We start from the raw sequence: 92,618 nt of genomic DNA, 5'->3' as shown, positions 1-92,618 counted from the left end.
GAGCTGCGGGGCAACGCCCCGGTCGCGCTGGCCCTGGGCGCGGCGTGGGGAGCGGCGGCCGGGGCGGCCGGCTCAGCCCGAACCAGCCCGTCCGGGTGCACCTCCCAGCGTGAGCTGGGGGAACTTGAGGACACCGCCGCGCAGCGGTGGTGCACCCACAACTCCCGGCCGCAGACGGCCGATCGGCCCACTTGTCCGATGTCCGGAGACACGCTCGCCCCCAGCGGACAGATTGGCGCTTTCTCGTGGGTCACGTGGTGTCGAGGGGCAGTCACTCCGCGATACCGTCGGCGTCGTGGTGAACGCAGCGCCGGGCGAGGCTGGTGAGGGGGACCCCGCGGCCGGCGGACTGCTCCGACGTCGATCTGGAGGATCCGATGTTCCGTGACCGTCCCCGTCGCACCCTCGGCATCGCCGCGGCCGCGGTGGCCGCCGCCGGTGCCGTGACGTTCAGTGTGCTGTCCCTCCAGCCCGCCGCGGCCGACGCGGACCAGGAGCTCCGGCTGACGACGGTGCAGAAGGTGAGCACCGCCCCCGAGCACCCCAAGACCGGCGACACCTGGGTGACGTACTTCGACCTGCACTCCACCGTCAGCGACAAGAACGGCAAGGAGACCACCGGGCGGCGCGTGGGGGACGCGAGCGACCGCTGCGACGTGGTCCTCGCGCGGTACGAGGGCATCGTCACCCAGTGCCAGCGGGTGCTGCGGACCGATCAGGGCACCCTGGTCCTGACGTCGATGACCGACCGTTTCGGCCGCGGCCCCTACACCACGACGGCCGCCGTCACGGGCGGCACCGGCAGCTACGCGGGCGCGGTCGGGCAGGCCAGGATCACCCTGGACGACGAGCGGGCCTCGTACCGCATCACCCTGCGGGGCTGACGGGCTCGGCCGGGGCGGTGACCCGGGCGACGAGGAGGGCCACGTCGTCCTGGTCGTTGCCGTCGCGCAGGGTCCTCAGCAGGAGGTCGCACGTGGCCTCCAGGTCTTCCGGGGCGTCCTGAAGGACGGTGAGCAGGGCCTCTAGGCGGGTGTCGATGTCCTGGTCCCGGGTCTCGACCAGCCCGTCGGTGTAGAGCACGAGCTCGTCACCGGGTGCCAGATCCACGCCGACGCTCTCGAAGGGGACGCCGCCGACGCCCAGCGGGGCCCCGGCGGGCAGGTCCAGCAGGACGGGCCGACGGCCGGGGCGGACGAGGGCGGGCGGCAGGTGTCCGGCGTTGGCGACGCACACCCGGCCCCGCGCCGGGTCGTACACCGCGTACAGGCAGGTGGCGATCATCTGGTCCAGGCCGGAGGCGGTGTGGTCGAGGTGGCGCAGCACCTGGGCGGGGTCGAGGCCGAGCTGGGCGAGGGTCCGGGCCGCGGTGCGCAGCTGGCCCATGGCCGCGGCCGCGTTGATGCCGCTGCCCATCACGTCGCCGACGACGAGGGCGCTCTGGTCGCCGTCCTGCGGGATGACGTCGAACCAGTCGCCGCCGACCTGGCTGGCGGCCCCGGCGGGCTGATAGCGGTAGGCGATCTCCAGGCCCACCAGGTGCGGGGGCCGCTGCGGCAGGAGGTTCCGCTGGAGGGTGAGGACGCTGGTGCGTTCGCGCTGGTACCAGCGGGCGTTGTCGATGCAGACGGCGGCGCGGGCGGCCAGTTCGCCGGCGAGGACGACGTCGTCCTCGCCGAAGGGCGGGGAGTCGCCGACGCGCTTGAGGTCCAGGGCGCCCAGCACCTCGCCCCGGGCGATCAGCGGTACCGCCATGTAGGAGTGCAGGCCGGCGCGGGCGAGCAGGCCGGCGGCCTCCTCGTTGCGGGCGATGCGCGGCAGGTCCTCGGGGCGGACGTGCGCGATGTGGACCGGGCGGCCGGTGGTCACGCAGCGGGTGACGAGCCGGTCGGCGGCGTACTGGGCGATCTGGCCGGGCGGGTCGGCGGCGCGGACGGCGTCGGAGGCGTCGGCCGAGGCCACGGCGAGCGCGCGGAAGACGGCGGCCTGCCCGGCCGGGGCGGTGTGCTCGGTGCCCAGGATGGTGTCGAGGATGTCGACGGCGGCGACATCCGCGAGGCCGGGCACCACGACCTCGGCGAGCTCCCGGGCGGTCTGGTCGAGGTCGAGGGTGGTGCCGATCAGCACGGAGGCGTCGGCGATCAGCGCCGTGCGGCGGCGGGTCTCGTTGTTCACCCGGACCCGGTCGGTGACGTCGACGACGGAGGTGGCCAGGCCCAGGGTGCGGCCCCCGGGGTCCTCCAGCCGGTAGTAGGAGACGAGCTGGGCGGTGTCGTCGGTGGCGGCGCCGCCCTGGCGGCCCACGGCGAAGCGGTCGAGCAGCGGGGTGCCGGTCTCCAGCACCTCGCGCATGGCGGCCTCGATCTCCGCGGCGTCCGAGCGCGGCAGGGCCTCGCCGACCCGGCGGCCGAGGTGGGCTTCCGCGGGGAGGCCGTGGATGCGTTCCAGGGCGGGGTTGACCATGACGAAGCGCAGGTCGGTGTCGAGGACGGCCAGTCCGATGGGCGACTGGGCGATCAGTCCGACCGACAGGGCGAGGTCGCGTTCGACGTGGCGCAGGATCTTCTGGTCGGTGGCGATGCCCAGGGCGTAGAAGCCGCCGCTCTGGTCCTCCAGCCGCATGTTGCGGAATTCGACCAGGCGGGGGGTGCCGTCCTTGTGCCGGGCGGGGAAGACTCCGGCCCAGGACTCGCCGGCGCCCATGACCTTGGCGAACAGCCGCAGGACCTGGTCGAGGTGCTCCTCGCTGACGAGCAGCCGGGCGCCGTAGCGGCCCAGGGCCTCCGCCGCGGTCCAGCCGAAGAGCTTCTCGGCCTGGGGGCTCCACAGCACGATCCTGCCGCGCTCGTCGAGCACCACGGCGGCCACGCTCAGCAGGTCCAGCAGGCCGCCGGGCTCGGAGGTGGCGGCCGTGGCCCCGCCCGGTTCCGGCCGGAACGCGTCGGTCGTGCCCATCGAGGTCCTCCTTCCGCCCGCCGGGGGGTGGTGCGGCGGCCTCGCGCCGGTCCTGCCCGTGACGTCGCAGCGACTTCCATGGTCTCTCCGAAACCGGTCACCGCGCAGCCCGCGGCACAGGGTGTGTTCGTCCGCAAGCGGGGGCGGTGGGGCCGGGGACGACCGGTGGGGGCCGCGAGTACCGAGAAAAAGAGGTGCTCAGGCGGTGGGGGCCGGGAGGGGCAGGGTGAACCACACGGTCTTGCCGTTGCCGGAGGCGTGGTGCCCCCAGCGGGCGGCGAGCGCCTCGACGAGCCACATGCCGCGCCCGTTCTCGCTGTCGGCGCCCGCCCGGCCGCAGCGCGGCAGCCGGCCGCCGGCGTCGGTGACCTGGGCGATGAGGTGTCCCCGGGCGCGGGTCAGGACGAGCTCGATGCCCCCGGAGGCGTCGGGCACGTGCACGACGGCGTTGGTGACGAGCTCGGAGAGCAGGAGCGCGGTGTCCCCGGCCAGCTCGTCCAGTCCCCATTCGGCCAGCAGCCGCTCGGAGAACCGGCGGGCGGCCGCGGCGGACCGGGTCGTCGCGGGCAGGGTGATCGCGCGGGAGGGATGGCCGGGCGGCAGGTGGTGCAGCTGCCACCGCGGGTGCGGAGCGTGCATGCACAGGGGGATCCGCGGGCCGCGGGGGCCGGCGGGTTTCAGCGGTGAAGAGCCCCGTTCGGCAGCCGGGTCGGTGACGCCGAAGGCGTCCGCCCTGTGCGGGGGACTCACTGTGTCGCGGCTGGTTGCAGGCATCTGGCTCTTGCGCAATCGAGGTAGCGCGAAGGGGCGCTGAGCGGAACTCGTCTCCGACGCCGGTACGGTCCTGCGGGGGGGGAAGACTTGTGGGCCGTGTGCTCTTCGCGTGGTTCACCCCACAGTCGCTCGCTTTTCGCCAGAGGTCTATACCCTATAGGTGACCATGGGCGTGCGGAGCGCTATCACAGCAGGTGGGAGCCTGTCCATCGGCCATAAAGTCCTCGTCAGGACGGGCGGCCGCGCGGGCACGTACGGTGCGGCCGGGGCCCGCTCCGGTGCGCGGGCCCCGGCCGCACCTCCTCGGTACCGCGGCTACTTCCGCGGGCACTCCTTCCAGGCGAGGTGGTAGATGGTGTTGATGGCGCCGTCCGTGGAGTCCATCGTCATGAAGCTGTTGGTCTTCGCCGGGTCGGACGTGCCGGCGTTGACGCGGAGCTCCGTGTTGATGTTGAAGTTCCGCTTCTCGCCGCAGGGCGCCCAGACCAGCGCGGCCACGTCGACGTTGTCCGTCGCCTGCCAGCTGTCCGCGTAGGAGCCCTTGAAGGTGTGCGTTCTCGGCACCGTCTGGGAGGAGCCCTGGAAGTAGTACGAGGCTCTCTGGGTACCCGTCGCCCCGGGCTCCAGCTTGGCGTAGCCGCGGTAGTCCGCGCTGGCGATGGCGTAGGTGAAGCCCTGCGGCACGTGCACGATCAGGTTGAGCTGGCAGTTCTTACGGAAGTCGGTCGGCTTGGAGCCCAGTCCCACCTGGGCGAGGTAGTCGCTGTAAGTGACGGTGAAGGCCGTGTTGTCGAGCGAGACGGCCACGGCGGCGGTCCCGGCGGGACAGCCGGACCCGTTGACCGTGGCTATCTCGATCACGATCTTGTCCGGCGGCGGGTTGACGATGACCGAGGCGTCGTACGTGGAGAACGGCGAGGCGAAAAGCGCCGCGATCGCTGTTCCTGCGAGTAGGCCGACAGGCATGGCTCTCCAATCGTTGTCCGGGGACGTGAGCGGCTTGGGGTACGGCTCAGGACGAGCCGGGGTCGAGCCGGGGAATCGGAGCGGATGCCGGACCGGGGTGGGTGAGGGCTGGACAACCTGGGGCGTGCCCATGTCAAGCCGCACCCTCCGGCAACCCGTGGGACGGGGAGCGTTCGCATCGTAGGAGCCGGTGGCCGGGTCCGCCTAGACTCCGCGCAACCGCTCCCCGTCCATGGCTCGTAATGGCGCGTCGCACACCGCCGGGTTCGGCAGGAAGCGGGGCCATGCGGGCCGTGCGGGCGATGTCGGCACTTGCCCGATACCGGTCACTCGCCGGCGAGCCCGGGGTAGGCGTGCTGCAGGTGGACGCAGAGCAGGGAGATGAGGACGGCGGCCACGATCACGCCGAGGCACCCGAAGACATCGCGCAAGGTGCTCGCCAGGGGACCCGGCGGCCGGCGGGACGGAGCGGGCGGGGCGGCGGCCCGGTCCTCAGGTCTGGGCGGGCTGTGCATGGGGGGAACCGGTGCGCCGGGCGGGGCCGGAGTGCGGGTCGGGGCCGATGCCGTACTGGGCGGCCTGGAGCTCGTACATCGAGCGGTAGAGCCCGCCCTCGACGGCCATCAGCTCCTCGTGCGTGCCCTCCCCCACCAGGTGGCCGCGGTCCAGGACGTAGATGAGGTCGGCGGTCGCCGTCGCGGCCAGCCGGTGGGTGATCAGCAGGACGGTCGTCCCGTCGTCGGTCAGCGTCCGCAGGGACTGGAACGCCTCGACCTCCGCCTTGGGGTCCAGCGCCGAGGTCGGCTCGTCCACGATCAGCAGGGGTGCCCGGCGGTAGCGGGCGCGGGCGCTGCCCAGGCGCTGCCACTGGCCGCCGGAGATCTGGGTGCCCCGCTCGAAGCCCTTGATCACCAGGCTGTCCCACTGGTGCGGGAGGGAGGCGATGACGTCGGTGGCGTCGGCCTCGGCGGCCGCGCGCTCGATCCGCGCCTGGTCCAGCCGCTGGCCGGGGCGGCCGATGTGCACGTTGGCGCGGGCCGTCATGGGCCAGCGGGGGAAGTCCTGGGACAGCACGGCCACCCGGTCGAAGAGCTGGTCCCGGTCGAGCTCCCTGACATCCGTGCCGTTCCAGGTCAGGCGCCCGGAGGTGGGCAGGTACAGCCCCGCGATCAGCTTGGACAGGGTGGTCTTGCCGGAGCCGTTCTCCCCGACCAGCGCGACGACCTTGCCGGGCGGCACGGCCAGGGTGACCTCGCACAGCGCGGGCGTGGCGGCCTCGGGGTAGACGAACGTCACCTTCTTCAGGCGGATGTCCGTCACGCCCGCGGCCAGGGGCGCGCCCCCGGTGGGGATGGCGTGGCGCTCGGCGGCCGCGCAGGCGTCCTCCAGGTCGCCCAGGTACATGGCCTCCTCGTAGAGGCGGTTGACCTGCATCACCAGGGCGGTCAGGCTCGCCCCGGAGGACCGCACGGCGATCACCGCGGTGCCGGCGACGGCCAGCGGCATCCCGCCGGAGGCCAGCAGCAGCCACAGCACGCCGTACGCGGCGACGGCCGCCGCCCCGGACAGCGCGGAGGCCGCGGTCTGGGTGGCCGCCTGGGCGCGGGCGAGGCGCCGCTGCTCCTGCTCGACGGTCCCCGACATGTCGTCGTAGGCGTCGACGAGCATTCGCCCGGCGCCGTGCACCCGGATCTCGGCGGCGGAGTCCTGGCTGGTGAGGGTGGAGGTGATGACGGAGATGGCGCGCCGGTGCTCGATCCACGCGTGGCGCGAGGCGTACTGCCGGCGGGCGGAGACCACCGCGCCCCAGCCCTTGGGGGAGGCGATCAGCACCAGCATCCCCACCAGCGCGGGGTGCAGCAGCGCGAGCACCCCGGCGGCGGCGGCCAGGCCGACCAGGGCGTTGACGACCGTCACCGAGGAACTGAGCATCAGCCGCACCGAGTCGGTGCCGAAGCGTCCGGCGTCGAGCTTGCGGTGGAACTCCTTGTCTTCCAGGGCGGCGAGCTCGACCCGCACCGCCGACCGGTAGAAGCGGGCGGTGCAGACGCGTTCCACCTTGGGCTCCAGCTGGCCCGCGGCGGCGACGGAGACGGCCGACAACAGCGCGGAGACGGCCGTGACCACGGCGATGGCCAGCAGCGCGGGCAGGGCCTGGCGCAGCCGTTCCGCGGTGGGCCCGGCGGCGAAGAGGGCGAGGAGCACCCGGTTGGCGGCCACCAGCCCGAAGGCGCGGGTCAGGCCCTGTCCCAGCTCCGCGCCCAGCAGGGTCAGCAGGGCGGCGGGGTCCTCGCGCCAGGCGGCCCGGGCCACGGTGGCGACCATCGCCGGGAGCTGCCGCGCCATGGCCCAGAAGGTCATCCGCACCAGGGGTTTCTGGTGGGTGGCGAAGGGGGCGTCGTAGCGCAAGGCGCCGCCGAACAGCAGGAGTTCACTGTCCGAGACGGGGAACTCGCGGGCTTTGCGCCGCCTGAGGAGCGTCATCGCCCCTCCGGCCCGTCGCTCGCCGCCGGGGCCGGCGGGGCCGCGGGGCCGACAAGGAGGGGCCGGGCGCGGTAGGCTCGCTGCTCTTTTCGGGCGGACATGGCGCCTCCGGGGGTCGCTGGACGAGGGGGGTGAGCGCTCCCGTTCTCGGGCAGGGGTAGGGCCCATGGGCACGCGGGAACCACGGGTCGCGGGGCGTGCCGAGGAGTGGGGTCGGGGCCGACCGGGCGTGTCGACGGGACGGCGGAAGAGTGCGCTGCCGTCGGTGAACGTGCGGTCCGGTGTCCGTTTCCGGACAGGAAGGACTCTATCCGCCGTCGCCCCGGGGGGAGTTCGCCATCCTGCACTTCCCTGCTGACGGTTCACTCGTTCAGGTATAAAACAAGCCCGGACCCTCGGTCGGGGTCCGGGCCGGTGGGGCACACGCGGTATGGGTCAGTCCTCGCGTGCCGTTTCGGGGAGCTGACGGAGCTTCAGGGGGGTGTGCTTCTTGAACGCGTAGTCCAGCATCCGGGCCGCGTCCGGGTACCGCTGGGTGGGGTCGTTGAGGATGACGCCGACCACGGTCCGGCCGCCCTGCCGCGCGGCGAAGACCAGGCAGGGCCCGGCCGCCGAGGTGGTGCCGGTCTTGATGCCGGTCACCCCCCGGTAGGAGCCGAGGAGCTTGTTGGTGTTGTACCAGGTGTACAGGCGGTTGACGTTCTTCGCCTTCTGCTGGGTGCTCGCCGCGCCCGTGACCTCGCGGAAGACGCGGTCGCCCAGCGCGTGCCGGGCGAGCTCGGCCAGATCGCGCGGGGTGCTGAGGTTGCCGCCCCGGGAGGAGATGCCGTCGAAGGAGTCGTAGCTGGTGTTCCTGAGCCCGAGCCGGGCGGCCTTCTTGTTCATCTTGGAGATGAAGGACTTGGTGCGCGCGGCCTCGGTGGCGCCGCTGCCGAAGGTGTCGGCGAGGGCGTACGCCGCGTCGCAGCCCGACGGCAGCATCAGCGCGTACAGCATTTGCCTGACCGTCAGTCTGTCCCCGGTGCGCAGGTCCGCCGTGCTCGCCTCGGTCCGCGCGACGTAGTCGCGGTAGGACTGCTTGACGGCGATCTGCCGGTCGAGGTTCACCCCGGGGGTGTCGAGCACCACGACCGCAGTCATGATCTTGGTGATGCTGGCCATCTGCCGCCGGGAGTCCGCCGCCTTGCCCCACAGCGGGCGGTCGGCGCCGCTGTCGAGCAGGTAGGCGCCCTTCGCTCCGACTTTCGGGCCGCTCGTGGCATCGGCCACGGGCACCGGCAGGGCGACGGCCAGGACCGCGGCGGACACGGTCAGCGGGACTCCCCACCGGCGGACCGGCTCTCCCCCACAGCGCTGCATGCAGGCTCCATTCCTCGTGTGTCGGTTCGATGGCGAGCGCATCGTCGCACCCGGTCCCGGCGGGGGCGAAATCCGAACCACTAAAGGATGAGGGGGCGTTGGCGGCTGACGGAAAAGCGCACAGGGCCCCCGCCTCGGCGGGGGCCCTGTGTGGTGACGGGGGGTCTCAGTGCGCCGGGGAGGCCGGCACCGTCCCGGTCCGCCGGACGGTGCTCCTAGGGGTGAGCAGCCGTTCGGCGAGGTGGCCGAAGACCAGGCCGAAGCCGGTCCACAGCAGGAGCTGGATGGCGAGGGCGGACACCCGGAAGCGCCAGAGCAGACCCGCCGGGAAGTCCTCGGGCAGTTCGTTGGCCGAGGGGAGGAAGGCGTACGCGAGGCCGACCGCGACCACGAAGGCCGCGCCCGCCGCCACGGTGGCGTGCCAATTGCCCAGCCGGGGTGCCAGCCGCTTGCCCAGGATGACCGCGGCCACCGACAGCAGGACGCTGAGGGCGATCATCAGGAAGAACAGCGCGGTGCGCTCCCCGATGGAGTCGGGGTCGCCGACGGAGGGCGGGTTGGCGGGGTACTTCAGGAAGGGCACCACATAGACGGCCAGGAGCGCGCCGAGGGAGACCAGCACGGCCGTCGCCCGGGGGCCGAAGCTCCCGATGCGGCCCAGGGCGACGCAGAAGACCAGCGAGGCGATGCCGCCGATGGCCACCCCGTAGACGAGGATGCCGGTGGCCAGCCCGGCCGTGGACTGCAGGGAGCGGCTGACCGGCTCGGCGCCGCCGTGTTCGTGGCTGTGCGCCGCCTCGAAGGCGATGGCGGAGTCCACCTGGGGCTCGCCGAGGAAGTAGGCGGCGATCAGGGCGAGGACGCCGGCGGCGAGGCCGGCGAGCATGCCCCGGACGAGCAGGGCCCGGACGGAGAAGGAGTTCACGACTTGGTTCCCCTGAGTTCTAGTGGCAGGGGAAACCGAGCAGGTGGCGCCCGTCGTGGAGCCACTCGTGCACGTTCTCACCGGAGATGAGCGAGGTGGCGCCCTGCTCGGCGCCGACGAAGTAGAGCAGGACCAGCATCAGGATGCCGGCGAAGAGGGCCCAGGGGGCGATCGCCTTCAGGGAGATGGGGGTGACCGCCGGTATGGCGGGGGTGGCGGGAGCGGCTGACTGTGCCATGACAGAACCTCCTGGGGAACACGCGTCCCGGTCGTTGGTGCCTCGGACGACGGGTACGGGTCTGACTGCCCGGCCCGCCCCTGGGGAGGGGGCGCGTGGGCCGGGTACACAGTGGCGCGACCGTGCCGGATTCACACCGGACTTCCGTTCACCCCGTCGTCATTGCCTGGCGACCGTACCGCGCACCGAACCCATGCGCTACGGCGTATGGATGTGCACCCCGGCGCAGGCCACGCGTGGTGTCCGTGATCTGCTTGCGCCGGGGCGCGCGGTGCCCAAGGGGCGGAGCGCGAACAGGCCGCCACCGGACGGGAAGAGAGCCGCCGGCGGACGTCGGGCGGCCGTGGAGGGAAGGGACGAGGCGGGTCATGACCTTGCGTGTGATGCTGATCTCACCGGCGGCCGGGCCCGCCCTGCGCGCGGCGCGCTTCGACGACGACGCCCCGCTCGACGCGGCCGCGGCGGCCCGGGCCGAGGCGGCCGCCGGTGCGCTGCCGGCCGCGTCCACCCGGCTCACCGCCCCTTCCGCGCGCTGCCGGCAGACCGCCCGTGCCCTCGGCCTGGACGCCCGCCCCGAGCCCGGGCTGCGCGACCTGGACGCGGGCCGCTGGCGGGGGTTGACCCTGGAGGAGGTGGCCGCGGCGGAGCCGGAGGCCGTGGCCACCTGGCTGGCGGACCCCGAAGCCGCGCCGCACGGCGGGGAGTCGGTGCGCGCGCTGGCCGACCGGACGGGCGGGTGGCTGGACTCCCTGGCCGGCGGCGACGGCCGGGTGCTCGCCGTGGTCGAACCGGCGGTGGTGCGCGCGCTGGTGGTGCACGCGCTCGGCCTGCCGCCGCACGCCTTCTGGCGGCTCGACGTGCCGCCGCTGTCGCTGACCGGGCTCTCGGGGCGGGCCGGGCGGTGGAACCTGCGCTGCGGGCGGCCCCTCGGCCCGGCCGGCGCGCCCTGAGCGGGGTTCTGCGAGGGTTGTCCTCGGCGCCGACCGGACGGAGGAGAGGGCGGGGATGAGCAAGACCTACGCGGGGGCACGGCTGCGCCGGCTGCGGGAGGAGCGCCGGCTGAGCCAGGCCGAGCTGGCCCGGCGGCTGGCCGTCTCCCCCAGCTATCTGAACCAGATGGAGCACGACGCGCGGCCGCTGACCGTGCCCGTACTCCTGCGGCTCACCGAGGCGTTCGGGGTCGACCCCGGATTCTTCTCCGAGCGCGACACCACCCGGCTGCTGGCGGACCTGCGCGAGGCCCTCGCCGACGAGGTGACGGGCGCGAAGGTCTCCCCGCGCGACCTGGCCGAGCTCGCGGCCCGGCTGCCGTCGGTCGCGGAGGTCCTGCTCGGCCTGGACCGCCGCAACCGCGCCCTCACCGAGCGGCTCGCCGAGCTGGCCGGCGGCCGGGAGGGGCCGGCGGTGGCCGCGGCCGGGCGCACCCCCCACGAGGAGGTGCGGGAGTTCTTCTACCGGCGGCAGAACTATCTGCACGAACTGGACGTCGCCGCGGAGCGGCTGGCGGGCGCCGCCGGGGTGCGCCGCGGCGCGGTGCGCGAGGCGCTGACCGCGCGGCTGGCCGACGCGCACGGGGTGCGGGTGGTGTCCGGCGCCGAGGAGCTGCACCGCTACGAGCCGGCCGCCCGCCTCCTGCACCTCTCGCCCCGGCTGCGGCCGGGGCAGCAGGCGTTCCGGATGGCCACCCAGCTCGCGCTGCTGGAGTTCGGGGAGCAGTTGTCGCAGCTCGCGGCGGAGGACTTCGCGGCGGACTCCCCCGCGTGGTCCCCGGCCCGGATCGGGCTGGCCAACTACGCCGCCGCCGCGCTGATCCTGCCCTACGGCGTCTTCCACACCGCGGCCGAGGAGATGCGTTACGACATCGAGCGGCTGGCCGACCACTTCGGCGTCGGGTACGAGACGGTGTGCCACCGGCTCAGCACGCTCCAGCGGCCGCGCGCCCGGGGCGTGCCCTTCTCATTCGTGCGGGTGGACCGGGCGGGCAACATGTCCAAGCGGCAGTCCGCGACCGGCTTCCACTTCTCGCGCGGTGGCGGCACCTGCCCGCTGTGGAACGTCTACGAGGCGTTCGCCTCGCCCGGCCGGGTCCATGTGCAGGTGGCCGCGATGCCGGACGGCCAGCGGTACCTGTGGACGGCGCGGGCCGTCACCCGCTTCCGCGGTGGCTGGGGCGAGCCGGGCAAGACGTTCGCGATCGGCCTGGGCTGCGAGGTGCGGCACGCGCCGCGGCTGGTGTACTCGGCGGGCCTGGACCTCGGCGACGCGGGCGCGGCCACCCCGATCGGGATGGGCTGCCGGGTCTGTGAGCGGCTCGACTGCCCGCAGCGTGCCGTGCCGCCGCTGGGCCGGCGGCTGGCCGTCGACGAGAACCGCACGACGTTCGTCCCCTACCCCGTGGAGCCGGACGGGCCCGCGGACCGGCCACCGGGCCCTCCGCCTGCGAGAATACAATCTTCTTAGGCTAGCCTTACCTGTTATGACACTGTCGCACGTGGGCCCCCCGGAGGTGCAGCCCCTCGGCCGGCCGACCCCGAAGGGCCGCCCGCCCGGCGGCCGGCCGCTCCTCGTGGCCTCGGCCGCCCTGGTCCTGGCCGTCGCGCTCCTCGCCGCGCTCTCCCTGTCCATAGGCGCGGGAGAGGTCGGGCCGGGCGACGTCCTGGACTACCTCCTGGGGCGTGACGGCGCACGCGACAACTCCCGGCTCTCCCTCGTCGTCGGGGACCTGCGGATCCCCCGGACCCTCACCGCGCTGCTCGTCGGCGCGGCGCTCGGCACCGCCGGCTGCCTGCTGCAGGCCGTCACCCGCAACCCCCTCGCCGAGACGGGGCTGCTGGGCGTCAACGCGGGCGCCTCCCTCGGTGTCGTCGTCGGCATCACCTTCGTCGGGGTCCAGAGCGGTTACGGCTATCTGCTGTGGGCCTTCGGCGGCGCCGTGCTGGCCAGTTCGCTCGTCCTGCTCATCGCGGGCCGCCGCGGCGGCGGCTCACCGATGCGCCTGGTCCTCGCCGGCTCCGCGCTCGGCGCGACCTTCGGCGGCGTCACCAGCGTGCTGATCGTGAACTCCGCCGAAACTTACGACCGGTTCCGGTTCTGGGTCCTCGGCTCGCTCGCCGGCGTCGAGGGCTTCGGGAAGCTCGAAGGACTCGCCCCCGTCCTCGCCGTCGGCTTCGTCGTGGCGCTGCTCATCGCCCGGCCCCTGTCGGCCCTCGCGCTCGGCGACGACCTCGCCCGCGGCCTGGGCCACCGGCCGGGCACCATCCGCGTGGTGGTGGCGCTGGCGGTGACGCTGCTGACCGCGGCGTCCGTGGCGCTGGTGGGCCCGATCTCCTTCCTGGGCCTGCTCGCCGGCTTCCTCGCCCGGGCCGTCACCGGGCCCCGGCTCCTGGCCCAGATCCTGCTCGCCGGGCTGATCGGCGCGGGCGTCCTGACGGGCTCCGACATCCTGGCCCGGGTGGTCTCCCGGCCGTTCGAGGCGCCCGTCTCCGTCATCATCGCCCTCTTCGGGGCGCCGGTCCTCATCGCCCTCGTCCGCTCCAAGCGGCTCGGGGCCATGGGCATGACGGACCCGGCCACCGACGAGAGCCCCTCGCGCGGCGACCGCGCCCCCGCCCTCGGCCGGCTCGCCGCGCGGCTGCGGACGCGGACGAAGCGGCGGGCCGAGAGCCTGGTCGTGCGGCGCGGCGCCCTGTCGGTGCTGGTGCCCCGGCGGGCCGCGCTCGCCGCCCTGTTCCTGGCCGCCCTGCTCCTGTGCGCGGTGGTGCTCTCCGCCTACGCCGGCCAGAGCGACATGGGCATCAGCCGTACCTTCAACGCGGTGTTCGGGTCGGGCGACCGCTTCGACGTGCTGCTGGTGCAGAAGTTCCGGCTCGGCCGGATCGTCGCCGGGCTCGCCGCCGGCGCGGCACTGGGCCTGGCGGGCTGCCTGACCCAGACCCTCGCGAGGAACCGGCTCGCCACCCCCGAGCTGCTCGGCGTCAACGACGGCGCCACCGCCGCCGTCCTGCTCTCGGCGACCCTCAGCGGCACCTTCGGCGCCTGGTGGGCGGGCCCGGTCGGCGCGCTCGCCGCCGTACTCGTCGTCACCACCGTCTCCGGCGGCCTCGGGCAGCGCGGCTACCGCGTCCTCGTCGTGGGCCTGGCCATGTCGGCGCTCGCCTCCGCGGTCACCCAGGTCGTGCTCTCCCGCCGCTCCCTGAACTCCGCGAGCTCCCTGTACGTCTGGACGTCGGGCAGCCTCAACGGCCGCAGCTACTCCGTCGCCGTCCCGGTCCTCATCGGCCTGGCCGTGCTGGTGCCGCTCGCCCTCGTCGTCGCCCGCCACCTCAACGTGCTGCGCTTCGACGACTCCACGGCCGCCTCGCTCGGTGTCGCGCCGAACCGGGTGCGGCTGCTCTGCATGCTGCTCGCGGTGGGCCTCGCCGGGCTGGCCGTCGGGATCTGCGGCCCGGTCGGCTTCGTCGCCCTCGCCTCGCCGGTCATCGCCGGCCGGCTCGCGGGGCCGCTGCGCGTACCGGTGCTCGGCTCGATGCTCGTCGGTGCCGTGCTGATCGTCCTCGCAGACACGGTCGGGCGGGTGGCACTGAGCGGGGTGGAGATCCCCGTCGGCATCGTCACCACGGTCCTGGGCGGACCGTTCCTGCTCTGGGTCCTCCTGGGGCGCTCGGCCGCGACGCGCGTGTAGCGGGCGACCGGCCGCCCTCCCCCGGCCGCACCGGGGAGGGCGGCCGGGGGCTCCTCTTCCTCCACCTGCCACTGAAAGGAAGCCCATGGACGTTCAGAGCCCGATACTGCGCCGCCTCGCCGAGGCCGTCGCGGCCGGTGACCGCGAGGCCGGCGAGAACTTCTGGCGGCACGCCAAAGCCACCGGCACCCCGCTGGTCGAGCCCGACGGCACCGACCCGGCGTACCGGCTCGTCACGTTCGTGCTGCGGGACGACCCTGCGGCCCCCGCCGCCGACGTCCTCGCGCTGCTCCACACCGTCACCGACAAGGACCGGCACGCGGGTGACCTCGCACCGCACCTGATGGCGAAGGTCCCCGGCACGGACGTCTGGGCGATCAGCCACCGGCTGCGCGCCGACCACCGCGCGTCGTACCAGTTCCACATCGCCCGCGGGTCGCGGGAGGAGAACCTCCGCGCCGACCGCGCGTCCTGGCTGCGGATCCTGGACACGGCCGTGCCGGACCCGCTCAACACCGCGCCGGTCCTGCCGTCCCGCGACGGCCGCAACCCCTCGTCCGTGATGGAGCTCCCCGACGCCCCCGCCCAGCCCTGGGCCCTTCCCCGCCCTGAGGTGGCGCGCGGCGAGAGCCTCGCCACCGAGGTCGACGGGCGCCGGGTGACCGTGCACCTGCCCGCCGGACACCGGGCCGGCGGCGGCCCGTACGCGGTGGCGGTGCTGCTCGACGGGGAGATGTGGGGACCGGTGCTCGGCATCGGTGACACCCTCGACAACCTCCTCGCGGAGGGCCGGATCCCGCCGACGGTCACCCTGCTGGTGGAGACCATGGGCCGGGACCGGCGGATGGCCGACCTCAGTTGCAGCGGGCCGTTCGTGGACTGGCTGGCCGATGTGCTGCTGCCCTGGGCCGCCGAGCGCCACGGGGCGACCGCGGACCCGGCGCGCACCGTGGTGGCGGGGCAGAGCGCGGGCGGCCTGACGGCGGCGTTCGCGGCGTTCCGCAGGCCGGAGCGGTTCGGGAACGCGCTGTCCCAGTCGGGCTCGTTCTGGTGGCCGGACGGCACGGAGTTCGACAGCGGCAGCGAGTGGCTCACCCGGCAGTTCGCCCAGCGCGCGAAGCTGCCGGTCCGCTTCCATCTGGAGGTGGGCCTGCAGGAGTGGATGCTGCTCCCCCAGAACCGCCACCTGCGGGACGTCCTGCAGGCTCGCGGCTACGACGTGACGTACGGGGAGTTCAACGGGGGCCACGACTACGCCTGCTGGCGCGGCGGCCTCGCCGACGGGCTCACCGGCCTGCTGGCCGACCGGGCCTGACCGCTCCCGGCCACATGCGTCCGCCCCCGCCGGCTGAGGCCGTCGGGGGCGGACGCATGTCGAGGACCGGGGAGGTCAGGCCGTCACCGGTGTCTCCTCATCCTGCGGTTCGTCGTCGAACGGCGGCGGCGCGGGGGCGTCCTTGGGCAGCCGCAGAGCGAAGAGCGTCCCGAGGGCCACCAGGGCGGCGGTGGTGAGGATCGCCGCCCGGTAGGGGCCGGGCGCCGCGTCTCCGCCGTGGCCGTCCGTGCCGCCCGCCGCGGCGATGACCGCGGCGGTGACGGCGATGCCCAGCGCGCCGCCCAGGGTGCGCACGATGGTGAACAGACCCATCGCCTGGCCCATGGCCGGGGGCGGGACGTCCGCGAACCCGGCGATCTGGACGGTGAGCACGGCCGTTCCCAGCACCAGGCCCACACAGAACATCAGCGCCCGTACCGCCCAGGCGTTCTCGGCGACCCCCGGCACGGCCAGCGCGGCGAAGACCGCCGTCGCCAGGACCAGGGCGGGCGCGGCGAGCAGCCGGGGCCCGAGCCGGGGCAGCAGCCGGTCGACCGCCTGCGAGGCCAGCATCAGTCCCAGTGCCTCCGGGAAGACGCTCAGGCCCGCGTCCAGGGCCGAGGCCCCCAGCGACGCCTGGTAGAGCAGCGGGAACGCGAAGAGGACGCCCATCAGCCCGGCCGAGGTGACCAGGGCGAGGACCGTGGCCGACGCGAAGACCTTGTCGGTCAGCAGCTTCAGCTCCAGCAGCGGTGCCTTCGCCTTGAGCAGGTGGAAGCAGGCCGCGACGAGCAGGGCCAGGCCGAGCACCGCGCTCACCGCGACGGCCGGTGAGGTCCACCCGTGGGCCGGGCCGAAGCCGAGCGCGTAGGTGAGCAGGCCGAGCGCGGGGGTGGCGAGCAGGAAGCCCTTCCGGTCGAAGCCGCCCTCGGCGTCCTCCACCTGCTCGCGCAGCGCGAGCACGCCGAGCAGGACGGCGGCCGTGCCGATCGGCACGTTGACGAAGAACAGCCAGTGCCAGGAGAGGTGCTCGGTGAGGAAGCCGCCGAGCGGCGGGCCGAGCGCGGGCATCGCCGCCGTCGGCACGATGAGGACCTTCGACAGCTTCATCCGCTCGTGCGGCGGGAAGGCGCGGAAGAGCAGCGTCATGCCGACGGGCGTGAGGAGCCCGCCCGCGATGCCCTGGACGACCCGGGCGAGGACGAGGGTCTCCAGGTTCTGGGCGAGCCCGCAGGCCGCGGAGGCCGCTGTGAAGACGGCGAGCGCGCCGAGGAAGACCCGCTTGGTGCCGAAGCGGTCGCCGAGCCAGCCCGCGACGGGCAGGGCCACGGCGAGCGCCACCAGGAAGGCGACCTCCACGGTGTTGGCGGCCGAGACGGGCTGGCCGAAGTCCCGGGCGATGGTGAGCAGCGCCGGGTTGACGATGGTGGAGTCGAGGCCGTTCATGCACATCGCCGCCGTGTAGACGATCACGACGGCGACGCGCGGGGGTATGCCTCTCACCGGGCGGCCGGGGTCAGGTCGGTCCAGTGCTCGGTGATCCAGTCGAGGGCGGTCTGCCGCTCGCACGGGCCGTGGACGCGGGTCCAGCCGTCGGGTACGGCGGCGAACTCCGGCCACAGGCTGTGCCGGCCCTCGTCGTTGACAAGGACGAGAAAGGGTCCGTCGCCGTCGAAGGGGTTGGCGGGTGCGTCGCTCATGGCGTCAGTTCTCCAGGTTTCGCAGGCGGTCGCCGATGACGCGGGCGATGTGCGCGATCGGTTCGGGCAGGGTCATGTCCTTGTGCGAGCAGGCGACGTCGGTGTTGTCGATCCGCCCGGTGACATAGGGGGTCCAGGTCTCGGGGGTGAGTTCGTCGTCGATGGTGTCGACGGTGGCCCGGAAGAACAGCACGTCGCCGTGGAAGACGCGGTGGTCGAAGGCGCGCACCAGGTGGTTGGTGTTGAGGTAGGTGCGGTTGAGGGCCTCGATGGTGGCGTCGTCCAGGCTGGCCAGCGGGGAGCCTTCGCGGCGCAGGACCTCGGTGACGTGGGCGAGTTCGAAGGGCTTGCCCTCCAGGCTGTCGGGCCCGTAGCCGCCCATGGCGAGCAGCGCTTCGAGGGCTTCGGCCTGGTCGGGCACGGGCAGCTCGCGGAAGCCCTCGGCGGGGTAGGCGTCGAGGATCGCGAGCAGCTCGACCTCGTGGCCCAGGTCCTGGAGGCGGGTGGCCATGGCCTGGGCGATGATGCCGCCGGTGGACCAGCCCAGCAGGCGATACGGGCCGTCCTGCTGGACCTCGCGGAGCCGGTCGACGTAGTGGGCGGCGAGCTCCTCCAGGGTCGCGGGCAGGGGGTCGGCGGCGGTGGCCGGGCCGACGCCCTGGGCCTGCATGCCGTAGATCGGCACGTCGGCGGGGAGGTGGCGGATGAGGCCGGCGTAGCACCAGCTGAGGCCGCCGGCCGGGTGCACGCAGTACAGCGGGGCCTGGGAGGAGGAGCCGTCCTCGGCGGCCGGGCGCAGCGGGAGGAGGACATCGAGCTCGTCAGTCCGGTCGGAGGCGTCGAGGGCGGCGTCGAGGGCGGCCGGGGTGGGGGCCTGGAAGACGGTGCCGATGCCGACCTCGGCGCCCAGGGCCGTCTTGAGGCGGCCGGCGAGGCGCACGGCGAGGAGGGAGTGGCCTCCCAGGTCGAAGAAGTTGTCGTCCACGCCGACCCGGGGCAGCCCGAGGACCTCGGCGAAGATCTCGCACAGCTGCTCCTCGCGGGGGCCGCGGGGGGCCCGGCCGTCGGTGACGGCGGCGGCGAGGTCGGGGGCCGGGAGGGCCTTGCGGTCGAGTTTGCCGTTGGCGGTCAGCGGCAGCCGGTCGAGGAGGACGACGGCCGAGGGCACCATGTGGACGGGCAGTTCGCCGGCGGTGTGCTCGCGCAGGGCGGCCGGGGTGGTGTCGCGGGCGGGGACGGCGTAGGCGACGAGCCGCTTGTCGCCGGGGGTGTCCTCGCGGACGACGACGGCGGCGTCGGCCACGTCGGGGTGGTCGGCGAGGACGCCTTCGATCTCGCCGAGTTCGATGCGGAAGCCGCGGATCTTGACCTGGTGGTCGGCGCGCCCGAAGTAGTCGAGGTTGCCGTCGGCGCGGCGGCGGGCGAGGTCGCCGGAGCGGTACATGCGGCTGCCGCGCTCGCCGAAGAGGTGGGCGAAGGGGTCGGCGACGAACCGTTCGGCGGTCAGGGCGTGGCGGCCGAGGTAGCCGTGGGCCAGGCCCTCGCCGGCGACGTACATCTCGCCGGTGACGCCGGGGGGCAGCGGCTGGAGGTGCTCGTCGAGGACGTAGACGCGCAGGTCGGGGATGTTGACGCCGATGGTGCTGGCGGCACCGGCGGCGGCCTTGGCCCGGTCGAGGGCGATGTAGGAGACGTGGACGGTCGTCTCGGTGATGCCGTACATGTTGACGAGCGTGGGCGCGTCGTCGGCGTGGCGCTCGTACCAGTCGGCGAGGCGCGCCGGCTCCAGGGCCTCGCCGCCGAACACGACGTAGCGCAGTGCCAGTTCGGTGCCCGGATTCTCCTTGTCGGCCGCCATGAGCTGGTAGAAGGCGGAGGGCGTCTGGTTCAGGACGGTGACGCGCTCGCCGGCGAGGAGCCGCAGGAACGCGCCGGGGTCGCGGCTGACCAGGTGGGGGACGACGACGAGGCGGCCGCCGTGCAGCAGGGCGCCCCACATTTCCCAGACCGAGAAGTCGAAGGCGTAGGAGTGGAAGAGGGTCCACACGTCGCTGTCGTCGAAGCCGAACCAGTGGTCGGTGGCGGAGAAGAGGCGGGCGACGTTGTGGTGGGTGACGGGCACGCCCTTGGGGCGGCCGGTGGAGCCCGAGGTGTAGATGACGTACGCGACGTCGCCGGGCTGCTGGGCCCGGGTGCGGTCGTCGTCGGTGAGGTCGGCGGTGCCGTGCGTCGTGGCGTCGGGGCCGTCGACGAGGACGGTGGGCAGGTCGTGCGCGGGGATCCGGCCGGCGGTCGCGGTGTCGGTGACGACGGCGGCCGGGGCGGCGTCCTGGAGCATGTACGCCAGGCGGTCGGCCGGGTAGTCCGGGTCCATCGGCAGGTACGCCGCGCCCGACTTGGCGACGGCCAGCAGGCCCACGACCAGGTCCAGGGAGCGCGGCAGGGCCAGCGCCACGATCTCACCGGGGCCGATACCGCGCGCGGCCAGCGACCGCGCGAGACGGTTCGCGCGCGCCGACAGCTCGGCGTAGCTGAGGGACGTCCCGTCACAGGTGACGGCGGTGCGGCCGGGGTGGCGGCGGGCGGCGTCCTCGTACAGCTCCACGAGGGTCTGCTTGGAGGGGGCGGGGCCCGCGGTGCCGGCGTTCCACTCGACCAGGGAGCGGTGCGTCTCCTGCTCGTCGAGGAGCGGGATCCGGCCGATCGGGGTGTCGGGCCGGGCGGCCGCCTCGGTGAGCAGGCGCGCCAGGTGGCGGGAGAGACGTTCCGCCGTGCCGGCGTCGAAGAGGTCCGTGCGGAACTCCAGGAACCCGGCGATGCCGCCGCCGGGCTGCTCGCCGGCGTTGAGGGTGAGGTCGAACTTCGCGGTGCCGGAGGGGACGGCGCCCGTGCGGGCGGTGAGCCCCTCGCCCAGGGCGAACTCGGCGTCGGGCACCGACTGCCAGGCGAGCATCACCTGGAAGAGGGGGTGCCGGGCCAGCGAGCGGGGCGGGTTGAGCTCCTCGACGAGCCGGTCGAAGGGCACGTCGGCGTGCTCGTAGGCGGCGAGCGTGGCGGTGCGGACGCGGTCGAGGAGAGCCCGGAAGGTCGGGGCGCCGGAGGTGTCGGTGCGCAGGACGAGGGTGTTGACGAAGAAGCCGACGAGGTCGGCGGTGGTGTCGTCGTCCCGGCCCGCGACGGGCGTGCCCAGGGGGATGTCCGTGCCGCAGCCGTAGCGGGTCAGGAGGGTCGCGAGGGCGGCCTGGACGACCATGAAGACACTGGTGCCGGTGGTGCGGGCCAGTGCTTCGACGTGTGCGTGGGCGGCCGCGTCGAGGTGGAAGGGGACGGTGTCGCCGGCGTAGGAGGCGACCGCGGGGCGGGGGCGGTCGGTGGGGAGTTCGAGCTGGTCGGGCAGGCCCGCGAGGGCTTCCTTCCAGTGGCGCAGTTGCCGCGCGGCGAGCTCGGTGGGGGCGTCGGCGGTGCCGAGGAGCCGCTCCCGCCAGGCGGTGTGGTCGGTGTACTGGACGGGCAGAGGCCGCAGTTCGGGGGCGGCGCCGGCCGCCCGGGCGGCGTAGGCGATGGCGAGGTCGCGGGCCAGGGGGGTGGTGGAGGCGCCGTCGCCCGCGATGTGGTGGAGCAGGAGGAGCAGGGTGTGCCGCTCGGCGCCGTCGGTGAACAGCGTGGCGCGCAGCGGGGGTTCGGTGGCGAGGTCGAAGCAGTGCCGCACCGCCTCGGTGCGATCGCCGTCCAGGGGGGCGGTGTGCAGCTCGGGGCGGGCCCCCTCCGGCGTCAGGATCCGCTGGTAGGGCTCGTTGTCAGTGGCGGGGTATACCGTCCGGAGTGTTTCGTGACGCTCGGTGAGGTCGGCGAGGGCGAGGCGCAGGGCGCCTTCGTCGACGGGGCCGTTGAGGGTGAGGAGGAGCGGGATGTTGTACGTGGGGCTGGGGCCTTCGAGGCGGTACATGAACCACAGCCGCTTCTGGGCCGGGGAGAGCGGCATCCGGTCCGTGCGGGGTACGGGCACGAGCTCGGGCCGGTCCGCGGGCGCCGCGGGGCTCGCGGGGGCGTCGCCCACGAGGGCGGCGAGGGCGGCGGGGGTGGGGTTGCGGAAGACGTCGGCGAGGCTGACGCCCTCGTCGACGGCCTCGCGGATGCGGGCGGCGATGCGGCCGGCGAGAAGGGAGTGCCCGCCCAGTTCGAAGAAGTCGGCGTCGGCCGAGGGCTGCGTCTCCAGGCCCAGGACGTCCTGGAACAGCGCGCACAGGACCGCTTCGCGCGCGGTGGCGGGGGTGCGGTGCGCGGTGCCGGCGGTGGGCTCCGGGTCGGGCAGGGCCCGGTGGTCGAGCTTGTCGTTGGCAGTGCGCGGCAGGGCGTCGAGGGTGAGGATCGCGCTGGGCACCATATGGGCGGGCAGCCGCTCCGCGAGGTGGGCGCGCAGGGCCTCGGGGTCGGCGGCGGCCCCCCCGGCTGGCCCGGCGGGACCGGCGGGCACCACATAGCCGAGCAGGCGCTTGCCGTGGGCGGTGTCGCGGGCGATGACGGCGGCCTGGGCGACGGCGGGGTGCGCGGCCAGGGCGGTCTGGATCTCGCCGAGTTCGATGCGGAAGCCGCGGATCTTCACCTGGTCGTCGGCGCGGCCGAGGAACTCCAGGGTGTGGTCGGCGCGGCGGCGGACGAGGTCGCCGGTGCGGTACATGGCGGCGCCGGGTTCGCCGTGCAGGGCGCCGAAGGGGTCGGCGGTGAAGCGCTCGGCGGTGAGGTCGGGGCGGCCGAGGTAGCCGCGGGCCAGGCAGGCGCCGGCGATGTAGAGCTCTCCGGTGACGCCGGGCGGGGTGGGGCGCAGCGAGTTGTCCAGGACGTAGGCGCGGGAGCCGCGCACGGGTCTGCCGACGGCCGGGGCGTCGCCGCCCGTGGCCTCGGGGGTGCCCGGCACCCAGTAGTAGGCGTCCACGGTGGTCTCGGTCGGCCCGTAGAGGTTGAGGGGGGTCAGGCCCTCGGTGGCGGCCAGGCGGCGCCACAGCGGCTCGGGCACGGTCTCGCCGCCGACGACGACCATGGCCGGGTGGTGGCGGCCCGCGTCGAGGAGGCCCTCGGCGAGGAGCGCCTCGACGTAGGAGGGGGTGGCGTCCACGTAGTCGACGCGCTCGGCGGCCACGTAGGCGGCGAAGGCGGCGGGGTCGCGGTAGCCGGCGTCGTCCAGGAGGTGGAGCTCGTGGCCGTGGACCATCCACAGCAGCGGGTCCCAGGAGGCGTCGAAGGCGAAGGAGGCGCTGTGGGCGACGCGCAGCCGGTCGCGGCCGGTGCGCCGGAGGGCGGGGGCGATGTGGTCGGTGGCGTGTCCGGCCAGGAGGTTGGCGAGGGAGGCGTGGGTGACGACGACGCCCTTGGGACGGCCGGTGGAGCCGGAGGTGTGGATGATGTACGCGGCCTGCCCGGGGGTGGGGGCGGAGGGTGCCGTGGCGGGCCGGGCGTCGATGCGCGCGCGGGTCGCGGGGTCGTCCAGGAGGATCGCGGGTATGGAGTGCGGGGGCAGGCCGCGCACGGCGGCGGCGGTGCCGATGAGGCAGGCGGGGCGGGTGTCGTCCAGGACGTCGGTCAGGCGCTGTTCGGGGTGGCCGAGGTCCAGGGGCTGGCAGACGCCGCCCGCCTTGAGGACGGCGAGCAGGGCGACGACGGTGTCGGCGCCGCGGGGCAGGGCCAGGGCGACGGGCGTCTCGGCCCGCACGCCGGAGGCGAGGAGCTCGTGGGCGAGGCGGTTGGCCGCGCCGTCCAGTTCGGCGAAGGTGAGGGTGGTGCCACCGCTGCGGACGGCGACCGCGTCGGGGGTGCGGGCGGCCTGGGCGGCGAACACCTCGGGCAGGGTCCGGTCGGCGGGCGGTTCGGTGCGCCCGGCGGTGGCCTGGTGGATCTCGTCGGCGTCGAGGAGGTCGAGGGTGCCGACGGGGCGGGCGGGGTCGTCCAGGAGCAGGTCGGTGAGGCCGTCGAGGTAGCGCAGCAGGGCGCGTTCGTGGTGGGCGAGGCCGGCGGCGTCGTAGCGGCCGGGGTTGGCGTCGAGGCCCAGGCGCAGGGAGCCGCCGGGGCCGGGGGTGATGGCGACGGCGAGGTCGTCGACGGGCCCGGCCGCCAGGTTGCGGAGGGTGCCGGGCAGCCCGCCGAAGTCGAGGTCCTCGCCCTCGAACGCCTTGGGGTTGACCATCGGGCCGAACAGGGGCCGCGCGGTGCCGGTGAGCCCGAGGTCGTGGCGCAGGTCCTCCAGCCGGTAGCGCTGGTGGCGGTTCACGGCGCGCACCGCGAGGACGACGCGGCGCAGGAGTTCGGCGCCGGTGTCCCGGGGCCGCACGGTGATGCGCAGGGGCATGACGTTGACGGTCATGGCGGGGGTGCGCAGGGCCGCGGGGGTGCGGCGGCTCGTCACGGGCAGGCCGAGGACGACGTCGGAGGCGCCGGTGACGCGGTGGAGGTAGCCCGCGGTGGCGGCGATGAACAGCTCGACCCAGGTGGCCTTGCCGGCGGCGGCAGCGAGGCGCTCCCGGGCCCCGGCGGGCAGCGTGCGGGTGCGGCGCAGCACCGTGCCGGCGCCCGCGTACGGCCGGGTGGAGAGGGAGACGGGCTCGGGCCGGTCGGCGAGGTGGGCGCGCCAGAAGTCGCGGTCGGCGGTGTGCTGGGGGCTCGCGCGGTAGGCGGCTTCCTCCCCCACCAGTTCGCGCAGGGTGCCGAAGGGGTTGTCCGTGGGCTCCGCGCCGGCGGCGAGGGCGGTGTAGACCTCGGCGACGCGGCGGCCGATGAGGGTCAGGGCGTAGGCGTCCACGGCGAAGTGGTGGACGCGCTGGTACCACCAGTAGCGGTCGTCGGCGAGGCGCAGGAGGGCCTGGGTGTGCAGGGGGCCGCGGGTGAGGTCGACGGGGCGGTCGAGGTCGGCGCGCATCCACGCCTCCGCCTCGGCGGCCGGGTCGGCGGCGGTGCGCAGGTCGAGCCGGTGGAGCGTCAGTTCCGCGGCGGGGACGACGTGCTGGGCGGGGGGCGCGTCGGTGTCCCCGGGGAGGACGAGGAGGGCCAGGGTCTCGGCCTCGCCGGCGGTGCGGCGCAGGGCGCGCTCGAAGAGGTCCGCGTCGAGCCGGCCGTCGATCTCCACACAGTCCCCGGTGTTGTAGACCGGGTTGTCGGGGGCCAGTTCCTGTGCGTACAGGATTCCGGCCTGGGCGGCGAGCAGGGGCAGCCCGGCGGGTGCGGGTGCCTCCCAGCGGTTGCTGGGGGAGGGCTCGGCCTGGTGGTGACGCATGACGTACGGACTCCCCTTGTATGACTGCTGTAGGACAGCGATCCGGCCATACCGGACCCCCCGGTATGTCAGCTTAGGTAAGCCTAAGCTATTTTTTTACCCGCCCGTGAGAGTGTCCCTCCCCCGGCTGCCGCCGGGAACCCTCAGGCCGGGCGAGACGAACAGGAGCCGGACCATGACCGCGGCCGATGGCCTCAAATCTGCCCTGCGCGAGCGCGTGCTCGCCCATCGCGACGACCTGCTGTCGCTGAGCCGCCGCATCCACGCGCACCCGGAGACCGCGTTCGGCGAACACCGCGCCGCCGCCTGGTGCGCGGACTTCCTGCGCGGGCACGGCTTCGACGTCACCGCCCCGGCGTACGGCCTGGACACGGCGTTCGAAGCGACGGCCGGTTCCGGCCCGGTGACGGTGGCCATCGCGTGCGAGTACGACGCGCTGCCCGGCCTCGGCCACGCCTGCGGGCACAACCTCATCGCCGCGGCCGGCCTCGGCGCGGCCCTGGCTCTCGCGCCGCACGCCGACGAACTCGGCCTGACGGTCCGGGTCCTGGGCACCCCGGCCGAGGAGCGCGGCGCCGGCAAGGCGCTGCTGCTGGAGGCCGGCGCCTTCGAGGGGGTGGACGCCGCGATGATGGTGCACCCGTGCCCGTTCGAGGTGGCGGAGTTCCGTTCGTTCGCGCTCGGCACCCTGTCCGTCGCGTACACCGGCCGGCACGCCCACCCCAGCCTCAACGCGCACGAGGGCCGCAACGCCGCCGACGCCCTGACGGTCGCCCAGGTCGCCCTGGGGCTGCTGCGCCAGCACCTGCCCGCGCAGTGGAAGGTGCACGGCGTGACCACGGGCGCGGGCACCAGCCCCAACGCGATCCCCGACCGGGCGACGGCGGAGTACGAGATCCGCGCGGCGGCCGCCGAGGACCTGAAGGAGCTGCGCGAGCGCGTCGAGGCGTGCTTCCGCGCCGGGGCGCTCGCCACCGGCTGCGAGGTGGAGCTGACCCGCCCCGAGCCGGACTACCTCGACTTCCGCACCGACGCGCACCTGATCTCCCTGTGGAAGGACAACGCACGGGCCCTGGGCCGCCCGGAGCCGCAGCAGCGGGAGGCGTTCGCCTGTACGGACATGGGCAATGTCTCGCACGCCGTCCCCTCGATCCACCCCGTCCTCGACATCACCGGCGGTGCCTGCGGCCCGCACGAGGCGGCGTTCGCGGAGGCGGCGATATCCCCCATGGGGGAGCGCGCCCTGCTGGACGGCGCGGTCGGCATGGCCTGGACGGCGGCGGACTTCGCGGCGGCCGGGCGCGGGTAGCGTTTGCGCCTTGTCCTCAAGCGCCGGACGGGCTTTCAGCCCGTCCGGCGCTTGAGGACGTGCCCGCAGGGCGCTCGCCGCCGCAGGCGGCAAGGACGGCCCGCAGGCGGCACCGCGGCAACGACAGGCCCCCAGCCGGAGGCACCCGCGTCAGGACTTCGACAGCGCCTTCGTGATGTCGTCGATGACGGTCAGGCTCGCGAGCGGGCCGCCGCGGGTGGACCAGACGGAACCGTTCACGGTCACCGCGTGGTTCTTCTTCACCGCGTTGAGGTCCTTGTAGGCGGGCTTCTCCTGGACGTCCTTCAGCGCCTTCTCACCGTCGGAGGTGAGGGTGGAGAGGAAGAGCCAGTCGCCGTCGATCTCGTTGATCTTCTCCAGGCTGAGCGCCGGGGTGTGGGCGTTGCCGTCCTTGTCCTGGGCCTTGGGCCGCTTCAGGCCCATGTCCAGGGCGACGCCGCTGGCGAACTGCTTCTTCTCCATCCAGCTGGGGCCGGTCTCGTTCCAGCGGACGATGCTGACCTCGGCGCCCTTGTTGTCACCCAGGCCCTCGCCGGCCTTCTTGGCCTTGGCCTCGTAGTCGGCGATGACCTTGTTGGTCTTGTCCATCGCGTTGACGGCGTTGCCGATGCCCCGGAAGGAGAGCTTCCAGTCGTCGGTCGGGGCCATGGTGACCAGGGTGGCCGGGGTGATCTCGCGCAGTTGCTTGAGCATCTGCTCGTCCTGCATGTCACCGGCGAGGATGAGGTCCGGCTTGGCCGCGATGACCTTGTCCATCACCGGCTGCAGCAGGTTGCCGACGACGTTGATGCCCTTGACCTGGTCGGCGAGGTAGGCCGGCGGCTTGCTGAGGCCCTGGCCGTTGGTGATGCCCACCGGCTTGATGCCGAGCGCGAGCACCGCGTCCAGGTCCTCCTGGGTGAGCGTCACGATCCGCTTGGGGTTCGCCGGGACCTCGACGGCCTTGCCGGTGGCGTCCTTGACGGTCCGCTTGCCGCCCGCGGCGTCGGACTTCGCCTCGGTCTTGCTGTCGGAACCCTTGTCCGAACCGGAGTCGGAACCACAGCCGGTCACCAGCACGGCTGCCGCCCCCACGGCGGCGAGTACCTGCACCCCGCGGCGCGGGGCGGACAGGAGGAGGCGGTTGAGTGAGGTCATCGAATGCTCCGGGCGTAAAAAGACGTGAGGACGGAAACAGCGCAAATACCATCGGACGACCGTGCGAGGATCACCTCGAACGGACCTGCGATGGACATTAGGTTAGCCTTACCTTAAAGCTCTCTTGTCACGAGGGTCCATAACAATTCGGCGATCTTTAGGGAAAGGCCCCTGCCCGTGGAGCTCCGCGTCGAACAGCTCATCGCCGGTTACCCCGGCCACCGCGCCGTGGCAGGCGTCGACCTCAGCATCCCCTCCGGGCAGGTCGTCGCGATCGTCGGCCCCAACGGCTGCGGCAAGTCCACGCTGCTGCGCACCGTCGCCCGGCTCCACCAGCCCGAATCCGGGCAGGTGTTCGCGGGCGACGCCGACATCTGGCAGCTCAAGCAGCGCCAGGCCGCCCACCGCATCGCCCTGCTCCCCCAGTCGCCGCTGGCCCCCGAGGCCGTCACCGTGGCCGGCCTCGTCCGCTACGGGCGCCACCCCCACCAGGGCCTGTTCCGCCAGTGGTCGCGCGACGACGAGCGGGCCGTCGAGGAGGCCCTGCGCGCCACCGGCGTCGCCGCCCTCGCCGACCGCCGCCTGGACCGGCTCTCCGGCGGCCAGCGGCAGCGCTGCTGGCTGGCCATGGTCCTGGCCCAGGAGACGCCGATCGTCCTCCTCGACGAGCCGACCAGCGCCCTCGACATCGGCCACGCCGTCGAAGTCCTCGACCTGGTGCGGGAGGTGGCCACCGCCGGCCGCACCGTCGTCATGGTGCTCCACGACCTGGCCAGCGCGGCCCGCTACGCCGACTCCGTCGTCGCCATGAAGGACGGCCGGATCGTCGCCCACGGGGCACCGCGCGACGTCGTCGACACCGCGCTGGTCCGCGAGCTGTACGGCATCGAGGCCGACATCCTGCACGCCCCCGCCGACGGCTCCCCGGTCGTGGTGCCCGCGGCGCGCGTCCCGGCGGCCGCCGCCCGGTAGCCCCCGGGCTTCAGCGCCCGTCGCGGGAGAGCCGTTCGACGAGGCCCGGCGCGGGCTGCGGGATCTCCCCGAAGTCCGCGTCGTCGCTGTCGACGGTCAGGCGGTTGATCACGCTTTCGAGGGCCGCCGGCAGATGCGGCGTCAGGCCCCGGTGCCATTGCAGCAGGAGCTCGTGCCGGGCCGTCTCAGACAGGAGCCGGCGGCGGCTGTCGACCCGGGAGGCCGGCGGCGGCTCCTCGGGCGCGTGGGCGGCCTGGGCCCGCCAGAACGCGGCGTCGTGGAACCGGCCCTTGCGGCGGTGCGAGAGGCACAGGCAGTAGGCCGCGGTGCGACTGCCGCCACCGGCGGCGAACTGCCACCAGAAGTCGGCCGCGCCGGTGTGCCCGGTGACGTGCAGGAGGCACGCGAAGACCAGCGCACCCTCCGGCTCGATCCCGGGGTCGTCCACGAACCGGTCGAGACTGGCGGCGGCCTCGGCGGCGCTGATGACGAGCACGCCCGCGAGGTCGAGCTCGTGCGTAGCCTCGTCACGGGCGCCGGCGGGGGCCTCCCGCGCCGTCCGCCCGCGGCGCCCGGCGGGCCGGCGGCGGCTCTCGAACGCCCCCGCCAGGGTGCGGGCGTCGGTGGCCAGCACGGCTTCGATGACGTCGGCGTGGCTGTCGTGGCTGAACGGGTGCGGCATTACTTCCCCCTGACGGAACGCTGGTCCTCCGACGCCGAGGCGAGCCGGCGCCGGGCGAGGCCGATGCGGGCACGGACGGTCTGCTCGTCGACCCCGAGGAGCTCCGCCACCTGACCCGGGCTGTAACCGATCACGCAGTGGAGCACGAGGACGTCGGACTGCCGCTCGGGAAGCCGGGCGACCGCCGCGTAGAACCCGATGCGGCTCCCGAGCGCGGCGAGCTCCTCGCGGAACCCCCGCGACGCCGGGCGGGGCACACAGGAGAACGGCGCCGGGGCCGGACCGGCGGCCCGGCGGTCGGCCGCCCAGCCGTGGAGCTGCTCCTTGAGCAGCGACCAGGCGTAGGAGCCGGCGGAGGGCCGGCGCAGCGCGTGCGGCCACTGCCGGCACAGCCGTGCGAAGACCGCCTCGATGATCTCTTCGGCGGCCCCCCTGCTCCCCGTGTGCACATAGGCGTACGTCCGCCACTTGGCGGCGTGCATCTCGCGGAAGGCCGCGAAGGTGATCGCCATCCGGCGGTTGTGCGCGCGGGACGGCAGCAGTCGCTCAGGGTTGCCGGTCAAAGATCCCTCGATCCGTCCTGCCGTCGCGCGGCGCGGGCGTGTGTGCCGGTTTGCGCTAGGCATCCAATGAACCGGAAAACAGCACCGGTTGTGGGGCAAGACTTCAAAAATTTTAACTCTCCGCATCGAAGTGATTACTCGTGCCCGCTCGTGGAAGGGGGTACGTGCAAGGCGATGATCGTGCGGGACGGCCGGGCGGGCGGCCGGCGGCACTGCTCCGGGGAGGCGGACCGATGGACGACACCGGCCGGACACCTGTGGTCGACCTGCGGCTCGACCGGGCCCACTCGGCCCGCATCTACGACTACCTCCTCGGCGGCAGGACCCACTTCGCGGCGGACCGGGAGGCGGCCGGCCGGATCCTCGCCGCGTTCCCCGCGGCGGGGGCCGCCGCGCGCATCAACCGGGACTTCATGGCGCGGGCGACCCGCCGTCTCGCCCATGACGGCATGGTCCAGTTCCTCGACATCGGCACCGGCATCCCCACCTCGCCCAACCTCCACGAGGTCGCCCAGCGGATCAGGCCCGGCGCGCGCGTGGTCTACACCGACAACGACCCGATCGTCCTCACCCACGCGGCGGCCCTGCTGCGCGGCCGGCCCGAGGGGCGCACGGCGTACGTCGAGGCCGACGTCACCCGGCCCGAGTCCGTCCTCGGCGCCCCGCGGCTGCTGGCGACGCTCGACCTCACCCGGCCCGTGGCCCTGAGCCTCAACGCCCTGCTGCACTTCATCGGCGACGACGGCGCGGACCGCGGCCACGCGGTCGTCGAGCACCTCAAGGGCGCGCTCGCCCCCGGCAGCACGCTCACGATCACGCACGCCACCGCGGACTTCACGCCCGCGGCGATGGCCGAGGTCGGCGCCGTCTACGCCCGCGCCGGCACCCCGTTCCGGCTCCGCACCGAGGCGGAGTTCCGCCGTCTCTTCGACGGGTGGGAGTTCATCGGCCCGGGCGTCACCCTCTCGCACCGCTGGTGCCCCGACCGGCCCGGCGACGCGCTCCGCGCCACGTCGGCGGAGGCCGCCTGCTACGCGGCCGTCGCCCGCAAGCCGTGACCGGGCGCCCGGCGCGGCCGGGCCCGGTCAGATCGCGTAGCGCCAGACGGTGAGCATGTGCGCGCCGTACCAGCAGCCGAAGAGCGTCGCCGCGGCCAGAGTGATCACGGCCGTCCGGGTCCGGGCCCCGGCCAGGGCGCGGGCGGCGGGGACGAGGAAGACTACGGCGGGGATCAGCAGCCTCAGCTTGGAGTGGGAGTAGTTGCTCTGCGCCAAGGTGAGGACCACGATGCCGGTGCCGTAGACGAGCAGCGGCGGCCAGGCGTCCCGGCGCCAGGCGATCACGGTGGCGCAGATCAGCGCGAGGAGCAGGACGGCGGTGCTGACGGGCACCCAGCCCGCATCGTGCCCCAGCGCGTCACCGAGGAAGGTGAGGAAGGCGCCGCCGTTGTCCCAGCGGGTCCCCCAGCCCGCCCGCTGGAGGGTGAACCAGGCGTCGGGCTCCCCCAGCCGGTGCCCGACCCACCACAGGTACAGCGGTGTTCCGGCACAGGCCAGGGCGAGGGCCGCCACGGGGCGCGCGGCGACGCGCCGCTCCCGCAGGAGGTGCAGGCCGACGGCGACGGCGAGGGCGAGCGCGACGGCCGCGGCGGCGGGCCGGGTCAGCCCGGCCAGGAAGGCCAGGGCGCCCGCGGTGAGCCAGGCCCCGCGGTGGGCCGCCAGGAGCGTTCCGGCGGCCAGGGCCAGGAACAGCGACTCGCTGTAGGACATGAAGAAGGAGAGCGCCATCGGCTGCGCGCCGGCGAGCAGGACCAGCGCGACGGTGGCCGTGCGGCGCCCGTGGAGCCGGCCGATGAGCTCGTGCACGACGACGAGCGCGGCGATCAGCGCGAGGTGGGCGGCAACGATGCCGGCCGTCTTGTGGCTGAGGCCGGTGAGCAGGTGGACCGCGCGGATCAGCATCGGGAACAGCGGGAAGAACGCCAGGTTGTTGCCGGTGAGCCGGCCGTCCTCGGTGTACGAGAAGCTGTCCGGGTAGCCGTCCCGGGCGATGTCGACGTACAGGATGCCGTCCCAGGACAGCAGCCGGTCGCGCAGACCGGGGCCGTCGCCGGCACCGGCCATGGCCGACAGCACCGCGAGGTGCAGTGCGGCGGTGACGGCGTAGACCGCGAGGGCCGGCCGCACCCGGGTGAAGATACGTTTCAGCAGAGGCCGGGAAGCGGGTCCGGGCCGGTTCGGGGCCCCTCCGGAGCCGGAGCCGGGGCCCGGCGCGGAGGGGCGGGGTATCTGGGCCGGTTGCGTTGTCGTCGTCATGCGCTCTCGTCGGGGTCGGGGTGGGCCGCGCGGGCGGGCACGGCGGGGACGGCGTCACGGGAGGCGCCCGTCAGGCCGGGGGGTAGTGCTCCGCGCGCGCCGCCGTGACGAGCGCGGAGACGTCCCCCCAGTCGAGGCCCGCCGCGCGCGCCCGGCGCATCCAGTCCGCCAGCTCGCCGCGGAGGGGCGAATCGGCGAGGGAGCGTGTCTGCGCCGGGGAGGCGCTCACGAAGGTTCCCACGCCGGGGCGTGGCTCCACGAGCCCCAGGTGTTCGAGCTCGCGGTACGCCTTGAGCGTGGTGTTCGGGTTGAGCTTGGTGTCCCGGGCGACCCGGGCGGCGGTGGGGAGCTGGTCGCCCCGGGTGAGGATGCCGAGCCTCAGCGCTTCCTGGACCTGCTGGACGATCTGGAGATAGGCGGCCATACCGCTGTGCCGGTCGATCCTGAACTCCACCATGCGCGAGGCCCCCTATCCCGTCCGCGGCCGCGACCACCGGATGCCCGCGCGGCTCACAGGGCGCGCCGACCGGCCCACCACAGGGTGAGTGCGAGGATCGCGACGGTCAGGAGCAGGAAGATCGCGGCGGACGTCCACTGCATGGCGGGCAGCTGGTCGTAGCCGAAATAGTCTAGGCGGTCGGCGACGATGCCCTTGTTCGTCCGGCAGCCCTCGGCCGTGCGCTCGTTGAAGCAGGTGCCGAAGCCGTGGAGCCCGCCCTTCGCGTCGACGGTCCAGCTGTCGTACCGCACGGCGCCCCTGGGCAGTACGGGCCCCGGCTCGCCGAGGTCCCTGACCGGGACGGTCAGCGTACGGAAGTCGTGGAACCGCAGCCGCAGGCTGTCCCAGACGAGGTCGAGCGCGAAGCAGGAGCCGAACGTCAGCACCATGGCGGTCACCGTGCGGCGCACCAGCACGCCGAAGGCGATGCCGACCGACAGGAAGAGCAGCGACTTCGCCACCAGCATGGGGCCGGTGGTGTCGAAGATGGGCGACTCCGACCAATGGCCGCTGTCGGCCAGCTCGTGCACGGGCTCCCACCACCAGGTGAACACCGCCCCGAGCAGGGCCGTGCACACCACGGTGATCAGCACCGTGATGCCGATCTTGGCGGCGAGCCAGCGGCGGCGCGTCACCGACTGCGTCGTCACGAGCTTGACGGTGCCGCGTTCGCGGTCGCCGGCTATCAGGGGGGCGCCCAGGAAGACGCCCACGATCAGGGGCACCATCTCCAGGTTCTCGGCCGCGCCCTGGAGGGCCTGGCTCAGCGATCCCTGGAAGGCGTTGATGAGGGTGGTGAACTCCTCGCCGCCCCGGTGGTCGTGGAGGAATGCGGCCGTCTCCCGGCGCTGCCAGACCATGGAGAGGACCCCGGCCGCGGTCAGGGCCAGCGCGGCGACGAAGGCGACCCGGTGCTGCCGCCACACCAGCCAGGGCAGGCCCCGCAGTATCCGTGGCGGGTGGCGCCGCGTGTCGCCCGCGGGCTCGGTGCGTGCGGTCGCGCTCATATCGCGCTCTCCTCTTCGGCGTTCTCTGTGTTCTCTGTGTTCTCCGGGTGCGCGGCGTCGGCCTTCTCCGTGGGCGCGGCGTCGACCCGGGCGCCGACGGTGAGCAGTGGGGGTGTGCCGGGCGAGCGCAGGTGCGCCAGCAGCACCTCCTCCAGGGTGGGCTCGGCGACCTTCCATTCCCCCTCCACCGGGCCGTGGGGCCGGATCAGGGCGGTGAACTGGCGTCCCACGGTGCGCGACTCGACGACCGTGTGGCGGGCGATGCCGGGCGGCACGCCCTCCACCAGGTGCGCGCCGGTCACCAGGCGGTGCGAGGCGAGCAGCGCGTCGATCTCGCCCGCCAGGCGGACCCGCCCCTCACCGAGGACGACCAGTTGGTCGCACATGGTCGCCACGTCGGACAGCTGGTGGGAGGACATGAGGACGGTCGTTCCCTGCTCGGCCGCCTCCGCCATCAGCAGCCCCGCGAGTTCGTGCGCGGCGAGCGGGTCGAGGTCGGCCATGGGCTCGTCGAGCAACAGCAGACCGGGGCGCTTGCCGAAGGCGAGCGCGAGCGCCACGCGGGAGCGCTGACCACCGGAGAGCGCCCCGACGCGGGCGTGGAGGGGGATCGCACCGGAGCGCACGATGCGCTCCGCCACCGCCTGGTCCCAGCGGGGGTTGAGCTCCTCCCCCAGACGCAGGGTCTCCTCGACCGTGAACCGGGGGAAGAGCGGTTTGTCCTGCGCCAGGAACGCGCTGTCGACCGGCGCTCCCGCGGGGGCGCCGCGCAGCCGCACGCTCCCCGTCGTCGGGGGCACGAGCCCGGCGATCATGCTCAGCAGCGTGCTCTTGCCGGATCCGTTGGGCCCCACGAGCCCGCAGACCGTCCCGGCCGGCAGCCGGAACGCACACTCCCGCACGGCCCACCGCCGCCGGTAGCGCTTGCCCAGCCCCCGCACCTCGACCGCCCAGCGGCTCCCGCCGGCGGATGTCATCCCACCCATTCCCCACCTTGCTATTCCACTAGTCAGCTAGTGGAATGAGCATTATGGATCACCGGCGACGATGTCAACATGAGGTGGCGAGGGCGACTGGTAATACTGGGGTGAGCCGTCGAGTCGCTGGGCCCGTTGCTTACTGAGGGGCACGATGCGGTGTGTGTCCCGGCATTCCTCGCAGGCGTAGTAGTGGCGAGCGGCGCAGTCGCCGTCGACCGTTCCGACCGCGACGGTTCCCTCCTGGTTCTTCTTGCACCACGAGCACCACCTCACCTCTGCTCGTCCTCTCTTGTGGTCAGTTTCCACAGGGCGTACGGGTCGCACAGCATCCGCTCGTGGTCCGGGGCGGGCAGCAGCCAGTAAGGGCCCGGTGGTGTTGAGCAGGGGGGCGGTGGCACGGTGATGCTGTGTGCCGGGCCGAAGCAGGGGGCGTCGCCGTCCCATCCTTCGGCGGTGCGCGGTGGTACGAGGGCGTAGTACCAGCCGAGCGGGTCCGCGATCACCGCCGCGTGGATGCCGCGGTCGCGGAAGGTGCTCCGCGCCTGTTCCTGTTGCGCGGGGCGGGCGAGCAGTCCGACCGTGCCGGTGGGGATCTGGACGGCGTCGAAGAGGTGCCCGGTCAGCATCTGTACGGGCTCGCCCCTGCCCCAGGCTTCCCGGGCGGCGGGGAGCAGCAGTCCCCGCTCCAGCCAGGCCGGCTGTCCTCTCACGGGTCCCTGCGCTGCCGCAGCAGGCCGTGCACCAGGTCCGGATCGCAGAGGTTCTCGCCCCGGGCCGGGGGCGGCAGGATCCAGTAGGCGCCGGGCGGCTCACGGCGGGTGGGCGGGGGTGCGGTGACGTAGTGGCTCGGGTAGCCGCGGCCGCGGCATTCCGTCCGGGGCTCGGCCCAGGCCCTGCTCGTGCCGGGCGGTACGAGCAGGACGTAGTCGAGCCGGCTGCGGGGGACGATGACGCCGTGGGTGAGCCCGGCCTCGCGCAGGTGCGCCTCGACGGCGTCACGGTCGCGGATGACCAGCACCCTCTCCACCATGGGAGCGGGCAGGTACAAGACGTCGAAGTGCTCACCGACGCGAATACCGGCGCCGGCCCCCCGGGCCCAGCTGTCACGGGCACGGTAGGGCAGGTCTGTCCGGCACAAGAGCCAGCGGGCGGCGTCCCAGGTCGTGTCGGGGGAAGTTGGGTGGGTCATCCTGTGGCCTCGGTCGCGAGTCGGTGGCAGGTACACCTGCAAGGAAGCGGCTCGGTCTGAGCCGAGCGGTTCGGCGAACCGATCCGGCGGAGCTGGGTCGCCCCAGGGCAACTCCGATGCTGTCCGGTCCGGCAGCTCTCCGTGGTGTGCGGGCGGGCAGGGCGCGTTACGGGCACGACGCCGCCCCTCTCAACCACGCCGCTAAGACCTCGCCTGGCCATGCCTCCAGCGCTGAGCTCGAGAGCCGCACTGATGCGTACCGACTGGGAGAACGGCTCACGCGAGCCGCCCGGCAGCACTGAATCCGGACCCGTTCAGCGCGCGTGCGAGAAGGATGTACAGCTCCGCGGCCTCCAGCCGGGTGAACACCAAGTCAATCGTGCCTTGGAGACTGTCGAACTGGAACAGCGCCACCCGCAGGCGGACTTCGCCGGTAGCGCTGTCGGTGGTCGCGTCGGGTGGCCGGGACGGCGATGCGTGCCACTGGTCGACGGTCATGACGAACCCCCCTGAGCAGACGTCCATTTGTGGAGCCGCCACCGTAGGGCCGTGCTCGAATCAGCAGAGGGACAGACTGTCCCCCTGCCCCAAGGTGCCTCTCTACCCTGCGTTCTTCACGCCGATCGCTTCAGCCAACTGACCGGCTTCTCCGCGTAGTGCGCGCGGCGCCTTACGCCAGAGTTCGGCAGCCACAGCCCGAGCCGATGGGGTGTAACTAACGGTCTCGGTACCGATCTGGTGAGCGAGTTTCATTACGTGCAGTGCGGCTGTCCGGTCGCCGCGCTGAAGGTGGCCACGGGCGACCTCCACCCAGAGGCGGGCTCGCCGCTCGACAGAGGGCATCACGTCCGGATCGATGTCGTCAGCGAGGGAGAGGGCGTTGCCGGATGCACGGAGATCAGTGGCCACGGAGACGGCATGAAAGTCCACGTTGGCGCGTCCGAAAACGGTGGAAGGGTGGACATAGCCTGCGGGCAGGGACTTCGCGATCTGGTTTCCGATGTCCCAGAATCGCCAGGCGTCTCCCGCCCTTCCGTCCCGGGCGCACGTGACGGCGGCGTGCAGTTGCAGCGCGCCGTAGATGCCACGCCAGTCGTCCGGGGCTCCGTCCAGGTGCGGGCGGATGAGGCTTGCAGCCTCAGTGGCGACCCGCAAAGCCTCTTCCGGATACGAGGTCTCCCGGAGGATGTTGCCCATGTTCCATGCCGCTGATGCGATGGCCGCGGGGTCATCAGCCTGTTGGGCCGCAGCCATGGCGCGATCGGCGACGACCCACGCCAGCTCGGTCGGCGCGATATACGCGGTGGCCTGACCCGTGAGCCGGTACACGTCAGAGAGGACGATCAAGGCGGCTCGCCGTTCAGTGCCGTCAAGGCTCCTGGCCGCAGTCTCGGAGTCTCGGATGAGGTCTGGCAGCAGCGCTGCGACCTCGGTCCGGTTGCGCTCAGAGGTATGCCACAACCGCCAGGTCTGGTCGGTGCGTCCACGCAGGCCGGCGACATCGATCTCCCCTGCCTCGGGTGGAGTGAGGCTGCGGTTCATGACAGCTGCCCAAATGCCAGGCATGCCTGGGTGGGTGAGCCGACCCAGGGGAACGGGCTGGGCCACCTCGGAAGCCCCGCCGGTGAAGATCGACAGATCTGGCACTTGCAGAGCGGCAGCCAGGCGAAGGAGCAGGGTGTGAGAGCTGAGCTCCCGCTCACCGGTTTCGATCTTCTTCAGCCAGTCGGGTCCGCGTCCGCACAGGCCGGCAAGGACAGGCCGGGTCATTCCTCGGGATTCCCGGAGAAGCCGGATTCGTTCGCCAGTGCTGAGGTCTTCGGGGATGTCCACGGGTGCCTCCCATTGGTGCTGCCGTGCGTTTCACCCTAGGGCGCCGGCCCGTCGCAAGACAGATCTGAAGAAGCACCACTTACTGGCACTCTGGGGCTGTGCCGTACTACCTCGCGTTCTCCCCAGGCCGGGGTTCTGTCTGAGAGGATGCCGAGCCATGAGCACTCCGGAGCGCATGGCGAACCATTGGTGGTGGCGGCCGGGTTGGCGCCCGGGGCGACAGTTCTACACCTGGCATTTCACGTTCCAGGACTCCCCCGACGTCCACCGTCTCGCAGAGACGTACCGGCAGAGCCTGGCCACGGTCGGCGGGCTGGACCTCGTCCCGGACCGCTGGCTGCACCTGACGATGCAGGGACTCGGCTTCGTGGACGAGGTGGCCAAGCAGGACGTGCATCGAATTGTCGAAGCCGCCGCAGACCGGCTGAGTCGCGTGCCGGCGTTCGAACTGTCGATGGGGCACCCGGAGATTACTCCCGAAGCCATCCGCTGGGAGGCATCGCCCGGCGAGCCACCGAGGGTCGTCAGGTCTGCGATCCGAGCGGCTATCGGAGACGTCTGGCCCGAAGTGCCGGAGTCGGCAGCCGGTTTCGCTCCCCACGTTTCCCTGGCCTACAGCAATGCGGCGGGTCTGGCGGCGCCGGTGGCCCAGGCACTGGATCAAGTAAAGTCGGAGCCCGCGACAGCACGGTTGGAGGGTGTGGAGTTGATCGTGCTGAACCGTGATCGTCAGATGTACGAGTGGGAGCGATTCGCGCGCGTGCCGCTGGGCTGAGTGCCTCTCTACGGGAGCGCCCCGCCCTGAGATGGCGGGGCGGTCACGCCCGGGCCCTGTACTACCCCGACGTTCCCCCGCATCCGGTACGCACATGCAGTCGGCCGGGGTCGGCTCCCATCTGCGGGACTCGTCCGCATCGAACAACCATGCGGGACTCCGGCGCCCCGCCCGCCCCGGCGGGCACACCGCGCACCCCGGGAGCTACGGCCTGCGGCGAGGCTTACCGCGCTTGGCACCCTTGGCGCCACCGGCGCCCTTGGCCCCCTTGGCGCCAGCCGTACCGCCGGATCCGCCCCGGCCGCCCTTGCCGGCCGACTTGCCGGCCGCCGGCTTGCGCTGGGCGCCGCCCTTGTCCGGGCGCTTCTTCTTCGGCTGCGGCGGTGTCGGCGGACGGCCCCGCGTGCTGTTGACCGTCCGCCCCCGGACGATCCCGATGAACTCCTCCACCAGATCGGTCGTCTCCTCCTGCGGCCAGGACAGCGCGACCCGCGACTCGGGGGTGCCGGAGACCGGGCGGTAGGTGAGGTCCTTGCGGTGGTGCAGACGGGCGAGCGACTGCGGGACGATCAGCACGCCGACCCCCGCCGCGACCAGCTCGATCGCGTCCGCGGTCGTGGCCGGGCGCTCGATCGCGGGGCGGCCGGGGAGCCGCTCCCAGGCGAGGGTGTCGTCGAGGGGGTGCAGCACGATCTCGTCCGCCAGCTCCTCCGCGGTGATCTCCTCGACGGCCGCCACGACGTGATCCTTCGGGATCACGACCACCGTGGTCTCGGTGTAGAGGGGGATCGCGCTGAGGTCCGCCGCGTCGACCGGCAACCGGACGAAACCCGCGTCGGCGCCGCCGTCCCGCAGCACGCCGAACGCTTCCGCGGCGGGGACCCCGAGGAGGGTCAGGGGGACGTCGGGCAGCCGCTCGTTCCAGATCCGCACCCACTTGGTGGGCGTCACTCCCGGGACATACGCGAGCCGGAACGAAGGGGATTCTTCCGAGCCTGTCACCCCTCCAGGTTACCGGTCGTGGTCAGAGGTATCGCACACGCTCGCTACTCTTGACACCATGACGTCGCACCAGACCACCCAGACCATGAAGCCCGCGACCGCGGCGAAGAAGCTGGGTGTGTACCTCGAGGCCACCCCCGCCGAGTTCCAGGAGGGTGTCGTCTCGCGCAGCGAGCTCAACGCGCTGCAGGCCGATCCGCCCCAGTGGCTCCAGGACCTGCGGCGCAACGGCCCGCACCCCCGGCCGGTGGTCGCGTCGAAGCTGGGCGTCTCCATCGCGGGCCTCGCCCGCGGCGGGGTCACGGAGCCCCTCACGACGGAGCAGATCGACGCGCTGAAGAACGAGCAGCCCGAGTGGCTGCAGCGGGAGCGCGCCACGCAGGCCGAGGTCCGCAAGGAAACGGTACGCATCAAGGAGAAGCAGGCGGAGCGCGGCGAGCGCCGCCCGCGCTCCTGATCCCCGCTCGACCCCCGGATGCTGTGGGTGGTCCCCGCCGAGGCGGGGACCACCCACAGCATCCGTTTTTCCGTACCCGGGCCCCTTACGGCACCGGCTACGCGCCACGCCAGCGGTTGCGCCCGTCGGATCCGGGCCCGCAGACCATGGGGGTGCCCTTGGCGGTCACTCCCGTCGCCCCGGCCGGCGAACAGAACGAGCCGGGCCGCACCGTGCCGGCCCCGCCTCCCCCACCGCCACCGCCTGTGGACGCCGTGCCGCCCGAGGTCGACGATCCTCCCGTAGAGCCGCCGCCGCTCGTCCCGCCGTCCGGATCCGGGGCGGGCTTCCGCGTGGGTTTCGGCTCGGGCACGGGGTGCAGCCTGGTCTCACCGGCCCGTGGGCACGGCGTGCCGGGAGACACCAGGTGCAGCACCGCACCGGTACCGCCCCGTACCAGCCGGGCGCCCGCCTCGGGCTGCTGGCGGCAGACGGTCCACTGCCCGTGGCCGGCCGGCAGGCTTACGTCGCTATAGGCGCTCCGTGCCGCGACCTCGCCCTTGATCACCTTCCCGAGGCCGGCGGACGCCTGCGCGAACGTCTTCTTCAGGACACCCGGCATCACGGGATCCGTGACCGCAGACGCCGACGGGGTGGGCGAGGCGGCCGGTGAGAGCGAGGGGGACGCCGTCGCGGCCGGCGGCGACGGCGTCGGGGACCCGGCGGCGGCCGGCTTCGCCGCCCCCTTGCCCTCTTTCGCGTCGGAGGAGCCGCCGATGAGGAAGAGCAGGAACCACAGGCCGGCGGCGACGGTGGCGACAACCTTCCGGTTGCGGCGCCACGGGCTCAGCCAGACCAGCAGGATCCCGGCCGGCGGCAGGAGGACCAGCAGGGCGACGATGAGCGCCGGGTGCTGCCACCGGGGGCGCGAGGGTCTGGAGGGCATGGGAGGGACAGGGGCGAAGGGTGATGGCGAAGGGTAGGACACCGCGTCAGTATTGCCGAGTTACCCGGGTGAATACGGCGGAATTCCGTTGCCCGGCAAAGGAGTTGGCCCAGGCCCCCACCTGCCCCGTCGAAGCCGGCCGAAGCCCGTCGAAGCCCGTCGAAGCCCTCAGCGCCGGCCGGGTGGCCGTCCGCGGAATGCGCCGCCGACGGCCACCCGGCCGGGAATCTGAGAAGCGTCAGCGACCTACACCTCGGCCTTCTTCGCCGGGCGCGGGATGAAGAAGCACGCCACCATCGCCGCGGCCGCCGCCGCCAGCGTGAATTCCCAGCCGTGGTCGAAGGCCGTGACGATGTCGCCCTCGCCCGGTGTGCCGAGGAAGGCGATGAGGAGGGCGACACCCAGGACCGAGCCGACCTGGCGCGCCATCGTGACGACCGCCGAACCCGTGGAGAAGCTCTGCGGCGGCAGCGCCGACACCGCGGCGCCGACCAGGGTCGGGACGACCATGCCCACCCCGATGCCGGTGAGCAGCATGCCGGGGAGCAGGCCGGCCGCGTAGTCGTGCCCGGCGTCGAGGCGGTAGATCCACCACGCGATGCCCAGGCCGAAGAGCACACAGCCCACGGCGGAGACCGCCGCCGCGCCGAACCGCCGGATCAGCGGGCCCACGATCACCACGAAGCCGGGGACCATCAGCGGGCCGGGCGCGATGGCGAGGCCGGTCTTGAGCGGCGACCAGTGCCACACCTGCTGGCACCACAGGACCCCCGAGAGCAGCATGGCCGCGAAGGCCACCGCGAACAGGAGGTTCGCGAAGGTCGCCGGGCCCACGGCGGGCACCCGCAGGAGCGGCAGCGGCAGGATCGGCGAGGGGTGGCGCGCGGAGCTGTAGACGAACAGGGCGAGCAGGGCCGCCGCGGCCACCAGGCAACCGATGACCTGCGCCGAGGCCCAGCCCCAGTCCTCGCTCTTGACCAGGCCCAGGGCCAGGACGGCGATGCCCAGGGTGAGCAGCACCGCGCCCGCGAGGTCGAGCTTGTCGGTGGTGGCGCGGGCGGGCGTGCGGGGCAGCACCCGGGCGCCGACGACGAGGGCGAAGACGCCGATGGGCAGGTTGACGAGGAAGACCCAGCGCCAGTCGAGCTCGGTGAGCAGCCCGCCGGCCACCGGGCCGAGGGCGGCGGCCAGGCCGCTGATGGCGGTCCAGCCGCGCACCGCGCCGACCCGCTTCTCGGGCGGGGCCGCCGCGAGGAGGAGGCCCAGCGACGCCGGGATCAGCAGCGCCGCGCCGACGGCCTGCACCACGCGGGCCGCGACCAGGACCCACACCCCGGGCGCGACCGCGCACGCGGCGGAGGCGACGGTGAAGACGGCGATACCGATCAGGTACGCCTGGCGGGGGCTGGTGCGGTCCGCGAGGCTGCCGGCGGGGATCAGCAGCGCGGCGAAGATCACGGCGTAGGCGTTGAGGATCCACGACAGCGACGCCAGCGAGGACCCGGAGAACTGGGCGCCGATGTCCGGCAGGGCGACATTGACGATGAACATGTCGAGGTTGGACATCGCGACCCCGGCCACAACAACGGCGAACACTGAGCCGAAGCTTGACCGCTTCGTCGCACTGCCCGCCGCTCGGCCAGCGGCAGTCTGAGTCATCGCTGCTCCTCATGAGTGAGTTGGTTTTTCCAACTCGCTTGAGCATACAGCTGTTCCGGAGGGTTACCCGCCCCTTGCTGTGAGGCGTCACCCACACTTCACGGGGAGGCGGTCGAACCCGCGCTGGACCAACTGGTCGCGGAAGGTCGGCTCCCCGGCGAGCGCGAGGGCGGGGAAGCGGCGCAGCACCGCGGGCAGCGCGATCTCCGACTGCATCCGGGCCAGGCCGGCCCCCAGGCAGAAGTGGGCTCCGCCGCTGAGGGTCAGCGCGTGGTTGCCGCTGCGGTAGGGGTCGAAGCGGCCGGGGTCGGTGAAGCGGCGCGGGTCGCGGTTGCCGGCGGCGATCAGGAGGGTGACCTTCGTGCCGGCGGTGAGCGGGACGCCGAAGAATTCGAGGTCCGTGGCGGCCATGCGGTTGAGCGCCTGGGCCGCCGGGTCGAAGCGGAGCGTCTCCTCGATGTAGCCGGGGGCGAGGGAGGGGTCCTCGCGGAGGGCGTCGGCGTGCTCGGGGTGGGCGACGGCCAGCCGCACGGCGTTGGCGATGAGGTCCATGGGGGCCTCGGTGCCGGCGACGAGGAGCAGCATGAAGTTGGCGATGAGCTCCTCCTCGCTGAGCTCGCCCCGCTCGTCGCGGGCCCGCGTCATCTCGCTGACCATGTCGTCGGCGGGCTCGGCGCGGCGCTTGGCGGCCAGGTCGGTGAAGTACTCGGCCATCCAGTCCATCCCGGCGTCGCCCTGGTCGAGCTGGGCGAGGTCCCTGATGGGTTCCAGGGCGGTGGTGATGGCGCCGACGGGCCCGCGGAAGCTCGGCCAGTCCTCCTTGGGGATTCCCAGCATGTGGCCGACGACGGCCATCGGCACCTGGAAGGCGAACTCGGCCATGAAGTCCACCGGTTCGCCGTCGGCGCCGGTCTCCGCCAGCCGGTCCACCAGCTCGGTTATCAGCTTCTCCACGACGGGGCGCAGCTCGGCGATGCGCCGCGGGGTGAAGGCGACGCTGAAGAACCGCCGGTAGCGCTCGTGGTCAGGGGAGTTGCTGAAGAGCATGTTCTTGGTGAGCCACACCCACGAGGAGTGCTCGCGCCAGCCGGGCATCATCCGGTCCTGGACCGGGCCGTCCGTCGAGAGCAGCCCCGGTTCGCGCAGGGCGCGGAAGCACTCGGCGTGGCCGGTGACCACCACTTGGTCCGGGCCGAGCCGCAGCAGCGGCCCGTACGCGCGCAGGGCCTCGTACAGGGGGTACGGGTCGCGCTTGCCCTCCGGCGTCATCAGCGTCATCATCGCCGTGCCGGGGTCCATCACCGATGTGCTCATGAGTCGTTCTCCTGTTCAAAGCTTCCGGGCGGACGGGTGTGCGGGGAGTCCGCCGGCTCTACAGCGGGGCCATCACGAAGTCCTCCTTGACGGCACCGCAGTCCGGGCACTCCCAGGTGTCCGGTATGTCTTCCCAGGGCGTGCCAGGTGCGATGCCCTCCTCGGGCAGGCCGAGTGCCTCGTAGTACACCCAGCCGCACACCAGGCACATCCATGCCCTTTTCCCGATGTCCTCGCTCACGGGATGGTCTCTCCAGTCCTTGTTCCGTGTTCGGCGACGAACGCGGAGACGGCGCTTTTCACTTCGGGGGACATGAGGATCCCCATGTGGCCGCGGCCCGGGGTCCGCTGGAGCCGCACGTCGCGCAGCCCCTCGGCGATGGCCTCGGCCTCGCAGATGGGGACGACCGGGTCGTCGGGGTCGTGCAGGGCCAGGACCGGGATGTCGAGCGCGCGGCCGAGGCCCACGACGTCCCAGTGGCTGACGGGTACGCCGTTGCGGCGGTGCAGTTCGCGGTAGACGCGGTCGACGGTGGAGCGGGACAGGCGCAGTTCGTCCCGTGACCACCGCTCCAGGACGGCGGTGAGGGTGCAGGTCGGTGCGACCAGCGTGATGCAGTCGACCCGCTCCTCGGGCCGCGCGGCCACGGCGCCGATCGCGGCGATGGACCCGAGGGAGTGCGCGACGACCACCCGGGCCCCGCCGAGGGAGTCCAGGGCGGCCCGTACGGCCACCGTGTACTGGGTCATCGTCGCCTGCTTGCCCTTCGATACCCCGTGTGCGGGGGCGTCGAAGGCCGCGACGCGGTAGCCGAGCTCCCGCAAGGGGGTGATGAGGGAGTACATGCTGGTGCTGTCGGCGCCCCAGCCGTGGACGAGGAGCGCGGTGGGGCCGTCGTCGCCCCACAGGTAGCCGCCGCTCACGTCGGGGTTGCCCTCGATGGCGAAGCGGCGGGCCCCCAGGGGCAGGACGTTGTCCGGCCGGGTGCCCAGCGCGCGGGTGCGGGAGAAGACGTCGGTGGCCCAGCGGCCGCCGACGCCCGGCAGCAGGGTGCCGGCGGCCGCGTGGGCGAACCTCCTCAGGGCGAGCGGTGTCATGACGGGGTCTTCACGGACACCGGCCGGGCATCCACCGGGCCGATCTTCGTGCGGGAGAAGTCGGTGTAGAAGCCCGACTCCGTGTCGTAGAAGTGCAGCCGCCGGATGATCTTCGCCAGCTGGCCGACCTTGACGCGCTCCTCGCGGACCATGCCCGGGTACGCGTCCTTCAGCGCCTGCTGGGCCTTGCGCAGGTTGTAGAAGGGGACGACCGGGGCGACGTGGTGGGCCGTGTGGATGGAGATGTTGTGGGTGAGGAACAGCAGCCACTTGGGGTACACGAAGTCGGTGGTCACCAGCAGCCGGCTGGCGTTGCGCGTCCAGTGCTCATTGGTGAGGTACGGGATGTCGCTGGAGCTGTGGTGCATCAGGGTCGTCGCGCTGAACCAGGCGTGAGTGGCGAGCCACGGGGCGACGAAGTAGATGAGGAAGCCCGTCACTCCGGTGAAGTAGACCAGCGGCACGAAGTACAGGACGCACACGGCCAGGACGAAGGCCATCGAGCGGCGGACGTCGCGGCGCGCCTCCCGCTTGGGGAAGTAGCCGGGGCGGAAGCCCGACTCCCGCCAGTAGTTGATGGTGCCGCCCCAGAAGGCCCAGGTGCGGGTCCCGTGATAGATGACCTTCTCGTGGAAGGGCATCCGGTCGTACAGGGCCGCCGGGACGGGCCGCCAGTCCGTGTCCAGCTCAAGGTTGTTGGTGTGGCTGTGGTGCAGGTTGTGGACGTGCCGCCAGGCGTGGAAGGGGTAGATCAGCGGCAGCAGCGCCACATGGCCGATCGCGAAGTTGAACTTGCGCGAGCGGGAGAACGAACCGTGCCCGCAGTCGTGGGCGATGCAGTGCAGCCCCCAGCCGCCCAGGCCGGCGACCACCCACAGCGGTATCCACAGGGCCCAGTGCGGGGAGAAGGCGATGCCGACGATCGCGCCGATGTACAGCGCCCAGCTGACGGCGAAGCCGAGGAGGCCGCGGCCCACGCGGGGTTCGAAGTAATCCTTCGGGATGGCCGCCTGGAGGCGTTCGCCCTCAAGCTGCTCGGACTTGCGGAGGAATTCCTGGAAGTGTTCGTCGGGAGCCGACGGGAAGTTGTACGCGGCCATCGTCTCTCTCCCTTTCAGCCGGTCCGGTCGGACAGCCTGAGTTCCTGCGCCAGGTAGCGGCTCAGGTCGTCGATGGTCTGGTGCTCGTAGAGCAGACCGGGCGAGAGCCGGCGCTCGACGATCTTCTCCAGGGAGCCGGAGACCTGGACGGCGACGCGGGAGTCCAGGCCGTATGCCTCGAAGGACTTCCGGGTATCGATGTCGGAGGGCGACACCTCGATCCGCTGGGCCAGGTGGTCGACCAGCCACTGCCGGAGGGACTCCTCCGTGAGCGGGCCGGTGAGCTGGGCTTCCTTCTTGCGTCCGAACATGTGTGGGTAACGCTCCTGCCGGAATATCGGGGGTCGGGTTGTCTCAGGGGAGCCCGGCGGGCCGGGAGGTGCCCGCGGGGCCGGTGCCGGAAGCCCTCAGGCGGCCGTCTTCATGGCCCGTTTCCTGGCGATGGTCGCCCGGTCGGGCTCGCGCAGGTCCCAGACGACGCCGGCCTTGCCCAGGCCGAAGAGCAGCCAGCCGCTCAGGTCCGGCTCCCACCACGTCACGCCGTGGCGGTACGAGCCGGGGAAGGCGTGGTGGTTGTTCTGGAGCCCCTCGCCGAAGGTGAAGGCGGCGACGGGCCAGTTGTTGGCGCTGCGGTCCTGGTTGTCGAACGGGCGGCTGCCGATGGCGTGGCAGATCGAACCGACGCACCAGGCGGCCTGGTTGGCGACGAAGATGCGGGCGAAGCCACCGAAGACCAGGCCGGTCAGCAGCGACATCGGGGTCTGCTCGACGGCGAAGCCGATGACGGCCGGGATCAGCAGGCCGGTGAGGACCCAGACCGGGTAGGTGCGGTGGTACCACATCAGCCGGCGGTCGCGCAGGACGTCCGGGGCGAAGACGGTCCACTTCGACGTCTCGTCGCTGAGCATCCAGGGCATGTGGGCGTACCACAGGCCGCGCATCCGGGCCTTGAGGCTCCAGCCGTGCAGGTTGGGCGAGTGCGGGTCGCCCTCGCGGTCGCTGAAGCGGTGGTGGCGGCGGTGGGTCGTCACCCAGAACATCAGGGGCCCCTGGGCGCCCATCGAACCGGTGATCATCATGACGCCCTGGAACACGGGCGAGGTCTTGAACGCCTTGTGCGAGAGGTAGCGGTGGAAGCCGATGGTGATGCCGCCCATGTGCACGAAATACATCACGACGAACAGGACCATGTCCGTGGTCGTGAAGTTTCCGGTCCACAGGAAGTAGACGGCCGCGACGGTACCCAGCAGCGGCAGCAACATCGTGGTCAGGGCGGAGAAGCGTTTGATGCGGCGGCTGGCGGGGTCGAGTTTGACGATCGCCGCCGCGAGGGGGTCAGCTGTTGCCGAGGACACGGGAGCCACTCCTTTTCTGTGCGGGTTCTCACTCCGGGCTGGTGCTACTCCGGCCGTGCGCGTTGGGGGTATCGGACGTTGTGGACCAGGCCCAGGACGTCCAGGAGCCGGATGAACCCTCCCGCGATGTCGATCTGCCAGAACGTGTGCCGGTTGTGGGCCAGGGCGGGCTTGGCGTGATGGTTGTTGTGCCAGGAGCCGCCGACGGAGAACGCGGCGAGCGAGGCCACGTTGCGGCTGTTGTCGCGTGTCCGGTGCGGCCGGTTGCCGAGCGTGTGGCCGATGGAGTTGACGCTCCACGTCACGTGGTCGAGGAGGAAGATCCGCGCCAGGCCGCCCCACAGGAGGCCGCCGGCCGCGCCGCGGGCGGTGCCGCCGGTCAGCGCCCATCCGAGCAGGGCGGGCAGGGCCAGGCCCAGCAGGACCCAGACGAAGTAGTACTCGTTGATCTTCATGACGAGCCGGTTCTTCATCAGGTCCGGTACGTACTTGCTCCAGTTCTGCCGGCGGACGGTGAACAGCCAGCCGACGTGGCCGTGCCACAGGCCGCGGGCCCGGGGGAACCGGCGGCCGTCCTCACGGGGCCGCGGCGAGTGCGGGTCGCCGTCGCGGTCGGTGAAGGCGTGGTGCTGGCGGTGGGTGGCCACCCAGAAGACGACGGGGCCCTGGGCGGCCATGCTCCCGGCGATGCCCCAGAACGCGGTGACGCCGGGCTTGGCCGCGAAGGACAGGTGGGAGAAGAAGCGGTGGAAGCCGCCCTCCACCCCCAGCGAGGTCAGCAGGTACATGCCGACGAGCAGGCCGATGTCGACGGCGGTGAAGCCGTAGGTGAAGGCGAACACCACCGCTCCGGCGAACCCGAGGGTGGGCACCCCCACGGTGAGGTACGCCAGCCTGCGGGCGGAGGCGTCGGTGTCCGGCGCCGCGGCCGGGGCGCCCGGGGAGGCGGCGGCCGGGGTGCCGGGTGAGGTCTCGGGCGAAGCCTCGGGGGAAGTCTCGGGGGAAACAGTCATGGTGGGCTCCCGTCACCGCACGGACAGCGGCTCGTCGTCGGTGGCCAGGGCCAGCTTCTTCAGCGATCCCTGGACGTAGGCCTTCCGTGTCGCGTTCCGGCGGACCTTGCCGCTGGTTGTCATGGGGATCGCGCCGACCGGCCCGACGTGCACATCGGCCGGCCGGACGCCGTGCTCGGCGGTCACCGAGGCGATCACCGCCTCCAGCACCTCGTCGATCTCCAGCGCCAGTTGCCGGGCGGTGCCGCGGAACTCGGTCACCACGACCAGGTCCTCGCCGCTCTCGCCGGCCACGGAGAACACGGCGGAACCGCGCAGCTTCCCGTGGGCCCCTTGAACGGTGCGCTCGATGTCCTGCGGGTAGAGATTGCGGCCGGCGATGACGATGAGGTCCTTGAGGCGCCCGGTGATGAAGAGCTCCCCGTCGAGCAGGAAGCCGAGGTCGCCGGTCCGCAGGAAGGTGCGTTCATTTTCCGAACCCGCCAGGTGGGCGGTGAAGGTCTCCGCGGTCGGTCCCGGCCTGCCCAGGTAGCCCTGGGCGACGTTCGGGCCGCTGACCCAGACCTCGCCGACGTGACCGGTTTCCACCGGACGACGGCTCTCCGGATCGACGATGACGACCTCGTGCCCCTCGGCGACGGCGCCGCAGCTGACGATTCGCGCCACCCCGTCCGTCCCGGGGGCCTCGGTGCGGCGCACCAGACCGTTCTCCAGGGCGGCCTTGTCCAGCCGTTCGGTGCGCACCGCGGTGCCCGTGGCCTTGCCCGACACGTACAGGGTCGCCTCGGCCAGGCCGTAGCAGGGGATGAGCGCGGTCTCGTCGTAGCCGCACGCCGCGAACCGTTCGAGGAAGGCGTCCATCGTGGCCCGGGAGACGGGCTCGGATCCGCAGAAGACCTGCCGCAGGCTGCCGAGGTCCAGGGTGGCCAGCTCCTCGTCCGTCACACTGGTCGTGCACAGGTCAAACGCAAAGTTGGGACCGACCGAGATGGTCACCTTGTGGTCGGTGACGGCCTTGAGCCAGCGGTAGGGCTGCTGGACGAAGTGCGCCGGGGACATCAGCACCAGGGGCCAGCCGCCGTGGACCGCGAGCATGATCGTGCCCATCAGGCCCATGTCGTGGTACGGCGGCAGCCAGGTGCAGCCGACGCGGTCCGGCTCGTACCCCATGTTCTCTTCGAGGGCCACGCAGTTGCTCACGAGGTTGTCGTGGCTGAGCACGATCCCCTTGGGGTCCCCGGTGGAACCGGAGGTGTACTGCAACAGCGCCGGCTCGGTCACCGGAACCCGCGGCGCCTCGGGTCCGGGCTCGCCGTCGAAGAACGCGTCGTCGACGAACATCCACCCCGGGCGGGCCACCCCCGCGGGAAGCTCCGCCTCGAACTGCTCGACCCGCTTGGCCAGGCGGGTGTCGGCGATGATCACCTCGGGCGCGCAGTCCTCGACGATCGAGGCGAAGCGCGCCACGGCCCGCTTGCCGGTCGGCGGGAAGGAGGGCACCGCCGTGGCGCCGGCCTGGAAGATCCCGAAGAGGGCCGCGACGTAGTGCAGGCCGGGGTCCAGGGCCAGGACGACGCGGCGCCCGGTGGCCTGCCGGCGGAGCAGCTCCGCGGCGACGCGGCCGGCGTGGGCGGCCAGGTCCTGGTAGCTCCAGTCCACGGCCGTCTCGCTCGTGCCGTCGGGCAGGAAGCGGAACGCCAACTGCCGTGGCAGGGCGGCCCGGTAGTCGAGTATTGCGGGCAAGGACGTGGGCAACGACGTGCGAGCCCACCCTGCTTTGTGATCCACAGTGCCCCCGATGTTCCGGATCCCGTGACCGGGATCCGCGTTCCGTTGGTGGTTCCCGCGCGCCCGCGGTGACGTCAGCCCGCGCGGACGACGCGGAGCTGCCGGGCCGAGCCCAGGTGGGTGCCGTCCGGGCCCCAGGCGTCGAGCTGCTCGTCCACCCACCCGTCGGCGCTCGCCGAGCGCGTCGTGGCGCGCAGCAGGATCCACGGCGAGGCGGCGCGGACGAGGTTCGCGCTGGGCCGGACGGTGAGTTCGACCGTGGGTACCGCGGCCAGCGTCGAGAGCACCGCCGCGTAGGACGGTGCCAGTGCGTCCATCAGGAAAATGAAACGCGCGGTGTCCGGGGGCTCTTCGTCCCCCAGGAGGCGTATCCACGCGGTGAGTTCCGGCTCGGCGCCGCCGCTGTAAGGGCGGGCGGTGCCGACCGGGCGGATCTCCATGTATGCGGAAATCGGCACGAACTCCGGGGGAATGGCGAAAATTTCGCATTCCTCGGGCGGCGGTGCCACCGGGGCGGCCGGTGCGAAGGGCTGCCAGGTGGACGGTGCGGGCGTCCCGTGGACCGCCGTGGCGTCCACGTGAATTCCCTTGCCGGACACCGCGCGGGCGGCGCATACCGTGATGCTCCGCCCGGCCCGGATCTTCGAGGTCTCCACCCGGAACTCCGCGCCGATGGGACGGTCGAAGCGCGCGGTGACGCTTTGCAGCGGAAGTCCGGCCGCCTCGCCCCGCATTGCCGAGGTCAGGAGTGCGAGAGCGAGGCCGCCGTGGAATCCGCCGAAGCCGTTCAGGTGTGTTCCGGCGTCGATGGGCTCTCCTGCGGGCTTTCGCAGGAGAGCCAGGGGGGACACCGGTGTCGTGGTGTTCGTCATGTGTTCACCGCTCTCACCCGTGGCCGGCGGTTGCTGCCGGGACCGGCGAACACCGTGCAGTGGCGGAGCCTGATCGTCGACAACAGGCCAGTCATTGTGTGGAGTTGGATCACGTGTTTGACCGTAGAAGGGCCGCGCGTCAGCTAGCAAGCAAATATTTTTGTGACCCGCGTCACGAAACTCCGAACCCTCGAAACGGCGTGACGTTCAACACTCGACGACCGCACCGCAGTGGGTTGCGAAGGCCGACACGGCCGGAGATAGTCTCACCGCGAGTAGCTCACGTTCTGGCTTGGGGGGGCCTGTATGCGCGGCACGACAAGGGTCACAGCGGATCACACATCCCTGGGTGAAAACCCGGCGCCGCAATGTATTCACAGGCCCGATCCGGCCTTTCCCCTTCTCCTTATGGCCTGTTGTCGGCTGTGAGCCGACCATGAGCCGATCATGACCTCGATGTGGGCGCCCTGCGCCGCGGTGGCCCGGAAGGCCGGATTCCGACGGCCTTCTCTGTTACCGCAGTTGTCCCTCGATATCTCTGTTACTCCAGCGACGCGGAATGTTTACGTCCGCCCGGGCTCGCGTGATTTCACGCAATGGACGAACACGGTGCGTGCCATCCGGCGGACCGTGGACAAAGCCGCCCCTTCTGTCAATGCCACCGGGCCCGGATCCCGTTAGTGGTGTGAACGCACGTCCCCGCAGATCCACCGAGACGGCCGCGCGAGGCCCAGCAACCAGGACGGACCGAGGTTGGTATTGCCATGCAGATACAGCGAACTGCCGAACAGGGCGTAGGGATTCTGGGGATCGGGGCGTACCGTCCGCACCGGGTCGTGACCAATGACGAGGTGGCCGCCCGCACCGGCCGTACGGCGGAGTGGATCCAACGCCGTACCGGCATCGTGGAGCGCCGCTACGCCGCCGCCGACGAGGGCGTGGTGGAGATGGCGGTGGAGGCCGCGCGGAAGGCGGCCGCCGACGCCGGGGTCGAGCCCGACCGGCTCGACGCGGTCGTGCTGGCCTCCATGTCCAACTTGCGGCAGAGCCCCGGCGCCTCGACCGAGATCGCCCACCGGCTCGGCACCCGGGCCCCGGCGGCCTTCGACCTCAACGCGGCGTGCGCGGGGTTCTGCTACGGCCTGGCGCTGGCGGCGTCGATGGTGCGCGACGGCTCCGCCCGGTACGTGGTCGTGATCGGCTCCGACAAGATGACCGACATCGTCGACCCCGAGGACCCCTCGGCGGCCATCCTGTTCGCCGACGGGGCGGGGGCGATGGTGGTGGGCCCGGCCGAGGAGACGGGCATCGGCCCGGTGGTCTGGGGGTCCGACGGCAGCCGGGGCGACCTCATCGCCCACTCGGCCGACTGGCTGGGCTACCGCGACGACCCCGGCGCCGGCTGGCCCACCATGCGCATGGCCGGGCCCGAGGTGTTCCGCTGGGCCATCGAGGAGATGCCCAAGGTGGCCCGCCGGGCCCTCGACGCCGCGGGCGTGAGCCCGTCCGACCTCGACGCGTTCGTCCCCCACCAGGCCAATCTGCGGATCATCGGCACCGTCGCCGAGCGGCTCGCCCTGCCGCCGCACGTCGTGGTGGCCCAGGACGTGGTGCACGCGGGCAACACCTCCGCCGCCTCCGTGCCGCTCGCCGTGGCCCGGCTGCGCGAATCGGGCGCCGTCGGCAGCGGCGGCCTCGCGCTGTTCCTCGGGTTCGGGGCCGGGCTCACCTGGGGGGCCCAGGTCGTCCGCCTTCCCTGACGCCCGTCAAGACTGCGTACGGACGGTGAATGCGGTCACCCGCACCGTCGTTCAGCGCATTCCGGCCAGGACGGCCGGCTGTCAGCCTACTGTCGACAAGGGGTTCACCCGCCCGGTGGCCCCGGAGCTGACGCCACCCGCGCGGGCCCGAACCGGGCCCGTGCCCAGGCCCGTACGAAGGCAAGGAACGACATGAGCTCACGGCCACCGCACGCGCCGGACCAGCCCGCCACCGCGTCCCGGCTCCCGGATGTACCGGAACCGGCCACACCGGAGCCGCCGCCCTTTGTCCACCTCGGCCCCGGAACCCTCACGTCCGCGCTCGCCGGCATCGCCCCCGAACGCCTCGGCGAGTTCACCGGGTCCTGGCACGACCTGCCGGCCGACACCCATCTGAACACCGCGTCCCCCTACCGCTTCCGCCGTTACGGCACCTTCCGCTTCACCGGTGGTCACCTGGCTCCGCTTCCGCACGGCGTCTTCTTCCAGGACCGGTCGGTGAACAAGGTGCACGGCGGGGTGCCGCGCCTGTTCGCGCCGCTGCGCGAGGACGTGGCGCGGGGCGAGGTCCTGCGCACGCTCGTACGGACCCTCTGGGACCACCTGCCGGGCCCGCGTGCCGGGATCGACACCTGCGGGGTCCACCAGATCCGGGTCACCGCCACCGCCGGCGCCGAGGGCCACCCCGCCCCGGAGGGCGTCCACCAGGACGGGCACTGCTACGTAGCCCAGGTCCTCATCCGCCGCCAGGACGTCCGGGGCGCCGAGTCGTGCCTGTACGACCTGCGCGAACAGCCCGTCCACCGGGCCGTGCTCACCCGGCCCCTGGAGACCGTCGTCCTCGACGACCGCCGCGTCCTGCACGGCGTCTCCCCCATCCGCCCCGCCCCGGGCACCGACTTCGGCACCCGGGACATGCTTCTCGTCGACTTCTTCACCGGCTAGGAGCGTGGGTCAGTAACGGACCAATCGTCGGACGGGCCGAGGTGGTCCCGGAGGGCGCGCCGGCCGGTGTCGGTGAGAACGACGGCGCGGCTGGTGCCGATCTGAGTGATCCAGTCGGAGTCGAAGGCATGCCGGCATACGGCGGCACCGACGGTGCCGGCCAGGTGGGGGCGGCGTTCTGTCCAGTCCAGGCATGAGCGGACAGGCGGACGCCGCTTGTCGGGCGGAAGGGTGATGCCGAGCTCGTTCAGCCAGGCGGTCCCGTTGCCGGTGAGCGTCAGTCCATGCTCCCAGTCGAGTAGTCCCCGATCGGTCATGGCCGTGGTGATCGCGACCCCGAGGGCGCCGGCGAGGTGGTCGTAGCAAGTGCGGGCGCGGGCCAGCGCCCGGCTGCGGTTGACAGCCGGCAGTGAGTGGGGCGGGGTGGGTCGTAGAGGCGCCATTGAGGCAAGGTTCTCGATCAGTTCCGCCGTGGCGGGGTCGGCCAGGCGAACGTAGCGATGACGGCCCTGACGCTCCTGTGCCAGCAATCCTCCGGCGACAAGGAGGTTCAAGTGCTCAGTCGCAGTCGAGGCGGCCACCCCGGCATGGCGGGCCAACTCGGTCGCGGTCCAGGCCCGGCCGTCCAGCAGCGCGAGGCAGAATCCTGCGCGGGTGTTGTCGGCCAGGAGACCGGCCAGGGCGGCCAGGTCCGGGCCTTCGGCATGCGCGTCACGGTTGTTCATCACCGTCCATCATCCACCGGGGATCCTTCGGCGCGCGCCGAAGCTTCTCCGCCCTACCGTCGGGTCCCATGAACACCCTGACGCCGGACAGCGCGCCCGCCGACACCTCGGCGGACCATGTGACCATCACACCAAGCATCCTGTACTTCGGAACACCCGTCGTGCTGCTCTCCACGGAGAACGAGGACGGCTCCTTCAATCTCGCGCCGATCTCCTCGGCCTGGGCACTGGGTCAGGTGGTCGTCCTGGGTGTGGGGGTCGAGGGGCAGACCGCGCACAACCTCCGCAGCCGGCCCGAGCTCGTGATCAACCTGCCCGCGCCGACCCAGTGGCCGGCGGTGGAACAGCTCGCGCCGCTCACCGGGCGCACCCCCGTGCCCGTGGACAAGCAGGGCGCCTTCCGATCCGAGCGGGACAAGTTCGCGGCCGCCGGGCTGCGACCTGAGCCCTCCGCGCTGGTCCGGCCGCCCCGGGTCGCCGAATGCCCCCTGCAACTGGAGGCCCGTGCCGCCCGGGTCCAGCCCGACGTCTCCGGCGTGTTCCTCATCGTCGAAGCCCAGGTGCTCAAGGTCCACGCCGATCCGCGCATCGTCGTCCCCGGCTCTCAGCACGTCGACCCGGCCAGGTGGAGCCCGCTGATCTACAACTTCCGCCACTACTACGGACTCGGCCCCGAGCTCGGCCACAGCTTCCGTTCCCAGACACCCCGCTGAAGCCACCTGGACTCCTGCCGGCCTCGGCGAGCGTTGGGGGACAGCGCAGGGAAACCTCCGGACCGGTGTCGGCGGCCCCGCTGAATTGCAACCGTCGGGGCCTGCCTCGGTTGGTAACTATACGTGCCGGACAATCCCGGTATGCGTGATGGGGATGGGCTGTTCGCGGTCGGGCCGGTCGAGAAGAGGCAGCCGCAGGGCCGTCCGATGCCGGTGGCCAAGCGGTTCAGGGCGTTCGACCCGCACCAGGTCCTGCTGCTGCCCCCGTCGCTGGACGGCCGGCTACCGCAGGACCACCTCGCCCGGTTCGTCGCCGACCTGGTGGACGAGGTCCTGGACCTGGGACCGGTCCTGGCCGACTACACCGCGAAGCGCGGCTACCCGCCTACGACCCTCGGCTGATGCTGCGGCTGCTGATCTACGGCTACACCACCGGGTCCGCTCCTCACGGGCGATCGAGCGCAGGTGCGCCGACGACATCGCGTTCCGGTTCCTGGCCGCCGGCCAGGGACCGGACTTCCCGACGCCGGCGAGACGGCCGCCGCGAAAGCAATCCCCAAACCCAAGGCCCAGGCCAACTTCACCGACCCCGACTCGCGGATCATGAAGAACAGCGACGGCGCCTACATCCAGGCATACAACGCCCAGGCCGTCGTCGAACCAGTCTTCGGACAGATCATGACCTGCCAGAACGACCGCCAACTCCTCCTGCGCGGCGAAGACGGCGCCCGCGGCGAGTGGCGCCTGCTCGCTGCCTGCCACAACCTCCGCAAGATCTTCTGACATGCCGGAACCACCGGACTCACCGCCCTGGCCGGCTGACCGGCCGGGCCTCCCGGCCCCGTCACGGCCCTGCCGGGCCGCACGACCGGCAGGCTGAACCTCGACGACAGCCCTCAGGCGCCGACAGAACGACCGCGACCGATCCCATCGATCACGGTCAGCTGACCGCTTACCCGTTACTGGGACACGCTCCTGGCGCCGCCCGGCGGCGGGCCGGGGGTGAAGGGGGCGAGCGGTCCCTGCGCCGGGTGCACGAGGCTGCTGCCGCGGTCCGGCAGCAGCCTCAGCCGGTGGGCGGTCTCCATCAGCGGGCGGTCTTATCCGGCGGGCGGCCTCATTCGGCGGTCTGGGCTATGACGTCCTCGATGCGGGGCGAGCGCGTGACGTGCAGGACGCCGACCCTGCTGTAGCGGTCGCTGGTCCTGCTCCAGTCGTAGTTGCCCCGCATACAGGCCCGGTTGGCGTCCAGGAAGCGGTGGGTGTTGACCCGCTGCTCCAGGGAGAACCCGAAGGTGTCGCAGAGCCGGTCGGCCTCGGCCACCAGCTGCTGGAAGCGGGCGGTGCGCAGGCTGACCATCTCCTGCAAGCGCCCTATCGCCTCCTCCTGCGAGCAGCCGTGCTCCTGGCGCAGCAGTTGCACGGCGTTGTTCGGTTCGCCGTTCGCCAGGTCCTTCTCCAGGGAGTGCAGGTCGTTGGTGAGGGTGACCACTTCGGCCGTGATGTCCCTGGCCTCCAGCATGCACATGCTCTGGTGGATCTCCGGCGGTGCCTCGTAATGCCCGCACCGCTCGGAGATGTCCAGGACCACCTGGCTGCCGATGCCGTCCCGGCGCAGCTTGAGGTACGCGTCCATGCGCAGGGAGGTGTTGCTCTTGCGGTTGACGGCCTCCGAGACGTAGGTCAGGAAGTACTCCTCCCAGTGCCGGATCGCCCGCCCCCGCCAGGCGGGTGACATCCCCGCCTGGGCGCGGCGCCACAGGGTGCACCACATGCGGGCCAGTGGGAAGGAAGGGGTGATTCCGGACCCGCCCGAGCCATGGCGGGTGAGGGCCGCCATCTGGTGGCAGATCTCGTACGTGGCGACGGGGTCCTCGCCCAGGCTGCCGTCGAAGAGGTCGTCGAAAAAGAAGAAGAAGCTCTGGACCGCCAGCCCGAAGGTCAGGTCCTCCTCCCGCTCATGGGGGAGGAAGCCCGCGGCGAGCCAGGCGATCCGCCAGGTCCGGTAGCGGTCGAGGTTGCGGCGGCTGCTGAGCAGCCCGGTGGAGATCAGCCACTCCTCGTTGCGCGCCTGTGCCGTTTCCACGTGCGGGTTGGTCTTCGTGGGGAACGGTATGTCCAGGTGTACGTCCTGGGGCATCGAGGCCAGCCTCCTTCGGGGCCGTGCCGATCCGGTCTCGCTTCCGGTGTCACGCCGGCGCCCGGCCTGTGGCCTCGGCGACGGCCAGGTGTGCGCGGCGACTGCCGCCTCCCCGGCGGACTGGCAGAGCACTTCGATCGCAGACCTCCCCCTCCCACCTCGTGGCGGACCACCGGCCCGCCCTGCCCCGGTACGGCCGGAACCGGCCGTACCCGCTCCGGCCCGAGGGCCTGGCTGGGTGTTGCCCTCCCCGCAGGACGGCAAAAACGAAAACCATACTTTACGTAGGTGTGTTGGGAGCGCGCAGCGCATTCGCTTCCCCTTGCATAGGCATCTGCCCTAGTCCGCGCGCCGGGCGCCCCCTGATACGGCTCACGGGGGCACTCCGGGGCAGCCGGGGGGCAAGGCTCCCGCCACATCCCTCTGTAGTCCAGTTCACGGGGAAGATACGGAACCTGGGAGGCTGGTTGTCCATCCACATGGACGAAAACAGACCGTCATGTCCTTCGGGGCAGCAGCATCGTCCGGAGCGACGCGATGACACAGTCACCTGGCGGGGCCTACGTGCCCCAGGGCCGCCCCCGCGCATCCAGAACCAAGAGATGGGTGGTCGCGGTGGCGTCCACCGCCGCGCTGGGCCTGATCGCCTGGCCCGTGATGAGCCACTTCGAGATCCCGCCCTTCACGGACAAGGGCAAGCCCGTGAGCTTCGGTCAGGACCGGCCCGCGGCCGGGGCGGGCGAGGGCGGGCAGGCCGGCGGGGCGAGCGGTGCGCAGCAGGTGGAGACGCGGCACCTGATGCCGACCGGCCCCAAGGCGAACTTCAAGATCGCCGACACGCTGGGGGACGGCACCCGCATCGGCGTGGTGACCCTGGAGGGCAAGAAGTCCGGCTTCACCGGGAAGGTATGGGTCTGGGCGCCCAAGGAGTACGAGGACCCGAAGTTCGCCAACAGCGGCTTCCCCGTGATGGTCGCGCTGCCCGGCGGCCCCGGCTGGCCGAACAACTACTGGATGGGCACCAACCTCAAGCTCCAGTCGAGCATCACCAAGTGGTACAAGCAGGGCAAGAGCAAGCCCTTCCTCCTCGCCATGCCGGTGCTCAACCCCAAGGGCAACGGGACGTACTGGGACGGCAGCGACATTCCCGGTCAGCCGAAGATGGGCACGTGGCTGACCGAGGACGTCCCGGATCTGATGAAGCAGAACTTCCGCACGCTGAAGTCGCGTGACGGCTGGGCGTTCATGGGCTCCTCCTCCGGCGGTTTCGCGGGGCTCAAGGCCGTGCTGAAGCACCCGGACCGGTTCAAGACCGTGATCGCCTCCGGCCCGGACATCGTCCCCGACTCGCCCCTGTGGAAGGGGCACGAGAGCGAGAAGCGGGAGAACAACCCCGAGGTGCTCGCCCAGCAGCTGATCGACCGCAAGGGGCCGGACGTCTACCTCGCCTTCCAGGTCGGCACCCGGGAGGACCCGATCACGATCAACGCGGTCAACGGGTTCATCAAGTCCTTCGGCAACAAGGGGCCGATCCATACCTACCTGCGGGAGATACCGGGCGGAAAGCACGACGCCGCCACCTACGTCCCGAGCATGGGGCTGGGGCCGATCCAGTGGATCAGCGAGCAGATGGAAGGCCCGACGCCCGCTCCCTGACCGGCGGCCCGGGCACGGGTCCGGGCCGGCCCCGGACGGTCAGCCTCCGGACCCGGACCCGGCCCCGTCCGCCGTCCCGTCCTCCAGCGCCTCGACGACGGCGAGCGCTTCGGTGAGCCACCGCTCCCAGGACTCCTCCAGGCCGATCCCGCCGCGCAGCACGAGGTGGCGCAGCCGGTCCTCGCCGGTGTCACGCCCCGGCGGGAAGTCCCGCTCCTCGATCCGCGCGTATTCCGCCAGTTGGGCGCGGTGCAGCTCAAGGTGCCGGCGCAGCTCGGCACCGAGGCCCTCGGGGCCCCCGGCGCCGACCATGGCCGCCGCGCGCAGCCGCAGCAGGAGCGGGTCGCGGACGGGCCTCGGGTCCTCGGCGCCGGACACCCAGGCCGTCAGCTCCGCCCGGCCCGCGGGCAGGACCTCGTACTCCTTCTTCTGCCCGCGGGTGGGCACCTCGCAGGGCAGGGCGCGGATGTGCCCCGCCCGTTCCAGCCTGCCCAGCTCGCGGTAGATCTGCTGGTGGGTGGCGGACCAGAAGTAGCCGATCGACTTGTCGAAGCGGCGGGTCAGCTCCAGCCCGGAGGAGGGCTTTTCGAGGAGGGCCGTGAGGATCGCGTGCGGGAGGGACATGTGCGCATCCTAAGGAGCGGTGGGGCCGGTCAGAGGGCCGCGGCCAGCTCGGTTCCCTGGCGGATCGCCCGTTTCGCGTCGAGCTCGGCGGCCACGTCGGCGCCGCCGATGAGGTGGGCCGTGCGCCCGGCGGCCAGGAGGCCGTCGTAGAGGTCCCGGCGCGGTTCCTGCCCGGTGCACAGCACCACGGTGTCGACGGGCAGGACGGTGGAGGTGCCGTCGACGGTCAGGTGCAGGCCCGCGTCGTCGATGCGGTCGTACCGCGCCCCGGCGACCATGGTGACGCCGCGGTGCCGGAGCTCGGTGCGGTGGATCCAGCCGGTCGTCTTCCCCAGTCCGGCGCCGACCTTGGCGGCCTTGCGCTGGAGCAGGTGCACGGTGCGGGGTGGCTTCGGCCGCCGGGGCTCGGCGAGCCCGCCGGGGCCGCGGTAGCCGGTGTCGACGCCCCACCGGCGGAAGTACGTCGCGGGGTCGAGGCTCGCTCCGTCGCCGCTGTCGGTGAGGTGGGCGGCGACGTCGAAGCCGATGCCGCCCGCGCCGATGACGGCGACCCGGCCGCCGGCCTCGGCGCCGTCGCGCAGGACGTCGAGGTAGCCGAGGACGCTGGGGTGGTCGCTGCCGGGGATGCCGAGGGTGTCAGGGGTGCGGGGGGTGACGCCGGTGGCCACGACGATGTCGTCGAAGTCGCCGTACCGGCCGCCGGCGAGGTCCTCGGCGGTGACGGGGGTGTCCAGCCGGACGTCGACGCCGTGGTAGTCGAGCTGGGTGCGGAAGTAGCGCAGGGTCTCGCCGAACTCCTCCTTGCCGGGGACCCGCCGGGCGATGGTGAGCTGGCCGCCGATCTCGCCGGCCGCGTCGAAGAGGGTGACCGTGTGGCCGCGCTCGGCCGCCGTGACCGCGCAGGCCAGGCCCGCGGGGCCGGCGCCGACGACGGCGACGCGCTTGCGGCGGCGGACCGGCGAGAGGACGAGCTCGGTCTCGTGGCAGGCGCGCGGGTTGACCAGGCAGGAGGTGATCTTCCCGCTGAAGGTGTGGTCGAGGCACGCCTGGTTGCAGCCGATGCAGGTGTTGATGGTGTCGGCCCTGCCCCGCCGGGCCTTGGCGACGAAGTCGGGGTCGGCGAGGAAGGGGCGGGCCATGGACACCAGGTCGGCCCGGCCCTCGGCGAGCAGTTGCTCGGCCACCTCGGGGGTGTTGACGCGGTTGCCGGTCACCAGGGGGACGGAGACCGCGCCCATGACCTTGTGCGTCACCCAGCTGTAGGCGCCGCGCGGCACGGAGGTCGCGATGGTGGGGATGCGGGCCTCGTGCCAGCCGATGCCGGTGTTGATGATCGTGGCGCCGGCGGCCTCGATCTCCCGGGCCAGCGTGATCACTTCCGCCAGGGAGGAGCCGCCCGGCACCAGGTCGAGCATGGACAGCCGGTAGACGAGGATGAAGTCCGGTCCCAGGCGCTCGCGGGTGCGGCGGACGATCTCCACGGGGAAGCGGATCCGGTTCTCGTACGAGCCGCCCCAGCGGTCGGTGCGGTGGTTGGTCGCCGGGGCGATGAACTCGTTGATCAGGTACCCCTCGGAGCCCATGATCTCCACCCCGTCGTAGCCGGCGAGGCGGGCCAGCTCCGCCGTCCGCACGAACGACTCGACGGTCTCCTCGACCTCGTCGCCGGTGAGGGCGTGCGGGGTGTACGGGCTGATGGGTGCCTGGATCGCGCTGGGTGCCACCAGGCCGGGGTGGTGCGCGTAGCGGCCGAAGTGCAGGATCTGGAGGGCGATCCTGCCTCCCTCGCGGTGCACGGCGGCGGTCACGGCCGTGTGCTCGGCGGCTTCCTCCCGGGTGGTGAGCTTGGCCCCGCCCGCCCAGGGGCGGCCCCGCTCGTCGGGGGCGATGCCGCCGGTGACGATCAGCCCCGCGCCGCCGCGGGCCCGGGCGGCGTAGAACGCGGCCATCCGCTCGAAGCCGCGGGGCGCCTCTTCGAGCCCGACGTGCATCGATCCCATGATCACTCGGTTGGGGAGGGTGGTGAACCCCAGGTCGAGCGGGGCCAGCAGGTGCGGGTACGGGCTCATCGGGTGGCTCCTCGCGCAGGGTCGTCACCTCAGTTCTAGAGCACGCGAACGCGATTGTGCAATGAGTTGCATAAAACTTTCGGGTCACGGTCCCGGCGGCGGGGTCGCGTTCCCCTGCCCGGCTCCGCCCCGGGCCTGCGGGAACCGCCGCGCCCCCGGCCGCGTTCTCCGGACAGCGCCGCCCCTCCCCCGGCGCCGGAATCCGAGGGCCTGGACGGGTGGTGCCGATGAGCGAGCTGGTCGCCGGCGGAAACGTGCCCCTGCCGGACGGCGTCCTGTCGCTGTCCGTACCGGGGCCGTTCGATCTCTCGGTGCTCATCACGGGCGACGACGGGAAGGTCACCGGCGACGGCGACTTCGTCTTCTACAACCAGCCGGAGGCGCCCGGCACCCGCCTGCGCGCCGACGTGATCACCCTGGACCGGGCGCGGCTGCGGGCCGGGGCGAGCCGCGTGACCGTGGTCGTCAGCCCCGCCGACCCCGGCAGCCCGCTCGGCCGCCTGCCCGCCCCCACCCTGTCCGTCACGGGCGGCGGGCAGCGGCCCCTCGCCCGCTTCACCCCGCCGCGCCCCACGCACGAGACGGTGCTGCTGCTCGCGGAGATATACCGGCGCGGCGGGGCCTGGAAGCTGCGGGCCCTCGGCCAGGGGTACGCGGACGGGCTGGCCGGCGTGGCCCGCGACTTCGGGGTGGAGGTCGCGGACGACGGCGCGGCCCCCACCGGTTTCGCCGTCCTCGTAAGCACCGCGCGGGCCCGGGCCGGAGCTCCGCCCGTGGCCGAGCACCCGGCGCTCACGGCGGCGGCCCGGGCCCATGCCACGGCCATGGCCCGGCGGGGCCGGCTCGGCACCGAGGGAGACGACGGCACGTCGGTCTTCCAGCGGGTCACCGCGGGCGGCTACGCCTACCTGGGCATCGCGGAGGCCCTGGTCTCCGGCCCCCGCACCGCGGAGGAGTTCTGGGCCTACTGCCTGGACGACCCGGACCTGAGCCGTCCCCCGCGGGACCCCTCCCTCACCGAGGTGGGGGCCGCCCACGCCGCCGACGACCGCTCCGGCACGGTGTACTGGACGGCGCTGTGGGCCCGGCCGTTCACCGCGGACGGCCTGGCGCGGACCGCGGCGGAGGTCCTCGCCCTCACCAACGCCGAACGGGCGGCGGCCGGGCTCCGCCCCCTGGCGCCCGACCCGCGGCTCACGGCCGCCGCGCAGGCGCACAGCGCCGACATGGTGGCGCGGAGCTTCTACTCCCACACCTCCCCCGGGGGCGGACAGCCCTGGGACCGGGCCGCCGCCGCGGGCTGCGCGCACCGGGGCATCGGCGAGAACATCGCCTGCGGCCAGCGCTCCGCCGCCGAGGTGGTCCGCGGCTGGATGAACAGCCCGGGCCACCGGGCCAACATCCTCAAGCCGGACTTCACCCACCTAGGGGTCGGCTTCGCCGGCGGGGGTCAGGCGGGTGCCTACTGGACCCAGTTGTTCGGCGCGGCGGCCTGAGCGGGGTGCCCGTGCGGGTTGCCCGTGCGGGCGGGCCGTCGTGCGGGCACACCCCTGAAGCGCAGGGCCCACGGCGGCCCCGGGCCGCTCCAAGTGCGCCCGGCCACCGCTCGCTCGTCACTCGCGGTCGGGCGGGTACCTACCGGACCCAGCTGCTCGGCGCGGCGGCCTGAGCGGGCTGCCCGTGCGGGCGGGCTGACGTGCAAGCCGGCTGACGTGCGGGGCGGCCGTCGTGCGGGCACACCCCGGAGGCCCAGGGCCCACGGCGGCCCCGGGCCGCTCCAGGTGCGCCCGGCCACCGCTCACTCGTCACGCGAGGTCAGGCGAGCACCCACCGGACCCAGCTGTTCAGCGCGGCGGCCTGAGCGGGCTGCCCGTGCGGGCGGGCCGTCGTGCGGGCACGCGGCCGGACGGGCTGACGTGCAAGCCGGCTGACGTGCGGGACGGCCGTCGTGCGGGGCGGCCGTCGTGCGGGCACACCCCGGAAGCACAGGGCCACGGCGGCCCCCGGCCGCTCCACGTGCGCCCGGCCGCCGCTCACTCGTCACGCACGGCAGCCCGCAGCACCACCCGGTTCACCCCCCACAGCGCGATGCCGACCGCGATCAGCACCCCCGCCCGGATGTAGACGTCCGCGGGGCGGTCGGCCAGCGGGCTCGCCAGGGCGAGGGCGGCGAGCGCGCCCAGGACCGGCAGGGCGGTGGGGGCGCGGAAGTGCCGGTGGGCCACGCGGTCCCGGCGCAGGACGAGGACCGCCACGTTCACCACGGCGAAGACGCACAGCAGCAGGAGCGCCGCCGTGTCACCGAGCCCCGCGATCTGGCCCGTCGAGGTCAGCACGACGGTGAGGGCGGTGGCGAACACGATGCCCGCGACCGGGGTCCGGCGGCGGGCCAGGACCCGGCCCATCGCCCGGGGCAGGATCCGCTCGTTGGCCATGCCGTAGCAGAGCCGCGACGCCATCATCAGGTTGATCAGCGCGGAGTTGGTGACGGCGAACAGCGCGATCAGGGAGAACAGCTTCGGTGGGAAGCCGCCCCAACCCACCTTCACCACCTCCAGGAGGGGGCCCGAGGACGCCTGGAGCGTGCGGTGGTCGACCAGGAGCGAGGAGACGAGGGCCACCAGGACGTACACCGTGCCGGTGACGGCGACCCCGATGAAGATGGCGCGGGGGAACGTGCGGGCGGGGTCCTTGGTCTCCTCCGCCATGTTGACCGAGTCCTCGAAGCCGATGAAGGCGAAGAAGCCGAGCGCCGTCGCGCCCAGCACCCCGGTGAGGACGGCGTGCCCGGAGCCGCCGGTGTCGAACTCACCCAGGCGGGCGGCGTCCCCGTCACCGGCGAGCACGGCGCAGGCCCCGATGCCGATGATCAGCAGCAGGCCCGAGAGCTCGACGAGGGTCAGCACGACGTTGGTGCGGACGGACTCCGAGACGCCGCGCAGGTTGAGCGCGGCGAGCGCGAGGACGAAGGCCACCGCCACGGGCGTGGGCGGCAGGTCCGTGAACTCCGCCAGGTAGTCGCCGCCGAAAGCGCGGGCCGCGGCGCTCGCCGAGGCCAGCCCCGAGCACATCACCATGAAGGCGATGACGAAGGTCAGGAAGGGCGCCTTGAACGCCTTCTGGGTGTAGAGCGCGGCACCGGCCGCCTTGGGGTATTTGCCGACGAGCTCGGCGTAGGAGGCGGCGCTGAGCATCGCGACGAGGAACCCGATGACGAACGGCAGCCACAGCGCGCCGCCCACCTTGCCCGCGACCTTGCCGGTGGTGGCGTAGATGCCCGTGCCGAGGATGTCGCCGATGACGAAGAGCAGCAGGAGTTTCGGGCCGATGACGCGCTTGAGCGGGGACGTGAGCACGGAAGGGTCGCCGGGGGCCGGCGGCGGTGCGCTGGGTGGCCCGGTGGGCCGGGGTATCCGCATGGACAACCGCTACCCACCGCGGTGCGCGGCCCACCGTGGCCGGTGCCGGGCGTCCGGCCGATCCTCCGCCGTTCCCGGCCGTTTCCGCAGCTCGCCGTTCCGCCCGCGCGCGCTCCCCGGCAGGGTGAAAAATCGTCCCCTACAGGTGTCGCCCGCCTTCGAGGAGAGCTCATGCGTGTGCGTCGGAGACTGTGGACCGTTCCCGTGCTCGCCGCCCTGGTGGCCGGTGTCGTCGCCGTGCTGCCCCCGCCCGGGCCCGGCGCCGCCTCGGCCGTGGCCGGTTCCGGCGCGTCCGGGCCCGCCGCGCGGGGCGTGGTGCTGGCCGTGCACGGCGGCGCGGGAAGTGCGCTGCGCAGGGAGGACACCGGCCCGGAGGAGGAGCGGGCCTACCGCGCCGGGCTGGCGGACGCGCTGCGCGCGGGGCAGAAGGTGCTGCGGCGGGGCGGCAGCAGTGTGGACGCGGTGGAGGCGGCGGTGCGTTCGCTGGAGGACGACCCGTTGTTCAACGCCGGCAAGGGAGCGGTCTTCACCGAGGACGCCGGCCACGAGCTGGACGCCTCGATCATGCGCGGCTCGGACCTGGCGACCGGCGCGGTCGCCGGGGTCCGCGGCGTGCGCAACCCCGTCTCCGCCGCCCGCCTGGTGATGGAGCGGACGAAGCACGTCCTGCTGGCGGGCGAGGGCGCCGACGACTTCGCCGCGCGCAGCGGTCTGGTTCCGGTGACCCAGGACTACTTCTGGACGCAGCGGCGCTGGGACGAGCTGATGAAGGCCAAGCAGCCCGCGGGCAAGAGGGGCCGGGAGGGCCTGACGGGCACGGTCGGGGCCGTCGCCCTCGACCGCGGCCGCGACCTCGCGGCGGCGACGTCCACCGGCGGCATGACGAACAAGATGGCCGGCCGGGTCGGGGACTCCCCCGTGGTGGGCGCCGGCACGTACGCGCAGAACGGCGTTGTCGCGGTGAGCGCCACCGGGCAGGGCGAGACCTTCATCCGGGGCGCGGCGTCCGCGACGATCGCCCACCTCGTCGAGTTCGGCGGCAAGGACGTGACGGCGGCGGCCCACGAGGTCGTCATGGACCGGCTGACCGCTCTGGGCGGCAAGGGCGGGGTCATCGCCCTCGACGGCCGGGGCACGCTCGCCGCCCCGTTCAGCAGCGAGGCCATGCTCCACGGCTACCTGACGTCGGACGGCAGGATCGTCACCAGGATCTTCCCCGACGAGTCACCGGGACACGACTGAGCTGACTGATGCGGTTCCCGCGCCCGGAAAGGGGCGCGGGGAACTGCGCGACCGGCCACCGTCCCCCGCAAACGACGCGCCCGACGCCGGCCGCCCCGCTCCGCCCCCTGCACCGCATCACCCCGTGAACCCCGGCACCACCAGGCCCGATTCGTACGCGATCACCACCGCATGGGTCCGGTTCTGCGCGCCGAGCTTGGTCAGCACGTTCCCGACGTGCGTCTTCACCGTCTCCAGACTCACCATGAGCAACTGCGCGATCTCCGGGTTGGACAGGCCGGTGGCCATCAGCCGCAGCACCTCCTCCTCCCCTTCCGTCAGCGCCGCCCTCGGCAACGCCTCGGCGGAGCCCAGCGGGCGGGCGGCGACCATCCGGCGCAGGGTCGCCGGGAAGAGGATCGCCTCCCCCGCCGCCAGGCGCTGCTCCCGCTCGGCCATCAGCGCGAGCCGCCCGGCCGACGAAGGACCCACGAGCCTGGGCGCCAGCCACCGCAGCACGCTCGTCACCACCACGCACACGACCGCAGCCAGCAACAGGCAGCAGAGCCCCGGCACCCAGCTCCGCCACCCGCCGTCGGACCGCAGCGACCGGCCGAACAGGCTCAGCCCGGCTTCGGCATCGAGCCGGCCCCCGGGGAGCGTGATCCCCATGAGGACCAGCACGCCGCTCGTCAGCGCCCCCGCCCACCCCAGCGCCACGTGCAACAGCAGCCAGAGGGGAGTCCGCCAACGGTCGGCGCCGGAGGGCGCGGCGGCTGGGGCCGGCAACGGCACCCTCAGAAGCCGGCGGGCGAACGCGATCAACGCCCGCCGCGTGGCGCGGGCAAGACCGGCCGAGCCGATCAGTGCTGCCCAGACCAGGAGGACCAGGACGGCCTGCACTCCGTAGACAGCGGATGGCCACGCCAGTGCCGGCAGCAGGGCCCTGGCCGGCGGCCGGGCCATGCACCGGGCCCTGCACGGCTGCCGGGCAGAAAGGGGCGTGAGGTGGGCCCTCCCTCGACGGAAGGCCCCACCTCACGTTCGTCACGCTCCGCGCCCCGCACGAAGACCGCTGCGTGCACAGCCGGGGATGTCGCGGATCAACGACTCAGCCCGTCAGACCACCGGCGCCGGGTACGTCGGGTATTCCACCCCGGAGACGTGCTGGACGACGCGGATGACCTGGCACGAGTAGCCGAACTCGTTGTCGTACCAGAGGTAGAGGATCGCGTTGTCGCCGTCGACCTTGGTCGCGCCGGCGTCGACGATCGACGCGTGGCGCGAGCCGATGAAGTCGCTCGACACCGCGTCGGGGGCGGTGGTGAAGTCGATCTGGCGCTTGAGCGGCGAGGTCAGCGAGACGTTGCGGAGGTAGTCGAGGACCTCCTCGCGCGTGGTTTCGCGTCCGAGCCGCAGGCTGAGGATCGCGATCGAGACGTCCGGCACCGGGACGCGGATGGAGCTGCCGGTGATCGGCGCCTTGAGGCCGGGCAGCGCCTTGGCGACGGCGGAGGCGGCACCGGTCTCGGTGATGACCATGTTGAGCGGCGCCGAGCGGCCGCGGCGGTCGGAGCTGTGGTAGTTGTCCAGCAGGTTCTGGTCGTTGGTGAAGGAGTGGACGGTCTCCACGTGGCCGCGCAGGACGCCGTACTCGTCCGCCATCGCCTTCAGCGGCGGGACGATCGCGTTGGTGGTGCACGAGGCGCAGGACAGGATCTGCTCGTCCGGCTTGATCGTGTCGTGGTTGACGCCGTGGACGATGTTGGGGACGTCGCCCTTGCCCGGCGCGGTCAGGACGACCTTGTCGATGCCGGGGCGCAGGTGCTTCGAGAGCCCCTCGCGGTCGCGCCACTTGCCGGTGTTGTCGATGAGGATGGCGTTCTTGATGCCGTACGCCGTGTAGTCGATCTCCGTCGGGTCGCCGGCGTGGATCACCTTGATCTCGTTGCCGTTGGCGATGATCGTGCCGTTCGCCTCGTCGACGGTGATCGTGCCCTGGAACTGGCCGTGTATGGAGTCGCGGCGCAGCAGCGAGGCGCGCTTGACGAGGTCGTCGGCGGCCCGGCCGCCGCCCGGCCGGACGACGATGGCGCGCAGCCGCAGGCCGTTGCCGGAGCCGGCCTTCTCGATGAGGAGGCGGGCGACGAGGCGGCCGATGCGGCCGAAGCCGTAGAGGACGACGTCGCGCGGCTCACGGCACTCGATCTTGTCGGGGCCCGTGGCGCCGGCGACGGCCTCGGCGGTGAACTCCGCCACCGTCAGGCCGCGGCCGTCGGTGCGGTACGTCGCGGCGAGCATGCCGATGTCGATCTGGGAGGGGCCGAGATCGAGCGTGGTGAGAGCCTGCAGGAACGGCAGCGTCTCGGTGACCGAGAGTTCCTCTCCGGCGATCTGCCGGGCGAACCGGTGGGTCTTGAGGATACTGACCACCGACTTGTTCACCAGGGAGCGGCTGTGCAGCAGGACCGTGACGTCCCGCTCGCGGTGCAGCTTTCCGATGATCGGGATCATGGACTCCGCGATCTCTTCGCGGTTCTTCCAGTTAGTGAACGAGTCGTCGTTGACAGTCACAGGCTTATCTCTCGATCGAGCTAGGCGGTGCTCATATGCTAACCCCCCGATATTTTGATCGTTCAAAGGGTCCACGGAAACCGGGAGCCGACTAGGTTTTGCCGCCATTTCGTCCTGGCTTGTCCGGCTGTGCGGCCCTCGATTTCCGTGGGAACCGCTAGCCCGTGGCAACCGCTAGCCGAAGGCGGGGGCGTCGCCCCGCGCGACGGGTACGGAGCCGACGAGACCGCCGTCGATGACGAGGTCCTGGCCGGTGATGTACGCGGCGTCGCCCGACGCGAGGAAGGCGACGGCCGCCGCCACGTCCTGCGGACTGCCGAGGGAGCGCAAGGGGATGTCGGCGGCGACGAGGGCCTCGACCGCCGGGTCGGGCATCACGTCGCGGTACATCGGTGTGTCGATGTAGCCGGGGCTGACGGAGTTGACGCGGATGCCGCGCGGGGCGAGGTCGGCGCCCAGGGTCCGGGTGAGGCTGTGCACGGCCGCCTTGCTCGCGGCGTAGACCGAGGCGGCGGCCAGCCCGCGGTGCAGGGTCCAGGAGGCGTTGATGACGATCGAGCCGCGCTCCCGCAGGAGCGGCAGCACCTTCTGGACGGTGAAGAAGACGCCCTTGAAGTTGACGTCGACGACGTGGTCGAAGTCCGTCTCGGTGACCTCGTGGGTCGGCTGGAAGACGGCCACGCCGGCGTTGGCGAAGACCACGTCGAGACCGTCGCGCCAGGCCGCGGTCCGCCGCACGAGGCCGTCGAGGTCGGCGGGCGCGGCCACGTCGGCGCGGACGGCGAGCAGCCGGTCGGGCCCGGCGCCGAGGTGGGCCGCGGCGGAGTCGAGGCGGGCCTGGTCGCGCCCGGTGATGACGACGTGCGCCCCCTCGTCGAGGAGCCGGGCCGCGGTGGCCAGGCCCATGCCGCTGGTGCCGCCGGTGATGAGGGCCGTCTTGTTCGTGAATCGCTTCATGGCCCGATCCTCGGCGGCCGCGGGCCGGGGCGACAGTGTCGGCTGATCCTGGGTGCGGCACCACCACCTTGCCGGCGGCCGCGCCGCGCCGCCCCACCGGACAGCGGGTCCTTCAGCCGGCTCCCGTGGCCGGGCCGTGCGGCTTCGTCGCCGTGCAGAGGGCCACCAGGGGCAGGAACGGCCGGTGGCAGGCCCGGCCGCAGGCCCGGTCGCAGGCCCGGTGTCGGCTCCCGTGGAGGAAGGCCGTCACGGTGTGTGCGATCCGCCAGCCGGCGGGGGTGAGGCCCACCGCGCGCAGCATCGCGTCCACCTCGCGGTGGGTGTGCATGCGGTCGCGCTTTCCCGCCGTCGCGAAGACGGGCCGCAGCCAGCCGGTGGCGAAGTGGTCGGCGACGACGAGGGTCCCGCCGGGCCGCAGGACGCGCCCGGTCTCCGCGAGCCCCCGCCGCTGGTCCCGCCAGTGGTGGAAGGAGAGGGTGCTGAGCACCAGCCCGAAGCCGGCGTCAGGGAACGGGAGTTGTTCGACGCGGCCCGCCACGTACCGGACGGCGGCGGAGTGCCGGGCGCGGGCGGCGCGGAGCATCGAGGGCGCGGGGTCGAGCCCGATCAGCGTGCTGCCGGGGAACGCGGCGCGGGCCCGGCGCAGGAGGGAGCCGGTGCCGCAGCCGATGTCGAGCACGTGAGCCGGGTCCGGTGCCACGGACGCGGCGTGGTGCAGCAACACCCGCTGGACGGGGTGGAAGTAGCGCTTCTGGAGCGGGCTGCTGTCGTAGGTGGCGGCCCACGATTCGAACTGCGTCACGTCCCGGTCGTCCTCGGCGCCGGTCACCGCGCGGCCTCGCCGCCGGGGTCGGGGGCGGCGGTGATCGCGCGCAGCGCCGTCAGGGGCGGGAGGCCGGGCCGGGGGACGGTGTTGAGGTGGAGGTGGCGGGTGGGCGGGGAGGGAAGCAGGGGGCGCAGCCGCGCGGGTGGGGTGCGGGTGAAGACGGTGGTGTGGCCGCCGGTGCGCCGGGCCAGGCTCTGGACCTGTGACCAGGAGGTGTAGCGGGTGACCACGGCCAGGGGGCCGGTGGGCAGTTCGCCGGGCCGTACATGGTCGGGCGACGGCACGCCGAGGACGAACGGGCCCCGGCCTGTGGCGTCTTGGGCGAGCCCGGGGTGGAGCAGGCGGGCTCCGTCGGCGATCGCCCCGTCGAGCCAGGCGAGCAGCTCCAGGCGTTCCGCCTCGGCGGGCACGGCGACGTCGTCGGCCAGGTAGTCGTGGGCGGCGGCTCTCAGGAAGTGCTGGAGGAAGCCCTCGTAGAGGGAGGCGTGCACCACCAGGACGGGGGTGGCGGTGCACATCCGGCCCGCCCGGGCGAAGCAGGTGAGGGCCGCGGTGGGCGCGGCGGCGCGAGGGCGCGCGTCGTGTCGCACGACGCACAGCCCGGGTGCCAGGGTGCGCGGTGCGGCCGGTCCGTGGGGCGGGGGCGTGCAGCACTGGGGTGCCGTCCGGTCGGTGTGCGCGGCCAGGGCGGCTTCGAGCCCGGTGGTGTGCGGGGGCGCGGACACGGCCAGTTGCCAGGTGCCCGGTGGCAGGCCCGCCGCCTGGGCGAGCAGCAGCATGTGGGCGCCCGCCGGGGCCAGGCGCGGCGCGGCGCGGGTGATCACCGTGCTGCCGGCCAGCAGGGCGGGCAGGGCGCCTTCGAGGAGTGAGGCCAGCGGGCGGGAGGGGTCGCCCCACGCGGTCACCACGGCGGGGGCGCCCGCGCCCCGCCCCCGGCGGGCGGGGCGGCCGCCGGGCCACAGCCGTCCGTAGGGGCCAGGGCCGGCGAAACAGGCGCGGGCCGCCGCCGTGTGTCTGCGCAGGACCGCTCCGGCGGCCCGGTCCTCGGCCCGCAGGTCCCGGGGCCCGAGCCCGCAGGTGTGCGCGAGGACGGGCCCGAGGGCGGCGCTGTGGGCGCGGAGCAGGCTCCGCAGCCGGGCGGCGCAGCGCAGCCGTTCCCGGATCCCGACGCCCTGCCAGGCCGGGTGGACCGACCGGGCCCAGGCCGCGGCCCGTTCGGCGTCCGCGGGCAGCGTGACGGGCACGGCGGCGACGGGCCGTCCGGTGGAGGGGTCGGTGACCAGGGTGCGGCGGTCGGTGTCGGAGGCGATGAGGCCGAAGGTGACCGCCGCGTCGGCCAGCACCTGGCCGAGTACGGGTTCCTCGCTCACGGCGCTCGCGGTAAGCGGGTCGGGCGAAGCAGAGTTCATACGTCTCCCATGGACCGCGCGAACGGCGCCGCACCCTCCCGCGCGCCCGTGCGCGCGGCGCCTTGGAGCGCAGCCGTCGTGTGGGGGGTGGTACGCGCCGCTTCCGCGCTCCGACGCGCGACGGGTCCCGCCTTGCCTCCGGGGCTGCCCGGGGCAGGGATCCGGCGGGGTGCACGCGGTACACCTGTCGGCCGCTGCAACTGGCCGGTGGTGTTCGCGCCGCTGTCGGGGCGTCGCACTCCCTGGCTCACCGCTCCCCTGCCCGAGGCGGCTCCTCCGCCGGAGGCGGCTTCCTTGCCCGAGGCGGCCGGGGCGGAGCGGCAACGCCCGTGATCAATCCACCTGGGCGGTGCCGCCGCGGATCAGGTCGGCCGCCTTCTCCGCGATCATGATGGTGGGGGCGTTGGTGTTGCCCCGGGGGATCACCGGCATGACCGAGGCGTCGCAGACCCGCAGGCCCTCGACGCCGGTGACGCGGAGGGCGGCGTCGACGACGCTGCCCATCGCGCACGTGCCGACGGGGTGGTAGATGGTCTCGGCCCGGGCGCGGGTCCACGCCTCCAGGGCGCGGCGGTCCGTCGAGGTCAGCGCGTAGAGCTCCCCGGCGTGCCGGCGCAGGGGCCCGGTCTCCCCGATGTGCAGGGCCAGTTCCAGGCCGTCGACGAGCCGTTCGAGGTCGTACGGCTCGGCTCCGTAGCCCGGCCTGATGGCGGGGGCGGCCGTGGGGTCGGCCGAGCGGAGGGTGACGGTGCCGCGGCTCGCCGGGGTCAGCAGGGATACCCCGATGGTGAAACCGGGACAGGGCGGCGGGGTGAGTCCGTGGTTGTCGAACAGGACGGGTGCGGCGTGCAGTTGCAGGTCCGGGGGGCCGCCCGCGCGGGGGACGAAGCCGCCCGCCTCCACGACCGGGGACGCCAGCGGGCCGCGGCGCGCGCCCAGGTAGCGCAGGACGTTCGCCGGGCGCAGCGCGGACTCCATCGTGCGCATGCCCCGCACCCGCCAGCCCGCGCCGATGGTCAGGTGGTCCTGGAGGTTGCGGCCGACGTGGGGGCTGTGGGCGGCCACGTCGATGCCCAGGGCCGTGAGGTCGGCGGCGGGGCCGATGCCGGAGAGCAGGAGGAGCTTGGGCGAGCCGATCGCTCCGGCCGCCAGGATCACCTCGCGGCGGGCACGGAACTCTGTGGCCAGTCCGCCCAGTTCGGCGCTCACGCCGCGGGCCCGGCCGCGTTCGAGGAGGACGCGCCGGACGGTCGCCCGGGTGCGGACGGTGAGGTTGCGGCGGCGGGCGGCCGGGCGCAGGAAGGCCCGGGCGGTGCCGGAGCGGCGCCCGCGGCGCACGGTCGCCTGGTAGAAGCCGGCGCCCTCCTGCGCGGCGCCGTTGAAGTCGGGGTTGGCGGGCAGGCCCGCGGCGAGGGCGGCGGCGCGGAACGCCTCGCTGAGCGGGTGCCGGTCGCGGACGTCGGAGACGGCGAGCGGGCCGCCGGTACCGTGGTAGCGGTCGGCGCCGCGGGTGTTGTCCTCCGAGCGTCTGAAGTACGGCAGGACGTCCCGGTACGCCCAGCCGTCGAGGCCGCGGGCCGCCCAGCCGTCGTAGTCGGCGGCGTTGCCGCGGATGTAGACCATGGCGTTGACCGAGGAGCCGCCCCCGAGGACCTTGCCCGCGGGCCAGTACAGCTCCCGGCCGTCCAGGCGGTCCTGGGGGGCCGTGCGGTAGTCCCAGTCGACCTCGGTGCGCAGCAGGGTGGAGAAGGCCGCGGGGACGGCGATCTCGCGGATCGCGTCGTCGCGCCCGGCCTCCAGCAGGAGCACGCTGGTGTCCGGGTCGCGGCTGAGCCGGTCGGCCAGGACGCAGCCCGCGGAGCCCGCGCCGACGATGACGTAGTCGTGCACGGTCACTCCCGGTCGTGGTGGCACACGGCTTCGAGGAGGAAGCCGTGGGGGTCGGTCCAGAAGGTCGCGTAGTAGGGCGGGGGGTACTCGGGGAATTCCCGGGGGGCGTGGACGATCTCGCTGCCGAGGGCGGAGGCGAGGGCGGCGACCTCGCGGACCCGGCCGCGGGTGCGGGCCATGAAGGCCAGGTGCTGGAGGCCGGTGCGGTGCCGGGAGAACCCGGTGGCCGCCGTGGTGCTCTCCGCCGGGGGCTCGGTGCTCTCGGCGCTCTGGTAGAGGAAGAGAAACGTGCCGCGCTTGCCGTCGGCGGGGCGGTAGGCGTGCTGGGTCGCGTCGCCGAAGTAGGTCTCGAAGTCCAGCAGCGGCAGGATCCGGTCGTAGTAGGCGACGGCCGCGGGCAGGTCGGGGACGTTGAGTCCGAGGTGGCCGATCATCGGATTCCGCCCTTCGCGGGGGAGGCGGGTCGGCCGTCGCGCCGGTCCATGGCGAACAGCACCAGCAGGGCCGCCAGGAGGTTGCAGAGCGCGGCCACGGCCATCGCCGTCTGGATGCTGTCGGCCAGGGCACGGCCCGCGGGCTCCAGGACCGCTCGGCGCGCCTGGTCGGGCAGGCCGGTGAGGTCGGGGCGCCCGCCGGAGGACAGGGTGTCGGCCAGGCGGGCGCGCCGGTCCGCCGGCACGGCGGTCAGGGCGCCCGGCAGCCGGTCGCGGAAGTTCTGGACGACGACCGTGCCGAGGACGGCGATGCCCAGGACGCCACCGATCTGCCGGGAGGTCTGGACGGCTCCGGCGCCCATGCCGGCGCGGTTCTCCATGACGGCGGAGAGGACCGCGATGGTGCCGGGGGTGACGGCGAGGGTGGTGCCGAAGCCGATGAGGACGAACGGGCCGATGTATTCGAGGTAGCCGTCGCCCATGCGCACCTGGGCGAGGAAGAGGAGTCCGACGGCGGAGACGGCGCAGCCGCCGGCGAGGGGCAGCCGCGCGCCGTAGCGGCCGGTGATCAGGCCGGCGACGGGGGCCGCCACGGCGGTCGCCGCCGTCAGGGGCAGGAAGCGCAGCCCGGTCTCGTAGGCGGTAAGGCCCGCGAAGGACTGGAAGTAGACCGAGAGGAACATCAGGACGCCGAACAGGCCGAAGAAGGTGACCAGGCCCGCGAGGTTGGGGAGGGTGAAGCCCCGGTCGCGGAAGAGGGCGAGGGGCAGGACCGGGGCGCGGGTCCGCAGCTCCCAGGCGGCGAACCCCGCGACGAGGACGGCCGCGAGGGAGAGGAGGGCCAGGACGGCGGGCGAGGTCCAGCCCCACTCGTTGACCTGGATCAGGCCCAGGGTCAGGGAGCCGACGCCCGCGGAGAAGAGCAGCATGCCGGCGATGTCGAGGCGGCGGGCGGCGCGCTCGTGGCGGGCGGGGATGAGCCGGTGGCCCGCGAAGGCGGCCAGGATGCCGATCGGCACGTTGATCCAGAACACGCTCGCCCAGCCGCTGTGGGTCACGAGCAGGCCGCCGACCAGCGGCCCGCCCGCCAGGCCGAGACTGCCGGCGCCGGACCAGATGCCGACGGCCGCGGCCCGCACCCGGGGGGTGCCGCCCAGCGAGGTGATGAGGGAGAGGGAGATCGGCATGATCACGGCACCGGAGGCGCCCTGCAGCGCCCGCCCGGCGAGGAGCACCCCGATGTTCGGGGCGAGGGCGCACAGGGCGGAGGCGGCGGTGAAGCCCGCGATGCCGATGAGGAAGACCTTCTTGTGGCCGTGGACGTCACCGAGGTCGCCGGCGAGGAGCATCAGGCACGCGAAGGTGAGGGTGTAGATGTTGACGACCCACTGCAGTCCGGTGAACCCGGTGCCGAGGGACTCCTGGATGTCGGGCAGGGCGACGTTGACGATGGTCGTGTCCAGCCAGACCATGAACAGCCCGACGCACAGGACGCAGAGCACGGGGGCCAGTGAGCGCAGGGACGCGGTGCCGGTGGCCGTGGGGGTGGGACCTGCGGGCCGCCGTACGTCTTTCATGTCTCTCCACGCCTCCTCAGGCCCGGTCCGGCGGGCCTGGGCGGCTCACCGCCGAGATCCGGGCGTCGGGCGCCGGGCCCGCGGCCCGGCACCGGTGGGCGAACAGTTCCTCCCCGGCCGGTGCCGCCGTGGGGACGAGACGGTCGGGGCGGGAGCCGGCGAAGGACTCGGGGGCCACGGCTCCGGCCCCGAACAGCGTACGCGCGAGGTGGTGGTGGGCCACGTCGACGCACTTCCACCGGCCGTCGTCGTCGTGTACTTCCAGCCACGTGTGCGCGGACACCTGGGGGCCGACCAGCCAGCCCGTGCGGGTGCGGACCGCGAATCCGGCGGCGGTCAGGCGGCGCCCGAGCGCGAGCGTGCCGCTCACGCAGTCGACGAGCCCGCGCGCCGCCATCCAGCCGGGGTCCGCGCGCAGGGCGGCGGGCATGCGGGCGTAGCGCAGGGGGCGGGCGAGTTCGGCGGCGGTCTCGGCCCGCAGCCGCGGGGAGCTGAGCCGGGCGTGGAGCCCGCGGGTGCGGGCCCGGTGGCGCAGGGTCCAGGCCGCGTCGGGGCCGGTGCGGCGCAGGGGCTCGCCGGGGCCGGCGGGCGCGTCGCAGGGGACCGGGGGCCAGGCGTGCCACGTGCCTTCGCCCTCGTGCCGGGGGCAGGTGAGGGTGAGCTCCAGGTCCCAGGTCCGCTCGCGCGCCCAGTGCCGGGGGTCCTGGCGGGCGAAGCGCAGGGCGAGGCTCAGGGCGAGTTCGGGGACGGAGGCGCGGGAGCCCGAGTGGACGGCCAGGTTGAACAGGTCGCGGCTGTCGAACCGTTCACCGTCGGCGGTGGGGTGCGGGGTGAGTCCGCCGGTGGTGAGGGCCGACCACGCCGTGGGGGTGCAGCGCAGCAGGTGGCGTGCGGCGCTCGCGTCGAGTTCGGGCCGGGCGTGGGCGGCGGGCACGGGGACGAAGCCGACGAGGGCCCGCCGCCAGCCGTCGTCCCCCGTGGTGGTGTCCGTCATCCCTCGGCCACGAAGCGGCTCACGGCGTTCTCGAACTCCTCGGGTTCCTCGATGAAGGGCATGTGGCCGGCGCCCTGGATGATGTGCCCGGTGGCGTCGGGCATCAGGGCGGTGGCGTCGCGCAGGGTGGACGCGGACCACAGGTGGTCGCCGTCGCCGATCAGGAGCAGGACGCGCTGGGTGATCTGCTTCAGGAGGGCGGGGTCGCCGGACGCCTGGCGGAGTTCGTTGACGCAGGCGCGCACCTGGGCCTCGGAGTTCAGGGCGAGGAAGTGCTCGCGCAGGGCGAGGTAGGTGGCCCGCCCGCCGCGTTCGATGGCCCGGTCGGTGAAGACGAGCGGGTAGAGGTAGTCGAAGACGCCCGCCGCCTGGGCGTGTTCCAGGCGCAGCAGCCAGTCCTTGGCCATCAGCCGCATGCGCAGCGGGCCGTAGGGGGAGAACGCCGGGCCGGTCAGGACCAGGCTCCGTACGCGTTCGGGGTGGCGGATGGCGAAGTCCCGGCAGATGAGGGTGGAGGCGGAGGTGCCGACGAGGTGGACGGCGTCGAGAGCGAGGTGGTCGAGGAGGTCGCGCAGGTCCTCGACGTGCTGGTCGAAGTGGGCTTCGCCGGGGCCGGGGGTCGAGACGCCCTGGTTGCGCAGGTCGTAGGTGACGACGGTGTGGTCCTGGGCGAGGCGTGAGGTGAAGTTCCGCCAGGCGGGGGCGACGATGAAGAAGTTGTTGAGGAAGACCAGGGGCGGGCCCGAGCCGACGCTCTCGTAGTACAGGTCCGCGCCGGTGGTGGTGCGGCAGCGGCCCTTGCCCCGGTAGCGCAGGTCGAGGGAGTCGGGGTCGGCGAAGTCAAACACCGGGGGCCGCCTTCCGGGCCGCCACGACCTGCTCGGCGGCCCCGTCCTTGAGGTAGCGGGTGATGTACTCGCCGATCCGCTCCGGGCTCAGCGGGACGGTGAGGAGGCCGTCGCCGCAGTGGCGGCGGGTGCGGGAGGCGTCGAAGACCTTGTCCTGGAGCATGTAGGCGGCCTGGAACTCCAGGCGCTCGCTGAGGGCGGCGTCGATGGAGTTGAGCTCGGCGCGGTCGGAGACCCAGCGCGGGCTGCGGATGCCGAGGGCGCCGGTCAGCGCGGCGAGCGCCTCGCCGAGCCGCGACGCCTCGGTGTTGGTCAGGTGGTAGATGCCGCCCGGCGCCCCGACCAGGCTCAGGCGGACCGCGGCGGTGGCCACCGTGTCGACGGGGACGAGGTTGCCACGGGTGGCGGGGTCGCCCAGTATCCCTATGGCGTAGTGGTCGAGGTAGTTGCCGAGCTTGGCCTCGACCTTCGTGCGGAAGGCCGTGAGCTCGTCGACGAAGCTGTACAGGCCGAAGGTCGTGGGGGCGGCGAGGGTTTCGCTGTGGCCGATGACGATGCCGGGGCGCAGGATGCGGACGGTGTCGACGGGCAGCTCGGAGACCAGGGCCTCGGCGGCCCGTTTGGAATCCTCGTAGACGTTGTTGGCCGGGCGGTCGGCGGTGACGGGTTCCTCCGTGATCAGGCCGGTGCGCTCCCCCACCACGTAGGCGGTGCTGACGAGGTCCAGGGCCCGGGCGCCCAGCCTCAGCGCGAGGCCGGCGACGTGCCGGGTGCCGGTGACGTTGTGCAGCTCGATCTCGGCCCGGTCGCGGTCGCGGTACTTCAGTGACGCGGCGGCGTGCCAGACCTCGCCGATCTCCGCGGGCAGCAGCGCGTCGGGCACGCCGCAGCCGGGTTCGGTGATGTCCCCGGACAGGACGCGGACCCTGGCGGGTATCTCGTCCAGGACGTCGTCCATGCCGTAGTCGGCGGCGGCGCGGGTGAGCAGCCGGGGGACGCGGCGGGCGGCGGGCTCCCGGCTGGTGTCGCGGGCCAGGCAGTAGACGTCGGCCTCGGTGCGGCGCAGGAGTTCGAGGGCGATGGCGCCGCCGACCAGGCCGGTGGCGCCGGTGACGAGGGCGGGCCTGCCGTCGGGGCGGGTCATGAGGCGGGCTCCCTGTGGGCGGGCCGGTCGGCGGGGGCCGGCGGTGTCCGGGCGTCGATGTGGCGGGCGAGGGTGGCGAGGGAGGCGAAGACGCCCGGGTCGGTGTCCTCGTCCCAGGCGAAGGCGAACTCCTCCTCGATGCGGACGAAGAAGCCCACGAGCACCATGGAGTCGAGCCCGAGGTCGCGCAGGGGCGCGGACGGGTCCAGGCGCGTGGTGTCCAGGGGTCGGGGGCCGGCGCCGCCGAGCAGGGCGACGAGCCGACTGAGCGTGTCGGGGGCGGCAGCCGCCGTGGGGCCGCGCAGGCCGCGGTAGAAGCGCTGGACGTCCCCCACGGTGTCCAGGGCCGTGAACTCCTCCAGGCCGTCGCCGGGTTCGTGGCCGGTGTCGTCGGCGATCCGGGCGGCGAGCGCGACCTTGGCCAGGGAGTCCAGGCCGAGGTCCGGGCCCAGCCGGGCGCCGGGCACGATGCGGGCGGTGTCCAGCGAGGGCGGGACGACCTCCGCGATCAGGGCGACGACCCGTGCCCCCGGGTCGTCCTCCTCGGGTGTCCTTGCACTCATCACGCCTCACCTGTCTCCTGCGTCATGGCGAACAACTGGTCTTCGAAGTGCCGGGCGATGGCCGCGCGGTCCGGTTTCATCGTCCGGGTGAGCAGCCCCCGCGCCGCGGTGAACTCCTCGGCCGTGCAGAACAGCCGGGCGATGCGGGCCGGTTCGGGCAGGGAGCGGTTGACGTCCGCGACGATCCGGTCGAGCTCGCCGCGCGTCGCGCCGCCGGCCGACTCGCGCAGGGAGACGACGGCGGTCACCACGTGGGCGTGCTCGCCGCCGAGCAGGACCGCGTGCGCCACGTCCGGGTGTTCGGCCAGGGCCCGCTCGGCCGGCTCGGGCTGGAGCTTGTAGCCGGACCGGGTGATGATGACGGACTTCTTGCGCCCGGTGAGGTAGAGGTACCCGTCCTCGAAGCGGCCGAGGTCGCCGGTGCCCACCCACCCGTCGGGGCGGTAGGTGTCCGCGTCGTGGGCGCCGTCCCCGTAGTAGCCCAGGCTGCGGGGCGGGTCGAAGCGGGTGAGGACCTCGCCGTCGGGGGCGAGGGTGACGGTGCCGGGGAGCAGGGGGCGGCCGACGGAGCCGTGCCGGGTGCGGCCGGGCAGGTTCCAGGAGACGACGCTGACCTCCGTCATCCCGTAGAACTCGTGTATCGGAAAGCCCAGTTCGTCCAGCAGGCGCAGCGTGGAGCGCCGGGCGGGCGCGGAGCCGGTGAGCAGCAGGCGGGCCCGGCCGCCGAAGAGGGCGTGCAGGTCGGCGAAGAGGTGCCGCCGCACGCGCCGGCGCAGGGCCGGCAAGGGGATCAGCGCGGTGAGGCGCCGCAGGCGGTCGGCGTGCCTGCGGGCGCCCTCCGGCCGGGCCCGGTAGCGGCTCTCGACGGCCTCGAAGAACGCGGGCGGGCCCACGACGATCGTCGGCTCCATCCGCCGCAGCGCGTCGTGCAGGCGGGGGATGTCGGCCAGGCGGATGTCGAAGCCGCACCAGACGGCGAGGTAGACCATGAGCCGCTGCGGGAACGCGGTCAGCGGCAGCACGACAAAGATGGCGTCGCCCAAGCCCGTGCGCAGCTGTACGGCGTACTCCTCCATCGCCGCGACCGTGCCGCGCGCGCTCATCATGATGCACTTGGGGCTGCCGCTGGACCCGGAGGAGAAGACCAGGGTGAAGGCGTCGCCGCCCGCGGCCGGCGCCCCGGCCGCAGGCGGTGCGACGGTCGCGCCGCCGAGGTCCCCGAGGGGTGCGGCCCAGGGCTCGGCGGGTGTGCGGCGGTCGTACTCGGCCTGCGCCATCAGCAGCAGTCCGAGGTGGTAGGCGGCGCGCAGTTCCCCGGTCGTCGATGCGCGGCTGCCCTCGACGGACAGGGCCACGGACACGGCCCGCAGCCGGGTCAGGGCGAGGTCGGTGACGATCCACGCGTAGCTGTTCCCGCCGAGGATGCCCACGTGGGTGCCGGCCCGGACGCCGGCCGCCTCCAGCGCGGCGCAGGTGGCGAGGACGTCGTCGAACACCTGTCGGAAGGTGCGGCGTTCGATGTCACGTCCCCGGTAGTGCCACAACTCGCGGTCCGGGAAGCGCGCGAGGCGGTCCGCGATCGCGTGGAAGCCGGACTCCGCCGGCCCGCCGTGCGCCCCGGACGGCTCGCCCGGCTGTCCCGGCCGGCCCGCAACGCGCATGGATCCCCCCGCAGATCGATCGATGATCACTGGCCGCTGAGCCAACTCGACTTTAGGAGCGCACCGTCTATCGGGCGTCTACGCGGCGTCCGCCCGCAGGGCCCGGTAACCCCGCCCGCAGGACCGGGAGTTGCTACTCTCAGGTAAGCGCCCGGCGCCTGAACCGTGACTCCTCGGGGGAGCTGTGAAATTTCGGGTCTTGGGGTATCTGGAGATCCGCACCGCAGACGATCGTGTTCTCGACATCCCGCAGCCGCAGCAGCGGGCCCTGCTCAGCATCCTGCTGCTGCACGCCAACCGCCCCGTGCCCACGCACCGGCTCACGGACCTGATCTGGGGGCCGGGCCACCCGTCGTCCGCGGGCGGCATGCTGCGCACGTACGTCTGGAAGGCGCGGCGCCTCTTCGACGACCGGGCCCGGCTGCGCACCCACCCCAGCGGGTACGTCCTCCACGTGCGGCCGGGCGAGCTCGACCTGCACGACTTCCGCCGCCTGGCCGACGCGGGCGAGCACCTGCTGGAGCGGGATCCGCACACCGCGTCGGTGCTGCTGCGCCAGGCGCTCGACCTGTGGCAGGACCCCGTCCTGGGCGACCTGCCGCCCACGGCGGCGATGGAGGCCGAGGCCCTTCACCTCAGGGACCGCAGGCGGCTCGCCGAGCGCTCCTGGGTGGGGGCGGAGCTGGCACTCGGCCGGCACCACGAGATCGTGCCCCGGCTGCGGGCGATGGCCGCGGCCGACCCGCTGGACGAGCACTCCTGGGCCCAGCTGATGCTCGCGCTGTACCGCAGCGGCCGGCAGGCGGACGCGCTCAGCACCTACACCCAGGCGCGGTCCCTGCTCGCCGACGAGTGCGGGGTCGATCCGGGCCCGGAGCTGCGCCGGCTCCACCAGCGGATCCTCGACGAGGACGACACGCTGTCCCCCGGCGAGGCGCCCTCGCCCCGAGCGGATCCCGCCACGGCGCCGCATCAGCTTCCGCCGGACATCGCCGACTTCACCGGCCGCCGGGCGGAGACGGCACGGCTGGTCGCCCTGCTGAGGGAGGCCGGGCCGGCCACCGCTCCCCCGGTGGCCCTGGTGTGCGGGCAGCCCGGGGCGGGCAAGACGGCCCTGGCCGTCCACGCGGCCCACCAGGTGCGGGACCACTTCCCCGACGGGCAGCTGCACGTCGACCTGGGGGCCGCCTCGGGCAGCCCGAAGACGGTCCACCGCGCGCTGGGCGAGCTGCTGCGCTCCCTGGGGGTGGCGGCCGCGGCCGTCCCCGGGTCCGCGGACGAGCGGGCGGCGCTGCTGCGCACGCGGCTGGCCGGCCGGCGCGTCCTGATCGTCGCCGACGACGCGGGCCCGGCGCAGGCGCGCTGTCTGCTCCCCGGCACGGCGGGCTCCGCGCTGCTGCTGACCAGCCGGATGCGGCTCGCCGGGCCGCCGGGCGCGGCCGTCGTCCCCCTCGAACCGCTCCCCCCGGACGAATCACTGCGCATGCTCGGGCGGATCATCGGCCCGCGGCGGGTCTCCGGCGAGCCCGACGCGGCCCGGCGGGTGACGGTGGCCTGCGCGCACCTGCCGCTCGCCCTGCGGATCGCCGGCATGCGGCTGGCCGCGCGGCCCACTTGGCCGCTGAGCACCTTCGCCGAGCTCGTCGGCGACCACCGCGGCCGGCTCGACGTCCTGGTGGCGGACGAGGTGAGCGTCCGGGCCCGCCTGGCGCCGAGCTACAGGGCCCTGGACGCGCGGGCCCAGCGGGCGGTGCGGCTCCTGGCCCACGCCGAGCCGGGCGACTTCGCCTCCTGGGTCGTCGCGGTCCTCCTCGGCGAGCCCCACGCCGATCCGGTCGTCGACACCCTCGTCGACCACTGTCTGCTCACCCCGGTCGGCGTCGACGCGACCGGGGAGCCGCGGTACCGGCTGCCCGAGCTCGTCCGGCTGTACGCGGCGGCGGCGCGGCCCGGTGACGCCGACGATCCGGGCCGGGCGCAGGGCAGGCTGCTGGACGCGTGGCTGCTCCTGGCCCGCGCCGCCGACCTCAGGGTGCCCCGGGCACCCCACCTGCCCCGGCTGGACGACGCCCCCGCCGGGTGGGCGGACGCCGTCGCGGCGGCGATCCCCGCCCGGGTCGCGCTGCGGGTCGCGATGGACGCCGAGGCGTGGTTCTCGGCGGAGGACACGAATCTGCGGCGCGTGGTCGACCGCGAGTGCCCGGTCCGCCCCCGGACCGCGGCCCGGCTCGCGGACCGCCGGTTCGCCTGGCAGCACCGGCAGGGCCTCCTCGACGACGCGGAGCGGACGTGGCAGCGGATCGCCGAGTGCGCGGCGCTGCGCGGCCAGGAGACCACGGCGGTCCACGCGCGGCTGCGGCTGGCCTGTGTCGACCTCGCCCGGGGGGCCCACGCGTCGGCCCGGGCCCGGGCCGACGCGTGCGTGGCCGCGTACGAACGCGCCGGTGACCGCGGCTCCCTCGCGGACGGGCTCGCGGTCCGGGCCCGGTGCCGTCTCGCGCTCCGGGACTTCACGGGCGCCTGCGAGGACGCGAAGGCGTCACTCGCCCTGGCCGAGGAGAGCGGTGACGTGCGCGGGTACGCGGCGCGGTCGGTGTGGCTGAGCGGTCTCTGCCAGTCGGCCGGCGCGGCCAGGCCGGCCGGATCGGTGCCGCGCGGACCGTCGACGGGGGCGGAAGCGCGACGCGGCCGGCAGGGGTGAGCGAACCGGGCCCGTGCGGGCCGGGTGCCTCGCCCGGCCGGGGCCGCGCGACAGTGCGGCGCGGACGCCGGCCGTTACGTCGCGCCGCGACGGGACGGGCGTCCCCGCACCGCCGCCCCCGGTCGGCACAGCCGCCGCCTTGCGGGCCGGGGCTCGCCTTTCGGCCCGCACGGCGAGACCACCCCGACCGGGCCGCGCGGCAGCGCGGCCCGGCTGAGCGGCGCGCCCGCCTGGGCACCGCCCCGTCACCCGTCGAGTTCCCCCATGCGGTGCTCCGGGTAGCGTCCCCCCGCCGTTTCCTGGGGTGAGACCGCCCGTCCCACAGCGGCCAACTCCGCCTCTCCCAGGTGCAGTCGGGCCGCCTCGGCGTTCTCCCTGAGGTAGGCCGGGCGCTTGGTTCCGGGGATGGGCACGATGTCCTCGCCCCGCGAGAGCAGCCAGGCCAGCGCCAGCTGCGCCGGGGTGACCCCCCGGTCCCGGGCGAGGCGCTGGAGCGGCTCGATGACGGTGAGGTTGGTGGTGAAGTTCTCCGGCTGGAAACGGGGGGTCGTGCGCCGGTAGTCACCCTCGGCCAGGGCCTCGGGCGAGGTCAGGGTGCCGGTGAGGAAGCCGCGGCCGAGAGGGCTGTACGCCACGAAGCCGATGCCCAGTTCGCGCAGCGTCGCCAGGAGCCCGCCCTCGGCGTCGCGCGTCCACAGGGAGTACTCGCTCTGCACCGCCGACAGCGGGTGGACGGCGTGCGCCCGGCGGACGGTGGCCTCGGACGCCTCGGACAGGCCGATGTGCCCGACCTTCCCCGCCGCGACGAGCTCCCCCAGGGCGCCCGCGGTCTCCTCGATGGGCACGTCGGGGTCGACCCGGTGCAGGTAGAACAGGTCGATGTGGTCGACGCCGAGCCGGCGCAGCGACGCGTCGCAGCACTCCCTGGCGTACTCGGGTCTGCCGTCGACCCCGAGCCAGCTGTTCCCCGCCCCCCGGCGCAGCCCGAACTTGGTGGCGAGCACGACCTGGTCGCGCCGTCCGGCGACGGCCTTGCCGAGGAGTTCCTCGCCGGTGTGCGGCCCGTAGACGTCCGCCGTGTCCAGCAGCGTCACCCCCAGGTCGACCGCCTCGCGGATGGTGCGGACGGCCGTGTCCGGGTCGGCGGCGCCGTAGAAGTCGGTCATGCCCATGCACCCGAGGCCCAGGGCGGAAACCTCCAGGGTGCCCAGGCGGCGGGTGGGCAGGGTCGCGTTCATGAGGCCGTGCTCACCTCTTCGAGGACCTTGGCGAAGGTCTCCATGGCCTGGTCGACCTGGGAGAGGGTGGTGGTGGACGGGGGGACGAACCGCAGGACGCTGCCGCCGCGGCGCACGCTGAAGATCAGCCCGGCCTCGAAGCACTGCCGGCCGATGGCGTTGCCCTCGGCGAAGGCGGGCTCCTTGGTGTCGCGGTCGCGGACGAGTTCGACGCCGACGAGCATGCCGCGGCCGCGGATGTCTCCGATGAGGTCGAACCGTTCGCTGAGCGCGGTCAGGTGCTCGCGCAGGCGCTCGCCCAGGGCGCGGGCCTTGGCCGGTACGTCCTCCTCGACGACGATGTCGATGCTCGCGACGCCGGCGGCGCACAGCAGCGGGTCGTTGCTGTGCGAGCGGGTGACGGTCAGGCCCGCCCCGACGACCTTGTCCTCGATCTCGTCGGTGGTGGAGACCGAGCTGATGCCGACGCCGCCGCCCAGGTGCTTGGCCAGGGTGACGATGTCGGGGACGATGCCCTCGTCGTCGAAGCCGAAGAGGGTGCCGAGCTTGCCGAGGCCGGTCTGCTCGTCGTCGACGACGAGGAGCATGCCGCGCTCGTGGCACAGCTCCCGCAGCCGCGCGAGCCAGCCCTGCGGCGGGTCGATGACGCCGCCGGCGCTGAAGAGCGGTTCGGTGATGACGGCGGCGGGCTGGTCGGTGGACTGGGCGTCGACCAGCTCGAAGCTCGTGTCCAGGCAGGCGAACCCGCAGGAGGGGAACGACTTCGCCAGCGGGCACCGGTAGCAGTAGGGGGCGATGAGGGCGTGCGAGTCGCCGGGCAGGGAGCCGTGGCCGCGCCGCCAGCCCGCGAAGGTGACGGACCGGGCGCTCGCGGACAGGCCGTGGTAGCTGACGTGGGGGCTGAAGACCTCGCGCCCCCCGGTGTAGATGCGGGCGAGCAGCAGGGCCAGCTCGTTGGCGTCCGCGCCGGACTCGCCGAACAGACTGCGCGTCAGCGGGTCGGGCAGCAACTCGCCGAGCCGCACCGCGAGTTCGATTTCCTTGACGTTGAAGTGGCTGCTGTGCGCGTGCAGCATCGTCTCGCACGCCTCCTGGATCGCGGCCAGGACGCGCGGGTGGTTGTGGCCCAGCGCCGCGCACATCTGACCCGAGTTGAAGTCCAGGTAGTCGTTGCCCCGCAGGTCCGTGACCACGGAGCCGCGGGCGGAGGCGAAGACGGGCCCGGAGAAGGCGCTGGTGTCGATCCGGCCGCGGAAGCTGTACCGCTGGGCGGCGTCCAGCAGCGCGCGTTCACGCCGGTCGATGTCGGCCTCGAACGCGGTGGTGGGGGCGGACGGTTGATCGACTGAGGTCATCACGAACTCCTAGGTAGGGTCGGGCCGATGGCCGGGCCGAGGACCGCCTCGCACACCTCGGCCAGCTCGCGCACGTGCGTGGAGAACAGCGTCCAGTGGTCGCCGGGGACCTCGACGGCCCGCAGCCTCCCGCCGGCGGCGTACGGCCCCCAGCCGTAGGTCTCGGGGCCGGGGGCGCCCCGCGCGCCGTCGCCGGTGCCGCCCCGGGTGTGGACGAGCGTCATGTCACCGCCGTAGGGCGCGGGGACGTAGCCGGCCAGGGCTTCGGCGTTCTCCAGGTAGATCTCCGCGAACCGGCTCACCTCATGTGGGGTGAGGCCCGCGCCGCCGGCCCGGCGGCAGATCTCCGCGGCCGCGGCCGCCAGCTCGTGGTAGGGCGCCCGCACCGGGGGGTCGATCCCCAGGGCCCGGGAGACGAACTCCACGGCCCGCGCGCGGATCGCCAGGATGTCGGGCGGTCGCAGGTCGCAGTCGAACAGCAGGACGTGGTCGACCTGTTCGCCCTCGGCGGCCAGGGTCGCCGCCATCTCCAGGGCCACGGCCCCGCCCATCGAGTACCCGCCGAGCAGGTAGGGCCCGCGGGGCTGGACGCGCCGCAGGTGGCGGAGGTACCGAGCGGCCATGGCGGGCACCGTGCGGTCGCCGCGCGCCGCGTCGGTGCGCCCGACCGACTCGAAGCCGTACATCTCCACCAAGTGTTCCAGGCGCCGCGCGAGCCGGCCGAGGACCAGCACGTGGCCGCCCATGCCGTGCACGCAGAACAGGGCCGGGCGCCCGCCGCCGGAGGAGAACCGCACCAGGGTGTGCTCGGCGGCCTCCTCGGGGGTGCGGGTCGCGATCCACCGGGCCATGCGCCGCACGGTCGGGAACTCGGCCGCGCCGCGCCGGGGCAGCCGCACCCCGAGCCCGGTCTCGACGCTCGCGACGAGTTCGGCGGCGAGCAGCGAGTCACCGCCGAGGTCGAAGAAGTTGTCGTCCATGCCCACGGGGACACCGAGGACCCGGCTCCAGACGTCACCCAGGGTCTTCTCCAGGCCGGTGCGCGGCTGCCGGCCCGCCGTGTCCGCGGTGACCGTGGTGGCGGTCGTCTCCGGTGCCCGCAGGTCCGGCTCCCCCGTGCCGGCCCTCATCCGAGGCTCCCCCGCGGGCCGGGGACGGTGACGCGCGCGATCTCGTCGAGCCCGCCGCGCAGGTAGGCTTCCCGGGCCGCGCTCCGGCGGATCTTGCCCGCGCTGGTCTTGGGGACGGTGCGCCTGCGCAGGAGGACGAGCTCGGACAGGCGCAGGCCGCAGTCGCGGGTGACGGCGCGGAGGGCGGCGGCGCCGGCCTCGGCGGCCCCCTCCGGCGGGCCGTCGTACTCGGCGACCGCGACCAGGCGGGGGCCGTCGCCCTCCGCCGGGCCGGTGTCGAAGGCGGCGGCGCAGCCGGGCCGCAGACGGGGGTCCGCGTTCCAGACGGCCTCCTCGACGTCCTGCGGGTAGTGGTTGCGCCCGTGCACGATGAGGAGGTCCTTGATGCGCCCGGTGACGTACAGCTCCCCGTCGCGCAGCAGCCCGAGGTCTCCGGTGCGCAGGTACGGGCCGGTGCCGGGCGCGTCGGTGGGGCGGGCGCCGAACGTTGCGGCGGTCGCCTCCGGGCGCGCCCAGTACCCCGAGGCCACGCCGGGGCCGCGCACCCAGATCTCGCCCTCGGTGCCGTCGGGGCGGGTGCGCAGGGTGTCGGGGGCGACGATGCGCACCCCGGTGGCGGCCACGGCCCGGCCGACCCCGACGACCTCGCCGGGCCGGGGGCCGGCCCGGTCCGGGAGGGGTGTGGTGCGGGCGCCGGTGCCCGGGTCGGGGCCGGAGACCATGAGGGTGGCCTCGGCGAGCCCGTAGGCCGGGGTGAGGCGCTCGGCTGCGAACCCGGCCGGGGCGAAGCGCTTGCCGAACCGGTCGATGGTGGCGCGCCGCACCGGCTCGGCGCCGTTGACGGCGACCCGCCACGCGGAGAGGTCCAGGGCGGCGACCCGTTCGCCGGTGCTCTTGCGGACGCACAGGTCGTAGGCGAAGTTGGGGGCGGCGCTGAAGGTGCCGCCGAAGCGGGAGAGGTTCTCCAGCCAGCTCAGCGGGTCGACCATGAACTCGAACGGCGAGGACAGCACGGCGTCGACGCCGGAGCAGAGGGGCAGCAGGATGCCCAGTATCAGGCCCATGTCGTGGTACGGCGGCAGCCAGGAGACCTGCCGGTCGCCGGGGACCAGCCGGAAGCGGTCGCGCATCGCCGCCATGTTGGCCAGCAGGTTGTCGTGTGTGACGACGACGCCGCGCGGGTCCCCCGTGGACCCGGAGGTGTACTGGAGGAACGCCGTGGTGCCGGCCGTCGCGGAGCGGGCGGGCGCGCCGCCGGCCGCGGCGTCGTCGACGGTGTCGGTGGCGAGCCCCGGGACGGCGGCGCCGTCGGGGCGGCGGACCGTCCCCCGGTAGCCCCCCAGGTACTCGGCGGTCGTCGCGAACAGGGCCGGCCGGGCGTCGCGGACGATGGCGGCCACCCGGGCGGCGCCCGCTGGGGAGTCCGGCGGGTTCGCGGGGACCGCCACCACTCCGGCGTACAGGCAGGCGAGGAAGGAGGCGACGTACTCGGGTCCGTGCGGGTGCAGCAGCAGCACCCGGTCGCCGGGGCGGGCCCGTTCGCGCAGGGCGGCGGCTACGGCCGAGGCCCGGGTGTCCAGCGCGGAGCAGGTGACGGCGAGGGTGTTCCCGGGGGCGTCCGGGTCACGGGAGTCGGCCACGTAGCGGAAGGCGAGTGCCTGCGGGGTGCGCTGCGCCCGGTCGCGGACCAGCGCGTCCAGCCCGGCCGCCACGGGCCGGGGCATCGAGCCGATCGACATGTCGTATGCAGTCCGTTCTGTATGCGCCGTGTCTGTATGCGCCGTGCGGGTGAATGGGCACGGCCGGGAGCCGTGTCCGGCGGGCGCCGGGTGGGCGGTGCCGGGGGTGGCGGGGCGGGTGGGGCGTCCGGCGCTCGCAGTACAGCGTCGCGCCGACCCGGCGGATCCGGCAGGAACGGCGCGCTCATGCGTCACCCGGTGTCGCCCGCCGGGGCCCGCGGCCCGGGGCGGGCAGCGCGGAGCGGAGCGTGCTCGGCGTGATCACTCGTCCTCCCCCGGCCGATCACCACTGCCTGTGCCAGTGCCTTGAAACGTAGGCGCAGCCAGGTCTGCGGGGCGTCTATCGGCTGTCCACCGCCGGTCCTCGGGGCCGGTTCGGGCCCCGGCGGCGTTGCCAAGGAGGCCCTGTTCCCGGCATGTTCACTGACTGGCGGAGCCCGACCGGGCGCGCGCCGGTGCCGGGGCGGCCGGACGAGCGGCCGGACCGGCGGACAAGGGGACCCCAGTGGAGCAGACACACCCGTCACATCCGGACACCGCCGCGCTGCGCGACGCCGCGGCCGAGTGGGCCGCCCTGCCGGTGGGCGAACGGCTGGAGCTGCTGCTGGCGGCGCGGCCGCGGCTCGTCGCCGTGGCGGACCGGTGGGTGGCGGAGTCCTGCCGCGCCAAGGGCATCGGGGTGGACACCCCGACGGCCGGGGAGGAGTGGCTCACCGGCCCCTATCCGCTGCTCAGTTACCTCGACGCGCTGGCCCGGACCCTCACGGCGGTCCGCGACGGCCGCGACCCGCTGCGGGGCGCCCGGTTCGCGGCCCGGCCCGGGGGGCGTACGGCGGTGCGCGTGCTGCCCTTCGACCGGGTCGACCGGCTGCTGCTGCCCGGATACCGGGCCGAGGTGTGGCTGGCGCCGGGCGTGGACGAGGCGGCGGCCCGCGCCGGTGCGCGCCGGGCCGGGCGCGGGGGGCCCGGCGGTGTCTGCCTGGTCCTGGGCGCCGGCAACGTCAACTCCATCGCCCCGCTCGATGTGCTGTACCAGCTCTTCGCGTCCGACGCGGTCGTCCTGCTCAAGCTCAATCCGGTCAACGAGTATCTCGCGCCCGTGCTGGAAGAGGTCTTCGCGCCGTTCGTCGCGCGGGGGTTCGTGCGCGTCACGACGGGGGACGCGGCGGTCGGGGCCGCGCTGGTCGCCGACCCGGCCGTGACCCGCGTGCACGTCACCGGCAGTGCCGCCACGCACGACGCGATCGTGTTCGGTCCGGGCCCCGAGGGCGCCGCGCGCAAGGCGGCGGGCCGGCCCCTGCTGGACAAGCCGGTCACCAGCGAGCTGGGCGGGGTGGGGCCGGTGGTGGTGCTCCCCGGCGCGTGGAGCCGGGCGGACCTGCGCTACCAGGCGCGCCACGTGGCGGCGCAGAAGCTGGGCAACAACGGGTTCAACTGCGCGGCGGTCCAGGTGGTGGTCCTGCCGGAGCACTGGGCGGCGCGGGAGGCGTTCCTCGACGAGCTGCGGGCCGCGCTGCGCGCGGCGCCCGCCCGCGCCTCCTACTACCCCGGGGCGGGCGAGCGCCGGGCCCGGGCCGCCGCCGGTCACCCGGACGCCGAGCTCCTGGACGCCGCCGAGGTGCCGCGCACCCTCCTGCCGGGGGTCGTCGCCACCGCGGACGACGCGGCCTTCCGCACCGAGTTCTTCGGGCCGGTCCTGGCCGTCACCACCCTGCCGGGCCGGACGGCGGCGGAGTTCCTCGACCGCGCGGTGGAGTTCTGCAACTCCTCCCTCGCCGGGACGCTCGGCGCCGGCATCATCGGCCATCCGCGGACGCTGCGCCGGCTCGGCCCCCGCCTGGAGGAGGCCGTGGCGCGGCTGCGCTACGGCACGGTGGGGGTGAACTGCTGGACGGCGCTGGGGTACGCGCTGCCGCGCGCGGTGTGGGGCGCCCACCCCGGCCACACCCTCACCGATGTCGGCAGCGGCATCGGGGTCGTCAACAACGCGCTGCGGCTGCCGCGGGCGGAGCGCACGGTGGTCACCGGCCCGTTCCGGCCCGTCCCCCGGTCGTTGCTGACCGGGCAGTGGTCGACGGCCCCGGTGCCGCCGTGGTTCGTCGACAACCGCACGGCCCACCGCACCGGGCGCCTGCTGATGGACTTCACGGCGCGCCCGTCGGCGCGGGGGCTGGCCGCCGTGCTGGTGTCGGCGCTGCGCGGGTGACGCGCCGGACGGGCTCTCGGGGCACCTGCCGAGGCACTGTGCGGGGGCGGCTTTCACGGCACCGGTTCCGGCATGACGAAGCCCCCTTCCGGTTCTCGGCAGGGGGCGTGTCAGACGGTCAGGAGGGCCGGGGCGGCCGGGTCACTTCAGCGCGGTGCGCTTCTGCCACTGCTCCCAGGTCTCCTGCCAGACCTCGAGGCCGTTGCCCACGTCGGTCTTCTTGGTGCTGGTGGTGTTCTTGACCTCGACGGTGGAGCCGACGGGCAGGAAGTCGTAGACCTTCTTCGCGTCACTGGTGGTCATGCCGAAGCAGCCGTGACTGTTGTTCACCACGCCGACCGAGCCGTTCCAGGGCGCCGAGTGCAGGAACGTCCCGGAGGCCGTCAGGTGGGTGACCCACTTGGAGTCGAGCATCCACTCGTTGCCGTGGCCGATGGTGGAGGAGTCCATCACCTCGTCGGGGTTCTTGCTGCGGACGGTGTGGATGCCGCCGCGCGTGGGGTCCACCGGGGAGCCCGCGGAGCCCTTGACCTCGCCGACGGCCTTGCCGTTCTCGTACATGGTGAGGGTGTGGCTGGGGACATCGATGACGGCCTTGTGGTCGGCGCCCACGCTGAAGCCGAACGCGTAGTCCTTCGCGAACCAGCCGCCCTCGCCGGAGTCGACGCCGTTGAGGTTGCCCTGCACGGAGACCTTGGTGCCCGCCGGCCAGTACGTCTTGGGCCGCCAGTCGATCCGGTCCTGGCCCGACCAGTCCTTGACCCAGCCCCAGGCGCCCTCCACCTTCGGCTCGGAGGTGACCTTCAGGGACTTCTCGATCTCGGCGCGCTTGCCGGTGTCCACGGGGTGGTCGAAGAGGATCGAGACCGGCATGCCCGTGCCCACGGTCTGTCCCTTGGCCGGGGTGTTGGTGAGCTTGTTGACCTTCGGGGCCTGCCGGGTGGTGAAGGTGGCGGTCGAGGAGGACTCCTTGCCCTTGCCGTTCTTGCCGCCCTTGGCCGTGGACCGCACGGTGTACGTGGTCTTCGGGCCGACCTTGCCGTCGGAGGTCCACGAGGAACCGTCGTCGGCCAGCCGGCCGGAGACCTTGTTCCCCTTGTCGTCCTTCGCCTCCACACCGGTCAGGCGCCCGCCGTCGGCCTTCACCGTTATCGGCGAGCCGAGCGCGGCCTCCTGCCCCCCGGCAGGAGTGACGGATATCTTCGCTTCGGGCCCGGCATCGCCCCCGTCACCGGAGCCCCCCGAACAAGCGCTGAGCGCCAGCGAGCCCAGCAGCGCGGATGCCAACAGGACAGAGCGACGGCCCGATCCGACGTACACGTGAGTCGACCTTTCCACCAGCGACAGAACAACAGGCGGTGGTTTACAGCCCCCTCGCCGCCGGACGCGTCCGCCGGCGGAACCCCACCACACCCTTAGAGATGATCCGCACGCTTGTGCGGTTGCACGAAGAAAGAAACATTTACGTACAGTCCGTACCGGTGCCCCCGGGAGGCCCTTGCGTGCACCACCGCTGCGCGGCGGTGTCCTCAAACGCCGGACGGGCTGGTAGTGGCTGAGCTCAGCCACATCAGCCC

Annotated in this window: 75 protein-coding genes and 1 pseudogene; 19 read left to right on the top strand and 57 right to left on the bottom strand. The window is 73.3% G+C overall.

The window, feature by feature from the left end:
• Positions 1-377: 377 nt before the first annotated feature.
• Complete coding sequence (locus ABZ951_RS13665; RefSeq protein ID WP_344092198.1) at positions 378-884, top strand: hypothetical protein; 507 nt, start codon at positions 378-380, stop codon at positions 882-884.
• Here the strand turns inward: ABZ951_RS13665 and ABZ951_RS13660 are convergent.
• From ABZ951_RS13660 to ABZ951_RS13630, 7 genes are all read right to left on the bottom strand, one after another.
• Entirely contained in the window at positions 868-2,955 is a 2,088-nt protein-coding gene (locus tag ABZ951_RS13660; protein ID WP_344092195.1) for a SpoIIE family protein phosphatase, read from the bottom strand. The two genes, ABZ951_RS13665 and ABZ951_RS13660, sit on opposite strands and share 17 nt — an antisense overlap.
• 198 nt (positions 2,956-3,153) lie before the next feature.
• On the bottom strand, positions 3,154-3,594 hold the full coding sequence (locus ABZ951_RS13655) for an ATP-binding protein (protein ID WP_344092193.1): 441 nt from the start codon (positions 3,592-3,594) through the stop codon (positions 3,154-3,156).
• 450 nt (positions 3,595-4,044) lie between these two features.
• Positions 4,045-4,695, bottom strand: a complete 651-nt coding sequence (locus ABZ951_RS13650; protein WP_344092191.1) for a DUF4360 domain-containing protein — start codon at positions 4,693-4,695, stop codon at positions 4,045-4,047.
• Positions 4,696-5,187: 492 nt separating this feature from the next.
• Positions 5,188-7,179: an ABC transporter ATP-binding protein gene (locus tag ABZ951_RS13645; RefSeq protein WP_344092189.1), complete on the bottom strand. Its 1,992-nt coding sequence runs from the start codon at positions 7,177-7,179 to the stop codon at positions 5,188-5,190.
• A gap of 435 nt (positions 7,180-7,614) precedes the next feature.
• A complete protein-coding gene (locus tag ABZ951_RS13640; RefSeq protein WP_344092187.1) occupies positions 7,615-8,538 on the bottom strand; it encodes a D-alanyl-D-alanine carboxypeptidase in 924 nt (307 codons plus the stop codon).
• A gap of 166 nt (positions 8,539-8,704) precedes the next feature.
• The gene (locus ABZ951_RS13635) at positions 8,705-9,463 is read right to left on the bottom strand and encodes a CbtA family protein (RefSeq protein WP_344092184.1); all 759 of its coding nucleotides are present in this window, start codon (positions 9,461-9,463) and stop codon (positions 8,705-8,707) included.
• A gap of 19 nt (positions 9,464-9,482) precedes the next feature.
• Positions 9,483-9,701, bottom strand: a complete 219-nt coding sequence (locus ABZ951_RS13630; protein ID WP_344092182.1) for a CbtB domain-containing protein — start codon at positions 9,699-9,701, stop codon at positions 9,483-9,485.
• Between the two features lie 368 nt (positions 9,702-10,069).
• Here ABZ951_RS13630 and ABZ951_RS13625 point away from each other — a divergent pair, with 368 nt between their 5' ends.
• From ABZ951_RS13625 to fes, 4 genes are all read left to right on the top strand, one after another.
• On the top strand, positions 10,070-10,651 hold the full coding sequence (locus ABZ951_RS13625) for a histidine phosphatase family protein (RefSeq protein ID WP_361279865.1): 582 nt from the start codon (positions 10,070-10,072) through the stop codon (positions 10,649-10,651).
• Between the two features lie 55 nt (positions 10,652-10,706).
• Positions 10,707-12,161, top strand: a complete 1,455-nt coding sequence (locus ABZ951_RS13620; RefSeq protein WP_344097889.1) for a short-chain fatty acyl-CoA regulator family protein — start codon at positions 10,707-10,709, stop codon at positions 12,159-12,161.
• A 16-nt stretch (positions 12,162-12,177) separates the two neighbouring features.
• Positions 12,178-14,382 carry a Fe(3+)-hydroxamate ABC transporter permease FhuB gene (fhuB, locus tag ABZ951_RS13615; RefSeq protein WP_344097890.1) on the top strand — a complete coding sequence of 735 codons (2,205 nt, stop codon included), beginning with the start codon at positions 12,178-12,180 and terminating at the stop codon, positions 14,380-14,382.
• Positions 14,383-14,467: 85 nt separating this feature from the next.
• Positions 14,468-15,697 carry an enterochelin esterase gene (gene fes, locus ABZ951_RS13610; RefSeq protein ID WP_344097891.1) on the top strand — a complete coding sequence of 410 codons (1,230 nt, stop codon included), beginning with the start codon at positions 14,468-14,470 and terminating at the stop codon, positions 15,695-15,697.
• 75 nt (positions 15,698-15,772) lie between these two features.
• Here fes and ABZ951_RS13605 read toward each other — a convergent pair whose 3' ends face one another.
• From ABZ951_RS13605 to ABZ951_RS13595, 3 genes are read right to left on the bottom strand one after another with little or no spacing between them, the layout of a single operon-like run.
• On the bottom strand, positions 15,773-17,200 hold the full coding sequence (locus tag ABZ951_RS13605) for a DHA2 family efflux MFS transporter permease subunit (RefSeq protein WP_344097892.1): 1,428 nt from the start codon (positions 17,198-17,200) through the stop codon (positions 15,773-15,775).
• Positions 17,197-17,397 (bottom strand): MbtH family protein, encoded by a 201-nt coding sequence (locus ABZ951_RS13600; RefSeq protein WP_344097893.1) that lies wholly within the window; start codon positions 17,395-17,397, stop codon positions 17,197-17,199. Before ABZ951_RS13600 ends, ABZ951_RS13605 begins: the two co-directional genes overlap by 4 nt.
• 4 nt (positions 17,398-17,401) lie before the next feature.
• Positions 17,402-24,658: an amino acid adenylation domain-containing protein gene (locus ABZ951_RS13595; protein ID WP_361279861.1), complete on the bottom strand. Its 7,257-nt coding sequence runs from the start codon at positions 24,656-24,658 to the stop codon at positions 17,402-17,404.
• Between the two features lie 175 nt (positions 24,659-24,833).
• On the opposite strand from ABZ951_RS13595, the gene ABZ951_RS13590 reads away from it, so the two are divergent.
• A complete protein-coding gene (locus ABZ951_RS13590) occupies positions 24,834-25,967 on the top strand; it encodes a M20 family metallopeptidase (protein ID WP_344097337.1) in 1,134 nt (377 codons plus the stop codon).
• Between the two features lie 150 nt (positions 25,968-26,117).
• Here the strand turns inward: ABZ951_RS13590 and ABZ951_RS13585 are convergent, their stop codons facing one another.
• Positions 26,118-27,125, bottom strand: a complete 1,008-nt coding sequence (locus tag ABZ951_RS13585) for an ABC transporter substrate-binding protein (protein ID WP_344097340.1) — start codon at positions 27,123-27,125, stop codon at positions 26,118-26,120.
• A 177-nt stretch (positions 27,126-27,302) separates the two neighbouring features.
• Between ABZ951_RS13585 and ABZ951_RS13580 the strand changes: the two genes are divergently transcribed.
• A complete protein-coding gene (locus ABZ951_RS13580; protein WP_344097343.1) occupies positions 27,303-28,097 on the top strand; it encodes an ABC transporter ATP-binding protein in 795 nt (264 codons plus the stop codon).
• Positions 28,098-28,107: 10 nt separating this feature from the next.
• On the opposite strand, the gene ABZ951_RS13575 is transcribed toward ABZ951_RS13580, so the two are convergent.
• Together ABZ951_RS13575 and ABZ951_RS13570 are read right to left on the bottom strand one after the other, a co-directional pair.
• A complete protein-coding gene (locus ABZ951_RS13575; protein ID WP_344097345.1) occupies positions 28,108-28,779 on the bottom strand; it encodes a hypothetical protein in 672 nt (223 codons plus the stop codon).
• The gene (locus ABZ951_RS13570) at positions 28,779-29,342 is read right to left on the bottom strand and encodes a sigma-70 family RNA polymerase sigma factor (RefSeq protein ID WP_344097348.1); all 564 of its coding nucleotides are present in this window, start codon (positions 29,340-29,342) and stop codon (positions 28,779-28,781) included. Before ABZ951_RS13570 ends, ABZ951_RS13575 begins: the two co-directional genes overlap by 1 nt.
• A 233-nt stretch (positions 29,343-29,575) precedes the next feature.
• Here ABZ951_RS13570 and ABZ951_RS13565 point away from each other — a divergent pair, with 233 nt between their 5' ends.
• Positions 29,576-30,400, top strand: coding sequence for an SAM-dependent methyltransferase (locus ABZ951_RS13565; RefSeq protein ID WP_344097351.1), 825 nt, complete (start codon positions 29,576-29,578; stop codon positions 30,398-30,400).
• A gap of 27 nt (positions 30,401-30,427) precedes the next feature.
• Here the strand turns inward: ABZ951_RS13565 and ABZ951_RS13560 are convergent, their stop codons facing one another.
• From ABZ951_RS13560 to ABZ951_RS13525, 8 genes are all read right to left on the bottom strand, one after another.
• Positions 30,428-31,528 carry a hypothetical protein gene (locus ABZ951_RS13560; RefSeq protein WP_344097353.1) on the bottom strand — a complete coding sequence of 367 codons (1,101 nt, stop codon included), beginning with the start codon at positions 31,526-31,528 and terminating at the stop codon, positions 30,428-30,430.
• A gap of 199 nt (positions 31,529-31,727) precedes the next feature.
• Positions 31,728-32,114, bottom strand: coding sequence for a GntR family transcriptional regulator (locus ABZ951_RS13555; RefSeq protein WP_344097356.1), 387 nt, complete (start codon positions 32,112-32,114; stop codon positions 31,728-31,730).
• Between the two features lie 53 nt (positions 32,115-32,167).
• Complete coding sequence (locus ABZ951_RS13550; RefSeq protein ID WP_344097359.1) at positions 32,168-33,163, bottom strand: ABC transporter permease subunit; 996 nt, start codon at positions 33,161-33,163, stop codon at positions 32,168-32,170.
• A complete protein-coding gene (locus ABZ951_RS13545) occupies positions 33,160-34,140 on the bottom strand; it encodes an ABC transporter ATP-binding protein (protein ID WP_344097361.1) in 981 nt (326 codons plus the stop codon). The genes ABZ951_RS13550 and ABZ951_RS13545 overlap by 4 nt, the downstream gene beginning before the upstream one ends.
• A gap of 272 nt (positions 34,141-34,412) precedes the next feature.
• Positions 34,413-34,853 carry a hypothetical protein gene (locus tag ABZ951_RS13540; RefSeq protein ID WP_361279857.1) on the bottom strand — a complete coding sequence of 147 codons (441 nt, stop codon included), beginning with the start codon at positions 34,851-34,853 and terminating at the stop codon, positions 34,413-34,415.
• Positions 34,850-35,332, bottom strand: coding sequence for a hypothetical protein (locus ABZ951_RS13535; protein ID WP_361279855.1), 483 nt, complete (start codon positions 35,330-35,332; stop codon positions 34,850-34,852). Before ABZ951_RS13535 ends, ABZ951_RS13540 begins: the two co-directional genes overlap by 4 nt.
• 276 nt (positions 35,333-35,608) lie before the next feature.
• Positions 35,609-35,830, bottom strand: coding sequence for a hypothetical protein (locus ABZ951_RS13530; RefSeq protein WP_344089811.1), 222 nt, complete (start codon positions 35,828-35,830; stop codon positions 35,609-35,611).
• 102 nt (positions 35,831-35,932) lie between these two features.
• The gene (locus ABZ951_RS13525) at positions 35,933-37,165 is read right to left on the bottom strand and encodes a helix-turn-helix transcriptional regulator (RefSeq protein ID WP_344089813.1); all 1,233 of its coding nucleotides are present in this window, start codon (positions 37,163-37,165) and stop codon (positions 35,933-35,935) included.
• Between the two features lie 157 nt (positions 37,166-37,322).
• Between ABZ951_RS13525 and ABZ951_RS13520 the strand changes: the two genes are divergently transcribed.
• Positions 37,323-37,940: a 2'-5' RNA ligase family protein gene (locus tag ABZ951_RS13520; RefSeq protein ID WP_344089814.1), complete on the top strand. Its 618-nt coding sequence runs from the start codon at positions 37,323-37,325 to the stop codon at positions 37,938-37,940.
• A 204-nt stretch (positions 37,941-38,144) separates the two neighbouring features.
• Here ABZ951_RS13520 and ABZ951_RS13515 read toward each other — a convergent pair whose 3' ends face one another.
• On the bottom strand, positions 38,145-38,942 hold the full coding sequence (locus ABZ951_RS13515; protein WP_344089815.1) for a LysR family substrate-binding domain-containing protein: 798 nt from the start codon (positions 38,940-38,942) through the stop codon (positions 38,145-38,147).
• Positions 38,943-39,000: 58 nt separating this feature from the next.
• Here ABZ951_RS13515 and ABZ951_RS13510 point away from each other — a divergent pair, with 58 nt between their 5' ends.
• Positions 39,001-39,399 carry a DUF5997 family protein gene (locus tag ABZ951_RS13510; protein WP_344089816.1) on the top strand — a complete coding sequence of 133 codons (399 nt, stop codon included), beginning with the start codon at positions 39,001-39,003 and terminating at the stop codon, positions 39,397-39,399.
• Positions 39,400-39,496: 97 nt separating this feature from the next.
• Here the strand turns inward: ABZ951_RS13510 and ABZ951_RS13505 are convergent, their stop codons facing one another.
• The 11 genes from ABZ951_RS13505 to ABZ951_RS13455 form a co-directional block, all read right to left on the bottom strand.
• Complete coding sequence (locus ABZ951_RS13505; RefSeq protein ID WP_344089818.1) at positions 39,497-40,324, bottom strand: hypothetical protein; 828 nt, start codon at positions 40,322-40,324, stop codon at positions 39,497-39,499.
• A gap of 246 nt (positions 40,325-40,570) precedes the next feature.
• On the bottom strand, positions 40,571-41,920 hold the full coding sequence (locus ABZ951_RS13500; RefSeq protein WP_344089820.1) for an MFS transporter: 1,350 nt from the start codon (positions 41,918-41,920) through the stop codon (positions 40,571-40,573).
• A gap of 150 nt (positions 41,921-42,070) precedes the next feature.
• Positions 42,071-43,297 (bottom strand): cytochrome P450, encoded by a 1,227-nt coding sequence (locus tag ABZ951_RS13495; RefSeq protein ID WP_344089821.1) that lies wholly within the window; start codon positions 43,295-43,297, stop codon positions 42,071-42,073.
• Between the two features lie 58 nt (positions 43,298-43,355).
• Positions 43,356-43,508 carry a rubredoxin gene (locus tag ABZ951_RS13490; RefSeq protein ID WP_344089896.1) on the bottom strand — a complete coding sequence of 51 codons (153 nt, stop codon included), beginning with the start codon at positions 43,506-43,508 and terminating at the stop codon, positions 43,356-43,358.
• A gap of 26 nt (positions 43,509-43,534) precedes the next feature.
• A complete protein-coding gene (locus tag ABZ951_RS13485; protein ID WP_344089823.1) occupies positions 43,535-44,395 on the bottom strand; it encodes an alpha/beta fold hydrolase in 861 nt (286 codons plus the stop codon).
• On the bottom strand, positions 44,392-45,495 hold the full coding sequence (locus ABZ951_RS13480) for a fatty acid desaturase (RefSeq protein WP_344089824.1): 1,104 nt from the start codon (positions 45,493-45,495) through the stop codon (positions 44,392-44,394). Before ABZ951_RS13480 ends, ABZ951_RS13485 begins: the two co-directional genes overlap by 4 nt.
• Before the next feature lie 14 nt (positions 45,496-45,509).
• Positions 45,510-45,806: an acyl carrier protein gene (locus tag ABZ951_RS13475; RefSeq protein ID WP_344089825.1), complete on the bottom strand. Its 297-nt coding sequence runs from the start codon at positions 45,804-45,806 to the stop codon at positions 45,510-45,512.
• A 96-nt stretch (positions 45,807-45,902) separates the two neighbouring features.
• On the bottom strand, positions 45,903-46,850 hold the full coding sequence (locus tag ABZ951_RS13470) for a fatty acid desaturase (protein ID WP_344089827.1): 948 nt from the start codon (positions 46,848-46,850) through the stop codon (positions 45,903-45,905).
• Between the two features lie 44 nt (positions 46,851-46,894).
• On the bottom strand, positions 46,895-47,863 hold the full coding sequence (locus tag ABZ951_RS13465) for an acyl-CoA desaturase (protein ID WP_344089828.1): 969 nt from the start codon (positions 47,861-47,863) through the stop codon (positions 46,895-46,897).
• A 12-nt stretch (positions 47,864-47,875) separates the two neighbouring features.
• Positions 47,876-49,606 (bottom strand): fatty acyl-AMP ligase, encoded by a 1,731-nt coding sequence (locus tag ABZ951_RS13460; RefSeq protein ID WP_344089829.1) that lies wholly within the window; start codon positions 49,604-49,606, stop codon positions 47,876-47,878.
• Between the two features lie 119 nt (positions 49,607-49,725).
• Positions 49,726-50,523, bottom strand: coding sequence for a thioesterase family protein (locus tag ABZ951_RS13455; RefSeq protein WP_344089830.1), 798 nt, complete (start codon positions 50,521-50,523; stop codon positions 49,726-49,728).
• A 764-nt stretch (positions 50,524-51,287) separates the two neighbouring features.
• Here ABZ951_RS13455 and ABZ951_RS13450 point away from each other — a divergent pair.
• Positions 51,288-52,283, top strand: a complete 996-nt coding sequence (locus ABZ951_RS13450) for a beta-ketoacyl-ACP synthase III (protein WP_344089831.1) — start codon at positions 51,288-51,290, stop codon at positions 52,281-52,283.
• Positions 52,284-52,475: 192 nt separating this feature from the next.
• Positions 52,476-53,228, top strand: a complete 753-nt coding sequence (locus ABZ951_RS13445) for a 2OG-Fe dioxygenase family protein (protein WP_344089832.1) — start codon at positions 52,476-52,478, stop codon at positions 53,226-53,228.
• On the opposite strand, the gene ABZ951_RS13440 is transcribed toward ABZ951_RS13445, so the two are convergent.
• Complete coding sequence (locus ABZ951_RS13440; RefSeq protein WP_344089834.1) at positions 53,225-53,953, bottom strand: helix-turn-helix domain-containing protein; 729 nt, start codon at positions 53,951-53,953, stop codon at positions 53,225-53,227. The two genes, ABZ951_RS13445 and ABZ951_RS13440, sit on opposite strands and share 4 nt — an antisense overlap.
• 68 nt (positions 53,954-54,021) lie before the next feature.
• Here ABZ951_RS13440 and ABZ951_RS13435 point away from each other — a divergent pair, with 68 nt between their 5' ends.
• Positions 54,022-54,666, top strand: coding sequence for a flavin reductase family protein (locus ABZ951_RS13435; RefSeq protein WP_344089835.1), 645 nt, complete (start codon positions 54,022-54,024; stop codon positions 54,664-54,666).
• Between the two features lie 159 nt (positions 54,667-54,825).
• Positions 54,826-55,449 (top strand): annotated as a pseudogene (locus tag ABZ951_RS13430) (transposase).
• Between the two features lie 176 nt (positions 55,450-55,625).
• Here ABZ951_RS13430 and ABZ951_RS13425 read toward each other — a convergent pair.
• Entirely contained in the window at positions 55,626-55,754 is a 129-nt protein-coding gene (locus tag ABZ951_RS13425) for a hypothetical protein (RefSeq protein WP_344089836.1), read from the bottom strand.
• Between the two features lie 29 nt (positions 55,755-55,783).
• Positions 55,784-56,806: a hypothetical protein gene (locus ABZ951_RS13420; protein WP_344089838.1), complete on the bottom strand. Its 1,023-nt coding sequence runs from the start codon at positions 56,804-56,806 to the stop codon at positions 55,784-55,786.
• A 537-nt stretch (positions 56,807-57,343) separates the two neighbouring features.
• On the opposite strand from ABZ951_RS13420, the gene ABZ951_RS13415 reads away from it, so the two are divergent.
• Positions 57,344-58,462 carry an alpha/beta hydrolase-fold protein gene (locus tag ABZ951_RS13415; RefSeq protein WP_344089839.1) on the top strand — a complete coding sequence of 373 codons (1,119 nt, stop codon included), beginning with the start codon at positions 57,344-57,346 and terminating at the stop codon, positions 58,460-58,462.
• Between the two features lie 39 nt (positions 58,463-58,501).
• Here ABZ951_RS13415 and ABZ951_RS13410 read toward each other — a convergent pair whose 3' ends face one another.
• Entirely contained in the window at positions 58,502-59,086 is a 585-nt protein-coding gene (locus ABZ951_RS13410) for a PadR family transcriptional regulator (protein WP_344089840.1), read from the bottom strand.
• Positions 59,087-59,115: 29 nt separating this feature from the next.
• Positions 59,116-61,155 (bottom strand): NADPH-dependent 2,4-dienoyl-CoA reductase, encoded by a 2,040-nt coding sequence (locus tag ABZ951_RS13405; RefSeq protein WP_344089841.1) that lies wholly within the window; start codon positions 61,153-61,155, stop codon positions 59,116-59,118.
• Positions 61,156-61,382: 227 nt separating this feature from the next.
• Here ABZ951_RS13405 and ABZ951_RS13400 point away from each other — a divergent pair, with 227 nt between their 5' ends.
• A complete protein-coding gene (locus ABZ951_RS13400) occupies positions 61,383-62,651 on the top strand; it encodes a CAP domain-containing protein (protein WP_344089842.1) in 1,269 nt (422 codons plus the stop codon).
• A gap of 537 nt (positions 62,652-63,188) precedes the next feature.
• Here ABZ951_RS13400 and ABZ951_RS13395 read toward each other — a convergent pair.
• Entirely contained in the window at positions 63,189-64,574 is a 1,386-nt protein-coding gene (locus ABZ951_RS13395) for an APC family permease (protein WP_344089844.1), read from the bottom strand.
• A 171-nt stretch (positions 64,575-64,745) separates the two neighbouring features.
• Here ABZ951_RS13395 and ABZ951_RS13390 point away from each other — a divergent pair, with 171 nt between their 5' ends.
• The gene (locus ABZ951_RS13390) at positions 64,746-65,816 is read left to right on the top strand and encodes an isoaspartyl peptidase/L-asparaginase (protein WP_344089846.1); all 1,071 of its coding nucleotides are present in this window, start codon (positions 64,746-64,748) and stop codon (positions 65,814-65,816) included.
• A gap of 117 nt (positions 65,817-65,933) precedes the next feature.
• Here the strand turns inward: ABZ951_RS13390 and ABZ951_RS13385 are convergent, their stop codons facing one another.
• From ABZ951_RS13385 to ABZ951_RS13325, 13 genes are all read right to left on the bottom strand, one after another.
• Positions 65,934-66,761, bottom strand: coding sequence for a response regulator transcription factor (locus ABZ951_RS13385; RefSeq protein ID WP_361279846.1), 828 nt, complete (start codon positions 66,759-66,761; stop codon positions 65,934-65,936).
• 153 nt (positions 66,762-66,914) lie between these two features.
• Positions 66,915-68,369 carry a glyceraldehyde-3-phosphate dehydrogenase gene (locus ABZ951_RS13380; RefSeq protein WP_344089849.1) on the bottom strand — a complete coding sequence of 485 codons (1,455 nt, stop codon included), beginning with the start codon at positions 68,367-68,369 and terminating at the stop codon, positions 66,915-66,917.
• A 174-nt stretch (positions 68,370-68,543) separates the two neighbouring features.
• Positions 68,544-69,326, bottom strand: coding sequence for a glucose 1-dehydrogenase (locus tag ABZ951_RS13375; protein WP_344089850.1), 783 nt, complete (start codon positions 69,324-69,326; stop codon positions 68,544-68,546).
• Between the two features lie 112 nt (positions 69,327-69,438).
• Positions 69,439-70,128 (bottom strand): class I SAM-dependent methyltransferase, encoded by a 690-nt coding sequence (locus ABZ951_RS13370; protein WP_344089851.1) that lies wholly within the window; start codon positions 70,126-70,128, stop codon positions 69,439-69,441.
• 23 nt (positions 70,129-70,151) lie between these two features.
• A complete protein-coding gene (locus ABZ951_RS13365; RefSeq protein ID WP_361279844.1) occupies positions 70,152-71,522 on the bottom strand; it encodes an aldehyde dehydrogenase family protein in 1,371 nt (456 codons plus the stop codon).
• A 372-nt stretch (positions 71,523-71,894) separates the two neighbouring features.
• Positions 71,895-73,451 carry a GMC family oxidoreductase N-terminal domain-containing protein gene (locus ABZ951_RS13360; protein WP_344089854.1) on the bottom strand — a complete coding sequence of 519 codons (1,557 nt, stop codon included), beginning with the start codon at positions 73,449-73,451 and terminating at the stop codon, positions 71,895-71,897.
• A gap of 2 nt (positions 73,452-73,453) precedes the next feature.
• Positions 73,454-73,885 (bottom strand): VOC family protein, encoded by a 432-nt coding sequence (locus tag ABZ951_RS13355; RefSeq protein ID WP_344089855.1) that lies wholly within the window; start codon positions 73,883-73,885, stop codon positions 73,454-73,456.
• Positions 73,882-75,462, bottom strand: a complete 1,581-nt coding sequence (locus tag ABZ951_RS13350) for an MFS transporter (protein WP_344089857.1) — start codon at positions 75,460-75,462, stop codon at positions 73,882-73,884. The genes ABZ951_RS13355 and ABZ951_RS13350 overlap by 4 nt, the downstream gene beginning before the upstream one ends.
• Positions 75,463-75,478: 16 nt before the next feature.
• Positions 75,479-76,456, bottom strand: a complete 978-nt coding sequence (locus ABZ951_RS13345) for a hypothetical protein (protein WP_344089859.1) — start codon at positions 76,454-76,456, stop codon at positions 75,479-75,481.
• Positions 76,453-77,304, bottom strand: a complete 852-nt coding sequence (locus tag ABZ951_RS13340) for an alpha/beta hydrolase (RefSeq protein WP_344089860.1) — start codon at positions 77,302-77,304, stop codon at positions 76,453-76,455. The genes ABZ951_RS13345 and ABZ951_RS13340 overlap by 4 nt, the downstream gene beginning before the upstream one ends.
• Positions 77,297-78,448 carry an SDR family oxidoreductase gene (locus ABZ951_RS13335; RefSeq protein WP_344089861.1) on the bottom strand — a complete coding sequence of 384 codons (1,152 nt, stop codon included), beginning with the start codon at positions 78,446-78,448 and terminating at the stop codon, positions 77,297-77,299. Before ABZ951_RS13335 ends, ABZ951_RS13340 begins: the two co-directional genes overlap by 8 nt.
• Positions 78,445-79,011 (bottom strand): phosphopantetheine-binding protein, encoded by a 567-nt coding sequence (locus ABZ951_RS13330; RefSeq protein ID WP_344089862.1) that lies wholly within the window; start codon positions 79,009-79,011, stop codon positions 78,445-78,447. The genes ABZ951_RS13335 and ABZ951_RS13330 overlap by 4 nt, the downstream gene beginning before the upstream one ends.
• Entirely contained in the window at positions 79,011-80,672 is a 1,662-nt protein-coding gene (locus ABZ951_RS13325; protein WP_344089863.1) for an AMP-binding protein, read from the bottom strand. The genes ABZ951_RS13330 and ABZ951_RS13325 overlap by 1 nt, the downstream gene beginning before the upstream one ends.
• 184 nt (positions 80,673-80,856) lie before the next feature.
• Here ABZ951_RS13325 and ABZ951_RS13320 point away from each other — a divergent pair, with 184 nt between their 5' ends.
• Positions 80,857-83,373, top strand: coding sequence for a BTAD domain-containing putative transcriptional regulator (locus ABZ951_RS13320; RefSeq protein ID WP_344089864.1), 2,517 nt, complete (start codon positions 80,857-80,859; stop codon positions 83,371-83,373).
• A gap of 245 nt (positions 83,374-83,618) precedes the next feature.
• On the opposite strand, the gene ABZ951_RS13315 is transcribed toward ABZ951_RS13320, so the two are convergent.
• From ABZ951_RS13315 to ABZ951_RS13300, 4 genes are read right to left on the bottom strand one after another with little or no spacing between them, the layout of a single operon-like run.
• A complete protein-coding gene (locus tag ABZ951_RS13315) occupies positions 83,619-84,611 on the bottom strand; it encodes an aldo/keto reductase (RefSeq protein ID WP_344089865.1) in 993 nt (330 codons plus the stop codon).
• A complete protein-coding gene (locus ABZ951_RS13310) occupies positions 84,608-85,966 on the bottom strand; it encodes an aspartate aminotransferase family protein (protein ID WP_344089867.1) in 1,359 nt (452 codons plus the stop codon). The genes ABZ951_RS13315 and ABZ951_RS13310 overlap by 4 nt, the downstream gene beginning before the upstream one ends.
• Positions 85,966-87,096: a thioesterase domain-containing protein gene (locus ABZ951_RS13305; RefSeq protein WP_344089868.1), complete on the bottom strand. Its 1,131-nt coding sequence runs from the start codon at positions 87,094-87,096 to the stop codon at positions 85,966-85,968. Before ABZ951_RS13305 ends, ABZ951_RS13310 begins: the two co-directional genes overlap by 1 nt.
• Positions 87,093-88,835, bottom strand: a complete 1,743-nt coding sequence (locus tag ABZ951_RS13300) for a fatty acyl-AMP ligase (protein ID WP_344089869.1) — start codon at positions 88,833-88,835, stop codon at positions 87,093-87,095. The genes ABZ951_RS13305 and ABZ951_RS13300 overlap by 4 nt, the downstream gene beginning before the upstream one ends.
• Before the next feature lie 505 nt (positions 88,836-89,340).
• Here ABZ951_RS13300 and ABZ951_RS13295 point away from each other — a divergent pair.
• A complete protein-coding gene (locus tag ABZ951_RS13295) occupies positions 89,341-91,041 on the top strand; it encodes an aldehyde dehydrogenase family protein (RefSeq protein ID WP_344089870.1) in 1,701 nt (566 codons plus the stop codon).
• 141 nt (positions 91,042-91,182) lie between these two features.
• On the opposite strand, the gene ABZ951_RS13290 is transcribed toward ABZ951_RS13295, so the two are convergent.
• Entirely contained in the window at positions 91,183-92,328 is a 1,146-nt protein-coding gene (locus tag ABZ951_RS13290; protein ID WP_344089871.1) for an Ig-like domain-containing protein, read from the bottom strand.
• Positions 92,329-92,618: the final 290 nt, after the last annotated feature.

Origin of the sequence: Streptomyces sp. NPDC046215 (genome assembly GCF_040646215.1) — a bacterium.
Classification (GTDB): domain Bacteria; phylum Actinomycetota; class Actinomycetes; order Streptomycetales; family Streptomycetaceae; genus Streptomyces; species Streptomyces stramineus.
The sequence above is the reverse complement of the archived record's forward strand: the minus strand, read 5'-3'. Positions and strand labels throughout refer to the sequence as shown.

Bases quoted from the DNA above. Each gene is read 5' to 3' on its own strand.
- ABZ951_RS13410 (WP_344089840.1), bottom strand. From the start codon at position 59,086: ATGTCCCTCCCGCACGCGATCCTCACGGCCCTCCTCGAAAAGCCCTCC.
- ABZ951_RS13300 (WP_344089869.1), bottom strand. From the start codon at position 88,835: ATGTCGATCGGCTCGATGCCCCGGCCCGTGGCGGCCGGGCTGGACGCG.
- ABZ951_RS13495 (WP_344089821.1), bottom strand. From the start codon at position 43,297: ATGAGCACATCGGTGATGGACCCCGGCACGGCGATGATGACGCTGATG.
- ABZ951_RS13400 (WP_344089842.1), top strand. From the start codon at position 61,383: ATGAGCGAGCTGGTCGCCGGCGGAAACGTGCCCCTGCCGGACGGCGTC.
- ABZ951_RS13590 (WP_344097337.1), top strand. From the start codon at position 24,834: ATGACCGCGGCCGATGGCCTCAAATCTGCCCTGCGCGAGCGCGTGCTC.
- ABZ951_RS13385 (WP_361279846.1), bottom strand. From the start codon at position 66,761: ATGGCCCGGCCGCCGGCCAGGGCCCTGCTGCCGGCACTGGCGTGGCCA.
- ABZ951_RS13630 (WP_344092182.1), bottom strand. From the start codon at position 9,701: ATGGCACAGTCAGCCGCTCCCGCCACCCCCGCCATACCGGCGGTCACC.
- ABZ951_RS13550 (WP_344097359.1), bottom strand. From the start codon at position 33,163: ATGAGCGCGACCGCACGCACCGAGCCCGCGGGCGACACGCGGCGCCAC.
- fhuB (WP_344097890.1), top strand. From the start codon at position 12,178: ATGACACTGTCGCACGTGGGCCCCCCGGAGGTGCAGCCCCTCGGCCGG.
- ABZ951_RS13405 (WP_344089841.1), bottom strand. From the start codon at position 61,155: ATGAGCCCGTACCCGCACCTGCTGGCCCCGCTCGACCTGGGGTTCACC.
- ABZ951_RS13530 (WP_344089811.1), bottom strand. From the start codon at position 35,830: ATGACCGTCGACCAGTGGCACGCATCGCCGTCCCGGCCACCCGACGCG.
- ABZ951_RS13510 (WP_344089816.1), top strand. From the start codon at position 39,001: ATGACGTCGCACCAGACCACCCAGACCATGAAGCCCGCGACCGCGGCG.
- ABZ951_RS13475 (WP_344089825.1), bottom strand. From the start codon at position 45,806: ATGTTCGGACGCAAGAAGGAAGCCCAGCTCACCGGCCCGCTCACGGAG.
- ABZ951_RS13315 (WP_344089865.1), bottom strand. From the start codon at position 84,611: ATGAACGCGACCCTGCCCACCCGCCGCCTGGGCACCCTGGAGGTTTCC.
- ABZ951_RS13660 (WP_344092195.1), bottom strand. From the start codon at position 2,955: ATGGGCACGACCGACGCGTTCCGGCCGGAACCGGGCGGGGCCACGGCC.
- ABZ951_RS13545 (WP_344097361.1), bottom strand. From the start codon at position 34,140: ATGACATCCGCCGGCGGGAGCCGCTGGGCGGTCGAGGTGCGGGGGCTG.
- ABZ951_RS13535 (WP_361279855.1), bottom strand. From the start codon at position 35,332: ATGACCCACCCAACTTCCCCCGACACGACCTGGGACGCCGCCCGCTGG.
- ABZ951_RS13345 (WP_344089859.1), bottom strand. From the start codon at position 76,456: ATGACGGACACCACCACGGGGGACGACGGCTGGCGGCGGGCCCTCGTC.
- ABZ951_RS13305 (WP_344089868.1), bottom strand. From the start codon at position 87,096: ATGAGGGCCGGCACGGGGGAGCCGGACCTGCGGGCACCGGAGACGACC.
- ABZ951_RS13640 (WP_344092187.1), bottom strand. From the start codon at position 8,538: ATGCAGCGCTGTGGGGGAGAGCCGGTCCGCCGGTGGGGAGTCCCGCTG.
- ABZ951_RS13425 (WP_344089836.1), bottom strand. From the start codon at position 55,754: ATGGAGACCGCCCACCGGCTGAGGCTGCTGCCGGACCGCGGCAGCAGC.
- ABZ951_RS13420 (WP_344089838.1), bottom strand. From the start codon at position 56,806: ATGCCCCAGGACGTACACCTGGACATACCGTTCCCCACGAAGACCAAC.
- ABZ951_RS13585 (WP_344097340.1), bottom strand. From the start codon at position 27,125: ATGACCTCACTCAACCGCCTCCTCCTGTCCGCCCCGCGCCGCGGGGTG.
- ABZ951_RS13595 (WP_361279861.1), bottom strand. From the start codon at position 24,658: ATGCGTCACCACCAGGCCGAGCCCTCCCCCAGCAACCGCTGGGAGGCA.
- ABZ951_RS13375 (WP_344089850.1), bottom strand. From the start codon at position 69,326: ATGAAGCGATTCACGAACAAGACGGCCCTCATCACCGGCGGCACCAGC.
- ABZ951_RS13485 (WP_344089823.1), bottom strand. From the start codon at position 44,395: ATGACACCGCTCGCCCTGAGGAGGTTCGCCCACGCGGCCGCCGGCACC.
- ABZ951_RS13555 (WP_344097356.1), bottom strand. From the start codon at position 32,114: ATGGTGGAGTTCAGGATCGACCGGCACAGCGGTATGGCCGCCTATCTC.
- ABZ951_RS13490 (WP_344089896.1), bottom strand. From the start codon at position 43,508: ATGTGCCTGGTGTGCGGCTGGGTGTACTACGAGGCACTCGGCCTGCCC.
- ABZ951_RS13520 (WP_344089814.1), top strand. From the start codon at position 37,323: ATGAGCACTCCGGAGCGCATGGCGAACCATTGGTGGTGGCGGCCGGGT.
- ABZ951_RS13435 (WP_344089835.1), top strand. From the start codon at position 54,022: ATGAACACCCTGACGCCGGACAGCGCGCCCGCCGACACCTCGGCGGAC.
- ABZ951_RS13455 (WP_344089830.1), bottom strand. From the start codon at position 50,523: ATGACGAACACCACGACACCGGTGTCCCCCCTGGCTCTCCTGCGAAAG.
- ABZ951_RS13645 (WP_344092189.1), bottom strand. From the start codon at position 7,179: ATGACGCTCCTCAGGCGGCGCAAAGCCCGCGAGTTCCCCGTCTCGGAC.
- ABZ951_RS13505 (WP_344089818.1), bottom strand. From the start codon at position 40,324: ATGCCCTCCAGACCCTCGCGCCCCCGGTGGCAGCACCCGGCGCTCATC.
- ABZ951_RS13395 (WP_344089844.1), bottom strand. From the start codon at position 64,574: ATGCGGATACCCCGGCCCACCGGGCCACCCAGCGCACCGCCGCCGGCC.
- ABZ951_RS13450 (WP_344089831.1), top strand. From the start codon at position 51,288: ATGCAGATACAGCGAACTGCCGAACAGGGCGTAGGGATTCTGGGGATC.
- ABZ951_RS13655 (WP_344092193.1), bottom strand. From the start codon at position 3,594: ATGCACGCTCCGCACCCGCGGTGGCAGCTGCACCACCTGCCGCCCGGC.
- ABZ951_RS13620 (WP_344097889.1), top strand. From the start codon at position 10,707: ATGAGCAAGACCTACGCGGGGGCACGGCTGCGCCGGCTGCGGGAGGAG.
- fes (WP_344097891.1), top strand. From the start codon at position 14,468: ATGGACGTTCAGAGCCCGATACTGCGCCGCCTCGCCGAGGCCGTCGCG.
- ABZ951_RS13565 (WP_344097351.1), top strand. From the start codon at position 29,576: ATGGACGACACCGGCCGGACACCTGTGGTCGACCTGCGGCTCGACCGG.
- ABZ951_RS13480 (WP_344089824.1), bottom strand. From the start codon at position 45,495: ATGGCCGCGTACAACTTCCCGTCGGCTCCCGACGAACACTTCCAGGAA.
- ABZ951_RS13440 (WP_344089834.1), bottom strand. From the start codon at position 53,953: ATGAACAACCGTGACGCGCATGCCGAAGGCCCGGACCTGGCCGCCCTG.
- ABZ951_RS13625 (WP_361279865.1), top strand. From the start codon at position 10,070: ATGACCTTGCGTGTGATGCTGATCTCACCGGCGGCCGGGCCCGCCCTG.
- ABZ951_RS13335 (WP_344089861.1), bottom strand. From the start codon at position 78,448: ATGACCCGCCCCGACGGCAGGCCCGCCCTCGTCACCGGCGCCACCGGC.
- ABZ951_RS13445 (WP_344089832.1), top strand. From the start codon at position 52,476: ATGAGCTCACGGCCACCGCACGCGCCGGACCAGCCCGCCACCGCGTCC.
- ABZ951_RS13355 (WP_344089855.1), bottom strand. From the start codon at position 73,885: ATGATCGGCCACCTCGGACTCAACGTCCCCGACCTGCCCGCGGCCGTC.
- ABZ951_RS13390 (WP_344089846.1), top strand. From the start codon at position 64,746: ATGCGTGTGCGTCGGAGACTGTGGACCGTTCCCGTGCTCGCCGCCCTG.
- ABZ951_RS13665 (WP_344092198.1), top strand. From the start codon at position 378: ATGTTCCGTGACCGTCCCCGTCGCACCCTCGGCATCGCCGCGGCCGCG.
- ABZ951_RS13325 (WP_344089863.1), bottom strand. From the start codon at position 80,672: ATGCGCGTTGCGGGCCGGCCGGGACAGCCGGGCGAGCCGTCCGGGGCG.
- ABZ951_RS13330 (WP_344089862.1), bottom strand. From the start codon at position 79,011: ATGAGTGCAAGGACACCCGAGGAGGACGACCCGGGGGCACGGGTCGTC.
- ABZ951_RS13465 (WP_344089828.1), bottom strand. From the start codon at position 47,863: ATGACTGTTTCCCCCGAGACTTCCCCCGAGGCTTCGCCCGAGACCTCA.
- ABZ951_RS13575 (WP_344097345.1), bottom strand. From the start codon at position 28,779: ATGCCGCACCCGTTCAGCCACGACAGCCACGCCGACGTCATCGAAGCC.
- ABZ951_RS13415 (WP_344089839.1), top strand. From the start codon at position 57,344: ATGACACAGTCACCTGGCGGGGCCTACGTGCCCCAGGGCCGCCCCCGC.
- ABZ951_RS13600 (WP_344097893.1), bottom strand. From the start codon at position 17,397: ATGAGCGACGCACCCGCCAACCCCTTCGACGGCGACGGACCCTTTCTC.
- ABZ951_RS13350 (WP_344089857.1), bottom strand. From the start codon at position 75,462: ATGAAAGACGTACGGCGGCCCGCAGGTCCCACCCCCACGGCCACCGGC.
- ABZ951_RS13650 (WP_344092191.1), bottom strand. From the start codon at position 4,695: ATGCCTGTCGGCCTACTCGCAGGAACAGCGATCGCGGCGCTTTTCGCC.
- ABZ951_RS13310 (WP_344089867.1), bottom strand. From the start codon at position 85,966: ATGACCTCAGTCGATCAACCGTCCGCCCCCACCACCGCGTTCGAGGCC.